We start from the raw sequence: 110,254 nt of genomic DNA on the forward strand, positions 1-110,254 counted from the left end.
GATTAAGCCTCGGGCAGGAAAAAACGCATGGGCCACGGCACCGCAAAGGCCGCCTGGCGATGTGGATTTGCCGGCAAGGATTTGGCGATGAATTGGATTGGGATCGCGGCCGTCACGGCTCTCATTGGGTGCCCCGGCGCCGCGGCTGCCAAGGATGCGGTCAGTTGTGGCGGCGCCGCCATGCTGGGCGGCGCGCAGCTCAATTGCAGCCACGTCGAAACCAAGGCGCCGCCGCAGTTCTGCACGTTTAGCTGGGATCTCCACACGATGGCCGGCGATCAGAAGGTCGTCGAAGGCAGCTTCATGCTGCCGCCCGGAGCGTCGAACGTTCAGGTCTATCAGGGCAGTGGGTTCGACAGCGCGCTGTCCAATCCGATCGTGATCTGCCGCGGCAACAAATGAGCATGGCGAGCAAGGAAGGCTCGCTCGTCAGCCGATTGGTGCTATAGGGCGGATCACGTTATTTTGACCAGGCGCGCGGATTGCGGATCCACGTGGCTGTCACTTCCTGGACGGACTTCGACATGGACGGACCCAACCCCGGCATCAAGCACCCGATCCCGATGCACACACGCGTCGGCTTCCTGAAGCCTCTGGTGACAGTGCCGAATATCGAGATCGGCGACTTCACCTATTATGACGACCCCGACGGGCCGGACAAGTTCGCCGAAAAATGCGTGCTGCATCACTATCCCTTCATCGGCGACAAGCTCATCATCGGCAAGTTCTGCGCCATAGCCGAAGGCGCGCGCTTCATCATGAATGGCGCCAACCACGCGATGTCCGGCTTTTCAACCTATCCGTTCAACATCTTCGGTCATGGCTGGGAAAACGGTTTCGACCCAGCCACGTGGTCGAAGGAAGTGCGCGGCGACACAATGGTCGGCAGCGATGTCTGGATCGGCATGGAGGCTGTGATCCTGCCCGGCGTGGAAATCGGCCATGGCGCCATCGTCGCCGCCAAATCGGTGGTGACGCACGATGTGCCGCCCTATGCGATCGTCGCCGGCAACGCCGCGAAAGTGGTCAAGATGCGTTTCGACGACAGGACGATCCGGCGGCTGCTGGCGGTGGCATGGTGGGATTGGCCGGTGGACAAGATCGGCCGCAACCTCGACGCCATCAGAGGCGCCGATATTTCTCTTCTGGAGGCAGCAGCTTGAACGTTCCCAACACCGCGATCAGCACCGACCTGTTCACGCGCGGGTGGATCTTCATCCGCGGCGTGCCGGCCATGAAGTTCCTGCCGCCGGAAGGGCCGCCCGAGATCGCCTTTGCCGGCCGCTCCAATGTCGGCAAGTCGTCGCTGATCAATGCGCTGGTCAACCAGAAGGGCCTGGCGCGCACCTCCAATACGCCGGGGCGCACGCAGGAGCTCAACTATTTCGTGCCGGATGGATTTTCGGGCGAGGGCACCGACCTGCCGCCAATGGCGCTGGTCGACATGCCGGGCTACGGCTATGCCACCGCGCCCAAGGAGAAGGTGGACGAGTGGACCAAGCTGGTCTTCGATTATCTCAAGGGTCGGGTCACGCTGAAGCGGGTCTATGTGCTGATCGATGCCCGCCACGGCATCAAGGCCAAGGACGACGAAGTGCTGTCGCTGCTCGACAAGGCGGCGGTGTCCTACCAGATCGTGCTGACCAAGACCGACAAGATCAAGGCCGCCGGCGTGCCGCGGCTGATCGAGGAGACGTTGGCCAAGATCAAGAAGCGTCCCGCGGCGTTCCCGTTCGTGCTGGCGACGTCATCGGAAAAAGGCGAAGGCTTGGAGGAATTGCAGGCCGCGATCGTGCTCGCCGCCAATGGCGGGTAAAAAGCTGGGATAGGTCGGCCATCAGAACGGGCAGCTCTATCTCCCTGTTTTCTCGCATTCGGACGGAAACCTGCACGCAATTTCCTGGATTGCTTCTAAGGTTTCGCCTCGATTGCAATCATCTCGTGGCTTTCTTCCTCTGCCAGCCTTTCGGTGCCGTAGGCCTTCAGGAACATGTTGACGCCCGACCTGACGATGTGGTCGATCTCGTCCTGGGTCGGGGCCTTGGTGCGATAGGCGAAGATGCACTGCCGGAAAAGACCGGCCAGGCACAGTTCGGTGAACTGATAGGCGGCGAGGTCGACATCGTCGATCTCCAGCAGGCCGCGCTCGATGGCGGCGTTGAGGAACGTCACCACCTTGTCATGGCCGCGCTTGGGTCCGCGTTCGTAAAAGCGAGCGCCCATATCGGGTATTCTGTCGGAGGCGCCGATCACCGTGCGTTGCGCCTGGATGACCCTGGCCGAGGTGATCTTCATCGACAGAACCTTGCCGAACTTCACCAGCGTCTGGCGCAAGTCGTCGGCGCGGTCGAGCATGTCGTACATGTTCTTGAAGATGGTGCCGCGCTCTTCCTCGATCAGCGCTTCGAACAGCTCTTCCTTGTTGGCGAAGTAGACGTAGATGGTGCCCTTCGAGACCCCGGCCTCGCGGGTGATGTCGTTCATCGAGGCGGCCTCGAAGCCCTTTTCGATGAAGACACGACGGGCGCCATCGATGATCTGGCTGCGCTTGACCGGGTCCTGTCCAGCGGCCGGGCGGCCGCGGCGCAGACCGTCCAGCAGGTCTTCGCACGGATCGGTTTCGCTGTTGCGTACAATCTCAACCATAAAAGTCGGACCTCGAAATAATTCGAACCAATCGGTTCGATTGCCTCTTGATATGGTCTTCTTTACGCGCTATGTCAACGGCCTGATCGAACCGAACGGTTCAGTATTATAACTTTAGAGAGATGTCATGTCCTCGACCGCGTCAACATCAGCCGAAGTCCGCCCTTTCCCCAACGCCAAGGTCGCGCCGGCGACGGAAGCTCCGGAAATTCCCCTCCAGCCGGTCGTCGCACCGCCGCCGGCGGAAGCGCCGGCCAAGAAAAAGCGCTCGGTGCGCTCCTTCCTGCTGCCGATCATCGGCCTTGCCCTTCTGAGCGGCGGCGCCTGGTATGGCTATGACTACTGGACCACGGGCCGCTTCATGATCTCCACCGACGACGCCTATGTCCAGGCCGACATGGCGTTCGTCTCGCCAAAAATTTCCGGCTATGTCGACCAGGTCCTCGTAAGCGAGAACCAGCAGGTCAAGGCCGGCGATCCATTGCTGACGATCGACGCCGGCGACTACAAGATCGCCGTCGCCCAGGCCGAGGCGCAGATCGCCACGCTGGCCAAGACGCTCGACCGCATCGACGCGCAGACCAAGGCCGCGCAAGCCTCGCTTCAGCAGGCACAGGCGCAGAAGGTCGCCGATCGGGCCGCCGCCGACAATGCCGGCCGGGCCCAGCAGCGCGCCGCGCAACTGGTCAAGACCCATGTCGGCACGCAGGCACAGCTGGACGACGCCCAGACCGCGCTCGACCAGGCCAATGCCGCGCTCGTCGGCGCCGACGCGCAGATCGCCGCCGCGCAGGCCAATATCGGTGTGCTCGAGGCACAGCGCGCGGAATCCGCCAGCACGCTGGCTTCCCTGCAGCTCGGCCGCGACAAGGCCGCGCGCGACCTCTCCTTCACGGTGCTCAAGGCGCCTTATGACGGCGTCGTCGGCAACCGCTCCGTCGAACAGGGCGATCTGGTCAGCCCCGGCCAGAAGCTCGCCGTGGTCGTGCCTATGGACAAGCTTTACATCGTCGCCAACTTCAAGGAGACGCAGCTTGCCAGGCTCGTGCCCGGCGAAAAGGTCAACATCTCGGTCGACGCCATCGACGGCCAGCCCATCCAGGGAACCGTCTCCTCGCTGGCGCCGGCCTCGGGCGCGGTGTTTTCGCTGCTGCCGCCGGAAAACGCCACCGGCAACTTCACCAAGGTGGTGCAACGCGTTCCGGTCCGCATCGACGTACCGGCCGATGCGCTGAAGACCGGCAAGCTGCGCGCGGGCCTGAGCGTCGTCGTCGCCGTCGACAGCCGTACCGCGCCTGCCGCCACCAGTAACTGATCGCTTTTCGGAGGGCGGCTTGGTGGCTGATTGAAGCACCAAGCCGCCCGGCCTGCCTCAACGGGGCCCCAAGGAGGGCCAGGAAATGGCAACCGCAACCATCACCGCAGGATCGCCGCCGGCAATGCCGGCTGCCCCCGACACGATTTCGACGCGCCGCGTCATCGCTTTCCTGGCGATGGTGTTCGGCATGTTCATGGCGATCCTCGACATCCAGATCGTTTCGGCCTCGCTGGCCGAGATCCAGGCCGGCCTCAGCGCCAGCTCCGACGAAATCCCGTGGGTGCAGACAGCCTACCTGATCGCCGAGGTGGTCATGATCCCGCTGTCGGGCTTCCTCAGCCGCATGCTGTCGACACGCGTGCTGTTCACCGTCGCGGCGGCGGGCTTCACCGCGGCGAGCGCCCTTGCCGCGACCGCCACCAACATCGACCAGATGATCGTCTACCGCGCCGTGCAGGGCTTCATCGGCGGCGGCATGATCCCGAGCGTTTTCGCCGCGGCCTTCACCATCTTCCCGCCCTCGCGCCGTGCCATCGTCTCGCCGATGATCGGCCTGGTGGCGACACTGGCGCCGACCATCGGCCCGACCGTCGGCGGCTATATCAGCCACGCTTTTTCCTGGCACTGGCTGTTCCTTGTCAATGTCGTGCCGGGCATCCTGGTGGCGACCGCTGCCTGGTCGCTGATCGATTTCGACAAGCCCAATCTCAAGCTGTTCTCGAAGTTCGACTGGTGGGGCCTGGCCGGCATGGCGGCCTTCCTCGGCTGTATGGAATACGTGCTTGAAGAAGGCCCGAACAATGACTGGCTGCAGGACCAGGGCGTCTTCATCTGCGCCATCGTGATGACCATCGGCGCGGTGATCTTCTTCTGGCGTGTCTTCACCGCCGAGGAGCCGATCGTCGACCTCAAGGCGTTCAGCAACATCAACTTCGCCTTCGGCTCGCTGTTTTCCTTCGTCATCGGCATCGGTCTCTATGGCCTGACCTATCTCTATCCGGTCTTCCTCGGACGCATCCGCGGCTACGATTCGATGATGATCGGCGAAGCGCTGTTCGTCAGCGGCCTGGCCATGTTCGTCACCGCGCCCATCTCCGGCTTCCTGTCGAGCAAGATGGACCTGCGGCTGATGATGATGATCGGGCTGTTCGGCTTCGCCACCGGCACCTGGTGGATGACGCACCTGACCGCCGACTGGGATTTCTACGAGCTGCTCATCCCGCAGATCCTGCGCGGCTGTTCGATGATGCTGTGCATGGTGCCGATCAACAACATCGCGCTCGGCACTTTGCCGCCGGACCGGTTGAAGAATGCGTCGGGACTGTTCAACCTGACCCGCAACCTCGGCGGCGCCGTCGGCCTCGCCCTCATCAACACCGTGCTGATCGACCGTAATGCCTTCCACTATGCCCGGCTCTCCGAGCATGTGCAGTGGGGCAGTGCCGCCGCGCAGGCCAAGCTGCAGAACATGACGCTCAATTTCGAGCAGACCACCGGCCTCGACGCCACCAGTGCCGCGATCTCCAAGCTGTCGGGCATGGTCCAGCAGCAGGCGGCGCTGCTGTCCTTCATGGATGTGTTCTATCTGCTGACCGTGCTGTTCGGGACGCTGGGCTTCTTCACCATGCTGATCAGGAAGCCGGCCGCGCCCGGTGGCGGCGGAGGCGGCGGGCACTGAAGCAAGGAAACGTGGCAGCGGTTTTCGGGAAGCTCCTCCAGTCCACGCCCGAAAGCTCCGACCCACGCAAAAAACTCCGGGCCGCAAAGCCCGGAGTTTTTTTATTGCCTTTGGGTCCTCAGGCGGCGGCGGGCTTGAAGGTCAGCGCCACCCCATTGATGCAGTGGCGCAGGCCGGTCGGCGCCGGACCGTCATCGAAGACATGGCCGAGATGGCCTCCGCAGCGGCGGCAATGCACTTCGGTGCGGGTCATGCCCAGCGACCGGTCCTCGGTCTTGCCGATGCCATTGGCGATCTCTTGCCAGAAACTCGGCCAGCCGGTGCCGGAATCGAATTTCGTCTCCGAGGGATAGACCGGCAGGTCGCAGCCGGCGCAGGCGAAGATGCCCTTGCGGTGTTCGTTGAGCAGCGGGCTGGTGCCTGGATATTCGGTGCCTTCCTTGCGCAGGACGTTAAAGGCGGCCGGCGACAGGATGGCTTTCCACTCGTCCTCGGTCTTGGCGACCTCGAATTTTTCGGCGGCCTGCGCGGCCTGCGGGCTGCCCATGCGCAGCATTGCTGCCGCGGTTCCGATGACGCCGATAGCGGCGGCACCGCTCAAAAGAAAGTCGCGACGGTTCATGACCAGTTCCTCCTGTCGTCTGTTTTGCCAAACTATGCCGCCGCCCGAAAGTCAAAAGCCGGTGACGGTTGCCCCAAACGACACTCCGCGCCGTCCACTTTCGATCGTGGGCGGCGCGGAGCACGCGCGTCGATTGCGGATCACGGGAGCGAGACGGCGCGATCGACGGAGAGCTCTTGCAGCAGGTTCGTCCGCGACAAGCGCCTCGTTACATCTTTCGCCCGATCACATCTTCGGGAGCAGAACCTTGTCGATGACGTGGATGACGCCGTTGGACTGTTCGACATCGGCGATGGTCACATTGGCGACATTGCCGTTCTCGTCGGTGACGGTGACCTTGCCACCGTCGGCCTTCAGCGACAGCTCGCAGCCGCCGACCGTCTTGACCTTGTGCGTGCCGCCATCGGCCTTGGCCATGGACACCACATCCGCCGCCATCGCCTTGGCGCCAATCACATGGCAGGTCAGGATCTTGACGAGCTTGTCCTTGTTCTCGGGCTTGAGCAGCGTCTCGACCGTGCCGGCCGGCAGGGCGGCGAAGGCTTCATTGGTCGGCGCGAAGACGGTGAACGGGCCGGCGCCCTGCAAGGTCTCGACAAGACCGGCCGCCTTGACGGCGGCGACCAGCGTCGTGTGATCCTTCGAATTGACGGCATTGTCGACGATGGTCTTGTTGGCAAACATGGCGGCGCCGCCGACCATCGGGTTTTCAGCATAAGCAGCCGTGGCAAGCGCGGAGACAGCGATCGTGCCGGCGAGCAAAAGGGTGGCGAATCTACGCATTGTATCAAAACTCCTCGGGTTTTCTCTTCCCATTTTGGGGACGCAAGGAGATACGGAACACAGATGCGTGAGTTTCAGAATATTTCTCGGATTTTTGATTTATTTTCACTGTGGATGTATTTTCGGCCTTGGCAATTCGCCGGCTACCGGTCCATTTAGACATATGGAACGGAGATAGACTGAGCCTGTTCTATCCACGCGCCGCCAGTGCGAAGGCTCGATCAGATGCCCTTCAAATCGCCCGCGGCAACCACCGGCCCGGTGGGCTGCCCGGTCGGCGAACCGCCGGCGGGTTCGAGGCTGACGGCCAGCACGGCGCCCTGCGCGAGTTTCCGCTGCGTGGTGGGCGAGACGCCAATATGCGCCGTCGCACCCGCCGGGATGACGCCCATCGAGACCGGCGCGTTCTTGCCCTCGATCATCCAGAGTTCGAAGTCCTTGCCGGCGGCGAGCACGCCGGAAACATGCGAAAGGCTGACTTCATGCCGTTCGGAATCATAGACGGCGAGATATTTGACGTCGCTGCCGTCGGCGGCCAGCGAAGCGACGAGTCGCGCCTGCGGCTGTTCAGCCGGCCGGTTGACATAGGGAACGGCGACGTAGAGCGCCAGCGCGGCAACAGCCGCCACCGCAAGGCCGCGCCAGAAGGCGAGGCTGGACCACAGGCCGGCGCGCGGCTCGGCAGGCGTGGTGGCGGCGGATGAAAACAGCCGGCGGTCGATCGCCGGCTTCACCGAAGCCGGCGGCTCGATTTCAAGATAGGCCGCGCCCAGCGGCGACAGGCGAACTTCCCAGCCGTCGACCAGCCGCGCGAAATCGGTCTCGACGTCGATGCGCCTGGAGGCTATCTGCCGCTCTTCGACCGGCAGCACGCCAAGAACGTATTCGGCGGCGAACAGGTCGTCGCCTCCACGTTCCGGTCCGTTGTCCTCTGCCAGCGTCATCTTTCCAGACATTCCCTGAGTTTCATCAGGCTGCGGCGCAGCCAGGTGCGCATCGTGTTCAACGGCACGCCGTGGCGTTCCGCCAGTTCGGCATAGCTTTCGCCCTTGAGATAAGCGCCCCGGACGGCCGCCGCCCGGTCTTTCTCCAACTCATCGAGACAATGATGGATCCGCTCGGTCTCGTCGCCCGCCACCACCATCGCTTCAGGTCCCGGCGCCGGATCGGCCACGTCGAGCGCGGCATCGATATCGGCGGCAGGCTTGCGCCGCGCTCGGATGCGATCGATCGCATGATTGCGCGCGATTGCCACCAGCCAGGAGATCGGGCTCAGATCGGAGACAGCAAAGCGATCCGCCTTCGTCCATATCTTGACGAAGACTTCCTGCAGCGCTTCTTCAGCATCTCCCCGGTCGTTCAATACACGAAGGCATACGCCGAAAAGTTTCGCACTGGTGTGCCGGTAAAGCAGATCGAACGCTGCCCGATCTTTCATCGAAGTCCGGACGATCAGCTTGGTAATGTCCTGCGGCGTCATGCGCGCCAAATTAGGCAATTGCGCTGTATTTGCAACGCCGGAAATATGCTGTGCACCTAAAGTTCGGCGCCCGCACACCTGCCCCGAGACAGTGTCCCGGTTTGAAGTCAAAAGCTGGCAATCGCGTTTGAGGCGCTTCCCCCGACATGCTACGCTTCAGCCGAAGCAAGGGAGATTTGTCATGGGATTGGTGCTCGCCAAACCTGAGGATGTCGCCACTGCCTTTGCCGATGCCTGGAATAGACACGATATGAACGACTTCGCGGCGTTGTTCGCCGACGACGCCAATTTCGTCAATGTCGTGGGCATGTGGTGGAAGAACCGCACCGAGATCGAAAGGGCGCACCGCGCAACTCATGAAACCATGTTTCGTGACAGCCGATTGAAGGGTGTTGTCTCGTCAGTTGTTGAATTGTCTTCCGGCATTGCATCGGTGCACTATTCATGGATCCTGACCGGCGCATCCGCTCCGGACGGCTCATCCGCCGGAAAACGAGAAGGCATTCTGCTTCTGGTTTTGAAGGAAGAACAGTCGGGCTGGCGGATAAAGGTTGCCCAAAACACCGACATTGTTCCGGGGGCGATTGCGCCCCCTTCCAACGCCGGGAGATAGCCGTTTAAAAGTCGCCGCCAAACTCCAAACTGAGACACTATCAGCCTGGATTGCCAAGGGAATTGCCGCTGACTAGCTTGGCAGCAATGGGGGAGCGCACATGTCGGTCGAACGAATCCTTTGGGAAGAAGACGCAACCGGCCTTGCCGGTCTGGTGCGCAGGGGCGAACTATCGGCGATCGAGTTGACCGAAGCGGCGATCGCCCGTGCCGAGGCCACCCGCCCCGAAATCAATGCCACGGCCGAGCCGCTCTACGAGGCGGCACGGACCCGGGCAAAGAGCATCGACCGTTCGCTGCCGCTGGCTGGGGTCCCCTTCGCCATCAAGGATCTCGGCATCGCCATCAAGGGCGTGCCCTCGCATGGCGGCAGCCGCATTCCGGCCTGGGTGCCCGATTTCAACTCGGTGATGACCGAACGCTATCTCGCCGCCGGGCTGATTCCGATCGTCACCTCGACGTCACCCGAGCACGGGCTGCGGCTGATGACGGAATCCAAGGCCTTTGGCGTCACCCGCAATCCCTGGAATACCGGCCACACCACCGGCGGCTCGTCGGGCGGTTCGGCAGCCCTGGTTGCCGCCGGCGTCGTGCCGGTGGCGCATGCGTCGGATGGCGGCGGCTCGATCCGCGTGCCTTCGGCCTGCAGCGGCCTTGTCGGCCTCAAGACCTCGCGCGGCCGTGTCCCGTTGTCCCCACTGGTGAGCGAAAGCTGGTACGGCATGGTCGTCGATCACGCCGTCACCCGCTCGGTGCGCGACTGCGCGCTGCTGCTCGACCTCACCCATGGTGCGGATACGCTCGCGCCTTATGCCGCGCGCCCGCCAAAAAGCTCGTTCGCCGCCGCTGCCGCGCGGGATCCCGGCAAGCTCACGCTGGCGGTGTACCGCAAGTCGCCGCTGGGCCTGCCGATTTCGGCCGAGACGCTGAAGGCGCTCGACATTGCCGTGGCACTCGCCCGCGAGGGCGGCCATTCGGTCGAGGACATCGATCTGCCTTTTATCGGCCGCGATTTCTTCGCCGATTTCTGCACAACGGTCGCCTCCGCCGTCGCCGGCTCGTTGCGGGGTGAAGCGCTGCGCGTCGGCCGCTCGGTGACGGGCGACATCGAGCGGGCCACGCGCGTGCTTGGCCGGTTGGGCGAGATGATCTCGGCCGGCGAAACCTATGCCGGCCTGCAGCGCCTGCATGCCACCTCGAGGCAACTGATCACGGAGACCGCGCGCTATGACGCGGTTCTGATGCCTGTTATCGCGCACCCGCCGCTCGCCTGCGGCGCCATGGATCCGAAAGGCGCCGATGAACTGATCGAAAACCTGCTCGACAAGCTGCACCTCACCGCGCTGCTCAGGATCAAGCCGCTGTTCGGCCAGTTGATGGACAAGAGCCTTTGGTTCACGCATTGGCCGGCGATCCACAATGTCAGCGGCCAGCCGTCGATCGCGCTCCCCGTCCATGTCACGGACGCCGGCCTGCCGCTCGGCATCCAGGCCGCCGGCCGGCCGGGCGACGAGGAAACACTTTTGTCGCTCGCCGCGCAGATGGAGAAAATCTCGGGCTGGTTGACGCGGCGGGCGCCGCTGATGGTGCCGTCACAATGACGACACCGTGAACCGACTATGACAGCAAAGCCATTTGCGGCTCGCGTCAATTCCCGCTAAGACGCCGCCGTCCTTACCTGATGCATGTCGCCCAAAAGTGCCCAGCGGTTTGGGACAACGACATGCATAAAACCAAATACCAGGGAACCACGCCGATGTCGGACGTCGCCGCCACCGCCGAAATGCAGGCCGCCCTCTTGTCGCGCGCGCTGCCCTACATGCAGCGCTACGAGCACAAGACGGTCGTGGTGAAGTATGGCGGCCATGCCATGGGCGATCTCGAACTCGGCAAGGCCTTCGCCCGCGACATCGCGCTGCTCAAGCAGTCCGGCGTCAACCCAATCGTCGTCCATGGCGGCGGACCGCAGATCGGGGCCATGCTGGCCAAGATGGGCATCGAATCCAAGTTCGAGGGCGGCCTGCGCGTCACCGACCAGAAGACGGTCGAGATCGTCGAGATGGTGCTGGCCGGGTCGATCAACAAGGAGATCGTCGCGCTGATCAACGCCGAGGGCGAATGGGCGATCGGCCTGTGCGGCAAGGACGGCAACATGGTGTTCGCCGAAAAGGCGCGCAAGACGATGATCGACCCCGATTCCAACATCGAGCGCGTGCTCGATCTCGGCTTCGTCGGCGAGCCGGTCGAGGTCGACCGCACGTTGCTCGACCTTCTGGCGCGCTCCGAAATGATCCCCGTGCTGGCGCCGGTCGCGCCCGGCCGCGATGGCCATACCTACAACATCAACGCCGACACTTTCGCCGGCGCCATCGCCGGCGCATGCAAGGCCTCGCGCCTGCTGTTCCTCACCGACGTGCCTGGCGTGCTCGACAAGGACAAGAAGCTGATCGACGAGTTGACGGTCGCCGAGGCCAAGGCGCTGATCAAGGACGGCACGGTTTCCGGCGGCATGATCCCCAAGGTCGAGACCTGCATCGAGGCGATCGAGCGTGGCGTCGAAGGCGTCGTCATCCTCAACGGCAAGACGCCGCATTCGGTGCTGCTCGAACTGTTCACCGAACACGGCGCCGGCACACTGATCGTGCCATAATGCTCTTGTCAGCCGGCTAATCTTCTGCCTGACGGGCCGCGATTTACGGCTGCGGGAAGCTCCGGCTTTGTACCTGGCCGCCGGACAACCATCGATTCCTCCTCGGTGTCCTGCGGTGCGCCCCAGAATTCGGCGAGCGTCGGGCCGCCTTTCACCCGGCGGTCGGTCACCAGAAAACTCCAGATCTCGCGGAACCAGACGCGGCGGCCCATCTGCGTGTACCAGCGCATCGAATGCCGCTGCTCGGGATCGGGGTGGAACAGGATGCGCGCCAGCGCCTTCGGCCTCGACTGCACGGCGAGCTCAATCAGCTTGACCGAGAAGAACAGCATCCACGGCTTCAGCCGGGTCATCTGCAGCACCTGGTGCTTGTAATCCCACAGGCGGGCATCCCTCTGGATGACCTTGCGATCCCGCGCGATGCGGAAAAACGGCGTCCAGCGATGCGGCGTCACATAGAGCGCCTGGATCTGGTCGGGGTCATAGGCGAGGAGCTGGCGAAAGCCGCGCCACAGATCGCGAAATCCCTCATCCTCGAAGCCGGCGACCCAGGTTGCCATGGACAGGATGCCGTGCTTCCGCAGCAGCCGTATCGCTTCACGATCGGACGAGGTACTGCCGCCCTTGCGGATCAATTGCAGCGTCTGCTCGTCGGTGTTTTCCATGCCGAGCAGCCAGCGGATGACACCGGCCTGGCGGTAGAGGTGCAGCATATCGGCATCGCGCACGATATCGTCGGCGCGGGTCGAGCCGACGATCAGCACCGCCACGTTCTCGGCAATCAAGGCTTCGAGAAAGGCGCGCCAGGCCTTTTTAGAAACCGTCGGATTTTCATCCGCCAGGTTGATCAGTTCGACGCCATGCTCGCGGTGCAGCCAGGCGATCTCCTTGGCGAACTTGACTGGGTCGCGATGCCGCCAGCGGGTCCAGAAGCCACGCTGTCCGCAATAATTGCACAGATGCGGGCAGCCGCGCGAAAACTGCATGACCACCGCACGCTTGCCTCCCCAGTAGCTGGATCCGCGGTGGTCGATCAGCTCCCAGCCGACGCGGTAGGCGTCGAGGTCGGCGATGGTCATCGCCGCTTGCGTAGCGAAGGGACGGTCAAGATCGTCGCGGCAGGCGATGCCGGCAACGCTTGCCGGCGGCTGGCGCATCTCCAGCGCCTCGACCAGCGCCACCACGGTCGCCTCGCCCTCGCCGCGCACGATGAAGTCGAAGGCGTCGGTTGACGCCAGGATGTCGCGCCAGTGATAGGTGGGGAAGACGCCGCCATAGAGGATGATCGTCGCCGGCGCGCGCGCCTTGACCATCCCGGCGATCAACAAGGCGGTCGGATGTGCCGAGGTCGAGCCGGAATGGCCGATCAGAACGAAGTCGGGACAGTCCTTCAGGGCTTCCGCGACAACCGAGGCGAGCGGCATCGGCCCGAACTCGGCATCGACGAGCCGCACCTGATGACCGGCATCGAGCAGCGGGCCGCCGATCGCCAGCAGGCCAAGCGGCGGCAAGTGATCGTCGGGCACGCGGCTGCCGATGGCGGTGTGCGGCGGATTGATCAGGACGATTTTCATGGCGGACCTCCGGGAGGAATGGTCCGTGCATGCTGGTTGGAGAGCTGGCCACCGAAAGGGCCGAGCTCAGCAGTTTGCTTGCAGCTTTTCCGCAGAAACGCGGATGCGCATCACCGCCTGAGATGGGCGAGCGGCACGTGGCCGGGTCCCTTGATGTTCTGCAGCACCAGTTGCGTGTGGACGTCGCGCACGCCGTCGAGCCGCATCAGCCTATGCATGACGAAGGCGTTGAGCTCGTCGACCGATGGCACCATGACATGCAGCAAAAAGTCGTGGTCGCCGGTCATGGTCCAGCACGACGAAACCTCGTCCATGCGCTGAACGGCGGCAATGAAGCTCTCGGGCGAGCCGTCGCTGTGGCTGACGAGGCGCACCTGGATGAATACCTCGACCATCAGGCCGACGGCGCGGCGGCTGATCACCGCGGCAAAGCCCTTGATGATGCCGGCTTCCTGCAGCGCCTCGAAGCGCCGGGCGCAGGGCGTGGTGGAGAGGCCGACCTCCTGCGCCAGCTCGGAAACGGGTTTGCGACCGTTTCGTTGCAGGACATCCAGCATCTTGATCTCGAAATCGTCGAATTGAGGCATTTTCACTCATCCGATGCGATTGTGAGTGAATGATATCTCGAATGTGGCGGAGGAGCCACCATCAAAACCGAATTGCCTCGGCAGATCGGGTTAGCCTTGCGGCACGTCAACCATTGATGCGAGGAGAAAACCCATGACGACGATGAGCGTTGCCGAATACGCCCGCGACTGCGCGGCGCAAGGGTTGCGCGGGGACTATTCGGTGTGCCGCGCGGATTTCACCGTGGCGCAGGCTTATGACTATTCGACCGAGGAGCAGGCGGTGTGGCGCACGCTGTGCGACCGCCAGACCAAGCTGACGCAAAAGCTCGCCCATCACTCCTATCTCGACGGCGTCGAGAAGCTCGGCCTGCTCGACTGCATCCCCGATTTCGAGGACGTCAGCACCAAACTGCGCAAGCTGACCGGCTGGGAAATCGTCGCCGTGCCGGGCCTCATCCCGGCCGCACCGTTCTTCGACCACCTCGCCAACCGCCGCTTCCCGGTCACCAACTGGCTGCGGACCAAGCAGGAACTCGACTACGTCGTCGAGCCGGACATGTTCCATGACTTCTTCGGCCATGTGCCGGTTCTCTCGCAGCCGGTGTTTGCCGATTTCATGCAGATGTATGGCAAGAAGGCCGGCGACATCATTGCGCTGGGCGGCGACGAGATGATCACCCGGCTCTACTGGTACACGGCCGAATATGGCCTGATGCAGGAGAACGGCCAGAAGCTGAAGGCGTTTGGCGCCGGTCTGATGTCGTCGTTCACCGAGTTGCAGTTCGCTGTCGAGAGCAAGGACGCCCACCATGTACCGTTCGACCTGGAAACGGTGATGCGCACCGGCTACGAGATCGACAAGTTCCAGCGCGCCTATTTCGTGTTGCCGTCCTTCGACGCCTTGCGCGATGCCTTCCAGACGGCGGATTTCGAAGCGATCGTCGCGCGCCGCAAGAGCAAGCCGGCGCTCGACCCGGCGACGGTCTAAAACATAAAGCGCGTCGCATGAATCTGTCTCAACGCGACGCGCTTTGGACGCTTTGATCGCGCTGGGCTATTGCATGGCAGCGGGGTTCATCCACAGGAGCTCCCAGACGTTGCCGTCAGGGTCTTCGATGTGGCGGTTGAACATGAAGCCGAGATCCTGAGCGGGGTTGGGATCGGCGCGGCCGCCGGCCGCGACGCCCTTCTCGATCGTGGCATTGACCTCGTCCTTGCTGCTCGCGGTGAGTGCGATCAGCATCTGGCTGTCACGCCTGGCGTCGCCGATCTGGCGGGTTGTGAACTGGCCGTAATGCTGGTGCGTCAGCAACATCACCCCGATCGCGTCGGAAAACATGACCGAACTGGCCTGGTCGTTCGAGAACCGCGGATTGAGCGTGCCCCCGATCGCGAGATAGAAATTGGTCGCTGCCTGCAGATCCCGCACCGGCAGATTTATGAAGATCATCTTGGTCATCGGTCTAAGCCTTGCCTTCGTTGACAGGTACTAGTCAGTCCAGTACCGTTTCATGGGGCTACCACGAGAGAACGGTACCGTCTAGTACTGGTTAAGAGGGCGCCATGAAAATCGACGGTGAGACCAGATCGGCTCGCAAGGATCGTGAGATCATCCAGGCGGCCACAGCGGCGTTCACCAGCAAGGGATATGACGGGACCAGCATGGAGGAAATCGCCACCAAGGCGGGGGCCTCCAAGCAGACCGTCTACAAGCATTTCACCGACAAGGAGACGCTGTTTGGCGAAGTCGTTCTGTCAACCGCTACCCAGGTCAATGACATCATCGAGTCCGTGACGACGCTGCTTTCCGAGGCGAAATTCATGGAAGGCGGCCTGCAGCAGCTTGCCCGACGTCTGATAGCGGTTCTCATGGATGAAGAGTTGTTGAAGCTGCGGCGCTTGATCATCGCCAACGCGGATCGAATGCCGCAGCTTGGCCGCGCTTGGTACGAAAAGGGGTTTGAGCGCATGCTTGCCTCGACGGCGTCCTGCTTTCAAAAACTCACCAGTCGAGGACTGATACAAACAAGTGATCCCTATCTGGCAGCCAGCCATCTTTTTGGAATGCTTCTTTGGATCCCCATGAATGAAGCCATGTTCACGGGAGGCAACCGGCGCTCCAAGGCCGAACTGGAACGCCACGCGGATGCCTCGGTGGAGGCATTTCTGGCCGTCTACGGAGTCCAGCCGAACTAGTCGCGTCCCCTGCCCACGTTTGCAGGGGTCGAGGACACCACCGTGTGCCTTTCGACCTGCAAACAGTGATGCGCACCGGCTACCAGATCGACAAGTTCCAGTGGAACGGCCGGCCGCCGGGACATTCCGCCATTCCTACAGAGCGTAGATGGTCCGGTTGAACTTCGTCTCCATCACCACGTGGGAAGCGGTTTTGACGACGCCGCTGATTTCATTCAAGGCATTCACCTCCCGGTTCAGCTTCTCGAGCGTCTCGGCGGCAAGGTGGATGATCAGATCCCATTCACCGGTTATGGCATAGACCGCCTGGATCGAGGGCATCGCCTTGATCCTTCTGGAGACGTCCGGATAGCTCTTGTTGTTCAGGGACGCGAGGGTGAAACAGTGGACGGCGTTCTGGGCCACCGTCTTGGCCAGCCGCACGGTATAGCCTTCGATGATGCCGCCGGCCTCCAGCTTCTGTATCCGCTCCTGCAGCGCTGTCCGCGACACGCCGAGCTGCCGTGCCAGTGACGCGACCGGCTCACGCGCGTTCTTCTGCATCAGCGCGAGCAACTGACGATCCTTCTCGGTCAATTCCACAAACAAAACCTCTCGCTCGATCCGCTCAGTAACCACCGCGCGATCCTATCGGCTGAACAGCCCCCGCGACAATCCGCAATACTGGCAGCGGCGAACGGAACAAGGCCAACGTATCCGGCACTTTGTCATCTCAAGGGACGCAATGACTGCGCGATCGCCATTATCCCGCATTTCGCCGGGTGGAACCCTTCTTTTTGCGACCTGACTGTCTGGGGTCACGAACGCCGGTCCATCAGGGGGAATCAGCTTCGGCTGTGATGGGCAAAGTCCGAAACCGATCCGGTTGAACCTGCAGCGTAAGCGCTGAGGTTCGACGTCGGCCACTCAACCTATCAGTTCAACCACAAGGGAGGGATAACTTTGAAAAAACTGCTCAATTTGGCCGTTCTTGCCGCCGCGACATTCGCCATCACGACGGCAGCCATGGCCGGTGAAACCCTGGACCGCGTCACGTCGAAAAAGGCGATGGTCATCGCCACCAACGCGGCCTGGCCGCCACAGAGCTTTCTCAACGACAGCAACGAACTCGCCGGTTTCGACATCGATGTCTCGCGCGAGATCGGCAAGCGGCTTGGCGTCGAGGTCTCGTTCGAAACGCCCGACTGGGCGACGCTGACCGGCGGGCGCTGGCAGGGACGCTACGACCTTGGCGTCGGATCGGTCACGCCGACAAAAGCCCGCTCCAAGGTGATCGACTTTGTCGGCATCTATTATTACAGCCCCTACGTCTATGTCCTGCACAAGGACAGCGGCGCGAAGTCGGTCGCCGATCTCAACGGCAAGATCATCGGCGTCGAGACTGCCACCACCTCGGAGGATTTCATCCGCCGCAAGCTCGAAATCGACGCGCCTGGCCTGGCTCCCATCGAATACAAGCTCGAGCCGGGCGAGATCCGCACCTACGCCGATTCCATGCTTCCCTTCGATGACCTGCGGCTTGGCGACGGCGTGCGCCTGAATGCCGTGATCGCGCCGGAACAGACGGCGCAGAACGCCATCAAGAACGGCTATCCCGTGAAGATCCTGGAAGGCGAGTACGCCTTCCGCGAGCCGCTCGTCGTCATCGCCGAGAAGAAGGATCCCGAGTGGACCGCGAAGGTCGGGGGCATCATCACCGAAATGAAGACGGACGGCACGCTCGCCGCGCTGACCACGAAGTGGTACGGCAAGGACTACAGCGCCAAGTAATGTCATTCCGCCGGCTGCCTCCTCGGCAGCCGGCGGGCGTCACCCCACCTCATGAATGCCCCTCACTGCAAAGTCGTCGATGGCCTATCCGGACACCTATTACGCCCGCACCCTGACCGACCGGAAGACGCGGCCCCCGCTCAAAGGCGAGACGCGATGTGACGTGGCCGTCGTCGGCGCCGGATTGGCCGGGCTGACGACAGCGCTGCAGCTGGCGCGCGCCGGATTGCACGTCGTCGTGCTGGAAGCCCAGGTCGCCGGTTTCGGCGCTTCGGGACGCAATGGCGGCTTCGTCACGCCCGGCTTCGCCACCGGCGGCGACACTATCGCCGCACGTGTCGGCGGGGAGGCAGCGCGCGATCTGCACCGGCTGTCGATCGAAGGCATGGAATTCGTGCGCGACACCATCGAAGCGCTCGGAATATCGGCCGCCCAGCCGCGTGCCGGCCTGCTCAGCGTCTTGCGCTACGACGGCGGCGATGCGCTGAAGGCCTATGCCGACCAGATGGCACGCGACCATGGTTACGAGCTTCAATATCTGCGCGGCGAAGATGTGCGCGCGGTGCTGAAGTCGGCTCGCTACCACCAGGGCCTGCGCGACCCGAACGCCTTTCACATCCATCCGCTCAACTATCTGCGTTGCCTGGCCGACGAGATCGAGCGGCTGGGCGGCAAGATCCATGAGAGTTCCGAGGTCGTGCAATGCGACCTGTCGGGACCGCAAAAGATGCTGCGCACGAGCCAGGGCACGCTTCGGGCGCCCCAGATCGTGCTCGCGACCGGCGGCTATACCGGCCCGGTGTTCGGCCAGCTCTACCGCGCCTTTCTGCCCATCGCGACCTATGTGATGGTTTCCGAGGCGGCTCCCCGCCTCATCGCGCAAGCCGTCGCCACCACCGATGCCGTCGGCGACAACAGGCGGGCCGGCGACTATTATCGTCTGGTAGAGAGCGGCAATCGCCTTTTGTGGGGCGGGCGCATCACCACGCGTGCCGCTTCCGCCGACGCGCTGGCGCGAGAATTGCGCCGTGAAATGGTCGGCACCTACCCGCAGCTCGCCGGCCTCAAGACCGAATTGGCCTGGTCGGGGCTGATGTCCTATGCCCGGCATCTGATGCCCCAGATCGGGGAGCTGCAATCGGGCGTCTGGTACTGCACCGCTTTTGGTGGCCATGGCCTCAACACCACGGCGATTGCTGGAAAAATTGTCGCCGAGGGCATTCTGGGCGCTTCGGACCGGTATCGGCAATTCGCGCCATTCGGACTGAGCTGGGCCGGCGGCGCCGGTGGCCTGGCCGCCGCGCAGCTCACCTACTGGAAATTGCAGGCGCAGGACTGGTGGCGGGAACGCCGCGCCACCACCAAGGACAAGGTGACGGCATGATCGGCAGGCTGATGCTCTCCCATCCAGCGCTTGCCCGCCACGCGGCGGCAGCGCTTTTTCCCGCGCTGCTGGCCGCGGCCCTCTACGCCATGGGCATCAAGTCGAGCTGGATCGGCTCGGTGATGCCGCTTGCATCCGACTGGTTGCAGGCCAATCCAGCCTTGTCGCGCGCCCTCTCGGCCGTGTTGATCGCGCTCCTGGTTCTGGTGAATTGCAAGCTGCTGCTGCTCCTGCCCCGACGCCAGCAGATCGCTGGCGTCTGGATCGAGCTGTTCGCGCTGCTGATGCTGTTCTTCTATTCCTTCGACCTCTCCTTTGCCTTCATTGCCAGGAAGGTCGGCTTCCTGATCACCCAGGGCGTCACCACGACGCTTTACATTTCGGCGATCTCGATTCTCATCGCGACGACCATCGCGCTTGTCGGGGCCATCGCCAAACTGACCGGCAACGGCATCGTCTACGGGCTGGCCACCTTCTACACGTCGCTGTTTCGCGGCCTGCCATTGCTGATGCAGATCTACATCATCTATCTCGGCCTGCCGCAGGTCGGCTATGTGATCGGCGCGGTGCCGGCCGGCATCGTGGCGTTGTCGCTGTGTTATGGCGCCTACATGACCGAGATCTTCCGCGCCGGCATCGAAAGCATCCCGCGCGGCCAAAGCGAAGGCGCCACGGCGCTCGGCCTGAGCCCCGGCCAGACCATGGCGCTGGTCATCCTGCCGCAGGCCATGCGCGTCATCATCCCGCCGACCGGCAACCAGTTCATCGCCATGCTGAAGGATTCCTCGCTGGTGTCGGTCGTCGGCGTCTGGGAGATCATGTATCTCGCCCGCACGATGGGCCAGACGGAGTTCCGCCATATCGAGATGCTGATCACGGCCTCGATGATCTACTGGATCCTGTCGATCGCGCTGGAATTCGGCCAGGCCTATCTCGAACGGCGCTTCGGCCGATCGGACCGCTAGGTAGGTTTGACGCCTAAAATCAGCGCGGCTGCGATGCCTCGGCCTTCAGCCGCACAAGCTGGTCGCGCTGCAGGTCGAGCGCGGCGGTGACGAAGCGCCGAATGGTGGCAAGCTCGGCGTCGCCGCCGTGCTGGTGCGCATCGCCCTCTACGGCTTTTGAGCCTCTGCCGGCGCCATCCTTGGCGTCGGCAGAACGGGTGGTGATCCGAGCAGGGACGACGACTGCGCTCAGACCGTGACCACCTTGCTCAGGTGCTCACCCAGCCGGCAGGCGAGCGCGGTGATCGTCGTCGTTGGATTGGCTTGTCCCGACGTGCAAAAGACCGAAGAGCCGCCGACATAGAGATTGTCCATGCCATGCACCTTGCAGTTGGCGTCCACCACGCTCCTGGTGACGTCGGTGCCCATGCGCGTGCCGCCCATATGATGGTGGCCCGCCGTCTCTTCGTTGGTCGGATAATCGTCGCCCTTCGAGATCCAGTCGGCAATGCGCACCCGGCCCAGGTTCTTCTGGGCAAGCGTCGTGCCGAACAGCCTTAAGCCTTCGAGAAGGGTGCGGCGTTCCAGTTCCGATTTCTTCCAGTGCAGTTCGATGCGCGGCACGCCGGCATGGTCGACCTCGGTCTTCGACAGCTCGATCTGGTTCGAAGCCAGCGGCGCCTGTTCCCAGGCGACATAAAGCTGAGCGGCGCAACGCAGGTTCTGGTCGAGCTTGCCCGACACCCATTCCGCCATGTGCGGCGCTGTACAGGCAAGATCAGCGATCAGGCTCTTGACGCCCGGATAGGGAGTCTCGATCAGCCTGATGCCGAAATTCATGATCCTGAGCCGTTCCATCGCGGCAGCCATCGGCGAGAAGAAGGCCTCCTTGACGGCATCGACCTCGAACGCGCCGTCGTCGGCCAGGATGGCGTTGCCGCCCTCGAAGGTCGGATGCTCCATCCAGTAGCGGCCAAGCGCCGTCGCGTTCGGCACGACGCCGCCGTTGGAGCGCCGGTTGGACCACAAAAGCAGCCGGGAATTCTCCAGTCCGCCGGTGCAGACGATGAAATAGTCGGCGCTGAACGAGCCGGCGTCCTGCCCGTTGGACCATAATCTGGCGCCGGTCACGCGTTTGCCATCTCCGGCAAGCTCGGTGGCGTAGGTGTTGAGCACGACGGCGATGTTTTTGCTCTGGTCGAGTTGGTCGCCGAACTTTTCTGCAAACCGGACCGCCGGGCTCTTGATCAGCTGCACCCAGCGAATGTCGTCCGAGATCGGCACATCTGGCCGGAAATCGGGAAGGTCGAGGATATCGCGCACTTCCGCAAGATAGGGTTCGATGTCGGCGCGCCGGATAGGCCAGCCGGTGTCCGGTGCCCAGGCTTTCGGCTCGAAATCCTGTTTGTCGAGCACGCGACACCAACCGGCCCAGTGATTGGAACTGCCGCCCATGAACCGCAACCGCGTGATATCGAGATCGAAGTAGGAATCGCCGACCGTCGTGCCGCGGTAGAAATCCTGCGACTCGTCGCTGAATTCCCGCGAGCCGGCTTCCAGCACCACGACCGGGATGCCGGCCGCGCCAAGTTTCCTGGCGATCGTGGTGCCGGCGGGGCCGGAACCAAGGACACAGACCTTTGGCGCGAAATTGGCGGCGCGATACGCCTCGTAGCTGTCGAAGATCATGCCAGGTCGCTCCGCTTCAGGATCCAGCCATTGACCTCGACGATCTCGTCGGGATTGGCCCGGGATGAACCGGCATGGGTGGCGTCGGCATCAGGCAGCTTGCGGAACAAGGACAGGGCAGGCAGGGCGATCAGCGCCTGCACGAGCGTGCGGCGCGACATTTTTTTGATCAAGAAACTCATGGCAGGCCTCTCGGCTGGGACTTCGATGCGCGTATGACATTCCCCGAACGGCACACGCATCGTCACGGAAGCCAGTATCGTGCCAAGCATGGCCTCAAGGCGGTAAAAAGCCTGACAAGCGGCACAACCGGATGCAAACAGGGTTAGAGATTTCTTAACCGGCCGGGTGTGCTGGCCAACCCGCTCATGCGGCTTCGGAAATGTCGGTATCGAGGATCGTCAGGTTGCGGCCCGCATGCTTGGCCTGGTAGAGGCGCCGGTCCGCAGCGCGCATCAGGTCCGATACGTTGACATCCTCGCCGCACACGGTGCCGCCGATGCTGACGGTCAACGGAATGGTTCGCTCATCGACAGGCCGGAAGCGGATCAGCTCGACCTCGCGACGGATTCGTTCGGCAACGCGCTTGGCCTCCTGTTCCGTGGCTCCGGTCAGAAACGCGCCGAACTCCTCGCCGCCGATCCGGCCGAGCACGTCGCCGCTGCGCACGCCGCGCTCGATGGCGCTCGCGATCAACAGCAGCGCGTCGTCCCCGGTCAGGTGACCGAAATTGTCATTGATCTTCTTGAAATGATCGGCGTCGATGATCAGCAGCGCGCCGCGGTCGGACTTGCGCCGGGAGCCGTCCAGCGCGGCAAAGAAGCTTTCCCGGTTGAGCATGCCGGTCATGTCGTCGCGGCTCGCCTTTTCCGCCAGGCGGCGGTGCGCCGCGGCGAGTTGGGCATGGGCACGGGCCAATTCGCGATGGGCATTTTTCAACCTGTCGCTCTGCCAGAACGTGCCGGCGCATGCCGTCCAGGCAAGGACGAGCGGACAGACCGTCGACGTCAGCCAGATCGTGCGCGTGATAGGGAATCCCATCGCTGGGACGATGATCAATGTCAGCAGGAGCGAGGCAGCGACGGAGGCGAAGGCGATGGCGGCGGATTTGAGAATAATGCTGTTCATCGCGGGCTCCCCACAGGACTTGTCTCTGTGCCAGCAAGCCCTGAAGGCCACCTTTCCGGGATGGCTAAAATTTGAATCGTGAGGCCATTTCCGCCACTCTCGACGCGCATAAGTTGTGGATAAAGTCCCTTTCAGAATCCCTGTTTCATGCCATAAGGAGCGCATGAGCACGCTTCCCGATCCCGCCCGCTTCGCCCATGTCACCGACTGGGTGTTCGACCTCGACAACACGCTCTACCCGCATCACTCGAATTTGTTCTCCCAGATCGACGTCAAGATGACCGCCTATGTCGGGGAACTGCTGGCGCTGCCGCGCGAGGAGGCGCGCAAGCTGCAGAAGGAGCTCTATCGCGAATACGGCACGACGCTGAACGGGCTGATGACGCGCCACGGCATCGATCCCGACGACTTTCTGGAGAAGGTCCATGACATCGACTATTCGTGGCTGGTGCCCGATCCTGTTCTCGGCACCGCCATCCGCCAGCTTCCCGGCCGCAAATTCATCTTCACCAATGGCGACCGCAGGCATGCCGAGCGCACCGCGCGCCAACTTGGCATCCTCGACCATTTCGACGACATTTTCGATATCGTCGCTGCCGGCCTCAATCCCAAGCCGGCGCGCCAGACCTACGAGAAGTTCGCCGAACTGCACGCCGTCACCGGCCACAATGCGGTGATGTTCGAGGACCTCGCCCGCAACCTGGCCGTGCCGAAGTCGCTGGGCATGACCACGGTTCTCGTGGTGCCGCGCAATTTCGAGCCGACCTTCTCGGAAATCTGGGAACGCGACCCGGCGCAGGAAGACGACGTCGACTACGTCACCGACGATCTCGCGGAATTTTTGACAGGAATAGTGAGTAGTGAGTAGTGAGTAGTGAGTAGTGAGTAGTGAGTAGTGAGTAGTGGAGGAGCACACCTTTCGCTCGCTCACTACTGACTAATCCCTACTCACTAATTCCCACTGCCTACTCACTCACTCACTCCCTAGCTTGTAGAAGCGGCTGATGATGCCCCAGGCTTCGTCGGCTGTGTCGACGAAATCGATGATGTCCTGGTCGCCCGGGCTGATCGTGCCCTGCTCGGCGAGGAAGTCGAGGTCGATCGCCCGCTTCCAGAAGGACTTGCCGAACAGGATCACCGGCACGCGCTCCATGCGTCCGGTCTGGATCAGCGTCAGCGTCTCGAAGAACTCGTCCATCGTGCCGAAGCCGCCGGGAAACACCGCCACGGCCTTGGCGCGCATGACGAAGTGCATCTTGCGGATGGCGAAATAGTGGAAGTTGAAACAGAGCTCCGGCGTCACATAGGGGTTCGGCGCCTGCTCGTGCGGCAGCACGATGTTGAGCCCGATCGACGGCGCGCCGACATCATCGGCGCCGCGGTTTCCCGCTTCCATGACGCCCGGACCGCCACCGGTCACCACCACATATTCGCGATAATATGACGTGGCCGACTGCTGCGAGCAGAGGCGGGCGAATTTGCGCGCCTCCTCGTAATATTTGCTGTTTTCCTCAAGGTTCTTCTTCTGCATCTCGTTCTTGGCCGCCCAGGCCTCGCCGCCGGGCTCCGGCAGGCGCGCGCCGCCGAACAGGATCACGGTCGAACGAATGCCGCGCTCGGCGAGGATCATTTCCGGCTTCAGCAGTTCCAGTTGCAGCCTGACGGCGCGCAGCTCGCGCCGGGTCATGAAGTCGGGATCGTTCCAGGCCAGGCGGTAGGTCTCGGCCCGCGTTTGCGGCGTGTCCGGCACGCTTTTCGACCGCTCCAGATCCTCATCCGAGTGCGGCAGCGGCGTCCATCCCGCCTTTTCCATGGGAGTCATCGAATCCACCCGTCCATTCCTTTACTTGCGCCGTCCCATGACGCTGGCGCGATTGACCCCCATTCCACCTTAACATAGGGTCCGCGCGACTTTTAAACAGGTTAAGGCGCAGCCCTTAACAGCTTGGTAATGGAGCAAATTCATGTCGAAGCCCGATCTGGCGAGCCTCGAAAAGACCATCGACAGGGCCTTCGAGGAACGCGACGCCATTTCGACCGCGACCCGCGGCGAGGTGCGCGACGCCATCCAGTCGGCACTCGACCTGCTCGACCGCGGCACCGCCCGCGTCGCCGAGCGGCAGGCCGACGGCAAGTGGCATGTCAACCAGTGGCTGAAGAAGGCGGTGCTGCTCTCCTTCCGGCTCAATCCGATGGAGATTATCAAGGGCGGCCCCGGCGAGGCCGTGTGGTGGGACAAGGTGGCGTCCAAGTTCGACGGCTGGGGCGCCGTCGATTTCGAGAAGGCGGGCTTCCGCGCCGTGCCGTCGTCGATCGTGCGCCGTTCGGCCTATGTCGCGCCGGGCGCGGTTTTGATGCCGTCCTTCGTCAATGTCGGCGCCTATGTCGATAGCGGCACCATGGTCGATACCTGGGCCTCGGTCGGCTCCTGCGCCCAGATCGGCAAGAACGTCCACCTTTCGGGCGGCGTCGGCATCGGCGGCGTGCTGGAGCCGATGCAGGCCGGCCCCACCATCATCGAGGACAATTGCTTCATCGGGGCGCGTTCCGAAGTGGTCGAGGGCTGCATCGTGCGCGAAGGCTCCGTTCTGGGCATGGGCGTCTTCATCGGCCAGTCGACCAAGATCGTCGACCGCGCCACCGGCGAGATCTTCTATGGCGAGGTGCCGCCGAATTCCGTGGTCGTCGCCGGCTCGCTACCGGGCAAGGCATTTCCAAACAACGAGCCAGGCCCAGGTCTCTACTGCGCCGTCATCGTCAAGCGGGTCGACGCCAAGACCCGGTCCAAGACCTCAATCAACGAATTGCTGCGCGATTGATCTTTCCGCCGGGCAGGCGCACCTTCCGCCGGCGCGACAATCGGCCGCGCTGGTTCAACTGGAGGGGTGACATGGACTGGAAATATCTGCTCACAAGCTTTGATGGCCGTATCAACCGGGGCAAGTTCTGGGCTGGCATCGGCGTATTCATCGTTATCGGCATTATTGCTTTCATTCTCGATGCGATCCTCGGCACGCGTTTCACCACGGCCAGCGGTGCCCAGATCGGCATCATCGGCATCCTCTTCGCGCTGGCATCGATCTATTTCGCGATTGCCCTCTATGCCAAACGCTGGCACGACCGCAACAAGTCGGGCTGGTGGACGCTGATCGGCTTCGTACCCGTCATCGGCGGCATCTGGCTGCTGGTCGAACTCGGCATTCTCGAAGGCACCAGGGGTGCCAATCAATATGGATCGGACCCGCTTGCCTGAAAGATCGGATCTCAACTGGCTTTTCTTCAAGACCTCGGGCCGCGTCAGCCGCGCGGCCTATTTTCTCGGCGGGTTGCTCGTCGCCATCATCCAGGCGTTTCCGCTGTACCGCTTCACGCTGGTGCCGGAGGGTTCGGCCGAGAGCAACATGTGGTCGTTCATCTTCTTCATCGCCTTCATCGCCTCGCTGTGGTCGAACATCGCGCTGGCGGTGAAGCGGCTGCACGACCTCGACAAGCCGGGCATCGCCGCGCTGATCCTGTTCGTGCCGGTCGTCTCGATCGTCGCCTTCCTTGTGTTGTGCCTGTTTCCAGGGCAGCCTGGACCCAACCGTTATGGCCGGCGCACCAACGAGCCGGCAGAATCAAAGAAATAGAGCATGACGTCGTCGGAAAACCGCTTCACACTTTTCGGCATCATGCCCTAGGGGGCCGATCGGATCGCCATGCGCTACCGCACGCTTGATCCGAAACTGATCATCGAAACCGCCGAGCGGCTGGAAGGGCGTGTGGCCGACCGTTTTCCGGAGGCCGGGTTGCGCGGCGTTGCCGCCGAACTTGTGTCGCTGTCGCGCGATCTGGCCAAGGCCGCCAAGGCCCTGGAAGCGCCTATATGGTGGCTGCGTGGCATCATCGTCGCCTCCGTCACCGCGGGCGCGCTGATCTTCCTGTTCGTCGGCACCATCCTGCCGCTCATTCACATCTCCCAGGCCGACGACGCGGTCCAGTCGGTGCAAGGCATCGAAGCCACGATCAACATGATCATCCTCGCCGTGCTCGGCTTCCTGGCCCTGATCCGCACCGAGGAGCGCATCAAGCGCAAGCAGGTGTTTCGCCAGTTGCACGGCCTCAGATCGCTGATCCATGTCATCGACATGCACCAGTTGACCAAGGATCCGGCGGCGCTGTCGGCCAGCTTCAAGCCGACGGCGCATTCGCCGGCCCGTCTCACCAATGCCGCGGATCTCGCGCGCTATCTCGACTATTGCTCCGAAATGCTGTCGATCACCGGCAAGATCGCGGCGCTGTTCGCGCAATCCGTCAATGACGCCGTCGTCATCGACGGCGTCAACGACATCGAGAACCTGGCGTCCAACCTGTCGCGCAAGATCTGGCAGAAGATCACGTTGATCGACGGCCGGACGGCGGCGCCACAACCTTCTCCGGCACCAGGCTTGGCGAGCCAAGCCGCTCGGCTTCCGCCGCGCGCACCAGCGCGCTGATAAGCTGGACCGTCGGCGCCGGCGTACCGGCTTTTTCAGCGAGCCGCAAAACAGCGCCCTGCAAGTCGTCGATCTCGGTCGACCGGCCACGCTGCAGATCGTCCCACATCGACGAGCGCGCCTCGGGATCGATCGCCAGCATGCGCCGGGCCAGGAGCTTGAACAGCCAGTCGGGCAACCTGAGCACCTTCGGCAGCAGCGTCGGGCGCAGGCCGGCGATCCGCGCCGGCTCGATGCCGGAGGTTTTCATCGCCAGCAAGGCCTCGTCGATCTGGCTGGCCAGGATCAGCCGCCAGCGCCGGTCAGCGAGTTCAGTTGCCAGCGGCAGGCCCGACAGCGCCACCAGCGCATTGTTCAGGTTCATCAGAAGCTTGCCCCACAGCACGGCCTTCATATCGCCACGCGTTTCGACAGCCAGGCCTTCGGTGTCGAGAAGGTCGGCAAGGCCGACATTGCCTTCTTCGACCATAACCTTGCCGTCGCTGGCGCGGTGGACGCGCAACGGCAGCTCTCCATCGGCTGATTGCACGACATTGAACGGCACCATGCCAGCCAGCACCGTTCGCGGGCCAAGCACCGCGCGCAGCCTGTCGGCGTTGTCGACGCCGTTCTGCGGGCTCACCACCACGGCATCGGGACGGGCATGGGCCTTGATGAGTGCCGCCATTTCCCGCGTCGCGCCGCTCTTGACGGTGACCAGGATCACATCGGCCCCCGGCAAGGACGCGGCCGGATCGGCGGTGACGGCAAGCTCTGCCGGCTTGATCAGGCGATCGCGGCCCTCGAGGTCGCTGACGCGCAATCCGCCCTGCCGGAGCGCTGCCTCGATGCGCGGCCTGGCAAGCAGGACAACCCGCCGCCCGGCGAGCGCCAGGCAGCCGCCGGCATAACACAATGCTGCCGGCGCCGGCGATGACGATCCTCTTTTCGCCGTTTGCCATCTCTTACTCCGCATCAGCCAGAACTATACGACATGAAAACCATAATGTCGGCGGTATCGTCGGCCATTGGCTTGGCCCTATGTCTGGCCGTGACAGGCCATTCGCTTTCGACTATCGCTTTTGCCATGACGCTGCCGACTGACCCCGCCGCAAACCTTGCCTCTCTCATCCGCTGTGCCTCGGTGACACCAGCCGAAGGCGGCGCGCTGAGCGCGCTGGAGGCGATGCTGAAGCCGCTCGGCTTCCTGGTCGATCGGCCGGTGTTCTCCGAAGACGGCACGCCCGACATCGAGAACCTCTATGCACGGCGCTCCGGCAATGGCCCGCATCTGATGTTCGCGGGTCATACCGACGTGGTGCCGGTCGGCGACGAAGCCGCCTGGACGCATCCGCCTTTCGCCGCCGATATCGCCAATGGCGAAATGTATGGCCGCGGCGCGGTCGACATGAAGGGCGGCATTGCCTGCTTCATCGCCGCGGTGGCGCGCCACATCGAGGCGAATGGCGGCCCGAAGGGCTCGGTCTCGCTGCTGATCACCGGCGACGAGGAAGGGCCTGCCATCAACGGCACGGTCAAGCTGCTCGAATGGGCCGCGTCCAAAGGCGAGAAATGGGACGCCTCGATCGTCGGCGAGCCGACCAATCCGGACACGCTCGGCGACATGATCAAGGTCGGCAGGCGCGGCTCGATGTCGGGTAGCATCACCGTCAATGGCCGCCAGGGCCATGCCGCTTATCCGCAGCTTGCCGACAACCCGGTGCGCGGCCTGATGGGCCTGGTGGACGCCTTGCTGCATCCCGTCTTCGACAAGGGAACCAAGGATTTCCAGCCGACCAACCTCGAGGTGACCTCCATCGATGTCGGCAACCCGGCCACCAACGTCATTCCCGCCAAGGCAACCGCCACCTTCAACATCCGCTTCAACGACAGCTGGACGGCCGAGACGGTCCAGGCGGAAATCCGCAACCGCCTCGATCAGGCGGCTGGGCGCAAGAAATACCGGCCGGGCAAGAAGACGCCAGTCGACTATGAGCTGGTCTGGCGCGACCGGCCGAGCCACGTCTTCCTGACCCGCGACGACAGGCTGGTCGAGACGCTGAGCGGCTCGGTCAAGGCGGTGGTCGGCAAAAAGCCGGCGCTATCCACCTCCGGCGGCACATCGGATGCGCGCTTCATCAAGGATTATTGCCCGGTGGTCGAATTCGGCCTGGTCGGCAAGACCATGCACATGGTCGACGAGCGCGTGGCCATCGCCGATCTGGAAACGCTGACGCGGATCTACCAGCGCTTCATCGACGACTGGTTCGGACAGGGCTGATCAGCATGCTTTCGGCGGACGAAACCCAAGCTTCGCTGACCGGCGCCTGGCGGCTGATGCTCGGCAAGGCCGACGGCCTGCGCCTGCTCGACCTCACGGCCGACGGCTTCTGGAATTCGTTCTTCGCCATCATCGTCGCGGCACCGGCGCTGATCGTCGGCTGGGTCGGCATCGCCAACGAGATCGGCGATCCCGATGCCTTCGCCGGCCGCTTCAGCATGCTGGTGCGACTGGCGACAGTCGATATCGGCTCCTGGGTACTGCCGCTGGTGGCGCTCGCCTTGGTGGCGCGGCGCGCCGGCATTGGCGGGCGCTTCGTCCACTATGTCGTGGCCAGCAACTGGGCCTCGGCGATCACCGCCTGGCTGATGCTGCCTTCGGCGCTGATCAGGCTTTTCCTGTCCTCGGCAAGCCAGGTCTCGAGCCTTGTGTCGCTGCTGTTATTTTCCCTGTCGATGGTGCTAACCTGGCGCATGACCAACGCGACGATCGGCAGGGGCGCTGCCTTCGGCACCGCAGTTTTCGTCGGCATGTTCGTCGCTTCGCTGCTGGTCCTGTTCGGACTGCAGATGCTGCTTGGCATCTCCGTGCCGGACGATGTCGGGGCCCAGAGCCTTTCCGGGCTTTATCCTGGATAGAACCAGGGTTCTACCCGGCAGAACCAGGGTTCTACCCGGGATAATCGACGCCGATGAGAAAAAGCCCGTCGGGCGGCGCTACCTGCCCGCAGGCGGCGCGGTCTCGCGCCTCGAGCGCCGCCTTGAGGTCGCCCGATGTCCAGCCGCCGTCGCCGACCCGCTTCAGCGAGCCGACCATCGAGCGCACCTGGTTGTGCAGGAAGGATCGTGCAGATGCCCTCACCTCGATCAGATCATCGCCCGCCCGGCTCACATCGAGCCGCTCCAATGTCCTGATCGGGCTGTTGGCCTGGCACTGCGTCGAGCGGAAGGTGGTGAAGTCGTGCCGGCCGAGCAGGAGCTTCGCCGCCTCGTGCATGGCGGCGGCATCGAGCCGCTTCGGCACCCACCACACCTTACCCTTTTCCAGCGCCGAGGGCGCCCGCCGGTTGAGGATGCGGTAGAGATAGTGCCGGCCAATGGCGGAGAAACGGGCATCGAAATCGTCCGGGACGATCGTGGCCTTCAGGATGACGATGCGCGCGCCGGCCGCCTGCAGGTGTGCATTGACGGCATCGCGCACCTTGTCGTCGGGCCACGCCCTGGCAAGGTCGACATGCGCCACCTGCGCGGTCGCGTGCACGCCGGCATCGGTGCGGCCGGCGGCGCGCAGCCGGACCGCCTCGCCGCAGAATTTCTCGATCGCCTGCTCGATCGCCTGCTGCACCGAAGGCTGGTCGGCCTGATGCTGCCAGCCGGCAAACAGGCTGCCGTCATATTCGATATCGAGGCGAAAACGCGGCATGCCGGTCGGCTATACGCCCCCGCCTAGGCGGCGAGAGCGGTGAAGGCGGAGGCGTAGACCAGCCTGCCGGCTTCGGGAGCGTCGCCCCAGGCCAGCGCCTGCAGCGCCTCGCCCTGGTATTCGCTCTCGAACTTTTCGGCGCGGGCGTGGCTATAGCCGAAACGGCCGTAATAGGCCGGATCGCCCAGCACGACGGCCAGTGTCTCGCCGGCGTCCTTGAGCCGGATATGAGCCTCGCGGATCAAGGCGCCGCCGATGCCGGAGCCGTGAAAGGAAGGCTCCACCGCCAGCGGGGCAAGCGCCACGGCGGCAAAACTCTTGCCGCCGCTCTGCACGAACAGCCGTGAGAACAGGATATGGCCGACGGCCTGGCCGTCCTCTTCCGCCACCAGTTCGACGACGGCGTCACCGCCGGTCACCAACGCGTCGACCAGTCCGGCCTCCGTCTGCTGGCCGAAAGCGTGTTCCTCGACGAGGCGGATGGCCTCGCGGTCCCGCGGCGTCGCCGCGCGTATCGACATCATGCTCATGAGAATTTCAGTCCTTTTTCGATCTTGGCTCCGCGCAGGAATTCCGACGCGGCGGCGGGCTTTCCGCCCGCACGTTGAACTTCGACCAGCCTGACCGCGCCTTTTCCGCAGGCGACCGTCAGCCGGTCATCGAGAATTCCTCCCGACTCGCCCAAATCTTCCGAAGGCGACACGCCTTCGGATAGCGTCGAGCGAAGCAGTTTCAGCCGTTCCATACGGCCGCCAATTTCAATCTCGGACCAGGCGCCGGGAAACGGCGACAGGCCACGAATATGGTTGTGAACCTCGGCCGCGGGCCGTGTCCACTCCACGCGCGTCTCGGATTTATCGATTTTCCTGGCGTAAGTCACCCCTTCGGCCGCCTGCGCGGTAAATGCCAGGGTGTTCTGTTCCAGCCGCGCCAACGCTTCCACCATCAGGGCAGCGCCGACACTCATCAACCGATCATGCAGATCGCCGGCTGTCATATCGGGGCCGATGGCGCATTTTTCAACCAGTCCCACCGGGCCGGTATCCAGCCCCGCCTCCATGCGCATCACCACCATGCCGGTCTCGGTATCTCCAGCCATGATGGCGCGCTGGATGGGCGCGGCGCCACGCCAGCGCGGCAAAAGCGATGCGTGGCCGTTGACGCAGCCAAGCCGGGGTGCGTCAAGAATTGCCTTGGGCAACAGCAATCCATAGGCGACGACCACGGCGATATCGGCGCCCAGGTCGGCAAAAGCGGCCTGCTCGGCCTCGCTTTTCAACGATGCCGATGCACGCACCTCGATGCCAAGCCGCCCGGCCTCGCGCTGCACCGGTGACGGCGTCAGTTCCAACCCGCGCCGGCCGGCGGCGCGCGGTGGCTGCGTGTAGACGGCTGAAATCTCGTGGCCAGCCTCGGCGATGGCGCGCAGCGTCGGCACCGAAAACTCCGGCGTGCCCATGAAGATGACGCGAAGGGGCATTGCCCTATCCCACCAGCTTGCCTGGCGCCTTGTCCCTGGCGAGCTTCTTGAACTTCTTCACCACCATGTCGCGCTTCAGCTTCGAGATGTGGTCGATGAACAGCACGCCGTTGAGGTGGTCGATTTCGTGCTGCAGGCAGGTTGCCATCAGCCCCTCGGCCTCGATCTCCTGCAGCTTGCCGTCACGGTCCAGATATTTGACCCTCACCGAAGCCGGGCGCTCGACCTCGGCATAGTAATCAGGGATCGACAGACAGCCTTCCTCGTAGACGGACCGCGCGGCGGCGCTTTCGAGAATTTCCGGATTGATGAAGACATGTGGCGCCGGGGCTTCGTCTTCCTTGGCGAGATCGATCACCAGCATGCGCAGGGGCTCGCCGACCTGGATTGCCGCCAACCCGATGCCGGGTGCGTCATACATGGTCGCCAGCATATCTTCGGCAAGTTTGCGCACCGGCGCGTCGACGCGCTCCACCGGCTTGGAGACCTGGCGCAGGATGGGATCGGGAAGAATGATGAGCGGCTTGATCGGCATGGCGTTTCACCTAAGACCTCAATAGAAAGGCGTCAACCGGTGCGCCTGCGCCTCGTTCACGTTTTGATCTGTGCCAGACCGCCGAATCGGCTATGCTGTCCACATGAATGATCTGAGCACCATCCTTTCGGAGCCCGCCGCACGGCTCGGCGCCTCGACTATCACGCTCGGCCACGTCTTGGCCGTCGCCACATTGCTGTTTCTCGGCTTGTTCGTGGCGCTCGTCATCGCGCTGTGGCGCTCGGCCAAGGCGCGCGCGGTCGCCGCAGCGGAAGCCGCCGACCATGCCCGCGACGCCGAGGCGCGGATGGCCGGCATTCTGCAATCCCAGGCCGAGATGCAGGGCCGCATGGGCGCCATCGCCGAAGTGTTCGGCGCCCGCCAAGCCGAATTGACGCAGTCGATCGGCCAGCGGCTCGACGCCATGACCGGCCGCATCGGCCAGACCATGACCGAGCAGACCAAGTCCACGCATGAGAGCCTCGCGAAACTGCAGGAGCGGCTGGCGGTCATCGACACCGCGCAAGGCAACATCCAGTCGCTGGCCGGCCAGGTCGTGCAGCTGCAGGCGATCCTCTCCAACAAGCAGACGCGCGGCGCCTTCGGCCAGTCGCGCATGGAGGCGATCGTCGCCGACGGCCTGCCGCACGGCGCCTACGAATTCCAGGCGACGCTGTCGAACGGCAGCCGGCCGGACTGCCTGGTGAAAATGCCGAACGGCGCGCCGTCGCTTGCCATCGATGCCAAATTTCCCCTGGAAGCGTGGAATGCCATCCGGGCCGCCGATAACGCCGACCTGCAGAAGGTCGCGGCCCAGGCCTTCCGCCGCGATATCGAGGTCCATATCCGCGACATTTCGGAAAAATACCTGCTCCAGGGCGAAACCCAGGACACCGCCTTCATGTTCGTGCCGTCGGAATCGGTGTTCGCCGAAATCCACGAGAATTTCGAAGCGGTTGTCCAGAAGGCGCACCGTGCCCGCGTCATCATCGTCTCGCCTTCGCTCTTGATGCTGTCGATCCAGGTCATCCAGGCGATCCTCAAGGATGCGCGCATGCGCGAGCAGGCGCATCTGATCCAGGGCGAAGTCATCAGGCTGATGGAAGACGTCCAGCGTGTCGACGAGCGGGTGCGCAAATTGCAGGGCCATTTCGGCCAGTCGGCCAAGGACATCGAAGACATACTCGTCTCGACCTCGAAGGTGACCAAGCGTGGCCAGAAGATCGAGGCGCTGGAATTCGGAGAAGGCGAGCCCGATGCCCCGCGCGGCGGCGCCCCTGCCAAGGTGGAGGCCGCACCGCGCGCTGCCGATTCAAAGACCGGGCAGCTGAGATTGAGGGTCGTCGAAGGCGACGACTGAACGCTACTGCTCTTCGACCGTCGTCATACCCTCGAATTCCGGAAGCCAGTGCAGCGCCGACCGATGCCATTTCTGGTGTCTCGGGACCAGGTTCTGGCGCTGCCGCGAGGTCCCGACCCTGATCCCATAGACCTTCGGACCGTCGCCGACCGATGTCGCATAGAGATGCGAGCCGCAGTCGGCACAAAAAGCCTGCGTTCGCTTGGCGCCGCTCGCCACGGTCTTGATGTAGATCTTCGGTTCGCCGCTGGTGATCCGGTAGTGATCCTCCGTCGCAGGAACGGTAACGCGAAATGCCGTACCGGTCAGTTGCTGGCAATCGGTACAATGGCAGATCGAGGTCTTCTCCGGGTCGACCTCCGCCTCATAGGTGATGGCGCCACAATGGCAGCCGCCGTCGATCTTCATTGTCATTCCTCCAACTTCGATCGGCTGATTTTAGCGGCACGGAGACCCGAGGCAACGGCGGGGCGCTGGTCCAGAGGCCAGAATCCCGAAAAGTGCACCGCGGTGTCGCAAAGTTCGTACTCGAATCTATCCGGACGCGGATTCGATCAGCTTGCGCCGCTTTTCCCAGGTGCCTGACGTCTGCGGCTTGACGAACAGCCGCGTGATCTCAGGCATCTCCTTCTTCAACCGCGCCTCGATGCGCTCGACACAGGCCTCGATCTCCGGCGCCGACAAATGGTCCTCGAATTCGATGCTCAGGCCGGCGACGATTTCTTCCGGACCCATATGCACCGTCAGCACGCCGTTCGCCCGCTGCACCGCCGGATCCTGCTGGACGATCGCCAGCACCTTCCTCTGCACCTCGGGTGAGGCCGGCTCGCCGATGAGCAGGCCCTTGCTTTCACGCGCCAGGAAGATTGCCGTCGTGCCGAGGATGAGCGAGATGCCGATCGAGGCGGCGCCGTCGAGTTCGGGCATCTCGAAAATCTCCGCCGCCAATATGCCGGCAAAGGCGACGGCCAGGCCGAGAAGGGCGGCACTGTCTTCGAACAGCACGGTATAGACGCTCGGATCCTTGCTCGATTGCACGGCTTGCAGCCAGCCCTGCTTGCCCTTCTGCTTGCGGAATTCCTTCAGCGCCACCAGCCAGGAGCTGCCTTCGAACAGGAAGGACAGGCCGAGAACGATGTAGTTCACCCTAGCGTTGGCGACCGGCTCCGGCGCCATGATGTGGATGATGCCCTCGTAGAACGACACGCCGGCGCCCAGCGCGAAAACCAGAAGGGCGACGATGAAGCTCCAGAAATAGAGTTCACGGCCATGGCCGAGCGGGTGCGAGCTGTCCGCGGGGCGTGCCGCCCGGTGCATGCCGTAGAGCAGCAGGCCGCCATTGCCTGTATCGACCAGCGAATGCACGCCTTCCGACAGCATGGCCGAACTGCCGGTGAAAAAGGCGGCGGCGAATTTGGTCAACGCTATGGCGAGATTGCCGGCGAGCGCCGCGTAGATGACCGTTCTGGAGCCGCCGTGTCCAGCCATGCAGGTTCTATCCCCTTCGAGGCAGTGTAGCGGCTCTGCCGCGGAGTTGCACAGCCATCACAACGCGCCAATCGTCGGGTCGTTCAATGTGTTCGAAACCTGCTGACGGGAAGGCCGGCTATTCCTGGATCTCGTCGGTCCACACTTTGAAGCCCGCAAGCAACCCTGGCCCGAAGATATGGGTTAGCGGCACATCCGCCGCGTCGCGGCCGGAGGCGATCAGGATGCGGCCGATGCGTGGCGCGTTGTTGCGCGGATCGAAAGCGTGCCAGCGGCCGCCGAGATAAACCTCCATCCAGGCGCAGAAATCCATGCTCGCCCAAGGCTTCGGCATGCCGATGTCGCTGATGTAGCCTGTGCAGTAGCGCGTCGGGATATTGAGTGCCCGGCAAAACGTGACGGCAAGATGCGCGAAATCGCGGCACACGCCGCTCCGTTCGCGCCAGGCTTCCGCGGCGGTGCGCGTCACCCGTGCGTTGCCGTAGTCGAAGACGATGTGGTTGTGGACGAAATCGCACACCGCCTGCACGCGCGGGATGCCTGATGGCATATGGCCGAACAGCCGCCATGCCTCGCTTGCCAAGAGGTCGCTTTCGCAAAACCGGCTGGGCAGCAGGAACAGCAGCGTTTCAGCCGGCAGGTCGCGCACCTCATGCTGCCACGCCATCAACTCGCCCATCTCGAACGTGCCGGAGTCGCGGATCACCGCATCCGTACCGAAAGTGAAACGCCCGGGCGGGGCGACGAGCCGGTTGCACCAGTTGCCGAAACTGTCGCGATAACTCTCAATCGGCACTGGCGGGTTGGAGGTCAGGAAATCCGGGCGCTCAAGATCGGAGGCGCGGGAATAGTGGACACTGAGCATTGCGATGAGCGGTGTTTCCTGCGGAAAGTCGAAGCTCATCTCGCAGCCGATATGGATCCGCATTGTCGTCCTGACCGGCCTGCCTGACGATCACCCGGCGGTGCACGGGTCGATGCTGCAGCGCGAAGACAAGCATGGCATGGACTGCCGGGGTTTACGAGCAATTAGAAACCGGTTGAAAGCGGCCTGCCGGCGCTGGCAGCAGGCACTCGCCTCTTGCAGTCTGGCGTTTGTCTTGTTTCACTCCGTTTCCCGCAAATGGAGGAACGAATCATGGCTAAAGGTGCGATGAAGGCAGGCAAGGAAGCCCGCAAACCAAAGAAAGACGCCAAGAAGCCTGTAGCCGCTCCGGCCCTGAAGGCGCCGCCGGTCAAGGCGACGAGGATCAAGGAAAAGTAGATATCGCCAAGCGTGCATGGATTTCACCGGCGGCGTCCGACATGCCGCCGGCGAATTGTTGATTGGGCGTTCAGACACCCTATATCGACGATGCGGGGACGACCTCGCATTTCCCGAAATCCGGTTGGGACGGCCCGCCCATTGTTTGATTGAGCATCCGAAGACCTTTCGGCCGGATGTTCTGGATGGAGCGTTCCGATGCCATGGGTTCTTCTGTTCTTCGCCGGCCTGTTCGAAATCGGCTGGGCGATCGGGCTCAAATATACCGACGGCTTCACCAGGCTTGTTCCGACCGTGCTCACGGTCGCGTCGATGATCGTCAGTTTGACCTTGCTTGGCCTGGCGCTGAAGACCCTGCCTGTCGGCACAGCCTATGCGGTGTGGACCGGTATCGGCACCGTCGGCACGGCGCTGCTCGGCGTCTGGCTGCTGGGCGAGCCCGCGACGGCGATCAGGCTCGGCTGCATCGCGTTGATCGTCAGCGGTATCATGGGGCTGAAATTCGCGGCCTGAATGGCCTGTCCACCGCTGACGCTATCGACCGAGCTGACATCCATGAATCGACATCCCTGAATGCAGGGAGGCTTCCCGTGGGCAACAGCGACAAACGCGAAAAAGGGCCGCGCCTTGCGCGTCCCTCATTCATCATCCATCGAGGCGAGTGCGCTCTTAGCGACCCGTAAAGCCGGGCGGTGTCCTGCCGGTGCGCTGCTTGCGTGCCGCATAGCGTGCGTCGCGCTTTGCCTTGCGCTCGGCTTCATCGGCAAGCAAACGAGCGATACGCTCGTTCTCTTCAGCTTCCCGAAGCTTGGCATCCGCTTGCGCTGCCTCTTCGGCGGCAATGCGCGCAGCTTCGGCTGCTGCCTCACGCTCGGCTTTCTCAATCGCCTCGCGTGCCAGCTTTTCCTGCTTCAGCTTGGCCTTCTCGGCCTCGCGGATCTCACGAGCCGCAAGGATCGCCTTGCGTTCGGCCTGTCGTGCCAGCACCGCGGGATCGTCTGCTGCCGGCTTTGACTTGAAGCGCTCCAGAAGCGCCTTCTTTGCCTCGGTCGCGGCATTGCGCCGCTCGAAAATGTCTTTTTCCCTGTAGATAGCCAAGTCCACTTCCTTGAAGTCTATTCGCGACGCTTACATACGCGCGAAAACCGGGAGTTCAAGCGCCAAAACGGCATGCCAGCCATGAAATTCCGGGATGTTGCACCCGGGAGACGCATTTTCCGCCGAAATCGACATGCACTGTTCACCAGCCAGCCTCTGGCGGCGCGACGGACGCGTCGCTACCTCTGGAGCATGATGCCGAAAAGGGGGAAGCGGTTTTCGGACGATATCATGCTCTATCTATCTCTTCGATTTAGGGTCGGATTCAGATTTCAGGTCGAACAGAGCTGAAATCATCCGACCCTAGCGCAACAATCAACACACTGGGATGACGTCCAAATGGAACTCGGTCTCTACACTTTTGCCGATGTGAGCCCTGTGCCGGGTCCCGGCGCCATCGGTCCGCATGAGCGGCTGCGCAACCTGATCGAGGAGATCGAACTTGCCGACCAGGTCGGGCTCGACGTCTTCGGCCTCGGCGAACACCACCGGCCGGACTATGCCGCCTCGGCACCGGTCGTGGCTTTGGCCGCGGCGGCGGAGCGTTCGAAGCGCATCAAGCTGACCAGTGCGGTGACCGTATTGTCCTCCGACGATCCGGTGCGCGTTTTCCAGCAGTTTTCCACGCTCGACCTTCTGTCGGGCGGCCGCGCCGAGATCATGGCTGGGCGAGGTTCGTTCATCGAATCCTTCCCGCTATTCGGCTACAACCTCGAAGACTATGACGAGCTGTTCGCCGAAAAGCTCGACCTGCTGCTGGCCATCCGCGATCAGGTGAAGGTTACCTGGTCGGGTAGGCTGCGCGCGCCGATCAACGATCGCGGCGTCTATCCCAGGCCCTTCCAGGACAGGCTGCCGGTCTGGATCGCCATTGGCGGAACGCCGCAATCGGCCGCTCGGGCGGGCGCGCTCGGCCTGCCGCTGGCGCTTGCCATCATCGGCGGCGAACCGGCGCGCTTCGCGCCGCTGTTCGACCTCTACCGTGAGGCCGCCAAGCGCGCTGGCGGCGATCCGACGGGGTTGGCGACCAGCATCAACGTGCATGGCTTCATCGCCGACACGACCGAGCAGGCGGCGGACGACTTCTACGGCCCCCAGGCCGAGGTGATGAACCGCATCGGCCGTGAGCGCGGTTGGGGTCCGACATCGCGTGCGCATTTCGACCAGTCGCGTGGTCCCGACGGCGCGCTGTTCGTCGGCAATCCGGAGCAGGTGGCGGAAAAGATCGTGACCCAGCACAGGGTGTTCGGTAATGACCGCTTCCTGCTGCAGATGGCGATCGGCACCATGCCGCACGCCAAGATCATGAAGGCGATCGAGCTCTACGGCACCAAGGTGGCGCCGATCGTACGCAAGGAAACCGCGAAATCCGCGCCGACCGTGGCGGCGCCTGTCGCGTGAACTTAAGGAGGCCCGCGAGCCTCGTTCCATGAGCCCTGGATGAGGATGCTTATCGCGTTGCCCGGTGTAGGGCCGCATCCATCATCGCGGCATGATGGATTTCGGTCGCCTCGTCGGCTGGGAACATGCATGCGATGCGCAGTTCCTGGGCGGCGACGGTTTGGGGGGTGCCGACCGGCCTGCTCCCGTACCAGGCCCGCCACCTGCCCGGACTCAATTACACGGCATGTAATCGTGGAACGCTCGCAGCCGAGCCGTCGGTCTGAGCTATATTGGCGGCGCCCGCTCGGCGGCGGCCACGCCGTCAGTGCCGGCTAACGGAACCTTGACGCAGCGCTGGCGTTTCCGTCTGCGGATTGCGTCAGTTGTGATGTGCCCGCCGAGGGGATCGCGATGAAGGCCGAACCCACCGCTTTGGGCGCAGGCGTTGCCGAAGCCGAAGAGTCGCGTTTGGCGGCGCGTGCCGATACGCGTCTCATGCGCTCGTTGCTCATCGGTATCTTCCTGTTCATGACCGTCTATGCGCTCTATTTCGCGCGCGCTTTTTTCATGCCGGTCATTCTGGCCTTCCTGCTGGCGCTGACGCTGACCCCGATCGTGCGGCTGCTGCGCAAGCGCGGCATTCCCGAAGTGGTTTCGGCGACGCTTCTGGTGCTTGTGTCGATCTTCGTCTTCGCAAGCGCCGGCTATGTGCTCAGTGGGCCTGTCATCGATCTCATCAACAACACATCGTCCATCGGCCAGCAGCTGACCGAGCGATTGGCGCAGTTGCGACGGCCGCTCGAGAGGATCATGGACATCGCGCACCAGATCGAAGGGCTGACCGAGACATCGCAGGAACCGGGTGTGCAAAAGGTCGCGGTAGCGCAGTCCGGCTTCTTCTCGTCGGCGGCGAGCAACATCCTGTCGGCTGGAACAAGCCTGACCATCATCTTCGTGCTGTCGCTGTTCCTGCTCGCCTCGGGCACGATGTTCTACGAAAAGATCATCCAGTCCTTCGCCAGCCTCACCGAAAAGAAGCGGGCACTGCGCGTCGTCTACGACGTCGAGCGGGAAATCTCGCACTATCTGCTCACCGTCACCATCATCAACACCGGCCTCGGCACGGTCATCGGCCTCGGCCTGTGGGCGCTCGGCATGCCCAATCCCTTGGTCTGGGGCGCGGCGGCCGCCCTGCTCAATTTCCTGCCCTATGTCGGGGCCATGATCACGCTTGTCCTGGTCACCGTCATCGCGCTCATCACCTTCGACACGATCGCCTATGCGCTGTTGGCGCCTGCCTTCCTGGTTTTGTGCGACATCATCGAAGGCCAGTTCGTGACGCCGATGGTGGTCGGGCGGCGGCTCGAGATCAACGCCGTGGCAATCTTCATCGCCATCGCATTCTGGTCATGGCTGTGGGGCTTCGTCGGCGCGTTGATGGCGGTGCCGCTGCTGGTCGTCGTCAAGGTGTTCTGCGATCATTTCGAGAGCCTTAGCCATGTCGGCAATTTTCTCGCCGCCCAACACACCGCGGTCGTTGAGGACGAAGCCGACGAGCAGGACGCCGCGGCAGCCGGATAACCGGCGCACGGTTTGCGACGGCGGGATCGAATGCCTATATCCGGCCGATCAGTGCCCGGTGCCCTTCCCGATGAATGACGTTCCCTTCGACCTCGACGCCTATTTCGCCCGGATCGGCCATGCCGGTTCCGGACAAGCTTCGCTCGACACGCTGAAGACGCTCCATTTCCTGCATCCGCAGGCGATCCCGTTCGAGAATATGGATCCGTTTCTGGGACGCCCGGTCGGATTGGATGTCGCCTCGCTGCAGGGCAAGATCGTCCTTGGTGGGCGTGGCGGCTATTGCTTCGAGCACAATCTCCTCTTCATGCACACGCTGAAGGCGCTCGGCTTCAAGGTCGGCGGCCTTGCCGCGCGTGTGCTTTGGGGTCAGAGCGAGGACGCCATCACGGCGCGTAGCCACATGCTTTTGCGCGTCGAACTTGACGGCCACACCTATATCGCCGACGTCGGATTCGGCGGCCTGACGCTTACGGCGCCGCTGCTGCTGAAGCCCGGCCGGGAACAAAAAACGCCGCACGAGACATTCCGCATCATCGAGGCCGGCGATCATTTCCGCCTGCAGGCCTTGATCGGCGGCGACTGGCGCTCGCTGTATCGCTTCGACCTGCAGCCGCACTATGAGGTGGACTATTCCGTCGCCAATTACTTCCTGTCGACCAACCCGGCATCGCATTTCCTCACCTCCGTCATAGCGGCCCGCGCCGCGCCCGACCGGCGCTATGCGCTGCGCGGCGATCGCCTATCGATCCATCACGTCGATGGCCGCACCGAGCAGAAGCAGATCGCCACCGCCGCCGAACTTGCCGACACGCTGGAAGGCCAGCTCGGCATCACCATTCCCGACCGCAAGGCCTTCGAGGCCCGGGTGCGCGAGAAGAAGATCGTGGAGACCAGTATATGACCGAACTGTCCGTTCTCGACCTGTCGCCGATCGTCGAAGGCAGCGATGCCTCGCAATCGCTCGCCAATTCGCTCGATCTCGCCCGCCACGCCGAGCGGCTGGGCTACAAGCGCTACTGGCTGGCCGAACATCACAATATGCCGGGCATCGCCAGCGCGGCCACATCGGTCGTCATCGCCCATGTCGCCGGCGGCACCAAAACCATTCGTGTCGGCGCCGGCGGCATCATGCTGCCCAACCATGCGCCGCTGGTGATCGCCGAGCAATTCGGCACGCTCGCCGCCCTGTTTCCTGGCCGCATCGACCTTGGCCTCGGTCGCGCTCCCGGCACCGACATGAACACGGCGCGCGCGCTGCGGCGCAATCTCGAGGCCGGCGCCGACAATTTCCCGCAGGATGTCGTAGAGCTGATGGGCTATTTCCTGCCGGCCGAGGAAGGCCAGCGTCTGCGCGCCGTGCCCGGCGAGGGCCAGACGGTGCCGATCTGGATTCTTGGGTCGAGCCTCTACGGCGCGCAGCTCGCCGCCATGCTCGGCCTGCCCTACGCCTTCGCCTCGCATTTCGCGCCGGCGGAACTCGATCATGCGCTGGACATCTACCGCTCGCGCTTCCAGCCGTCGGAGCAGCTCGAAAAGCCGCATGTCATGCTCGGCCTCAACGTCTTCGCGGCACCCACCGACGCAGAGGCGCGGCTGCTGTTTACCTCGCTGCAGCAGGCCTTCGTCAATCTGCGCACCGGCAGGCCCGGAAAATTGCCGCCCCCGGTCGAGAACTATGACCGGGATCTCGACCCGATGGCCAAGTCCATGCTCAGCCAGGCGCTGTCCTGCGCCGTCGTCGGCTCACCGGAAACAGTCCGGCAAGGCATCGATGCGTTCGTGCGACGCACCGGCGCCGACGAGTTGATGGTCACGGCGCAGATATCGGACCACGCCGCCCGCGTGCGCTCCTTCGAGATTTTGGCCGAGGCGCATAGATCGTTGTCGCAAGCGGCCTGAAACAGGCGGCCTGGAGCTTTTGCCGACGTCGATGCTCTGCTAAGTGCGGGGTATCCTTCGCAACAGCGAGCCCTGCCTTGCCCCATGATCTCGATATACGCGAGCAGTTTGCCATCGACCTGGCGCGGCGCGGCGGCGAACTCGGCCTGAGATATTTCCGCGATCTCGACAGCCTGACCGTCGAGAGCAAGGGCCATCAGGATCTGGTCTCGCAGGCCGACCGCGAGGTCGAGCTGTTCATCCGCGCTGCAATCGCCGCCGACTATCCGCAAGACGGCATCATCGGCGAGGAGCACGCCTCGGTCGCCGGCTCGACCGGCCATGCCTGGGTCATAGACCCCATCGACGGCACCGCCAATTTCGTACGCGGCATTCCGGCCTGGTGCGTGGTGATCGCCTGCGCAAGGGATGGCGAGACGATCGTCGGCGTCATCCACGAGCCGTCGACCGGCGAGACCTTCCATGGCAGGCTGGGCGGCGGTGCCTTCGTCAACGGCAGGCCGATCAAAACGAGTGCGGCCACCAGCTTGCAAGAAGGCTCGGTGGGCACCGGCTTCTCAAACCGGGCCGAAGCCGAGAACATCGCCGTGCTGATCAAGAAGATCCTGGCCGAGGGCGGCGTCTTCTTCCGCAACGCGTCAGGCGCGCTAATGCTTGCCTATGTCGCCTCGGGCCGGCTGCTTGGCTATGTGGAGGAACACATGAACCCTTGGGACTGCCTCGCCGGCATGCTGCTGATCGAGGAGGCCGGCGGCACTGTGCTGAAGGCGGATCCGAAGACAGTGCTGCAGAGAGGGACACAGATTATCACCGGCGGCAAAGGCGTCTTTTCGAAGCTGCAGGAACTGTGTTCCGGTGTCTTCACGCCCTGATCAAATCCCGGGAATTGCCCGAAAACCGCTTCACACTTTCGGCATGCTCAGGCGCTCACGCTCTGCACCACTGTCCCCAGCGGGCGGCATGAATTGCGGATCATCAAACGGCCCTTGAGGACGAGCTTGCGCGGCGGCGCGTCCCTGTTGCCGGCGAGACGGTCGAGCAGCAGATTGGCCGCCTGTTCGCCGATCGCCTGCACCGGCTGCGCCACCGTCGTCAGTTGCGGCTGGAACACGTCGGACCAGGGAAAATCGTCGAAGCATGCTACCGAAATGTCCTCCGGACAGGACAGGCCGATGTCGCGGATCGCCTTCATCGTGCCGATCACCATCGGGTTGTTGGCCGAGAAGATGGCGCTTGGCCGGTCATGCAGCGACAGCAGCTGCATGGTTGCGTTGTAGCCGTCGATCTCATGGAAATTACCGGAACGAACCAGTTCCTCGGCCACCGGCAAGCCGGCGGCCTGGAGCGCCTCGCAATATCCGGTCATCCGGTCATGCATGGGTGAAATATCCGAGGTGCCGGTAATGTAGCCGATCCGCCGATGGCCGAGATTGATCAGATAGCTGATGGCGTCGAACACCGCGCGCTCGTTGTCGAGAACCACGGCGTCGGTGTCCACGCCCTCGCACAGACGGTCCAGCAACACGACCGGCACATTGGCGTCGACGACGATCCGCTCGAGGATCGCGCCGTCACCGACGCGCGCCACGATAAGCCCGTCGACCATGCGGTCGAGCAGCAGCCTGATCTGGTCGTCCTGGGTGTTCAAATCCTCGTCGGTGCAGCACAGCATGACGGCATAGCCGGCGCGGTCGAAGGCCTGCTGGATCACCGAAACGACGGCGGTGAAGAATGGGTTGGTGATGTGCGGGACGGTCAGGCCGATGGTGCGGGTGGTGCCCATCTTCAGGCTGCGGGCGATGGCGTTGCGCTTGTAGCCGATATCGCGGATTGCCTGTTCGATACGCTGGCTGAGTTCCGGGCTGACGGTCGCCGTGCCGTTGATCAGCGCCGACACGGTGGCGACCGAGACACGCGCGGCCTCCGCCACGTGAAGCATGGTGGGCGCGGTGGATTTGCGCTGTTTTTTTCGCCCTGACGCTGTCATTTTCGAAACGTTTCGTCCCCCCTCTGCCGCCAATACCTACGGAATCCTGTCTTTTTAAGCAAGAATCGAAATGCATCAAACTTCTGGCACCTGATATCGGCTTGACACTATCGAAACGTTTAGATTAGCGTTTGCCTGGAGTTGACGACGACGGAAGGGAGGCCGCCATTGTCATGCAAGAGAGCAGTTCCCCTTCTTCGACGCGCAATGCGGCATCGGATCGGCCGGACATCGTTCTGAGCGCCGAGCGCATTTCCAAGAGCTTTGGCGGCATCGCCGCGCTCGTCGATGTCGGCTTCGAACTGCGACGCGGCGAGGTCCATGCCCTGATGGGCGAGAACGGCGCTGGCAAATCGACGCTGATGAAGATCCTCTCCGGCGTCTATACCGGCTATGAAGGCACGGTCAGCGTCGATGGCCGGCCGGTCGGCTTCGCCGGCGTGCGCGACGCCGAGGATTCCGGCATCGCCATCATCCACCAGGAACTCAACCTGGTGCCGGAGCTCAGCGTCGCCGACAACATCTTTCTCGGCCGTGAAAAGCTGATCGCCGGGCTGATCGTCGACCGCAAGGCGAGCAGCCGCGCGGCAAGCGCCCTCCTGCAGCGGCTCGGCATCGAACTCGATCCGGACGCTCGCGTCGGCGCCTTGCGTGTCGGCGAACAGCAACTGGTCGAGATCGCCAAGGCGCTGTCGATGTCGGCGCGCATCCTGATCATGGACGAGCCGACCTCGGCCCTGTCGCCGGCCGAATGCCAGCGGTTGTTCCGCATCATCGGCCAGCTTGCCGATAGCGGCGTCGCCATCGTCTACATTTCGCACCGCATCGACGAGGTGATGCATCTGGCCGGTCGCGTCACCGTCTTCCGCGACGGACGCCATGTGCTGACGCGGCCGATGGCCGAACTCGACGAAAACGCCATCATTTCGGCGATGGTCGGACGGGACCTGCTCGCATCCTCCCAAGGTGAGCGGGATCCCGGCGGCAGGACCGTGCTTTCGGTCAGCGACCTGTCGCTGTCGAAGCCCGACCGCCAGGGCTGGCGGCAGGTGGTCGGCGGCGTCAGCTTCGATCTGACCGCCGGAGAAATCCTCGGCATTGGCGGGCTGCTGGGCTCAGGCCGCACCGAGATCATGGAAGCGATCTTCGGCTCGAGCGACGGCCGTGTCGGCGGCGAGATCCGGCTCGACGGTCAGCCGGTGGATATCCGCTCGCCGCGCGATGCAAGACGCCTTGGCATCGCGCTGGTGACCGAGGACCGCAAGACGCAGGGCCTGCACCTGCAGGCCTCGATATCGGACAATGTGGCGCTGCCGCTGGTCGGCGCGCTGGCGCGCTTCGGCATCCGCTCGCTCGCCGGCGAGCAGGGGCTGGCGCGGCAGGCGGTCAAGGCGCTCGGCATACGCTGCCGCGACATCGACCAGCCCGCCGGCACGCTGTCGGGCGGCAACCAGCAGAAGGTCGTCATCGGCAAGTGGCTGGCGACCAGGCCGAGGGTGCTGTTGCTCGACGAGCCGACACGCGGCATCGATGTCGGCGCCAAGCGCGAAATCTACGACCTCATCTTCCGGCTGGCGCGCGATGGCCTGGCCATCGCCGTCATCAGCTCCGAGCTGCCGGAATTGCTGCATCTTTCCGACCGCATCCTGGTGATGGCCGACGGCCGCCAGACAGGCATCCTTTCGCGCGGCGCGGCGAGCGAGGAGGCCATCATGCGCCTCGCGGCACCGCGCCGGACCCTATCGAGACCCGCCGCATGACCGCACTGAAACTCCTGTCCCGCACCAAGCTCTACTGGGGCCTGATCGCCATCTTCCTGATCGGCGTGCTGGGTTCGCCGGTGAGTTCCAAGGGCAACAACATCTTTCTGTCCTACGGCAATCTGCTCGACGTGCTGCGCCAGGTGTCGACCACTGGGCTGATCGCCACCGGCATGACCGCGGTGATCATCACCGGCGGCATCGACCTTTCCGTCGGTTCGCTGATGGCCATCTGCTCGGTGGTGTGCGCAATGCTGCTGACGGTTCCGGGCGTGACGCCCGGCGTCGTTCTGGGCGTGCCGACCGTCGCGCTGGTCGCGCTGTGCCTCGGCTTCGTCGTCACGCGCTTCATCTTCCTCAATGTGGAGAAGTCCCGCGCCGGCGCGGATGCCGCCATTCGCGATGTCAGGCTGGACACCGTTCGCGGGCTGGTCACGCCGGCAACCGTCGGCGTCGTCCTGTGCTGTCTTTCGCTGTGGTACCTGTTGCCGCAGATCGAGCCCAAATTCGGCGTTCTCGGCGTGCTGCTGGTGGCGCCCTGCGTCGGCCTGCTGTTCGGCGCCATCAACGGTTTCATCATCGTCGGCGGGCGGCTGCAGCCGTTCATCGTCACGCTGGCGATGATGGTGACGGCGCTCGGCATCGCCCGGCTCACCGCCGGCCAGAACAATGCCGTGCTGCCGGTCTATACCGGTTCCAACGCAACCGCCGATTTCGAGCTGCTGCGCTCGCTGGTGTTCGGCGTCATCCCGATGCCCGGCCTGTTCTTCCTCGGCGCCATTATCATCTATGGCGCGGTGCTGCGCTTCACGCCCTTCGGCCGCTATGTCTATGCGATCGGCGGCAACGAGGAGGCGGCCAGGCTCTCCGGCATCGCCGCCGGCCGCGTCAAGATCGCCACCTATGCCATATCAGGCCTGCTCGCCGGAATCGCCGCGGTGCTCTACGTGGCGCAGTACCGGCAAGGCAAGCCGGATGCCGGCGCCGGGCTGGAACTCGACGCCATCGCGGCCGTGGTCATCGGAGGCACCAGCCTGATGGGCGGACGCGGCAGCCTGACAGGCACCTTCTGCGGCGTGCTGATCTTCGGGCTGCTGTCCAACATATTGCAGCTCCACAACATCAATTCGAACCTTCAGCTGGTGCTGAAGGGGATGATCATCATCGGCACCGTGCTCGTGCAGGAGCGCAATGCCGGCGATCTCATGGCCTATCTGCGCCTGCCCGGGGCGGCGCACAAGGAAACGGCCGCCGCAAAACGGCCGTCGCAAGAGACACCGTCTCTCAATCTCGGAGGAAACAAGAAATGAAACGACGTGACATGCTGAAGCTTGCCGCACTCGGCGCGGCACTGCTGACCACCACGGCACTGCTCTCCACCGGCCATGCCTTCGCCCAGGACAAGAAGTGGAAGATCGGCTTTTCGCAGGTGACCACCATCGAGCCCTGGCGCGCCCAGTTCAACAAGGACATCATTGCCGAGGCCGCCAAGCATCCGGAGGTCGAGCTGATCATCACCGACGGCGAGGACAAGACGGAGAAACAGGTCGCCGACGTCGAGAACCTGATCCGCCAGGAAGTCGACGCGCTGCTGGTCTCGCCGAAAGAATCCGCCGGCCTGACCGGCGTCGTGCAGCAGGCGATCGACGCCAAGATCCCGGTCTTCGTGCTCGACCGCAATGTCGACACCAAGGACTACACGCAGTTCGTCGGCGGCGACAACAAGCTGATCGGCCGCGCGGCCGGCGAATACGCCGTCGAACTGCTCGGCGGCAAGGGCAAGGCAGCGGGCAATGTCGTCGAGATCTGGGGCGGCATGGGCACCCAGCCGGCGCATGACCGCCATGACGGCTTCCATGAATTCACCGACAAGGAGCCGGGCATCAAATATTTGCTCGACCAGCAGTCGGGTGACTGGAAGCAGGACCAGGCCTACAATCTGATGGCCAACGCGCTGAAGACCAACGAGAAGATCGATCTCGTCTACGGCCACAACGACCCGATGGCCTACGGCGCCTATCTGGCCGCCAAGGATGTCGGCCGCGAGAAGGACATCAAGTTCATCGGCATCGACGGCCTGCCCAACGAAGGCGTGCAGATGGTGAACAAGGGCGAGCTGACGGCGACCTTCACCTATGTCACCCCAGGCGCGGAAGGCTTGCGCCAGGCGATCAAGTTCCTCAACGGCGAGAAGGTGGAAAAGACCATCACCTTGCCGACGCAGAAGATCACCAAGGAAAACGCCGCCCAGGTGCTGAAGGACAACGGCCTGTGAGTTTTCGCCGGAGATAAGCGCCGGCCCAAGGTCCAGGTTCTTCGTCCGAGGGACAGCTTGGCACCTTCCTCTCCCCCGTCGATCGGGGGAGAGGAAAGGACTTCGCCGCCGCCGCTCTACGCCAGCTTCGCCAGCAGCTTCATGAAGGTGGCGATTTCCTTGTTCGTGAGCGGCGCCAGCGTTTCCTGTGTGATTTCCCGGGCAAGCGGGATCAGCCGCTCGATCGCGTCGCGACCCTCGGCCGTCAGATTGACCAGCAGCCGCCTTTTGTCGACCTCATGCCGGGACAGCTCGACCAGGCCACGCGCCTTCAGCCGGTCGATGACGCCCTTCACCGTCGCGGCGTCCATGGCGATCAACGTGCCAAGCTGGTTCTGCGAGGTCTCGCCGACATCGCGCAGCTTGGCCAGTGCGGCGAATTGCGGCGGCGTCAGATCGGCGATACGGGCGGCGAAGATCGAGACATGGCGCTGGTGCGCCTTGCGCAGGATGAAGCCGACCTGTTCCTGCAGGAGGTAGTCGTGATCGTCGGCCTCTTCGGTCTCGACCAGCTTGAGCAGGTTGTCCTCGCCGCTCACCGCAGCCCGTCCCAGGCTTTTATGTCATCCGCAGCGAGGCCACCCATGCGGTTGTGGATGCGCGGGCCGCAGGTCATGGCGAGGCAGAACAGTATCTCGTCAGGACGCGGGCCGTCGCTGATGCCGACCTCCATGGCGTCGAAATGGCTGCGCACATAGGCGGCGTTGATGTGGCCGAGCGGTACGTCGAGCTTTGATCCGAAGGCGCCGACCTTCTTGGCCGAGGGCACGATCGCCTTGGCATCGCCCAGCCGCTCGCGCATCGCGTAACCGCCGGGTACGTGCCATAGCGCGCCGTGTTCCAGCTCGCCGGCGCTGCCGACAATGGCGCCCTTGCCGTAGCCGTCGATCTGTTTCACGTCGCCGCCGAGCGCCGCGATCAGCCGGTCGGCAAGCAGCAGGCCGAGCGGCTTCAGATCGTCCATGGCGCTCTGCAGCTCCTCGACATAGCGCCCGGCGAAAGGGTTCTTGACCACCGCCATGGCGGCGGCACGCCGGCGCGGCACCGCCGCGACCGGTCCGCCGTCGTGAAAAATCTCTTCGCTCAGCACCGCGATCTTGCGGATCGGAAACTCAGGCATGGGCAACTTCCTCCGGTTCGTGCTTGTTGGGCGGGCCGAGTGCAACGGAGCCACTGATGCGGGCCTCCCCGCCGAGAAACAGCGCCGATGCGGCAATCAGGCCGCGCCGGCGAAAATCTTCGGCGACGGCGAGGCCATTGTCCAGCGCCCGCGCCACCTCGCCAGAGGCAAGCGTGCCGACGCCTTGTGTCACCAGCCGTGCGCCAAGATCGCTGTCGGGCGACAGGTCGCTTGCGGGAGTGCGCCTGATGGCGGGATTGCCGGGCAGGTCGACGGCGTTGGCGATAAGCGTCGCCGCCGCATCTGCCTCGGCGCCGGTGCGCGCGAGCACGGTGACGGCATCGGCAATGCCAAGCGAGAAGGAGCGGCCACGCCAGCCGCTGGTTGCGACACCACGCACCCCATCTTGCGCGCGGATCGTGATCCGGTCGGCCATGCCGTTGCCGGTCCCGGCGACCGCCAAGCCAATCGACGTGGCCTTGTCGAGATGGAGGGCGCTGTCGCCGCCATTGTTGACATAGGCGCGGTCGAGCTTGCGGCCGGCAAGCAGCGCGGCAAGCATTTCGTCGGCTACCGATCCGGCGACGGCGGCCATCGGCGTGATGAAGCATTCCGCCAGGGGCATGACGGCTGCTTCCATGCGGCGCGCCGTCGGGCCGGCGAAGGTTCGCGGCGCCAAGAAAAATGCCGGGAGGCGCAGTTCGGGAAGCTCCTCGACCAACTCGATCAGGATCGTCTGGAAGCGCGCGACGGCTTGGGCATAGGCGGCGCGACACTCGTCAGCCTCGCCAAAGGCCTCGACGATCAGGTCGATCGGCCCATGGTTGAGATGCAGCCGCTTGCCATCCTGCAGCCAATGCGCTTGCGGGCCTTCCATCAGCCGGCCCCATCCGAGCCCGCGCGGCGCAACTGCGCCAGCGGCGGCCATGGATTGCTGGCCGGGGCACCCGTGCCGCGCCGGGGATTGAGGTACTCGCCGCCCTTGGCGACAATATCCGCGACGCTGCGGATTTCGGCCTCGTAGCCGCCAAGCCTGACATAGTCGTCGCGACGCAGCGTGAACTCGATCGGCGCCACGAGCGCCGGCGTCGGCACATAGCCGAAGGCGCCTGGCGGAACCCTGGTGACATCGACCATCAGCGTGATGCCGCCACCCGGCCAGACATAGACCGGCGCGCCGCCGACGGTGACGTAGGTTTTCAGGCCTTGCACGGAACGGGTGAGATTGACCGGGTTTTCGGTGACGCCGGCACGCAGTGACCCGCCGGCGCCGCCGATGAACAGCACGGTGCACAAAGCCGGCTCGCAATTGTCCTCGATCAGGTTGACCGATTTTTGCAGCCGCTCCGGAAACGGTTTTTCGACCGGTTTCAAGTCGTCGTCGAGCTCGTAATAGGCGAACTGCTCGCCGGTGGTCGAAACCATCAGCAGCGACAGGCCCGGCCGCGCGCCCTTCTTGGCGTTCCATTCGCCGAGGATCGACAGCGGATCTGAAATGCTGGTGCCTCCCCAGCCGAGGCCGGGCTCGGAGACCTTGAAATAGCGGCCCGGTGTCGAGCGGCGGCCGACGATCTTGATACCGGTATCCTGCCAGCCCAGCACCTTGCCGGCCTGGTGTTCGGAAACGACGCCGGTAATGTGGTCGTCGACCACCACCACCTCGTCGACCAGCCCGCGCCATTGCGTGGCGAACATGCCGATGGTGGCTGAACCGCAGCCGACGCGCATGCGATGTTCCTGCTTGCCGTCGATGACGGGTGGTTTGCCGGCTTCGACAATGACCGTGGCGCCGCCGTCGATGGTGAGTTCCACCGGTTTGCGGTTGCACAGGTTGAGCAGCGCGTCGCAGGTGGCGCGGCCTTCCGCCTTGGAGCCGCCGGTCAGATGATGCACGCCGCCCAGCGACAGCATCTGCGAGCCGTATTCTCCCGTCGTGACATGGCCGATGGCTTCGCCCTCAGCCCGCACAACAGCCGTTTCGGGTCCGATATGACGGTCGGTATCGATCTTCACCTTGACGCCGCAATAGGAGAAGATGCCTTCGGTCACCACGGTGACGAGATCGACGCCTTCCACTTCCTGGCTGACGATGAAGGGAGCGGGCTTGTAGTCGGGATAGGTTGTGCCGGCGCCGATTGCGGTGACGAAGCGGCGGCCGGTGTTGATGAGTTCGCCATCCCACTGCTCGCCCTCGGCGACAAAGGGCACCATGGCGGCCCCGGTCTCGGCCGCATGGTCGAGGATGGTCAGCGGGTCCATGCGCACGATGCGGCCCGCGATATTGCCATAGCGGTCGCAGGCTCCGGTGCGTCCGTCAGCGATGTAGCACATGACGGGACAGGCGTCGCAGCGGATCTTTTCCGCCACCAGCTTCTCGCCGGGATCATGGGTTTCGAAACGCTCGGCAAGCTCGCTCATGCGCGTGCCTCCTTCTCGCGGATGGCCGCCAGGATGCGGCTTGGCGTTGCCGGCACCTTGGTGACCAGCACGCCGGTGGCGTGACGAATGGCATTGAGGATCGCCGGCGCCGTGGGGATCAGCACGTGCTCGCCAAGGCCCTTGGCGCCGAACGGCCCTTCGGGATCGGGCACCTCGACAAGGATGGTCTCGATCGGCGGCACGTCGCCGATGGTCGGGATGAGATAGTCATGCAAATTCTCGGTGCGGCCGGGGATGTATTCTTCCATCAGCGCCATGCCGATGCCCTGAGCTATACCGCCCTCGATCTGGCCCTCGACCAGCAGCGGGTTGATCGCCTTGCCGACGTCATGCGCGGCGATGATCCTGATCAGCCTGACCGTGCCAAGCCTGAGGTCGACCTCAAGTTCGGCGATCTGCGCGCCATAGCCATAGACCGCATAGGGTTTGCCCTGGCCCTTGGCATCGAGCGGCAGCGTTGGCGGGTCGTAGGTCTCCTCGGCACGGAAGACGGAGCCGTCCGTATCCACGCCGAGCGCGGCAAGATCGATGCTTCGTGTCGCCTCGCCTTCGCGGATGACGATCGCCGGGCCATCCAGTTCAAGCGAAGCCTTGTCCGAGACATTGGCAAAGCGCAGGATCTTCTCGCGCAGGGCGCGTCCTGCCTTCTCGGCCGCCTTGCCGGTGACGAAGGTCTGGCGCGAGGCCGAGGTCTTCCCAGCGTCGGGACTGATCGCCGTATCGGCGCTCTTCAGCCGGAATTTTTCCAGCGGCAGGCCGAGCGCGTCGGCGCAGATCTGCGTGATGACGGTGTTGGACCCTTGGCCGATATCGACCGCGCCCTGGTGCAGGACGACCGCGCCGTCAGCCGCGATGCCGACCCGGATGGTCGACGGATTGGGTAGCGAGGTATTGCCGCAGCCATACCAGCACGAAGCGACGCCGACGCCGCGTTTCCTGTCCAGGTTGGCGCTGTTGAAAGCGTCGGCATCGGCTGTCGCCCGCGCCCAATGCGGCCGCAACGCTTCGAGGCATTCGGCGATGCCGACGCCGGACTCCAGGACCTGCCCGGTAACCGTTTCGGATCCGTTCCGAAGGCAATTCTTCATGCGAAAATCAAGCCGATCGATGCCGAGCTTGCCGGCGAGCTCGTCATAGAGCGTCTCTTGCATGATCGTGGCCTGCGGCACGCCGAAGCCACGGAAGGCACCGGCAATCGGCCCATTTGTGTGGATGGCGCGGCCCTCGGCGCGGTAATTCGGCGTGAAATAAGGACCGGAGGCATGCACCGGCACGCGATTGGCGACCGTCGGCCCCCAGCTCGCATAGGCTCCGGTGTTGAAATCGCCTTCGAAGATCATGCCTGTGACATGGCCCTCGGCATCCGCGCCGACGGTGGCCTTCATCCGCGCCGGATGGCGCTTGGTGGTCGACATCATGGATTCGTTGCGGGTGTAGGCAAGGGCCGCGGGCCGCCCGGTCTTCAGCGCGACAAGGCCGATCAGCGGCTGCAGGGAAACGTCGAGCTTGGAGCCAAAGCCACCGCCGGTCGCGGTCGGCACGATGCGCACCTTGTCGACGGCAAGGCCGAGCACTTTCGCCGTATCGTCACGATCCATGTAAGGCGCCTGCGTGCAGGCGACGACGACGAGCGTGTCGCCGTCGAGATATGCATAGCCGGCTTCCGGCTCGATATAGGCATGCTCGACATAGGAGGTGTCGATCGCATTGCTTGCGGTGAACGCCGCATCGGCAAGTGCCGACTCGGGATCGCCGCGTTCGACGAAGCCCTTGGTCAGCAAATTGGCCGGGCGGTTTTCATGGATCAGCGCCGCACCTTCGGCCTGCGCATCGCCGGGCTGGAGAACATGCGGCAGTTCGGTCCAGCGGACAGGGAAATCCGACAGATCGAGATCGAGGATCGCCTCGCGTTCGCCGGCGACCAGCGCGACAGCCTCGCCGCGAAGCCGGGCAAAGCCCTCGGCCAACGCCGGCTGGTCGGCGAACGGGCCGATAACGCCGAAGCAGTTTTTTCCCGGGATATCGGCTGCCGTGAAAACGCCCGTGATACCGGGATGGCTGCTTGCCCAGCCATCGATGTCGCCGAAGGCGAAGCCGGCATGATGATGCGGCGAGCGGATCACCAGCACCGCAAGCGCATCGGCCGGAAAGGAATCCCCGCCGAATTTCTCGGCACCGGTCACCTTTGGCACACCGTCGAGCCTGACCGGCGACGCGCCGATGGCCTGGCCGGACCGAGGCAGACGGAAGTCCAGGCTCGCGGTCTGGAGGGAAGCCTCCATCACCGCGGTGATGATCTTGCGGTAGCCGGTGCAGCGGCAGAGGATGCCGCCCAACGCATCCTGTACCTCGGTCTCGGTCGGCCTGGGTTTCGTGTCCAGCAGCGCTGAACCCGCGACCAGCAGCGCCGGCGTGCAGATGCCGCATTGCGCGGCGCCATGCGCCAGAAACGAGGCTTGCAGCGCCGACAGGCGCCCATTGGCGAGGCCCTCGACCGTCGTCACCATAGTGCCGGAAGCGGAGGCCGCCGACATCAGGCAGGCGCAGACGGGAGCGCCGTCGACCAGCACCGTGCAGGCGCCGCAGTCGCCGGCGTCGCAGCCGACCTTTGTACCGGTCAGCCGCAATTCGTCACGCAGCACCAAGGACAGCCGGCGCAGCGGTGGCACGTTGACCGAGACGGCGGCGCCATTGACCGCGAAGGCGATATCGGCGCGATCCATGCTCATGCGGCCACCTTGTCGTCCGTGGGCTTGCCCGCGGCCTCAAGCGCGGCGCGCGCAACGATCTCGCGCACCGCGTCGAGCCTGTATTCAGCGCTGCCGCGCACATCGGCGATCGGCTGCAGCTCAGCCATCGGCGCCGAGCGGACCGCGGCAACAAGCCCGGCGTCCAAGGGAAGCCCGCGCAGCGCCGCCTCGACACCGGCAAGCCGCCTCGCCACGGCCGAACACGAGCCGACGGCGACGGCCGCCTGCGCGACAGTGCCATTCTCGGCAACCAGACGCACCGCCACCATGGCAATGGAAATAACGAGATAGCGCCGCGCCCCGAGCTTGACGAAGGCCGATGTGCCGGCGGGTTTCGGCACGTGGATGGCCGTCAGCATCTCGCCAGGCCGCAAGGCCGTACGGCGGTTGCCGAGGATGAACGCCGCCAAGGGCAGACGGCGCGTCGCCGTCGCCGAGCGCAGCTCGACCTCGGCATCAAGGACCAGCAGCCCCGGCACACCGTCGGCGGCCGGCGAGGCGTTGCAGAGATTGCCGGCGACCGAGGCGACGTTCTGGATTTGTGGTGAACCCACTTCCCGCGCGGCCTGTTTCAACGCATCAAAGGCCGGCGGCAAGGGATGGCGGATGATGTCGGTCCATGTCGTGCGCGCGCCGATGATCCAGTGGCTGCCGGTCTCGGCGATGCCGCGCAGCGCTGTCAGGCCGTTGATGTCGAGGACATTGTCACGAAATGGTTTGCTGCCCTGCACCGGATAGAAATCCGTACCGCCCGCAAGGATACGCCAGACGCCCCCGCCAAGCAGCGCGAGCGCTTCGTCGACCGTGGTGGGTTTCGCGTAACGGATCACGCTTTCCTTCCCAATAAGGTGGGCCTTCCCAATAAGGTCGGCTTCCCGATAAGGTGGGGCTTCCCGATAAAATGGGCTTTGCCCGAAACTGGCCCTCCCGAGGCGCTTGCCCAAGGAAAGTCTTTACCGGCTCCGACCGGTAAATTCATTCGTATGCAAATGATATCAAGACGGCGGAAATTGTCAAAGCCAGAGTTTGCGCCGGCATACGTCCGGCTGGCATCGCCACGCATTTGTTATGCCGCTGGAGGTTGACGCGGACCGCCATCTGGTCAAGTTTCTCCTCCAGTCGCGCCAGCGGCTTTTTCTTTCGCCGGGTGCCTCGTTCGGAGCCCGACCCCAGCCTGACAGGAAGGAAGCCCATGGCCGACGAAGCGCTCGTTGTCATCGACCTGCAGAACGACTTTTGCCCGGGCGGCGCGCTGGCCGTTGCCGGCGGCGACGAGATCGTGCCGCTGGTCAATGACATGATCCGGCGAACAGACCATGTCGTGCTGACACAGGACTGGCACCCCGCCGGCCATTCCAGCTTCGCCTCCAGCCATCCGGGGTCGCAGTCCTATTCGACGATCGAGATGCCCTATGGTCCGCAGACGCTGTGGCCGGACCATTGCATCCAGGGCAGTCTCGGCTCGGATTTCCATTCCGGACTTGCCTGGACCAAGGCCGAACTCGTCATCCGCAAAGGCTTTCGCCCGGCCATCGACAGCTATTCCGCCTTCTTCGAGAATGATCACGCGACGCCCACGGGGCTCGCCGGCTATCTGCGGGAGCGCGGCATCGACACACTGACCCTGGTCGGCCTGGCGACGGATTTCTGCGTCGCCTTCTCGGCGCTGGATGCGGTCAAACAAGGGTTTAAAACCACGGTCAGGCTCGATGCCTGCCGTGGCATCGATCTCAACGGATCGCTCGAGACAATGCTGGCGAAGATGCGCGATGCCGGCGTGACGCTCGAAGATCGCACTTCGGGCTGACTCGTGGGGGGTAGAAGGGGATACTTGCCGATAGCGACCGGGGCGGGCGGCGCGATCATCGTCGCGATGCTGTTTCCGGCACAGGCCTTCGCGGCCGAAGAGCACGGCCTGCCTGGCGGCGCCATGTCGCTGTGGTGGGCCTTGCCGTTTGCCGGGCTGCTGTTGTCGATCGCGACCGGTCCGCTGCTGTTCCACCATGTCTGGGAACATCACTACGGCAAGATCGCGGCCTTGTGGGCGGCGCTGGTGATCGTGCCGCTCGCGATTGCCTTCGGTGCTCCCGCGGCGACCGAGGCGGTGCTGCACGCGCTGCTCACCGAATACATGTCGTTCATTGTCCTGCTGTTTGCGCTCTACACGATTTCAGGCGGCATCCTGCTTGCCGGCAACATCCACGGCACGCCGCTGGTCAATGCCGGGCTGCTGATCGTCGGGGCGCTGCTGGCCTCGGTGATCGGAACGACCGGCGCCTCGATGATACTGATCCGGCCGATCCTGCGCGCCAACGACAACAGGCCTTTCAATGCCCATGTCGTCATCTTCTTCATTTTCCTTGTGTCCAACATTGGCGGCTCGCTGACGCCGCTCGGCGACCCCCCGCTGTTCGTCGGCTTCCTGCGCGGTGTCGATTTCTTCTGGACGACCACCAACCTCTACCGGGAGACGCTGTTCGTTGGCGTCGTCGTGCTGGCGGCGTTCCTGGCGATCGACCTCATCCTGCACCGGCGCGAGGCCGGCGCACCGAAGATCAAGGATCCGACACCCGATACGACGGTGCGCCTGCGCGGCCTGGCCAACCTCCCGCTGCTGGCCGGCGTGATCGGGGCCATCCTGCTGTCGGCGGCGTGGAAGCCGGGCGTGAGTTTTTCCGTGTTCGGCGTCGGTCTCGAACTGCAGAACCTGGTCCGCGACGCGATCATCCTCGCGCTGGCCCTGCTATCGCTTCCGCTCTCCTACAAGAGCCACCGCGAGGCGAACGGCTTCAACTGGGGTCCGATCGCGGAAGTGGCCAAACTGTTCGCCGGCATCTTCATCTGCATCGTCCCGGTCGTCGCCATTTTGAGGGCCGGCCACAACGGTGCGCTGGCGCCGCTGGTCGCGCTCGTCACCTCGGCGCAAGGCACGCCCAACGACCTCGCCTATTTCTGGCTGACCGGTGCATTGTCGTCCTTCCTCGACAATGCACCGACCTATCTGGTGTTTTTTGAGCTGGCGGGCGGCGATCCCCGCCACCTGATGACGGAGTTCGCCTCGACGCTTGCCGCGATCTCGGCCGGCGCCGTGTTCATGGGCGCCAACACCTATATCGGCAACGCACCCAACTTCATGGTCTATGCGATTGCCAGACATCGCGGCGTCAAGATGCCGGGCTTCTTTGGGTATATGCTGTGGTCCGGGCTGGTGCTGGTCCCGACCTTCTTGGTCGCGGGTTTTCTGTTTTTCGGTTGATCAACCCACGCCGACATAGCGCCGGACCGCCGAGGGGTCGACGCGCAGGGCCTCGACATCGACCGTCTCGCGGTTGCGGCCGTTTTCGATGAAGCAGACACGATCGGCGACCGACAGCACGGCATCGACCCGCTGTTCGACCAGGATGGTGGAGACATCCATCTCGCGCAGCTTCGACACCGTCTCGCGAATCCTGGCGATCATCGACGGCATCAACCCTTCGGTCGGTTCGTCGAGCAAAAGCACCTGCGGCTCAAGGCAAAGCGCGCGCGCCATGGCCAGCATCTGCTGCTCGCCGCCGGACAAGGTGCCCGAGCGCTGCCGCAGCCGCTGACGCAGCAGCGGGAAGAGGTCGAGAACGTTCTCGCGCGTCGCCTTGCCCTTGCCGCGCGCCATCAGCCCGATCTCGATGTTTTCGGCCACCGTCATCTCGGCGAACAGCCGCCTGCCCTGCGGCACGTAGGCGACACCGGCCTTCGGCACTTCATGCGCCGGCAGGCCGGTCAATTCCTGCCCTGCGAGCCTGATCGAGCCGGCACGCGCGGGAACCAGGCCCATGATCGCCTTCAGCGTCGTCGTCTTGCCGGCGCCGTTGCGGCCGAACAGGCACAGCACCTCGCCCTTGTTCAGCACCAGGTCGAGCCCATAGAGCACCTGGACCTCGCCATAGAAGCAATCGAGCCCGGAAATCGTCAGCGCTTCGACCGTGCTCGCCTCCGTCATGGCGCCGTTCCCAGATAGGCTTCCTGAACCGCAGCGTTCTCGCGGATCGCCTCGGGCGTGCCCTCGGCCAGGATCCTGCCGGCGTTGAAGACGGTGATGCGATCGGCAAGCTGCATCACGACCGGCATGTTGTGCTCGATCAGCATCACGGTGGCGCTCTTGGCGATGTCGCGCACGAGTTCGATGAAATTGTCGATCTCGCTGTCGGCCAGACCTTGCGTCGGCTCGTCGAGGATCAGCAGGCGCGGTTTCAGCGCCAGGCCCATCGCCACTTCGAGCAATCGTTGATGGCCGTAGGACAATTGCCCGGCCGGCATATGGGTGCGGTCGGCCAGCCCTGTACGTTCAAGCGCAGAGATGACGCCGGCACGCAGCTCAGCCTTCGAGCGGCGATCGCTGAGCGTGAGCTGCACCGGCAGCGCGACATTGTCATAGACGCTGAGGTTGGCAAAGACGCTGGTGATCTGGAAGGTGTAGGCGATGCCCCGGCGGACCCTGGCATAGGTCGGCAGGCCGGTGATGTCGGCACCGTCGAAGACGATCGCTCCCGAAGACGGCTGGATGCGGCCGCTGATCAGACTGACGAAGGTTGTCTTGCCGGCGCCGTTCGGACCGATGACGGCGCGGATCTCGCCCGGCATCAGGGTGAAGTCGACATTGTCGACCGCACGCAGGCCGCCGAAGCTGCGCGACAGGCCCTTGGTGGTCAGCAGCGGCGTCATGGCAGCCATCCAAGCCAGCGCCGGCGGATGGTGCCGAGAATGCCTTTCGGGAAAAACAGCACCAGCAGAATGAGTGCCATGCCGACGATCAGCAGGTAGGCCGACGTGTAGCCGCTGGTGACGTCGATGACATAGTACATGAACAGCGTGCCGATCAGTGGTCCAAGCGTTGTGGCCGCACCGCCGAGCAGCACCCACAGCAGCGGCAGGATCGAATACTGTACCGAGGCGAAACTCGACCCGACATAGCCGAACAGCAGCGCGTAGGCGGCGCCGGACGCCGCACAGATCGTGCCGGAGACGATAACGGCGGCAAGCTTGTTGGAGAAGGTGTCGTAGCCCAGCATCTTCGTGCGTTCCTCATTCTCCCGGATCGCGATCAGCACGCGACCGTATCTGGACCGGACGACGGCAAGCGTGATCAGCAGCACGAGCGAAAACAAGCCGAGCGCCGTCATGTAGCGTACGGTCGGGTTGGTGAGATCGAGCGAGGTGGCGCCGAGATTGAGGACACGCGCCGGCTGCGGCACGACCTGACCCTGATCGCCGCCGGTCCAGGCCGCGAAATAGAGGATGGCCAGATAAAACACCTGCGCGAACATCATGGTGACGATCATGAAGGCCACGCCCGTGGTGCGCAGCGCCAGGAGGCCGATCACCAGCGCCAACGCCGCGCCGCAGGCAATGCCGGCGAGGAACGCCAGAGGCACGCTCCAGCCGAGCTGGATGACGGCAAGGCCGGCGCCGTAAAGCCCGGCGCCGAAGAACATCGCATGGCCAAGGCTGAGCAGGCCGACATAGCCGAACAGCATGTTGTAGCCCATGGCGAAGACCGCCAGCACCATGATGCGGGCGAGCAGGCCGTGGTAATAGTCCGGCAAGAGGAAGCTCAGCATGAAGAGCAGGGCAATCACGCCGAGATGCAGCGCATAGGCCTTTGCCGGCGAAGCTTCGCTCATCGCGATGCCGTCCCGAACAGGCCTTGCGGCCGGAACACCAGCACCATGGCGACCAGCAGCGTGGCGATGATCTTGGCCAGCGTCGGCGAGAAGAACATCGAAATGATGCCGTCGGAGAGGCCGATCAGCACGGCGGCGACGACCGTGCCGCGCAACGAGCCGAGGCCGCCGATGATGACGACGATGAAGGACAAGAGCAGCGGATCCTGCCCCATCAGATAGTGCGCCTGGCTGATCGGCACGATCAGCACCGCGGCGATCGCCGCCAGCATGGCGCCGAGCGCGAAGACGCCGCCATAGACGCGGCCGACCGGGATGCCGAAGGCCTGCGCCGTCTCGCTGTCATACTGCGTGGCACGCATGATGAGGCCGATCCTGGTGCGCGTCAGCACCAGCCATGTCGCGATCAGCAGAAGAGCGGATGCGGCGATGATCGACAGCTTGTAGCCGGAATAGCCGAACCACGGCAGAAGGATGCGATAGCTGAACGGCGGCTCCACGGGCCGCGCTTCGGGGCCATAGAAGGTCAGCGCCAGCTGCTGGATGATGTAGAGCATGCCGATGGTGGCGACGATGGTGGCTTCCGGATTGTAGTTGAGCCGGCTCAGCACCAGCCGTTCGGCGACCAGCGCGATGGCGCCGACGATCAGCGGCGCGATCACCAGCGCCGCCAGGAAGCCAAGAGCCGGATGGCCGCCAATTGCCGATGTGATCGCCCAGGCAAGCACGGCGCCCAGCATGAAGAACTCGCCATGGGCGACGTTGACGACACGCATGACGCCGAACACCAGCGACAAGCCCAGCGCCGTCAACGCCAGCACGGCCGAGGTGACGAGGCCTTCAAGGGTTGCGAGGAGAAGGTGAGGTCCGAAGTGCATTTGTTATGCACCAACGGATGCGCGAGGCACCCCCCTCTGCCCTGCCGGGCATCTCCCCCGCAAGGGGGGAGATTGGATGTCCTCGCTGGTTTCGCCAATCATCAACGCGGGCAGATGGGCGCTGCCATACGAACTGCCGATCTCCCCCCTTGCGGGGGAGATGTCCGGCAGGACAGAGGGGGGTGCCTTGGCGCTCACGTTGGCTGCTGGAATGAGCTCACAGCGCCTGCGTCGTGTAATCCCCTTCGGCCTCGTAAAGCCCGTCCTCGATCTTGGTCTTGTGCACGACCTTCAGCTTGCCGCCCTCGACCTTGGAGATATTCTGGATGCCAAAGCACTGGTGGATCTTGCCATTGAAGGTTTTTGGCCCCTGCGGATGCTCCGGGCCTTCGGCGAATTCCTTCAGCGCCTCGGTCGCCTCGACCAGCTTGGCGCGGTCTTCCGGCCCCTTGTAGCCGGCGTCTTCCATCGCCTTCTTGACGACGTAGAGCGTTTCCCAGCAGCCGAACATGTGCGCGGCGGTGGAGACATCCTTGGCGTCGCCGACGGCGGCGCCATTGTCGTCGATGCCGACAGCGGCCCGATAGGCCTTCTGCGCTTCGGTGTCGTCGGGCTGGGCGTAGCGCGGCGAGCCTTCCCAGAAATGGCTGCCGTCGAGGAATTCGAGGCCGGGACTGTTGATGTCCACGGCTTCCAGCGAATCGATGAAGCCGAAGAGTTGCGGCCGGTTGGAACCGTAGAACTCGCCGAGTTCCTTGACGAAGGTGAGCACCGCCGGGCCGACCATGACGTGGTAGATCACCTCGGTCTCGGGCGGGATCTGCGGGAAGTACTTGGTGAAGGACGATTCCGTCGGCGGAATGGCGATCTGCGCGATCACCTCGGCGCCTTGCGCCTTCAGCGCGGGCGGCAGGTAGTCGCGATGGTCGTAGCCGAAGGCGAAATCGGGGAATATCTGCGTCACCTTCTTGCCGGCATTGGCCGCGATCCATGGCGCCATCGACTGGATCTGGCTCTTCACGTCGGTGATGCCGGGCTGGAAGACATAGCGGTTGAGCTTGGTCGAGGCGACGTGGTGACCTTCGCTGACGACGAAGTAGGGCATCTTGTTTTCGCCGGCGGCAGGCGCCGAGCCGATGACGACATGCGAGAACAGCGTGCCGAAGACGATGTCGGTCTTGTGCTGGGTGGCGAACTTGCCGACCACTTCGGCGCCGCGGCCGGGATCGGTGCCGTCATCCTCGATGATCACCTCGACCTGGCGGCCATTGATGCCGCCGGCGGCATTGATCGCCTTGATCGCAGCGGCGGTCGTCTTCTCGTACCAGCGGCCATAGGCGGCGCCAATGCCGGTGCGGTGCGACTGGAAGCCGATCTTGATCGGCGCCGAACTCTGTGCCTGGGAGTAGCGGACGAAGCCGGGCGCCATGGCGAGGCCAGCGCCGGCGGCGAGGCCCTTCAGCGTGGTACGGCGGGTGAGTGCGGTTTTGGAGAGATCGAAAAATCCGTTCTTGTCAGTCACGTTCGTTCCCCTGTTTTTGTGTTTTGACCAACGATAAGGCGGCTCGAACATCCTCGGCAAGAGGATGCAAAATTGCATGTGTACAAACTAAATCACCAAAGGCTTGGCCTGGCAAGCAAGCTTTCCGTCGGGGCATGGCTCACAGGAGATGGCTTGTCTCATCCGACTGTCGGCGTGGCAAGCAGCCAGAGACCGAAAATGGTGTAGGCGATCATCAATACGGTGAGCGGAAACTGACTGAGCGCGGCGCGGGCAGGCTGGGGATGCAGGCGCCAGGCAAAGCCGTGCGCGACGAGGACAGCGAGCACATGGCCAACGATGATGGCGCCCGCCTGGACATTCCACAGCCACCATGCCGACGCCGCGCCGGCGACGATGCCGGCCTCGACCTGCATGTCGGTGGTGCCGAACAGGTTCCAGCCCAGCGCGAAGGGATCGGACAGGGAGGCCAGCGCATATTGGCCGTCGACCAGCAGCGCCGTCAGATAATGCGCGACATGGTAGGCGAGCGCGATCGGCACGATCGACCACACCAGCATGCCGGCTGCCTGGGCGAAAGGCTGGCCGCCGCGGGCAAGACGCTGGCCGAGGACGACGGCAAGCAGGAACACCGCCGCGAGCAGCACGAAGGTCATAACGAGCCCAAGCGTGCCGCTGCCGATCACGGCCGTGCGGCCCGGAAATTCGAGCGGATTGATGCCGAACAGGCCGAGCCAGGAGAAGGTCTTCGACAGGCCGTCGAAGGAGACCGAGGACAAAGCGAGCAGCAGGAAGGCGATGCCGCTGGCGGGCAGCGGCTGGGCCCGGAGCAGTTTGGCGCCCGGCCAGCACAGCGCAAGTCGGCCTTTGTCGCCGCGCTCGATCGGCGCGAAGCGCGCCACCACCGAAAAGAAGATGCCGAGGAATTCACCGCTTCGACCCCATCTGTCGTAGCCGAACACCAGCATCGCCACCAAGGTGAACAGCCAGTAGAGGCCGGCGGCGAAGGCCAGCCGCGCCGGATCGTCAGGAGCGGGATAGACGAGTTCGAACCAGGCGAAGGCAAAAAACAGCATGACAGCCGGCCAGCAGCCGAGCCATTGCGGAAGTTGCCTGACGCCGTCATCGCTTCCGCCGGTCAGCCGCGACAGCAGCCGCCACGGGCCGTACCAGGGGTTGAGCCACGACCAGAGATCGCCGAACACGCCTTGCAGCAGTGTCAGGCCGGCCCATAGCAGCGTCCACACCACCAGTGGCAGCGGGTTGGAGAGCGGGTCGCGGCTGCCTATGAAGCCGGCGGCGAGGAGAATTGCAAAACCGGCAAAGGAGATCAAGCTGATGGCGGCGCGGACGCTGTCGCCGAAGGCGAATAGCGGCAGGCGTCGGCGCCAGAAACGGTCGAGGGTGTCGGACGGCAGCAATGCCAAGACAAGGAAACTGGCGGCCACGGCGAAAGCGCCGCCGGCGAGATAATAGCCGGTAGGAAGGAGCAGGACGTGGCCGCGGTCGGAGGCATGGGCGAAGGCGAGAGTGGGGGAGACGAGCCACAAGGCCGAGAACCATAAGGCGAACGGCAGACGGAGGCGTTCTACGACGAAACTCGAACTGTCCAAGGGTCCGCCCACCCTCAAACCTTGACCAGTTGCTCCACGCGATCCTTTTGCCCAAAAATCCTCAAATACCGCTCGATCTCCTTGAGATCGCCGGTCGCCTTGGCCGGGTTGTCGGAGAGCTTGACCGCCGGCCGGCCATTGGCCTCGGTGACCTTGCAGACCAACGATATGGCGTCGAGGCTGTTGGTCTCGGTCGGCGCGCAGCCTTCGAAGTCGTTGGTCAGGTTGGTGCCCCAGCCGAAGGACATGCGCACCTTGCCCTTGAAGTGGCGGTAGGTCTCCTCGATGGTCTCGACCTCGAGCCCGTCGGAGAAGATCAGCAGCTTCTGCCTGGGGTCCTTGCCCTTCTCGCGCCACCAGTCGATGATTTTTTCGCCACCTTCGATCGGCGGCGCGCTGTCGGGGCGGAAGCCGGTCCAGTCGGCGACCCAGTCCGGCGCGTCGCGCAGGAACGAGGCGGTGCCGAAAGCATCGGGCAGCACGATCAAGAGATTGCCGCCATAGTAGCGCTGCCAGTCCTGCAACACCTTGTAGGGCGACTGCTTCAGCTCTTTTTCCGAATTGGCAAGGGCGGCAAACACCATCGGCAGTTCATGCGCGTTGGTGCCCAGCGCTTCGAGATCATTGTCCATGGCCAGCAGCACGTTGGAGGTGCCGGTGAAAGCCTCGCCGATGCCTTCCTTGAGCGCCTCGACGCACCAGCGCTGCCACAGGAAGGAATGGCGCCGGCGGGTACCGAAATCCGAGATGCGGATGCCGGGCAGCGCCTTCAGCCGTTCGGTCTTGGCCCACATCTTGGCCTTGGCGCGGGCATAGAGCACGTCGAGCGTAAAAGGCCCGAACGATCGCAAAGCGGCACGCGAACGCAATTCATTGATGATGGCGAGCGCGGGGATCTCCCAAAGCGTGGTGTACATCCAGGGGCCGGAGAAAGAGAGCTCGTACTGGCCGTCACGCTTGGAAAGCTCATAGTCGGGCAGCCGGAAGCCTTCCAGCCAGGCGAGGAATTCCGGCTCGAAAATCTGCTTGCGGCCGTAGAAATTGTTGCCGGCCAGCCAGATCATTTCCTTCTTGGAGAAGCGCAAGGTGCGGGCATGGTCGAGTTGTTCGCGCAGCTCGCCTTCATCGATCTCGTCGGCGAGGCGGACCGAAGTCGTCCGATTGATCAGCGAGAAGGTGGTGTCGACCTTGGGGTACATGCCCCAGATCATCTGCAGCATCAAAAGCTTGTAGAAATCCGTATCGAGCAGGCTGCGCACGATCGGGTCGAGCTTCCAGGTGTGGTTATAGACACGCCGCGCAATATCGGTCTTTGCCATGCTTGCTGCCGCCTTCGCTGCCTGCCACCCACAATCGCGACAGGCCTCATAGCATCGAATTGGCAAAAACGCTGCCCGCTTTCAGGCTGGCCCGACAAAAAGAAAGCCCTGCATGCGGCTATGTGGGTTTGCCGCCCATCACCTTGAGCGCGGGACGTTTGCGGCGGGTGACGAGGCGGCCCGCAACCGGGGCGTCGGCGCGGCCGTCATCCCCGGCCTTCTCGGCAAACAGCCAGTCGATGAACACCTGCACGATCGGCGTCATCCGCATTTCGTTGCGGCAAACGACATAGAAATCGTCGACCGCCGGCACCGACAGACTGAACGGCGCGACCAGCATGCCCCTGGCCAGCAGGGCGCTTGCCGTCACCGAGTCGCCCAGCGCCACGCCATGGCCATGGACGGCGGCTTCCGCCGTCATGCGGGCATCGCCGAGATGATGGCGCCGGCCGCGCTCCAGGTCCAGCGCGTCGGCGGCGGCCAGCCAGGTGTGCCACTCGCGGCCATCGTCGCCATGCAGCAAGACATGGTCGGCGAGGTCGCGAACATTGCGGATCGGCCGGTTGTTGATCAGCGTCGGGCTGACCACCGGGAACAGCTCCAGGCCCGACCATTTGCGCATCCAGCAATCGGCCCAGCTGCCATCGCCATAATGCACGCAGACATCGATATGCGGCGCCCGGATATCCCTGGGATCGTTGGAGGGAATGAGCTTCAGCTGGATGTCGGGATATTGCGCGGTGAAGCTGCCCAGCCTCGGCGTCATCCACAAGAGCAGCAACGCAGGCACGCAGGACACCGACAGCGCGCCGCTGCTTGCCGGCCGCGTCAGCCGTTGGGTGGCGGCGGCGATGCCGTCGAAGGCGACCGATACCGCCGGCAAAAGTTCGGCGCCATGCGGGGTCAGCTTGACCCGCTGGCCGACGCGCTCGAACAGCTTGACGCCAAGCGATTGCTCCAGCGCCTTGATCTGGTGGCTGACGGCGCCGTGCGTGACATTCAGTTCGCTCGCCGCCTTGGTCAGCGAGGCATGGCGGGCCGTGGCCTCGAAGGCGCGCAGCGGGTTGAGAGGTGGCAGGCGCTTGGCCATGGATGCTCGGCTTTATTGTGAGATTTTCTCACAGGAAACACCCTAACAATATCAATTGCTTTTTCAAAGCGGCTGCCGGACACTTTGATCCGGAACAACATCAAGACGTGAAATCTGCAGACTGCCAGCCGGACAACGGCCCGGCCGGATGACGGTCGGTTCGCCCGAGGTCACCGCCGGCACCACTGCATCAGCCGAGGAGGAGCGGATATGGGATACGATCGCGGCAAGCTCGATGCGCTGCGTCGCAAATATGGCGAGAGCCATGGCGGCGAGATGTTCGACCCGAAATTTCGCAAGGTCGCCGACAAGATCTTTTCCAAGAGCGGCACGCGGCTGGCGCCCTATTCCGGCATCCCGACCTTCCTTGCCGCGCCCTACCGCGAAATCGCAGCGGACAATCCGGACTTCGGCGACCTGCAGGTGGCGATAACAGGCGTGCCGATGGATCTCGGCGTCACCAACCGGCCGGGCTCGCGCTTCGGGCCGCGCGCCTTGCGGGCGATCGAGCGCATCGGCCCCTACAATCATGTGCTGGAATGCGCGCCGACGCATGAACTCAGGGTCGCCGACATCGGCGACGTTCCGTTCCAGAGCCGCTACCGGCTGGAGACCAGCCATGAGGATATCGAGCGGCGCATCAACCAGATCGTCGACGCCGGGGTCATCCCGTTGTCGGTCGGCGGCGACCATTCGATCACCCACCCGATCCTGAAGGCGGTCGGCAAGAAGGCGCCGGTCGGCCTGATCCACATCGACGCCCATTGCGACACCAGCGGCCTGTTCGACCTGACCAAATTCCACCATGGGGGTCCGTTCCGCAACGCGGTGCTGGACGGCGTGCTCGATCCGACGCGCACCATCCAGATCGGCATCCGCGGCTCGGCCGAATATCTGTGGGAATTCACCTACGAGTCCGGGATGACCGTGGTCCATGCCGAGGAAGTGACCGGTCTCGGCATTCCCGCCATCATCGAGAAGGCGCGCAGAATAGTCGGTGACGGCCCGACCTATGTGTCCTTCGACATCGACAGCGTCGATCCCGCCTTCGCACCGGGCACCGGCACGCCGGAAGTCGGCGGGCTGACGACGCGCGAAGTGCTCGAACTGCTGCGCGGCCTCAAGGGTCTCAACATTGTCGGTGGAGATGTCGTCGAGGTGGCGCCGCAATATGACGCCACCACCAACACGGCGCACGCCGGCGCGCAGGTGCTGTTCGAGATCCTGAGCCTGATGGTGTTCAGCCCGGCAGTATCAGGCAAGGGGGCCTGACAGAGAAAGGCGGCCGCCGCACTGGAGCCGGCGGCCGACCCAAACAATCAAAAGCTTCCAGAAGGGGAATGACAATGACAATCCACCGCAAAACATCCATCGCCGCCGTTCTGCTCGTGGGGTTAGCCGGCTTCGCCACGCAAGCCGCCAATGCCGACGCGCTGGCCGACATCACCAAGGCCGGCACCATCAATGTCGGCGTCTTCGCCGACTTCCCGCCCTTCTCCTCGGCCAGTGCCGACATGAGCCTCAAGGGCTATGACATGGATGTGGCGCAGTACATCGCCGACACGCTCAAGGTGAAGCTCAACACCGTTGCCGTCACCGGCCAGAACCGCATCCCCTATTTGAACGACCATCGGGTCGACATCCTGATGAGCGTCGGCTACTCGAAAGAGCGCGAGCAGGTCATCGACTTCGCCGCTGCCTACGCGCCCTATTACATCGCGGTGATCGGTCCGGCGGCAATGCCAGTCAAAGGCAAGGAAGATCTCGGCGGCAAGTCGATCGCCGTCAATCGCGGCACGCTGGAAGACACCTCGCTCACCGAAGCAGCACCGGCCTCGGCGGACATCAAGCGTTTCGACAACTACAATTCGGTGATCCAGGCCTTCATCTCAGGCCAGACCCAATTGATGGTCGTCGGCAACGATGTCGGCGCGCAGGTGCTGGCCAAGCAGGATGCGCTGAAGCCGGAGCAGAAGTTTCAGCTTCTGACCTCGCCTTCGCATATCGGCCTCAACAAGAATGAGGATGCCCTCAAGAAGGCGGTCAACGACGCCATTGCCAAGATGCTGGCCGACGGCAAGCTGGACGAAAGCTCGAAGGCCTGGCTGAAGACGCCGCTCAATCCCGACAACCTCAAGGATTGAGTTGCCGTGGCCTTCGGCTGGCTTCCAGGTGCCGTGGGCGACATCGCGCACGGCGCGGCGACGACGATCCTTTTGATCGCGGTCACCACGCTTGCGGGCACGCTGCTCAGCATCCTCGGTGCCGCCGGGCGGCGAAGCGGCCCCGCGCTGCTGCGCAGGGCCATCGGCTGGTATGTCGAGGTGATGCGCAACACGCCGTTCCTGGTGCAGCTCTTCTTCATCTTCTTCGGCCTGCCGAGCCTCGGCATCAGGCTCGATCCGATCCTGGCCGCCATGCTGGCGATGACGCTCAACATGGCCGCCTACACGATCGAGATCGTCGGCGCCGGCCTTGACGCGGTGCCGCACGGGCAGACGGAAGCGGCCCTGGCGCTTGGGCTGAGGCCGCGCCAGGTGTTCATCAAGATCGTGCTGCCGCAGGCGCTCAAGATCATCTATCCCGCGCTGACCAGCCAGATCGTCATCATGATGCTGGAATCAGCCGTGGTGTCGCAGATCGCGGTGCGCGAGCTGACCTATGAGGCCGACATGCTGCAGGCGCGCACTTTCCGTTCTTTCGAGACGTATTTCGTCGTCACGCTGGTCTATCTCTTGATGTCGATGGCCTTGCGGCGGCTGCTGGTTGCAGGCGGCCGCCGCGCGCTCGGAGCTGGCGTGTCATGATCGAGTTCACGTTGTGGGACATCGTGCGCAACCTTCTGCTTGCCGCGCGCTGGACGGTGCTTTTGTCACTGGCCGCCTTCGTCGGCGGCGCGGTGGTCGGAATGGCGGTGCTGTTCCTGAGGATCGCCAAGAATAAATGGAGCCGACGCGTTGCCTCCGGCTACATCGCCTTGTTCCAGGGGACGCCGCTCTTGATGCAGCTGTTCCTGATGTTCTTCGGCCTGCCGATGCTTGGCCTGCGCATCGAGCCGTGGACGGCGGCGGTGCTCGGCCTCACCTTCTTCGCCAGCGCCTATCTGGCCGAGATCTGGCGTTCTGGCGTCGATGCGCTGCCATTGGGCCAATGGGATGCCGGCGCCAGCCTCGGCCTGCACTATCTGCAGGAGCTCAGGCTGATCATCCTGCCGCAGGCGTTCGCGATCACCCGCGCGCCGACGGTCGGTTTCCTGGTGCAGCTGATCAAGTCGACCGCGCTGACCTCGATCATCGGCTTCGAGGAGCTGGTGCGAACCTCCAACGCCATCAACAACGCCACCTTCGAGCCGTTCAAGGTCTATGGGCTGGTGGCGCTGATCTTCTTCGCCCTATGCTTCCCGCTGACGCAGTATGCGCGACGGCTCGAGAAGCGGGCTGCGGTGCGCTGAGTCCGACGGCGTGTTGCGCTGGCCAACATCGACGGCGGCCGGAAACTCCCGGTGCCCAGCGTTCGAATGCCTCTTGAAGGTCATTTGATCTGCTGGATGCTCAGCTTTCGACCGAGGAGGACCCTTGCCCCTCGCCGTTTCCAAATCCTCACGGACGAACGCGGATGATCGTCTTCCCAGTGCGTCGCCCGGTAGGATTGAAGGCGGCGACGGAATCGTTGAGGGTCGAAACGTTGCCGATGTTCGTCCGCAGTCGTCCGTCCCGCACCTGCTGGACGATCTCGCTCAGTTGGGCACGATCGGACTCGACAACGAAGTCAACCGCCAGGCCGTCGGCAGGCCGCGCCTCTGTCGATCCGACGACGGACACCAGTGTTCCTCCGGCTCGAATCAGGCCGGCGGACCGCTTCCCGATTTCCCCGCCGATCACATCGAACACGAGAGCGACTTCGCCCACGTCTTCGAGGGCGTCGTTCTCGAGGTCGACGAACTCATTCGCGCCAAAGTCGAGCACCGTCTGACGGTCGGCGGCGCGTCCGGTGCCGATGACGTAGGCGCCCGCCTCTCGTGCAAGTTGCGTCACCATCGACCCGACCGCGCCGGCCGCACCGTGCGCGAGGACGCTCTGCCCCGCCTGAAGCCGGCCATGCTGGAAGAGTCCCTGCCACGCGGTGAGACCCGAGATCGGCAGGCTTGCGCCCACCGTGAAGTCGACGTCGCCCGGCAGCGGCGCGAGGTTGCGTGCTTCCATGGCTACATACTCCGCGAGCGTGCCGTCGCGATGCCAGTCGGCGAGGCCGAATACTCTCTGACCTACCGACAGTCCCGTTGTGCCGTACCCGAGTGCGATGACAACTCCGGCCAGCTCGTGCCCAAGGATCGACGGTGTTCGGTCAAGGCCGCGGCGGTCGGTCCAGGTCGAGGGCCATGCCAGCTCGGTCGGGACGAATCCCGAAGCATGAACCTGAACGACGACATCGTTTATCGCTGGCTGCGGCTCAGGCCGCTCCACCAGCTTCATCCCGGCCGTTCCCGCAGCCTGGTCCGTCACCACAATTGCCTTCATGATAATTCTCCTCGGTCATTTGTCTCTTGGTGGAAACGTTTGCCGCCTGGGAACCGTTCAATATCTCATGCCAGGGCCTTCTCTTAGCGGGCGTCCGTGGGCCGATCTGAAGGCGCCATTGATGAGCCACAAGGTTGGGACGAACGGCGGCGGGTTCGGTGGCCGTCTTGCGTTCAATGTCCGAACGCGCCTGACGGCACGATGCGGTCGCGGCGCAGCCAGCGGGCCAGAAGCAGCGCTGCCACCACGGCCAGCCCCGAAGACAGGCCGATCCAGATGCCGACGCCGTGGAAGCCGAAATGGAAGGCGAGCACCACGCCGAGCGGCAGGCCGACACCCCAATAGCCGATCGCGGCGTAGATCATCGGGACCTTGGTGTCGTGCAGGCCGCGCAGCATGCCGGCAGCCACCGCCTGCGCGCCGTCGAAGACCTGGAACAGGGCGGCGAAAACCAGGAACGAAACGGCTAGCGCGATCACCCTGGCATTGGCGGGATTGCCAAGGTCGATGAAGGCGCTGATCAGGAGATGCGGCCAAAGCACCATCACCAGCCCCATCAGCGCCATGAAGGAAACGCCGATGACGAAGGCGGTCCAGCCGGCACGCGACACACCTTCGGGATTGCCGGCGCCGTGGGCGAGCCCGACCCGCACCGTCACCGCCTGGTTGAGGCCGAGCGGCACCATGAAGGAAATCGAGGCGATCTGGATGGCGATGGCGTGCGCGGCCAGCGAATCCGCGTCGATCAGGCCCATCAGCAGGGCGGCGGCATTGAAGATCGTCACCTCGAAGGCAAGGATGCCGGCGATCGGCAGGCCGAGCCGCAGCAGGCCCTTGAAGCGCGGCCAGTCGGATCGCCAGAAGCGGCCGAACAGGTGATAGCGCCGGAATTTTTTCTCCCACATCACCACGACAGCCATGCCGGCGAACATCAGCGTTGAGGACAGCGAGGTCGCAAGGCCCGAGCCGGCGATGCCCATGGCCGGAACACCGAGATTGCCGAACATGAACACCCAGTTGGCGAACACGTTGAAGGCCACGGCGACGAAGACGATGACCAGCGCCCAGCCCGGCCGCTCCAGCGCCGAGATGAACGAGCGCAGCACGATGTAGCCGTAGAAGGGCAGCACCGCCCACTCCAGCCAGCGCAGGTAAATGCCGGCCTGGCGCGCCAGCGCCGGCTCCTGGCCCATGGCCAGCAGGATGGCCTCGCCGTGCCACAGCACGAGCCAGATCGGGACCGAGATCAGGATCGCCAACCACAGGCCCTGGCGCACGGTGCGGCGCAGGTCACGTACGGAATAGCGGCGGCGGCCAAGCTCGGTGGCGATCATCGGCGAGGTCGCCAGCATCAGGCCGAGGCCGAAGATCAGCGGCATGAAATACAGGTTGGCGCCGAGCGCGCCGCTGGCCAGCGTGTCCGCGCCGAGGCGGCCCATCATCATGACGTCAGTGGCGGTCATCGCCGTCTGGCCGAGATTGGTCAGCACCATCGGCCAGGCCAGCGCCAGCGTCGCCCTGATTTCCTGACGCCAAAGATTTTCCGGCGCGCGAGCGCCGGCTTCGATCGCGGACATTGTCCTGCTCTTTCAAGGTTGCGGCGCGTCGGCAAAGAGCCGGAAGCCGCATTGCAAACGGCAAAACCTTCGGTTTCGCGCGTTTGCGCCGTCTCTTGAACGAAATGCGACATGAAGGCAAGGGAGGGGCGCGAGAACAGATTGAGCCAGCGCCATTGCCGGGAGGCGTCGCCTCGTTCCCTTGCCGGCCCGGGCTGCTCCGGATTAAAACGTCGGCGGCGGGCGAATATGGGAGGCAGGATGGCGTTCAGACGCAGAAAGAACACGGCGGCGATCCCGCGCACGGCGCCTTCCTTCGAGCATATCGTCACCGAGGCGAGCGACAGTTTCCTGTGGCGGCTGGACGACTATCCCTGGGAGCGCAACGTCTGGAACTTCCATCCGGAATACGAGATCCACCTGCTGCGGAAATCCTCCGGCGTGGTCCTGGTCGGCGACCATATTGGCGAGTTCGGGCCGGGCTACCTCACCATCGTCGGTGGTGGCCTGCCGCATGACTGGGTCACCGCGGTGCAGCCAGGCGAATTGATCGAGGGTCGCGACATCGTGCTGCAATTCGATGCCGAGCGGCTGCGAGGATCGGCTGACATGCTGCCGGAATTGCGCGAACTGGAGCCGTTCCTGGAACGGTCGCTGCGCGGCATGGTCTTCCACGGCGGGACCGCGCTTGAAGGCGCCGCGCTGATGGAGCGGATGGGTACGGTGCATGGGCTGGCCCGGTTCTGCCTGTTCCTCGAACTGGTCGACCTGCTGGCCCGGACCGATGAGTATGAGCTGTTGTCATCACCGAACTTCCAGCCGGTTCTCGATGCCGCCTCGCTCGACATCATCCAGCGCACGCTGACCTATCTGTTCCAGCATTTCGCGGAGGATCTGAAGCTGCCTGACGTGGCCGAGCTGGCCGGCATGAGCGAAAGCACCTTCTCGCGGTTCTTCCAGAAGAACACCGGCAATTCCTTCAGCGACCATCTTGCCAAGCTCAGGCTGTGGCAGGCGTGCAAGCTGCTGGCTGACACCGATGTGCCGATCACCGACATCTGTTTCCAGGTCGGCTACATGAACATATCCAACTTCAACCGCGCCTTCCTGCGCAAGCACAAGATGACGCCGTCATCCTATCGCAAGCTGTCGCGGCAGCGTCTGGCGATGCGCGCATAAGCGCATCCTGAATCACCATTTTGGACCAGATCGATACTCGTGTGACGCGTCCCCTATGTGGGTGCCGTTTTTTGCGCTGCACAATGCATAAAAGTACAGGTCTGCTGCAACGGGGCTTCTAGCTTGACCCCTCGCAACTGCGCATTTTGGCGATGGGTGGCATGTCGTTCGGGCGACGGTGAGGATCGCGCAACCCGAGGACCTGCGTTTCCTGCGACGTATTCCTGGAGGAGAAAAAGATCATGAGACCAGTTCGGCTCGCTGCCAGCCTTGGCGCAGTTTTCGTGCTTTCCGCTACCGTTTCAACCCTAGCCCTGGCGCAGGCGCCGGTCTGTTCGGCACCGGTCAAGGTGCTGGCGCAGCCACGCGACGGCCTGACGCTTCTGGAGGACTCAAAGGCCGAGTTCGAGAAGCTCTCCGGCGCGAGCTTCAAGATCGATTATCTCAACGAGAACGATCGCCGCGCCAAGTCGCGCGCGGACGCGTCCACAGTCGGCAACTACAACGTCTACTATGTCGATGAAGCAAATGTGGCGCTTTTCGCCTCGTCGAAGTGGATCGTGCCGCTGACCGATTTTTATCCGGCTGACTACGACTATGCCGACTTCGACCCAGGCCGCCAGAAGGTCGCCACCTATGACGGCAAGGTCTGGTTCGCGCCGCTGACCGGCGGGGGCGATCTGATGGTCTACCGCAAGGACGTGCTGGAGGCCGCCGGCATCCAGCCGCCCAAGACGCTGGACGAGCTGATCGCCGACGTGCCGAAGCTGACCAATGCGGACAAGGGCATGTATGGCATCGCGCTGCGCGGCGCACGCGGGTCGGGCGCAAATGTCTGGCGCTGGATGCCGTTCTTCAAGGCCTATGGCGGCAAGTGGTTCGACGGCGACAAGCCGGCCTTCAATTCCGAGGCCGCGGTCAAGGCGACCGAGACCTATCTGAAGCTGTTCAAGGATTCGGCTCCCGGCACGCAGACCGGCAGCTGGGACGAATCGACCGGCGCCTTCCTGTCGGGCCAGGTCGCGATCCTCGTCGAATCGACGCCGCTTTCGGGCATGGCGGTCGATCCGAAAACCTCGCAAGTGGTCGGCAAGATCGGCTTCCTGCCGCCGCCCTCGCCACTTCCCGGCGGCGGTTACGGCCATGGCCTCGCCATCGCGGCGAAGGCCAATGCCGACGACGCTTCGAAGAAATGCGCCGGCCTGTTCATCGCCTGGGCAACGTCGAAGGAAAACGAGAAGCGCCGGCTCGACGCCCACCAGTTCGGTGAGCTGAACCGCACCAGCATCCTGTCCAGCAAGGAGTTCGCCGATATCTACGGCGCCGATCTCGGCCAGGCGCTTGCCGAAACAGGCAAGGTGACGGCGGTGAACTTCTGGCAGGATCCACGCTGGCCGGATCTCGGCGACCGCTGGGGCATCATCCTCGAGGAATTGATCGCCGGCACGCGCACCGACGTCAAGGGCAGCCTCAACGAGCTCGAGGCCTATGCCAATGAGCTGGTGAAGAAGTAGGTCCCTCCCTCTTGCGGCGCGCGGTTCGCGGCAGTCTCGGGACCGCCGGAACCTGTGCGTCGCAGGAGGTCTGCCCGTCATGTCCAGATATCAGAGACACAGCAAGGCCTGAGACCAATGCCTCGACGTTCATCCCTGCCGGTCACCTTTGTCGTGCCGACGCTGGTCATTCTGCTGATCCTGTCGATGGTGCCGACGCTCTACGCGATCATCATCGCCCTGCAGAACCGCGAGCTGAGCTCGACGGCCTATTCCTGGGTCTGGTTCTCGAACTTCTTTGATCTATTCTCCGACCGCCGCTTCCTCAACGCCGTCTGGGTGTCGGTGAAGTGGGAGGTGGTCACCGTCGTGGCAACGATGGTGGTGGCGATCGGGCTCGGCGTGCTGATGTTCGAGGCCGCCTCGCCGCGCCTGCGCAATCTCTACTGCCTGCTGTTCATCATCCCGGTGCTGCTGCCGCGCGTCTCGGCCGCTTTCGTCTGGAAGTTCGCCTACCATCCCCTCTACGGCATCGCCACCTATCCCTACCGGCTCATTACCGGCGGCTTGATCTTCGACCCGCTGTCCAAGCCCGCGACGGCGCTGTTCGCGGTGGCTTCGGTCGACGTCTGGCAATGGGGCCTGTTCTTCGCCGTCATCGTGCTGAAGCTGTTGGAGACCTTGCCGCCGCAGCCGATCGAGGCGGCCCGACTCGACCACGCCCGGCGCTGGCAGATCCACGCCTACGTCACCTTGCCGATGCTGAAGGCGCCGCTGATCAGCCTGATGTTCGTCAAGATGATCGAGTCGCTGCGCTCCTTCGACCTGATCTATGTGATGACCCGCGGCGGGCCGGGCGTGGCAACCGAAACGCTCGACATGTACGCCTTCTCGCAAGGCTTCATCGAGTCCGGCAAGGTCTCCTACGCCTCGGCGATGGCAGTGCTGATGATGATCGCCACCGTCATCACCTTCACCATGCTGTGGAAGCGGGTGCAGGCATGAGGCCCGGCCGCATCATCGCCAAGGCCGTCCTGGCCTTCGCCGGCTTCCTCGCGGTATTCCCGCTGCTGTGGACGGCGCTCAATTCGCTGAAGAACAGCGTCGACATCATCACCCGCGTTCCCCGCCTCGTGTTCACGCCGACGCTTGCCAACATCAGCTACATCCTTGGCCGCGACAGCGTCATCACCGGCCTCTACAATTCGGTCATCGCCTGCGGCACGGCCGTGCTGATCGGCGTCGTGCTTGGCCTGCCCGCGGCCTACGCGGTAGCGCGCTATCCCAACCGCTGGGCCGGCGACATCCAGTTCTTCGTGCTGTCGCTGCGTTTCCTGCCGCCGGTGGCGGTGGCGATCCCGCTGATGGTGATCTGGCTGCAGCTCGGCCTCTACGACACCTTGCCGGCTTTGATCGTTACTTATTCCCTGCTCACCATCTCTGTGATCATGTGGCTGGCCATTCCAGCCTTCCAGGCCGTGCCGAAGGAAATCGAGGAAGCCGCCTTTGTTGACGGGTACGGCGCCTACGCGGTGTTCTGGCGGATCGCGCTGCCCGTGGCTGCCCGTTCGCTGATCGGCGCGGTTGCCTTCAGCTTCGTGCTGGTCTGGAACGAGTTCCTGATCGCGCTGATGCTGTCGAGTTCCAACGCAAAGACCTTGCCGATCGTGGCGTCCGAACTCTCCCAGCAAGGCATGAACGTGCCGTGGGGGATCTTGAACGCCTCGGTCGTGCTCCTATCGCTGCCGCCGCTGCTTTTCCTCGGCGTGCTCAGCGGTTTCCTGAATTCCGTTTTCCGGCAAAAAAAGACTTGAAGTGAGGACGACCCGATGCGGGCTTTGGTACTTGAGAAAAAAGGCGAACTGTCGCTGCGCGAGATCGCGTTGCCGCTCGATGTCGGACCCGACGACGTCAGGATCGCCATCCACACGGTCGGCGTCTGCGGCAGCGACGTGCACTATTATACGCATGGCGCCATCGGCGGTTATGTCGTGCGCGCGCCCATGGTGCTCGGCCACGAAGCGTCCGGAACGGTCGTCGAGGTCGGCGCCAATGTCCGGACGCTGAAAGCCGGCGATCGCGTCTGCATGGAACCGGGCGTACCCAATTTGTCGTCGCGCGCGACGAAGCTCGGTATCTACAATGTCGACCCCGACGTTAGTTTCTGGGCGACGCCGCCGGTGCATGGCATCCTTGCTCCCTATGCCGTGCACCCGGCGGCTTTCACCTACAGGCTGCCCGACAATGTCTCCTTCGCCGAGGGCGCCATGGTCGAGCCCTTCGCCATCGGCATGCAGGCAGCTAGTCGTGCCCGCATCGTTCCAGGCGATGTCGCCGTCGTCGTCGGCTGCGGCCCGATCGGCATCATGATCGCGCTTGCTGCCCTTGCCGGCGGCTGTTCGAAAGTGCTGATTTCCGATTTTTCCGCGCCCAAGCTGACGATCGCCGCGCAATATGCCGGCATCGTGCCGGTCAATATCGGCGAACAGTCGCTGGTCGACGTCGTCGCGGCGGCCACCGACAATTGGGGCGCCGACATCGTCTTCGAGGCGAGCGGCAGCCCCAAGGCCTTCGCCGACCTGTTCGATGTCGTGCGGCCAGGTGGCGCGGTGGTGTTGGTCGGGCTGCCGGTGGAGCCGGTGGCCCTCAACGTACCGGCGGCGATCTCGAAGGAAGTGCGCATCGAGACGGTGTTCCGCTATGCCAACATTTTCGACCGCGCCCTGCAGCTCATCGCCTCCGGCAAGGTCGACCTCAAGCCGCTGATCACCGGCACCTATGATTTCGCCGACAGCATCAAGGCGTTCGAACGGGCCGCCGAAGGCAACCCGCAGGACGTCAAGCTGCAGATCCTGCTTACAGGCGAAAAGGGCTGACCATGTCCGCGATCGTTTGCTCCCACGTCGACAAGGCCTATGGCTCCACCACGGTCATCCGCGATCTCAACCTCAGCATTGAAGAGCACGAATTCGTCGTGTTCCTAGGCCCGTCCGGCTGCGGCAAGTCGACCTTGCTCAGGATGCTGGCGGGGTTGGAGGACATCAGCGGCGGCGAGGTCTCGATCGGCGGCAAGGTGGTCAACGACCTCGATCCGGGGGATCGCGGCATCGCCATGGTGTTCCAGAACTACGCGCTCTATCCGCACATGACGATCTTCGACAACATCGCCTTCGGGCTGCGGCGCCAGAAGGTGCCGGCGGCCGAGATCCGCAAGCGGGTCGAAGCGGTGTCGGGGACGCTGGGGCTCGACCCTTATCTCGGCCGCAAGCCGGCCGAACTTTCCGGCGGCCAGCAGCAGCGCGTGGCGATCGCCCGGGCCATGATCAAGACGCCCAAGGTGTTCCTGTTCGACGAGCCGTTGTCCAATCTCGACGCCAAATTGCGCAACCATATGCGCGTCGAGATCGCGCGGCTGCACCAGTCGCTGAAGACCACCACCGTCTACGTCACCCATGACCAGCTGGAGGCGATGACGCTCGCCGACCGCATCGTGCTGCTCAAGGACGGCGTCATCGAGCAGATCGGCTCGCCAGCGGAAATCTACCGGCGGCCGGGCAATATTTTCGTGGCCGGCTTCATCGGCACGCCGAACATGAATTTTGTCGATGTGACGGTCGCACGCGCCGGCAACGGCTGGACGCTGACCGGCGCCGGAACGGTGCTTTCGATAGACGGGGCGGGCTTTCATCTCCAGCCGGGCGATCGCGCCGTGCTGGGCATCCGCCCGCCGGACCTGAAGACGGCCGGCGCCGGCGGCATATTGCAAGGCACTGCCGATCTCATCGAATTCCATGGCAATGACGCGCTGGTGACCTTCGGCTCCGGCGGCAAGGACATCAGCGCACTGGTTCCGGCACGCGAATGCCCGGTGCTGCATGCGCCCGTCCGCTATACGTTCGAGGAGGAAGCGATCCACCTGTTCGACGCGACATCGGGCGCGTCCCTGCGCAAGCAGTAGAGCGCCAAAACCTACCGGATGGCGTCGAGCACCTGCCGCTGCCGGTGCATTTCCAGGAAAATGCGGTAGTCGCGATCGAAGCGGGCGCCGGCCGCCGGGTTGGCGGCGCGTGCCTTGCCGCCCTGCTGCATGGCAAGGCAGGCGGCGTTGAGATCGGGGAACAGCCCGGCGGCGGTCGCCGCCACCATGCCGGTGCCGAGCAGCACCGCCTCGTCGGCCAGCGGCTCGACCACCGTACAGCCGGTGGCGTCGGCATAGAGCTCCATCAAGAGCGGGTTCTTGGTGTGGCCGCCGGTGACGTGCAGCGTGTCGATCAGGTAGCCGTTCTCATTCAGCGCCTCCAGCACATGGCGCACGCCGAGCGCGATGCCGACGGCGGTGCGCCAGTAGAGCTTGCACAGGCTGTCGAACGACGAATCCAGCGTCAAACCGCTGACGACGCCGACGGCGTGCGGGTCGGCCAGCGGCGAGCGGTTGCCGTGGAAATCCGGCAGCACATGCAGCCGCGCGGCAAGGTTCTCGCCCTCGGCGGCGCGCAGTTCGGCGACGCGCCCGGCAATCCTGGCATGCATGGCCGCGTTCGGCTCGCCGCCGGCGCCGTGCCAGCGGATGATGTGGTCGAGCAGCGCCCCGGTCGCCGACTGGCCGCCTTCCGATAGCCACAGCTTCGGCAGCGCGGCGCCGTAGTAAGGGCCCCAGACGCCGGCGAAAGGCTGCGGGTCGGGCGACATCGCCATGACGCAGGAGGATGTGCCGGCGATCAGCGCCAGATGGCGGCCGATATTCTGGTCGTCGCCGGCAAAGCCGCCGAGCACGCCAAGCGCCCCGGCATAGGCATCGATGACGCCTGCGCCCACGCGGCAGTTTTCGGTCAGGCCGAGTTCCGCCGCTGCCTGCGCTGTCAACGGACCGATATCGGCGCCGACCGGGCTTGCCTTTTCGGGCAGATTGCCATGGTCAAAAAGATCGTCGAGGCGGACGAGTTCGAAGAAATCGCGCTGCCATGCGGTGTCCTGGTGCGCCAGATAGGTCCATTTCGCTGTCAGCGTGCATTGCGAGCGGGCCAGCGAGCCCGTTGCCTGCCAGGTCAGGAAATCGGCCAAGTCGAACAGGTAGCCGGCTTCATTCCATGTCTTCGGTAGATTACGCTTCAGCCACATCAGCTTCGGCGTCGCCATCTCGGGCGACATGACGCCGCCGATATAATTCAGCACCTCGTGGCCGCTCGCCGTGCATTCGTCGGCTTCGGCGATGGCGCGGTGATCGAGCCAGACAATGGTGTCCCAGCGCTTGTCGCTGGTGGTCGACACACTGAGCTGGCCGCCTTGCCTGTCCCGCACGACCAGAGAACAGGTGGCATCGAAGGAGATGCCGGCGATATCCCCGGCGGCGACGCCGGCCTTTTCCCGCGCGGCACGCACGGCGGTGCAGACGGCGGACCAGATATCGCGCGAATCGTGCTCGGCATGATCCGGCTTCGGCTGGTTCATGGCGATCGGCCGCTCGGCACGGCCGAGCAAGGTGCCACTGGCGTCGAGAATGCCCGCGCGAGCGCTCCCGGTGCCGACATCGACCGCGCAGACAAACTGTTTCGTCAAGATGCTCTAACTCTCGCTCCCAGGCCTGCAATCAGATCGGGCAATTGCAGCATGTCAGCGAATATAAAGTCCGGTTCGGTCGACGCAAGCCGCGCTTTCAATCCCGGATTGCCGGCGTGCGCGCCGCCGGTAAAGGCAAGGACGCGCATGCCTGCCGCGCGTGCGGCGGCGACACCGGCCGGGCTGTCCTCGATGACGAGACATCTGCGCGGATGGGCTCGCATGGTTGCGGCGGCGTGGAGGAAAAGGTCGGGCGCCGGCTTCCCCTTGGCAACCATGGCCGCGCTGAACAGATGCGGCTCCATCAGCGTCAGCAGACCGGTGACGTCGAGAGCGTAACGAATGCGTTCCAGCGTGCCGGAAGAGGCGACGCAGTACGGCAGGCCGAGCTTCGGCAGCATCTCCTTGACGCCGGGGATCGGCTTCAGCTCCTCGCGAAACTTTCGCATGAGCTCGACGCGCATGGCGGTGAGATGCTGATCGGTGATCTCCAGGCCGAAGTCGCGGCCAAGGATCTCACGCACGCTCTTCATGCTCTTGCCTAGGAAATACTCGTAGGCAGCGTCCTCGCCGAGACTGCCGCCGGCGAGTTCGATCATGCCGAGCAGCGCCGAGACGGAGAGCGCCTCGCTGTCGACCAGCACGCCGTCGCAGTCGAAGATGACCAGTTCAGGCGTCATGATGCCGGCTGGCTCTCAGAGCTTGCCGGCGAGGTAGCGCGTCAGCGTGGCGCGCGTGCCATCGGCCCAGAGCACGTTGAGCGCGTGGGCGAAGGGCTCGACGAAGGCGGCGGCGCGGCCGACGTCGCCATAGAAATCGTCCATCGCAAGCCAGGCGGCGGGTGTGTCCTTTGCCGCCTTTGCCGTTGCCTTCAGCCGGTCCCAGCTCGGGTCGTTGGGCTCGATGACGGCGCCGCTGTCCGTCGTGCCGAAGCAGTAGCGGCACCAAAGGGCCGATTCCAGCGCCAGTCCAGCAACGCCTTTGCCGGTCTTCAGCCGGTCGGCGATGGTCGGGATGATGAATTTCGGCTGGCGATTGGACCCGTCGAGGCAGAGCCGGCGCACCGTGTCGCCGATCTTGGGATTGGAGAAGCGCTTCTCGATGAGCTGGTAATAGTCTTCCAGCACCGTGTCCGGCACCGGCGGCACGGTCGGGATGATCTCGTCGTGCTCGAGCTTGTCGAGGAACCCGCGCACCAGCGGCTCCTGCATCGCCTCATGCACGAAGTGGATGTCCATCAGCCCGGCCGGATAGGCGATGGTGGCGTGGCCGCCATTGAGGATGCGGATCTTCATCAGCTCATAAGGGGCGACGTCCTTGACGAACTGCACGCCGACCTTTTCCAGCGCCGGGCGGCCATCGGTGAAATGGTCTTCCAGCACCCATTGCCGGAACGGCTCGCAGAATACCGGCCAATTGTCCTCGAGGCCAAAATCGTCGGCGAGGATCTTGCGCTCGCGGTCGCTGGTGGCCGGCGTGATGCGGTCGACCATGGCGTTCGGGAAGGCGACCGTCTCGCTGAGCCAGCTCGCCAGATCCTCGTCGATCAGGCGGGCAAGGCCGATAACACCATCCGACGTGACATGGCCGTTGTGGGGAATGTTGTCGCAGGACATCACGGTGAACGGCACGATGCCATCCTGGCGGCGTCGCACCAGCCCGGCCAGGATAATGCCGAACACAGTCTTTGGCGTGGCGCCCGGCTGCGCGTCGGCGACGATGTCGGGATGGGTCGGGTTGAAGACGCCGGAGGCCGGGTCGATGAAATAGCCGCCTTCGGTGATGGTCAGCGAAACGATCCTGATCGCCGGATCGGCCAGCCGATCGATGATGGCGGCGGCATCGCCCGGCATCAGGAAATCGATCATCGCACCGGTGACGCGGGCACTCATCTGGCCCTCGTCCTGCTCGACCACCGTGGTCAGCCAATCCTGCTCTTCAAGCTTGCCGCGGCCGATCTTCTCGCCGTCGAACACGCCGGCGCCGACCAGCGCCCAATCATGACCGATGCCCTGACCGAACAGGTCGTCGAGATAGACGGCCTGGTGCGAGCGGTGAAAATTGCCGACACCGAAATGCACGATGCCGGCTTTCAGCGCCGAGCGGTCATAGTTCGGACCTGCGACCTTGGGCGGAAGCCTGACGAGGCTCGAGGACGAAAGTTTCACGGTCATCTGCTTTACCCTTTGGCCGATTGGCAGCCCGACTGTTTCGCCTCCTTCGGGAGGGCGAGGATGAGGGGCCGCACATGGTGTTCCAGCATGCGGCCCCTCACCCGCCCCCGCGGCGCCTTCTCCGGAGGAAAGAAAGAGGCGCCGTCCCCCTCAAATCGTTCTTTTCAACTCATCCATTGGCCGCCATCGACATTGTAGGTCTGGGCGACGATGTATTCGGCCTCGTCACTGGCGAGGAACACGGCCATGCCGGCGAGGTCTTCCGGCTTGCCCATGCGGCCGTAAGGCACGCCTTCGCCGACCAGCCGCTTTTTTTCGCCCTTCGGCCGGTTCTCGTATCTGGCGAACAAGGCATCGACCTCGTCCCACATGTCGCTGTCGACGACGCCGGGCGCGATGCCGTTGACGTTGATGCGGTGCTTGATCAGATCGAGCCCGGCCGACTGGGTCAGCGAGATGACCGCGGCCTTGGTGGCGCAATAGACCGCGACCAGCGGCTCGCCGCGACGCCCGGCCTGGCTTGCCATGTTGATGATCCTGCCGCCCTTGCCCCGCGCGATCATCGACCGGGCGGCTGCCTGCAGCATGAACAGCGTGCCCGCGACATTGACGGAGAAAAGCTTTTCATAGCTCGCCCGAGATATCTCCACGATCGGGGCCAGGTCGAACAAAGCGGCGTTGTTGATCAGGATGTCGAGACCGCCCGCCTTGTCCTCCACCGCCTTCACCGCCGCATCGATGGATGCCTGGTCGGTGACGTCGAGTTTCACGGCATAGGCGTTGTCGCCGATCGCGGCGGCCGTCTTCTGCGCTGCTTCAAGGTTGATATCGGCGATCGCGACAGTGGCGCCCTCGCGCACATAGGCTTCGGCGAAAGCCCTGCCGATGCCTCGCGCCGATCCCGTGACCAGCGCCGATTTGCCTTGCAGCCTCACTGTCCCATCCTCACCGGCCCATCCTCACTGGCCCACCCTCACTGGGCCATCGCCTTGCCGTCAGCGCCGAAGCGATGCAGCTTGGCCTTGTCAGGGGTGAGATAGATCGTGTCGCCATGGCGGACCGCCAGTTCGCCGTCGGCGCGCACCGTCAGCGGCCCGACGCCGTCGGCTTGAACGTGCAGGAACGTGTCGGAGCCCAGATGCTCGGCCACGCCGACCGTCGCCTTCCAGTCGCCCGCCGTGGTCGATATCTGCATATGTTCGGGCCGGATGCCGATGGTCTTGGCGGTGTATTTGCCAGCCGGCGCGCCTTCGATCAGGTTCATCTTGGGCGAGCCGATGAAGCCGGCGACGAACAGGTTCTTCGGCGTCTTGTAGAGTTCCATCGGCGAGCCAACCTGCTCGATATTGCCGGCGTTGAGCACGACGATCTTGTCAGCCATGGTCATCGCCTCGACCTGATCGTGGGTGACGTAGATCATCGTGGTTTTCAGCTGATGGTGCAGTTCGCTGATCTCCAGCCGCATGGTGCCGCGCAGTGCCGCGTCGAGGTTGGACAGCGGTTCGTCGAACAGGAAGGCCGAGGGCTGGCGCACAATGGCGCGGCCGATGGCGACGCGCTGGCGCTGGCCGCCGGAGAGCTGGCCGGGGCGGCGTTCGAGGTAGTTGGTAAGGTTGAGCACGCGCGCCGCGTCCTTCACCTTCCTGTCGATGGTCGCCTGGTCCTCGCCCGCCATCTTCAGCGGGAAAGCGATGTTCTTGGCCACCGTCATATGCGGGTAGAGCGCGTAGGACTGGAACACCATGGCAAGCTTGCGCTTGGCCGGCGCCTCGCCGGTGACGTCGCGGCCATCGATGTTGATGGTGCCGCCGCTGGTGTCCTCAAGGCCAGCGATCAGCCTGAGCAGCGTGGACTTGCCGCAACCCGACGGGCCGACGAAGACGACGAACTCGCCGTTTTCGATCACCAGGTCGAGGCCGGGGATGATGGACGTCGAACCAAAGGACTTGGAGACGTTCTTGAGCGTGATGTTTCCCATGGTTTCCTCCCCGAGGGCTGTTTTTCGCCGATTGCTTCAGGCAATTTCCGTCACTTCACCGCGCCAAATGTCAGGCCGCGCACCAGCTGCTTCTGGCTGAACCAGCCCATGATCAGGATCGGCGCGATGGCCAGGGTCGAGGCGGCCGAAAGCTTGGCCCAGAACAGGCCTTGCGGGCTGGAGAAGGAGCTGATGAAGGCGGTGAGCGGGGCGGCTTCCGTGGTGGTCAGCCGGATCGTCCAGAACGCCTCGTTCCAGGCCAGGATGATGTTGAGCAGCATCGTCGAAGCAATGCCCGGCACCGCCATCGGCGTCAGCACGTACCAGATTTCACCCCACAAGGATGCGCCGTCCATACGCGAGGCTTCCAGGATTTCGCCCGGGATTTCGCGGAAGTAGGTGTAGAGCATCCACACCACGATCGGCAGGTTGATCAGCATCAGCATGATCATTAGGCCGATGCGCGAGTCGAGCAGGCCGAGATTGCGGAAGATCAGGTAGATCGGGAACAGCACGGCGACTGCCGGCATCATCTTGGTGGACAGCATCCACATCAATATGTCCTTGGTCCGCTTGGTCGGCGAAAACGCCATCGACCATGCCGCCGGAATGGCGACCAACAGCGCCAGGATGGTCGAGCCGACAGAAAGCAGCACCGAGTTCAGGAAGAACTTGAAGTAACCGCTCTGCGCCTGGACCTCGGCATAGCTCTCGAAAGTCCCGGACGGGATCAGGTTGAAGCCCTGGATTGCCTCCTGTTCCGACTTGAACGAGGTGATGATCGTATAGAGGATCGGAAAGAAGATCAGCAGGGCGACGGTCCAGGCGGCAATTGTCGCGATTGTCTTGTGCTGGGTGGTGACTGAGCGTGCCATCGTATCCTCCCTTACTTGTCCAGGTTCTTGCCGACGGCGCGCATGGCGAAGAAGGCGACGATGTTGGCGAGAATGACGGCGATCACACCGCCCGCGGATGCCTGGCCGATTTTGAATTCCAGCAACGCCTTCTGGTAGACGAGGAAGGGCAGGTTGGTGGAGGCGTAACCAGGGCCGCCATTGGTGGTGACCAGGATCTCGGCATAGACCGAGAGCAGGAAGATCGTCTGGATCAGGATGACCACGGTAATCGCCCGCGACATGTGCGGCAGCGTCAGATAGATGAAGCGGCTGATGAAGCCGGCCCCGTCCATCTCGGCGGCTTCCTTCTGCTCGCCGTCGAGCGACTGCAGCGCGGTCAGGAGGATCAATGTCGCGAATGGCAGCCATTGCCAGGCGACGATGATGATGATCGCCGTCATCGGATGCTGGCCGAACCAGTCGATCGGCTGTGCCCCGAAGAAGCGCGCTATGTCGGCGAACACGCCATATTGCGGGTGCATGATCATGTTCTTCCACACCAATGCGGCCACCGGCGGCATGACGAAGAACGGCGAAATGACGAGGATGCGCACGATCCCTTGTCCCCACATCGGCTGATCGATGAGCAGCGCCAGCAGGATGCCGCCGATCACCGTGATCAGCAGCACGCTGACCACCAGGACAAGCGTGTTGAGGATCGACTGCAGGAAGGCCGGATTGGAATAGAACAGCGCGTAATTGGATAAGCCGACGAACCCGTCGCGCATCGGGTTGAGCGGATTGTACTGCTGGAAGGAGAACCAGATCGTGATGACCAGCGGCACGATCATCCAGACGAACAGCAGCACCACGGAAGGCGCCATCATGAATCGGGCAAGCGAACGGGTCTGCTGAGTAGCCATGACGGTCACCCTTCAAGGATCAGGCTGAATTTTCACAGGCTCTGGAAAGGCGGCCGCCCGAACTGGGTTTCGGGCGGCCGGTGCCGGTCGAGGAGGTGACCGGCGTTCGGCACCGGGAGGAGCCTTACTTGATGTAGCCGCCCTCGGTCATCGCCGCGGTGGAGGCGTCCTGGGCCTGCTTCAGCGCATCGTCGACGCTCGACTGGCCGGCAAGAGCCGCCGAGAAGAGCTGGCCGACGGTGGTGCCAAGGCCCTGGAATTCAGGGATGGCGACAAACTGCACGCCGACATAAGGCACCGGCTTGACGGTCGGATGCGTCGGGTCGGCGGCATTGATGGAGTCCAGGGTCATCTTGGCGAACGGAGCCGCCTTCTGGTACTCGGGATTGGCGTAGAGCGAGGAACGCGTGCCCGGAGGCACGTTTGCCCAGCCTTCCTTCGACGCGACGAGCTCGGCATAGTGCTTGCTGGTCGCCCAGGACACGAACTTCTCGGCGGCATCGGCCTTCTGCGTGCCGGCCGGGATCGCCAGCGACCACGCCCACAGCCAGTTGCCCCGCTTGCCCAAGCCATTATCCGGCGCCAGGGCATAGCCGACCTTGTCGGCGACGGTGGAGTTCTTCGGGTCGGAGACGAAGGAGGCGGCGACGGTGGCGTCGATCCACATGCCGCACTTGCCCTGCTGGAAGAGCGCCAGGTTCTCGTTGAAGCCGTTGGACGAGGCGCCCTCGGGACCGTCGGCCTTCATCAGGTCGACATAGAACTGCAGCGTCTTCTTCCATTCCGGCTGGTCGAACTGCGGCTTCCAGTTCTCGTCGAACCAGCGGGCGCCGAAGGAGTTCGACATGGCGGTCAGGAAAGCCATGTTCTCGCCCCAGCCGGCCTTGCCGCGCAGGCAGACGCCGTTCACGCCATTGGCGCGGTCGGTCATCTTGTCGGCCGCCTGCTTGATGAAATCCCAGGTCGGGGCGTCGGGCATTTTCAGCCCAGCCTTCTCCATCAGGTCCTTGCGGTACATGACGAAGGAGCTCTCGCCGTAGAAGGGCGCGGCATAGAGCTTGCCATCGACCGAAAGGCCGCCGGCAATGGCCGGGATGATGTCCTTGGCGTCATAGTCGTCGCCGAGCTTGTCGAGCGGCAGGAGCCAGCTCTGCTTGGCCCAGATCGGAACCTCGTAGGTGCCGATGGTCATCACGTCATACTGGCCACCCTTGGTGGCGATGTCGGTGGTGACGCGCTCGCGCAGCACGTTCTCTTCGAGCGTGACCCAGTTGAGCTGGATGTCCGGGTTAGCCTTGGTGAAGTCGTCGGTCAGCTTCTGCATGCGGACCATATCGCCATTGTTGACGGTGGCGATGGTGATGGATTCGGCGTGTGCGGCGAACGCAAGCGTGCTGGCCGACAACAAGCCCAGGGTGAGCGTGCGAAGTTTCATCAAATTCCTCCCATAAACCAAGTTGAGCATTTGCCTTGGTTGTGAGCAATTACTCACTTAGTCTTAATTATGTCAAGCCGGATTCGATGCTGCAGCGCAGCACACGGCCGGCGAATGGGGCGGAGGTTCGAAGACAGGGCTCGGGTTGCCGCCGTCTGGAGTCCAGGCGGCGGGGCCAAAGCCTCTCGAGCGGGATGTCGTTTGTTGCCCCGGTCCGACGTCAGCTTATGTGCCGGTCAGCAGGCGATCTCGGCCAGCAGCCAGTCGCGGAAGGCGCGGATCTTGGGCACGTTGCGGCGCGCCTCGGGGTAGACCAGCCAGTAGGCGTGCCCGTCGTCGCCGACCAGGTCGAATGGCTGGATCAGCCGGCCGTCGGCGAGTTCGGCCTTGAACAGCGCCCGGGTCAGGATCGCCACGCCATGGCCCGATATGGCCGCGTTGGCTTCATAGGCCTGCGCGCCCATGCTGCTGCCGGGCCGCCTGGCAAGGTCGTGGCTGTGCACGCCGGCGGCCTCGAACCATTGCGTCCACCAGATATCGCTGGGATCGAGGATCGGCAGCTTGAGCAGGTCGGCCGGTTCGTTGATGCCGCCGATGCTCGCAGCGAGCTTCGGGCTCAGCATGGGCGTGAAATCGGCATCGAGCAGCTTGTGGGCTTCCAGCCCCGGCCATTTGCCGCCGCCAGAACGAATGGCGAGGTCGACATCCTCGCGGGCGAAATCCGTCAGCCGGCTCGACGTGTCGAGCCGCACGGCAAGCGAGGGATGCGCGATCTGGAATGCGCCCAGATGGTGCGCCAGCCAGTTCGAGGCAAAAGTCAGCACCGTGGTGACGCACAACAACCCGTCCGCCCCGCCGCGCGCGGCGGCATAGGCCTGGCTAAGAATGGCAAAGGCCTCGCTGACCGCCGGCGCCAGGCGCTGGCCGGCTTCGGTCAGTTCGATCTGCCGCGGCCGGCGCAGGAACAGCGGAGCGCCGACGCGCTCCTCCAGCACCTTGATTTGATAGCTGACCGCCGCTTGCGTCATGGCGAGTTCGCCGGCGGCCTTGGTGAAGGAAAGATGCCGCGCCACCGCCTCGAACACCCGGATCGCCTGTAACGGCGGCAGCTGCGAAACCTGCGGCGCGCTGAGATCAGGCATAAAGCCTCCTTATGGATCGTTATCGACGTTCGATTGGCAAAAGCGGCCGGCAAGGCCGACATTCATCCTCAACCCGTCATTCGGGTTCAAGATAACGAAGGTTGACGATCATGACCATGGCGCAGCAAAAATGCACTCCCGCCCCCGATCATCGCTGGATTTCGTGGCTTGCGGACGGATTCGGCTGGTTCGCGACCCGAAAAAGGGCGCATCTCGACGTCAGGGACCTGTCGCCGCATCTGCAGCGCGACCTCGGTTTCCTCGATGGCAACGACCCTTTCGGCCGGCACCAATAGCCTTGCTGGCTTTATCGCGAAGCCGTCAGATACTGGCTAGCAGGGCGGCCGCCGTCCGCTCGTCGGTGATGAGCCCGTTGACCAGCCGTCGGTTGACCGCCGCCAGGATGCCGGGCAGCTTGCGCTCCCCCATGGCGAGCGCGATCACCAGCGACTTCTCCCGCGACGGCAGCGCCGCCGACGACACCCGGTCATTGGTGATGCCGTCGATCATGCGGCCCTCGCGGTCGAACACCCAGCCAACGATTTCAGCGACGCCGCCGGCCTTCTGCAAGGCTTTCAGTTCGCTTTCGGAAATGAAGCCATCCTCGTAGAGCGGCGCCTTCGGGCCGAGGTCGCCGATACCGATGAAGGTGACGTCGGCCTCCGCCGCAAGCACCAGTGTCGGCTGGATCATCGGCTGGTTGAGCAGCATCTCGCGCTCCTGCGGCGAAGAGGCGATGACCGGCAGCGGCATCGGGAAGGACCGCGCCTTGACCCTGTCCGCCATGGTGAAGATGACGTTGTAGAAGGCAGCGGACCCGTCCGGCGAGATGTTGCCGGTCAAGGACACCACCTTGTGCTGCGGGCATTCCATCGGCGGCAATTGTTCGATCGCCGCCTTCAGCGTCCGTCCGGTGCCGATGCCCATGACGATCGGCGTCGGCGACCGCAGCCGCCGCTCGATCTCGGCGGCCGCCGCTTCGGCGATGCCGATAGTGGTGGAGGATGAATTGGGGTCGCTCGGCACCACCTCGACCAGGTCGAGCGCAAAGCGCGATTTCAGCCGCGCGGCGAGATCAAGGCAGTTGGCGATCGGATGATCGACGCGGACCTTGATCAGGCCTTCCGACACCGCCAGCGACACCAGACGCTGCGCCGTCTGCCTCGATATGCCGAGCGTGGCGGCGATCTGGTCCTGTGTGTTGCCGGCAACATAGTAGAGCCAGCCGGCGCGCGCCGCGTCGTCCAGCCTGTTGCTGCCGCCATCCTGCCGGGTATTCACGTCCTGCCTCCCGAAACCGCCGATCATCAGGCGGTCGTATCAGTTTCGCAGGGAATGACCGCCTGCGCAATTGTCAATCGCAAGAGCAAATGCCTGCGCCGAAGCAGCGGTGATTTCTCCGCAAACATCCTATCGGAGAAAGCGTCGCGGGTCCGTTTCCCATCTGAAGGCATGTTCAATGGCCGCCAAAGGTTTATCTCGCGGCGCAAACCCTTTAAGGGATCGAAAAAAGGAGCGCTGCATGACACCGAAGGCGGTTTTCTGGGACATGGACGGGACGCTGGTCGACAGCGAACCGCTGCATGAGGCAGCCCTCATCGCAGCGATGCGCAATGCCGGCCTCACGCCTCCGGCCGATCTGCACGAACGCGTGCTCGGCGTCGCCGCCTGGCCGGTCTACGAAATGATGCGCGACGAGTTCGGGCTGCAACTGCCCTTCGACGAATGGATCGTTCACAAATATGAGCATTACCTGCCGCTGGTCGAGGGGCTGAAGCCGCGCCCAGGCGCCATCGAGATCTTCAAGGAGTTGCGTGCGCTCGGCGTGCAGCAGGCGGTGGTCTCAAACTCGGATCGGATGATCGTCGACGCCAATCTGCATATGGTCGGGCTGACCTACCCCGGCATGAAGACGATCAGCCGCAACGATGTGCGGGAGGGCAAGCCGCACGCGGAGCCTTTCCTTCGCGCCGCCTATCTGGCAGACGTCGATCCCGCGCACGCCGTCGCGGTCGACGACAGCTGGCCGGGCGCCATGGCGGGCCTGGCGGCGGGAATGAAGACGATCTTCTGGCCTGAAAAGCCGATGGAAGGACCGCCCGGCGCCATTGTCATCAACAGCGCCGGGGAATTGCGGGCTCAGCTCGGACTGTAGCGTTCAGTTCCGGTACACCGGCTCCTGCTCGTCGAGGATCGCCTTCAACTCGGCGAGATGACGTTCGGCCTGGCCGGGATAGTTGTCCATCTCGCTCGCCGCCTTCTCGGCGATCGCGTCGGACAGGGTGCGCAGCGGCCGGCCCGTCCACAGGGCCTTGATGTAGGTCTCGGCGGCACGCTCGAAATAGAACATGCGGTTGAAGGCGTCGGCGACGGTGTCGCCGATGACCAGCACGCCATGGTTGCCCATCACCATCACCTTGACCTTGGGGTCGGCGAGAAGCTGCGAGCAGCGCTCGCCCTCTTCCTCGAAGGCCAGTCCGCCATAATGGGCGTCGACGACGTGACGGTTGAAGAACATCGCCGAATTCTGGTCGATCGGCGGCAGCGTCGAGTCGGCAAGCGAGGCCAGCACGGTGGCGTGGATCGAATGGACGTGCATGACGCAGCGCGCGTGCGGCACGTTGCGATGGACGGCGCCGTGCAGGCCCCATGCCGTGGGGTCGGGTGCATTCGGCCCGGAAAGCGTCTCGGGGTCGTTGGCGTCGATCTCGATCAGGTCGCTGGCCTTGATGCGCGAGAAATGCACCTGGTTCGGGTTCATCAGGAACTTGGTGCCGTCGTCGTTGACCGCCAGCGAGAAATGGTTGGCCACCGCCTCATGCATGTTGAGCCGCGCCGTCCAGCGGAAGGCGCAGGCGAGATCGACGCGCTCTTCGTAGAAGGGCAGGTTGGTGAGCGTTTCCTTCTGCAGGCGGGCGATGCTCATCGAAAAGATCCTCCAGTTTGGCCCAGAATGCCGCGCGCCGCTGGTGCCCGCAACCGCTTTCGCTTGGTGCAGAAGGCCAGTTATGCCGCGGTGCTTGCGGCGCCAACGGTTCGCAGTCCGCCGTGCTCGATGATGAAATCGATTACCTCCCGCAGGCCCTTGCCGCGCGAAAGATCGGTGAAGCCGAACGGCCGCTTGCCGCGCATGCGGCCGGCGTCGCTCTCCATGACGTCGAGATTGACGTTCACATAGGGCGCAAGATCGCTTTTGTTGATGACCAGGAAATCGGACCGCGTGATCGCCGGGCCGCCTTTGCGCGGAATTTCTTCGCCCTGGCACACCGAGATAACGTAGAGCGTGAGATCCGCAAGGTCCGGCGAGAAAGTGGCGGCAAGGTTGTCGCCACCGGATTCGATGAAGATGATGTCGAGGTCGGGAAATTTGCGGTTGAGCTCGGCGATCGCCTGCAGATTGATCGAGGCATCCTCACGGATGGCGGTGTGCGGGCAGCCGCCGGTCTCGACGCCGACGATGCGGTCCTCCGGCAGCGCCTGCAGCCGGGCCAGCATCATGGCGTCCTCTCTGGTGTAGATGTCGTTGGTGACGACGGCGATGGAGAACTCGTCGCGCAGCGCCTTGCAGAGTTTTTCGGTGAGCGTCGTCTTGCCGGAACCGACGGGGCCGCCAATGCCGATACGAAGGGGGCCGTTGGGTTGTGTCATGTCGGAAACTCCGTGATGGCAAGGACTGCGAAGCCGAGCCCGATCAACAGGCAGAGCGGCGAATAGAAACTGGAATCGAGCCGAGCGAAAGGCTGTTGCGGCGCCAGCCGGCGCCACCAGGGCGTGAAACCGGCAATGCCGCGCCCCAGGAACACCAGTCCGATCAGCATCGCGGTAGCCGCGAGGCCCTGCTTGGGAAACGGCGAGGCAAAGAAACCGATGAGCGCCAGCGGCCACAGCGTTGCCAGGCCGAGGCAGGCGGCAACGGCGAAACTGGCGAACGGCGTCGGCATTTCGTCGACGCCGCGAAAGCCGACGACAGCGTGGGCGCAGGACGCCGCGTCCCTGCCCGGCCAGACGCCGCCTATGCCCCAATAGACATGCAGTGCCGTGATCAGCAGCAGGACGAAGGAGAGGACGAAGGCGAGGAGGATCATGAGCGGAACAATCGCGAATACTGGGTTTCGTGCTTCATGGCCATGACGTCGGAGACGAAGGCGCAGCCGCCGAGGTCGTCCAATGTCGAGCGGGACGCGCGGGCAGCGGTCGAGAGCGCCAGCGGCTCGAAACCCGCGAGCAGCGTCGTCGCCTCGTTCTGGCCGATCATGCCGAGCCGGATCGCGGCCTGGACGAGGTTGGAGAAGAAGGCTTGCGCGAAGGCGCACAGCGCGTCCTCAAGCGCGATGCCATTGCCGCCGGCCACGGCTCCGACGGCCACGCAATAGGCGCAATCGGCCGGCAAGCGCTCCAGCACGGCAGTGGGCCAGGCGGCGGCTGCTTTGAGGAAGGCCGCGCCTTGCAGCATGGTCTCGGCGTGGCGTTCGCGCGAGCCGGCCAGTGCCTCGGCCAGTGCGACAACCTCGGCCAGATCGCCACCTTCACGGGCGCGGCGCCAGCTTTCGGCGAACAGCACGGCATCGTTCCAGCCCGAGCCCATCTCGACCAGCGCCTCCAGCCAGCCGGCAAGGCCGGCGGCATTGGTCACCAGCCCATCTTGCACCGCGCGCTCGAGGCCATGGCTGTAGGCAAAGCCGCCGACCGGAAAGGCCGGCGACAGCCACGCCATCAGCCGTAGCAGGGCGATGCCGGACGGCTGGTCAGTCATGATCATGGTGGTGATCGTGCGAATGCGCGTGGCTGTGCGCATGCGCTTCGCTATGGCTGTGCGCATGCGCATGGCCGTGATCATGCCCGCCGGAATAGGCGCCGCGCACCGGCTTGAACGGCTGGGAGACGTCGCGCACCGTGGCGCCTAGCCCCTCCAGCATCGCCTTGATGACGTGGTCGCGCAGGATGAGGATACGGTGCGCCTCGATGCCGGCGGCGAGATGGCGGTTGCCGATATGCCAGGCGAGTTCGGCGAGATGCACGGCGTCGCGGGCGCGGATGTCATAGACCTCTTCGGGCGCCGCGATGATCTCGATATGGCCGCCATCCTCCAGCACCAGCCGGTCGCCATCGTTCAGAGCGACAGGCTCGGGCAGGTCGACCAGCACCTTGCTGCCGTCGGCAAGTTCGATGGCGCGGCGGCGCAGATGCCGCTCGTCATGGGCGAGAACGGCACGGCCGGACGGCGCGGTGGTTGCGGCCGTGCCGGCGGGCAATACGGAGACGGCGCGCGGGAATTTGGTGAAGTCGGTGTTGAGGTTGAGCTTCATTTCATGGAACCTCCATCAGAACGCCGCGCGTCCCCTTGGACGCGCAAAGGATGCTCTAACATGTTTGAACCTATGCATCGTGCTTTCCGAAAATCGATTCCGATTTCCGGGCCGATGCATTGGCTTGCGCCCGGGTCCGGGCCGGCCGCGCCAGAAGGCGATCGAAATAGCTATTGACGCGCTCGGAGTCGATCGGGAAACGGCCGGCACGCGCCCAGCCGCCCATGTCGCCGAGCAGCACGTCGACGGCGGAAAACCTGTCGCCGAGCGCGAACGGCTTGTCGCCGAGCCGGCGCTCCAGCGCCTTGACCTCCGTGGCGAAGTCAAAGGCCGCGGCAGGACCGACATCGACCCGCACTTCCCTGGGCAGGAGGAAACGGTGGCGCAATTTGTTCCACAGCGGCGCCTCGAACTCGCTCTGGGCAAAATGCATCCAGGAATCCATTTCGGCGCGGCCAGCGAGACCGGGATTGGCGCCCATGCCTTTATCGGCGTGCTTGTCGGCGAGATAGACGCAGATCGCCGCCGAATCCGTCACCGTCAATTCACCGTCTATGAGGATCGGCACCTTGCCCGAGGGATTGAGCGCATAGGCTTCGGGCGAGCGCAGCTTGATCTCGACGAACTCATAGGGCTGGCCGAGTTCCTCCAGCATCCAGAGGACGCGACTGACCCGGGATCCGCGCGATCCGACGGCCTTGTACATTGTTGAACCCTGCCTTTCCCGAGCAGCCTAGTGCATCCGCGGCCGTCATACGATCGTGTCGAAGAGCCGCAGGATGAACGATATCTGGTAGATCAGCGCCGCCGCGACGAAGGCAATGTGGAACCGGCGGTCGCGCACCAGGATCGCGACGATGCACAGCACGACGAAGACCGGCGTGCGGAACAGATACTCGCTGCCGAAGCGGGCGAAATGCTCAGGCCCCTTCAGCAAAGTGTCGAGCACGTCGAGCAGGTAGGTCGCCGCCAGCAGGCCGAAGAACCAGGCGCGGCGCGAATAGAAGAAATCCTCGTAGCTGGTGTAGTCCAGCATCGAATCCGGAAACAGCAGCGCGCAGAGCAGGAACAGGGTGATCGCGTAGAAGATGATGAACAGGTACTTGCCGAAGGTCCAGGTTTCGATGGTGTAGAGGCCGAACTCCCACCACCAGAAATGCACCAGCATCAACAGCACCGAGGCGACCCAGGCCAGATGCACGGGGTAGAGACGGTATTGGCCGGGATGCTGGACAATGCGCGCCACCCCCGACAGCAGGCGCGCGACGCCAAGCCCGATCACCATGCCCATGACGATGCGAATATGCGGGAAAATGTCGTGGGCGGAGGCTATTTGCTGGTCCATAGGTAGCTGATAATGCTCTCGATGCTATGAAAAGCCCTAGCGGACCACGTGGTGCTATTCGCGAATAAGCTGATCCGATGACCACGGCGTGCCGGGAAAATAGTCATGGTCGAGAATTTCCCTGATCGAATACGGACAGTCCGCGGGGAAATTGCCCTCCCTCAGGCCGGTCTCGTCCGCCGCCTTCAATCTCGCTATTTTGAATTCTCGTCCGAGCCGCCGTCCCGGATAGGCTTTCAAGCTAGGGCTTTCATCGAGCAGGTCTTCGATCTGAAATCGCTGCTCGCGGATGGTCAGCAACCATCCAGTTTTGCGCCTTTCGGGCTGAAATTCCCATTTGAGCAAATGCAGGAGCAAGGTGCCAAGTCTACTCGCAATTTCTCTTTTGTCGCTCCGCCCCAAGCTCTCGATCTCCTCCGCCAGATTATCGCGATCGAGGTCTGAGAGGCGACCTTCGCGCAACAGCGCGCCTTGCTCGGCGCACCACTGAGCATAATCGGCCTCATAGGGCGTCAATTGCTGTTTTCGAAAAATCTTGTTCATTTAAGTGATATTGCTCTCAAAGCACGTAATTTCCAAGCCAAACGGAAAAGGTAGACCCTTATCCGAACCCTTCGGCGCAACATTCCGCTGCCGCAGTTGACGAAGCGCATGCGCTTTCATGGCAGTTCATTGCCCATTCATGAATTTCAGCGGAACGTCTCAAAACAGAAAGTACCTTTGTGCCATCGGCAGCACGGTCGCTGGTTCGCAGGTCAAGAGTTCGCCATCGGCGCGAACGTCGTAGGTTTCCGGATCGACCTCGATATGCGGCGTGGCGTCGTTGAGCACCATCGAGTGCTTGCCGATGCCGCCGCGCGTGTTTTCGACGGCGACGAACTGCTTGTCGACGCCGAGCCGGCCGTGCAAACCGGACTCGAGCGCGGCCTTCGAAACGAAGGTCACCGACGAATTGGTCCGGGCTTTGCCATAGGCGCCGAACATCGGCCGGTAGTGCATCGGCTGCGGCGTCGGGATCGAGGCGTTGGGGTCGCCCATCGGGGCGGCCGCGATCATGCCGCCGATCAGCACCATGTCCGGCTTGACGCCGAAGAAAGCCGGGTTCCACAGCACCAGGTCGGCGCGTTTGCCGATCGCGATCGAGCCGATCTCCTTCGACAGGCCATGCGCGATGGCCGGATTGATGGTGTATTTGGCGATGTAGCGGCGGACGCGGAAATTGTCGTTGTCGCCCGTCTCCTGAGGCAATGACCCGCGCTGACGCTTCATCTTGTCGGCCGTCTGCCAGGTGCGGATCGCCACCTCGCCGACCCGGCCCATGGCCTGGCTGTCCGACGAGATGATCGAGAAGGCGCCGATGTCGTGCAGGATGTCCTCGGCCGCGATGGTCTCCTTGCGGATGCGGCTTTCGGCAAAGGCGATGTCCTCGGGGATCGACGGCGACAGGTGGTGGCAGACCATCAGCATGTCGAGATGCTCGGCGAGCGTGTTGACTGTGTAGGGCCGCGTCGGGTTTGTCGAGGACGGGATGACGTTGGGCAGGCCGCAGACCTTGATGATATCAGGCGCATGGCCGCCACCGGCGCCCTCGGTGTGGAAGGCATGGATGGTGCGGCCCTTGATCGCCGCCACCGTGTTCTCGACAAAGCCGCTCTCGTTGAGCGTGTCGGTGTGGATCATCACCTGCACGTCGTAATCGTCGGCCACCGACAGGCAGCAGTCGATCGCCGCCGGCGTCGTGCCCCAGTCCTCGTGCAGCTTGAGCGAGCAGGCGCCGCCCAGCACCATCTCCTCGAGCGCGGCCGGCAGCGAGGCATTGCCCTTGCCCGACAGGCCGATATTCATCGGGAAGGCGTCGAAGGACTGGATCATGCGTGCCATGTGCCACGGCCCCGGTGTGCAGGTCGTGGCCAGCGTGCCATGCGCCGGACCGGTCCCGCCGCCGAGCATGGTGGTGATGCCCGACATCAGCGCTTCCTCGATCTGCTGCGGGCAGATGAAGTGGATATGCGCGTCGAAGCCGCCCGGGGTCAGGATCTTGCCCTCGCCGGCGATAATTTCCGTGCCGGGGCCGATGATGATGGTGACGCCGTCCTGCGTATCCGGATTGCCGGCCTTGCCGATGGCCGCGATGCGGCCATCCCTCAAGCCTATATCGGCCTTGAAGATGCCGGCGCTGGCATCGATCACAAGCGCATTGGTGATGACGGTGTCGACCGCACCTTGGGCACGGGAAACCTGGCTCTGACCCATGCCGTCGCGAATGACCTTGCCGCCGCCGAATTTCACCTCCTCGCCATGGATGGTGAAATCCTTCTCGACCTCGATGAAGAGTTCGGTGTCGGCTAGCCGCACCTTGTCGCCGACCGTCGGGCCATACATCTGGGCGTAGGCGGCACGCGTTAGTCTGGCCATCAGCGGTTGCTCCCGAAATGCGGTGTTGGTGAAGCCGGGCTGCACATTGCCGCCCTCCAATGGTCACGCAATGACCCGCTGGGCGACACCTTCCGGACCCATTTGGCGGTTGAGGTTGAAGGGTCACCCCAAAACGACCGTTTGCCAAATCGATGGAAGGAAAATCCATGCGCAAAACGACAATTCTTGCAGCCGCCGCCAGCCTGATGCTGGCGGGTGCCGCCAGCGCCCAGCAGCAGCCCGCGCAACAGCCCGCCCCGACTACGCCGGCTCCAGCCGCGCCCGGCGGTCAGCAGGCCGCGCCGGCGATCCAGAGCGTCAACGTGATCGACATCAGCGAGTTGCCGAAGGACACCCAGACGCAGGTCAACCAGGTCATTGCCCAGCGTGGCGATGCCGGCCTGCAGAAATTGCGCAGTTCGATCGATGCCACCCCCAAGGTGAAATCCGCCCTCCAGGCCAAGGGCATGACGTCGGCCCAGGTGGTCGCGGCCAGCATGGAGCCGAACGGCGCGCTGACCCTGATCACCAAGAAAGCCAGCTGACGAACCGGCGCGGCGGGCCGGTATCCGGTCCGCCCACCGAACCGGAGAGGGAACCGTGACAGGGCTGGGGACGTTTCGTTTCAAAGGCCTTGAAGCAAACTGCGAAAGCGAACGATGACCCTCACCACCCTGCCCGATCCCCGATGCCATGCGCGATGGTTGCATGTCATTGCCGCGGCTGCGTTTCTGGCGGCGAGTGTCCCGCGGGCGGCGCTCAACGCGCAGGGCCTGGAAAGTCCCGAGACCGTCGACCGCATCGTCGGATCGCAAGTCAACCAGGAAGAAGCCAAGACGACCGCTGAAATCGGAAAAGTCAGTTCGGCGATCGACCGCACACGCGAAAACATCAGCACGGTGCGCAAGACGTCCAAGCTCGACAAGGTCGATATCGTGTTCCTCACCGACGCGGCGCGCAGCGAAGGCGGCCCGCCGCCAGCCATCGAGAACAAGGTTCGGCAGCATCAGGACGATGTCACCGAGCTGCGCAAGGAGATCGAGGCCAACGCCCTGCTTTTCAATGCCCTCGATTCGCGGCGCGTCCTTGCACAGGACGTTCTCGCCGTGGAGTTCGACGATCCGGGAAAGATCGTCATCTATGCGGCCGCCAAGCCCTCGGGCTGAGCCCCACGCAGCGCTTGCGCGCGCTGGCCTTGCCGGCCATGCATAAGAAGCCCTCACAGCTTGCCCATCACCTTCTGCTGGAAGCCATGGATTTCACGCTTGCCGCCAAGCGGCACCAGCGTGACGTCCCGTTCCTGCCCCGGCTCGAAGCGCGTTGCGGTGCCGGCGGCGATGTCGAGGCGCATGCCGCGCGCCCGTTCACGATCGAATTTCAGCGCCTCATTGGTTTCGTAGAAATGATAGTGGCTGCCGACCTGGACCGGTCGGTCCCCACTGTTGGCCACTTTCAGGATGACGGTCGGCAGACCCTTGTTGAGCTCGATGTCGCCTTGAACGGGGATGATTTCGCCTGGGATCATGGGTCCTCACACGACGCCGAAGGCGAGGCCGATGCCGATCGCCGCGCAGGCGGCGCCCATGACGCGGGCCACGCCGCGGGACCTCATGCCGAGGCCAAGCCCGACGGCGATGCCGACGGCATGGAGTAGCACGGTGGCGACGGCAAAACCGGCCATATATTCGAGGCCGCCGGCATTTTCCGGCACTTCCGTGCCATGGGCATGGCCGTGCAACAGCGCGAACAGGCCGATGATGGCGACACCGGACGAAACAGGCAGATCGACCGCCAGCGCCACCAGCAGGCCGAGCGCCACGACGGAGGCCAGTATACCCGGCTCGACGAAGGGCAGCGGCACATGGGCCATGCCCAGGGCCGCGCCACCCAGCATGACGCCGACGAACGCCGCCGGCCAGACCCAGATCGCCTTACCGCCCTTGAGGGCCGCCCACAGACCGACGGCGAGCATCACCGTCATATGGTCGAGGCCCGACAGCGGATGCGTGAAGCCGGCCATGGCGGAGGAGGTCGTGCCGATGCCGACATGGGCGTAGGCAGGCATCGCCGCCGCCACGAGCAGGATCGCCGAGAGGCACAGACGGTTGACAAGGATCATTTAAGTTGCCTTTCGTTTTGCGGTGTCAGGCGGCCTTGCGGGGGCCGCAGCCCTCGGCCTTGAGCACGCGTTTGGTCGAAGCCGGATATTTCTTCAGCATCGCGGCGGGGCGGATCGGCCGGGCCGTAAAATTGCCGCCGCAGTTCGGGCAGACGCCGCCAAGCACGTTTTCGACGCAGCCGGTGCAGAAGGTGCACTCGAAGGTGCAGATCCGCGCATCCGTCGCTTCCGGCGGCAGATCCTTGTCACAGCATTCACAGTTCGGGCGCAGTTCAAGCATGTCTGTCTCCTCACCGGATCGGTTCGTGCACGGTCACCAGCTTGGTGCCGTCGGGAAAGGTCGCTTCCACCTGTACGTCATGGATCATCTCGGCGATGCCTTCCATCACCTGAGCGCGGCTGACGACATGGGCGCCGGCCTCCATCAACTCGGCCACCGGGCGACCATCGCGGGCGCCCTCGACGACGAAATCGGTGATCAGCGCGATCGCTTCCGGATGATTGAGCTTGACGCCGCGCTCCAGCCGCTTGCGCGCCACGATCGCCGCCATGGCGATCAGCAGCTTGTCCTTTTCCCTTGGCGTCAGGTTCATGCGTCTTCCTGAAGTGATGCGGACACAGTCACAGTGACCATAATTTGGGCAGCCCCGCTTTTCCGTTGAGCAATCCGACGAGCGGGACCAGCCGCTGGCGCAGCTGGTAGCCGTCCCCGGCGTAAAGCCTCGCAAGAAGCTTGCCAGATGTCTTCACGGTCCAGACGCTGGCGCCACCCCGGTCGCCAATGATCTCCCTGGCCTGATCGAGCAGGGCTTCCGCGCGCGGCGACACCAGCAGCAGCGTAGCCACGGCGATCGCGCCATTTGCTATCGCCGGACGGGCCATCATGTCGGCGATATCAGGTCCGATGCGGAAATCCTCGGCGTGGATGAGGGTTCCTTCCCTGCGGATACGCCAGCGGTCGCGAAAAGTGCCCTGTGCGGCACGTTCGCCCATGGCCAGGCGGCCGAAGACGGCCGCTTCCAGCACCAGCGCCTCGGCCCCCGCGGCAAGCTCGACGTCCAACGTACGGACAAACGCGGCGCGATCGAAGACGATGGTTTCCTGCGGCAGCCAGGCGATGCTGCCGTTCTCTCCGACGGTCAGCCTGACCCGGACTTCGGCATGGTCCGATGCGGCGCGATAGACTTTTTCGCAGGCCTGGGTCGTTATCCCCGCGCTGGCATGCGGGCCGACATCGACATCCCAGCCGAGGCGGTCGCCGCCGGTCAGCCCGCCGGCGGTGTTGATCAGGACGGCCTCCAGCGGGCCGGCCGAAACATACGGCAGCCTTATCTTGGCGGAGCCGTCCTGATAGAGGCGCCGCAGCCGCGTGCGGCCGTCAATGCTGGCGCAACCTAGCCGCGCCTTGCCCGCCGCGCGCTGGGCCAGCTGACCTGAAAACCTGGTATTTTCGATCGTATCCACGCCGTCAGGTTAAGCACTGTGGCGCTTTTGTCGACATATAGCTTGTTGCTTGATGGCGTTTCCGTTTCTATAGAGGGAACCACCTTGGTACGGTCAGGCGACGCTTGGCGGAGGGATAAGGCGAAGATCGCGGCCTGATATCGAGGACAAGAAGGCGCCGTTCAGTTGGCGTCGGGAAACGACACAGTGGGGAAGAAACCGAATGGCTGACCAGCTGGCAGCGGACATCATCGAGAAGATCAAGGCCCATGCCGAGCCGGGCGGCGAGGACATCACCACCACAACCGAATTGACGGCGCTCGGCATCCATTCGCTGGAGCTGACCGAGATCATCTTCGACCTCGAGGAGCAATATGGCATCGAGATCGAGATGAACACGGTCGACGCCTGGAGCAACCTGAAGAACGTCGGCGACATGGTCGAGGCCGTTCGCGCGCTGATCGCGAAAAAAGCCTGACCGAATGCTGAAGCGCGTCGTCATTACCGGCATCGGTGGACTGTGCGGATTGGGCACCGATGCGCAGGCAATCTGGGCCGAGATGCGGGCCGGCCGGTCGGCGATTGGCCCGATCGACAACCCCTTCCTGCACGACCTGAAGGTCAAGACCGGCTGCGAGATCAAAGCCCTGCCGGATCACGGCATCGAGCGCAAGCAACTGGTGTCGATGGATCGCTTCAGCCTGCTGGCGGTGCTCGCGGCGAAAGAAGCCATGCGGCAGTCCGGATTGGTCCCGCATGCGGACAACACCTATCGGATGGGAACCATTGTCGGTGTTGGCGTCTGCGGCTTCGAGACCGTCGAGGAGAATTATCGCGCCATCCTGCTCGAGGGCAAGAATCGCGCCGGTATCTTCACCGTTCCAAGAGTGATGCCGGGCGCCGCCGCCGGTCAGGTCAGCATGCATCTGGGTTTGCGCGGACCGGTGTTCGGCGTCACTTCGGCCTGTTCGTCGGCCAATCATGCCATCGCATCGGCGGTCGACCAGATCAGGCTCGGGCGCGCCGACGTGATGGTGGCCGGGGGCACCGATGCGCCGCTCGTGTGGGGCGTGCTGAAGGGCTGGGAGGCGCTGCGTGTGCTTTCGCCCGACACATGCAGGCCGTTCTCGGCCGACCGCCAGGGGCTGGTGCTGGGCGAAGGCGCCGGCATGGCGGTTCTGGAAAGCTACGACCATGCGATGGCACGCGGCGCCACCATTTTGGCTGAAATCGCCGGCGCCGGCCTTTCAGCCGATGCCTCCGATATCGTCGCGCCGACCGTCGAGGGGCCGGAAGCGGCGATGCGCTTCTGCCTGGCGGATGCCGGGCTCAATCCAGAGGATATCGACTACCTAAACGCACACGGCACCGGCACCAAGGCCAACGACCAGATCGAAACCCTCGCCATCAAGCGCGTCTTCGGCGACCATGCGCGCGCGCTATCCGTTTCCTCGACCAAGTCGATGCACGCGCATTGCCTCGGCGCCTCGGGCGGGCTGGAGATGATCGCCTGCGTCATGGCGATCCGCGAAGGCGTTGTGCCGCCAACGGCGAATTACCGCGAGGCCGATCCCGACTGCGATCTCGACGTGACGCCGAATGTCGCGCGCGAGCGCAAGGTGCGCGCCGCCATCAGCAATGGCTTTGCCTTTGGCGGCACCAATGCCGTGCTGGCCTTCAAGGCAATCTGACCCCGGGCGGTTACCACCGGCCGGGCGGTCACCACCTGGCCGCGCGGTCACCACCGTTCGCGCGGTCCGAATTGGGTGACTGTCCGTGCGTGGTGAAAGCGGCGCCGCCATATTGATCCGGCCTCGCCGCAGCCCTAATTCTTGGCCGACCCGCCAATATCGCACCGCTTGGTGCGCATCCCCCCGCTCAGGAGTTCCCGATGGCCGACCTGTCCGCCTTTCCGATCGCAAGCCGCTGGCCGGCCAAGCATCCGGACCAGATCCAGCTCTATTCGGCAACGACGCCGAACGGCGTGAAGATCTCGATCGCGCTGGAGGAAATCGGCCTGCCCTATGAGCCGCACCTGATCAACATCGGCAAGAACGAGAGCTGGACCCCGGAATTCCTGTCGCTCAATCCCAACGGCAAGATCCCGGCGATCATCGATCCCGACGGACCGGACGGTGCGCCGATCGGCCTGTTCGAATCCGGTGCGATCCTGCTCTACCTGGCGGAAAAGACCGGCCTGCTCATGCCTGTCGACGCGGCGCGGCGCTACGAGACGATCCAGTGGGTCTTCTTCCAGATGGCGGCGATTGGGCCGATGTTCGGCCAGGTCGGGTTCTTCCACAAATTCGCCGGCCGCGAGATCGCCGACAAGCGGCCGCTGGAGCGCTACCGCGACGAATCGCGCCGCCTGCTCGGCGTTCTCGACGTCAGGCTGAAGGGCCGCAAGTGGATCATGGACAATGACTACACCATCGCCGACATCTCGCTGCTCGGCTGGGTGCGCAACCTGATCGGCTTCTACGAAGCCCGCGATCTGGTCGGCTTCGACGATTTCGCCAATCTGGCAGCCTGGCTGGAGCGAGGCCTGGCGCGGCCGGCGGTGCAGAAAGGCCTGACCATTCCGGCGCGAGGCTGAACCCGTCAGCCCACGGGAAGAGCGGCCTACTTTGCTTTCGCCTTGGGCCCGCCCCTGCCGACCACGGAGGCGGCAAGGGATGCCACGCCACGCGCCGTGGCCACGACCGCGCCAGCGGCGACATTGGCCGCGGTGCGAACCTTCGAGCCGCCGCCTGCTTTCGAGCCGCCGGCTGGGGCCGGCTTCTTCGCCTGGGCGGGCTTGGCGGCCGCTTTCGGCACGGTCGCTTTCGACCCTGGCACGACTTTTTTCGGCGCCGCCTTGCCGAAGGCCTTCGCATCCTTGGAGCGCTGGGCGATCGCCGGGCCAGCCCCGGCCGTCGACCGCGGCGCTCTCGGTTGTGCTGACTTGCCCCTGGCGGGCTTTTTTGTGTTTGCTGCCATCGGACGGAATCCCTCTTCTGGCATGATTGCCTGATCGGGATAACGCGTTGTAAGTCTTAAGGTTCCCGCCGAAAAATACTGAAAATTAACCGGGTTGACCAAAGACCAGGTCGGCCGCCCGGCGCCGCGCAAGCACGCGTTCGATGTTGGGCATGTCGTTGGAGGCGATCCAGGCGCGCGCATCCGCCTCGGAACGTCCATGCTCGTGCCAGCGTTCCATCAGGCGGCGTTCGAGCTCGTTGCGCGGCACGTCGACGAAGATCGAGAAATCGAACAGCGGCGCCAGGCGCAACCACGGCTCCTCGTCGAGCAGCAGGTAATTGCCTTCCACCAGGATGAACTTGGTCTCGGCGCCGACAATTGCCGCGGCGGCGCGCGACAATTCCATGCCGCGGTCGAACACCGGAATGGCAATCTCGGCCTCGCCGGCGCGGATGCGCTTCAAAAGCGTCTCGAAGCCGCCAAAGTCGAACGTGTCGGGCGCGCCCTTTCGCGCCCGCAGACCGCGCCGCTCGAGCACGATGTCGTCATAGTGGAAGCCGTCCATGGGCACGACCTCCACCGCGCCTTCCGGCAAAAGGTCATGCAGGCTTGCCGACAGTGTCGACTTGCCGGCGCCCGGCGGCCCGGCAATGGCGACGATGAAGCGATTTGCCTTGCCGGCACGCTTGAAGATGGTGGCGGCGAGGTGGGCGATTTCGGACATTTTTCGGCTCCTTCCGCAGATTTTGGACGCATCTTGTCGGCGGTCGCTTGAAATTTCAAACCGCGATTTGCACGATTTAGAGCGACCGGTTGTGGAGTCAGCAGTGGCGACTGCGATTAGTCCGTTACGGCTTTGTCTTCAGCGCGCCGCTGGCTGGCCGATACGCAGAAATTCGCTATCGAACGGGACCTCCGATGCCGCGGCGCCAGCCAACCGCAGGTGGCCACCCGCCGTGGTGATCGCGCGCGGAGGCCCGCCACCCGACAGGGGCAACGCACCGATGACATGGCGGAACGAGACGCGATCCTGGCCGAGCTCGAACGCGGTCGCCACGCCCTCGCGCTTCAGCCAGTTGTCGCCCAGCGAGGCGGCGTGGCCGACCGCGGTGCGCCCATCCTCGATGCCGAGCACGCCGAGATGGCGGCCGCTCCACGGCGCGTAGTCGCGCCCGCCATTGCTGAACCACAGCATGGTAACAGGCAGTTCGGCCGGGTTCTTCAGCACCAGCACCAGATCGTCCTCGGCCTGGCGCGCCAGCGCGGTCCAGCCCGGCCCGCCATGGTCGGCCTCGACCAGGGTGAGGAAATCCTCGCGCCGGTCATCCATGCGGTAATCCGTCAGATCGAGCGTGCCGCCGCCGGCAGCAGGGAAATGCCCGAGGTCCGACGACCGACCGGGGTAGGCCAGCATGAAGCGGCCGCGCGCGGGGTCCGGCTCCAGCGGATCGGCTGGCGTGGCGGCAAGCCGCTTCGGCGAGAAAGCCAGACTGCCGCCGCCTTTCATTGCCGTCATCGGGTGATGGGCGACCGAGATCGCGCCGGACCCGCCGGAAAACACATGTTCCTGGTAGAGAAAAGGATGGTTGTCGCGCAGCGTGAAAATCTTGTCGACGCTGGCGCCCATCACCTTATGGCGCAGCCGGAAGACCGCGCGCCAGCCACCATCCGTGGCGCCGCTGTCGACCACATCCCAGGCGCTGTTGGCCGGCCAGCCATGCAGCGGCGCCTCCTCGACATCGCTGCGCGAAAACGGCGCGCACAGAAAGTCGCCGGAGAGCCTGACGGTGCCTCGCGGCAGGTCTGGAGGCAGCGTCTCGCCCGCGTCGACCCAGGGTGCACGGTGCAGCGGCTTCAACCGGCGCGCGCCGCTCTCGATGACCATGTCGGCGATGTGGCCAACCGTGAGGTCGAGCGAAACCGAAATGCCCTTGGCGTTGATCGTGACTGTATCCATGGATCTCTCACCCGAATCCGACGGGTGCCAAGAAGAACCCGTTCGGCGCACCGCGCAAGCGCGCGGGCGCGTATTTTGCATCGGTTTTGCGCTCGCCGTCGTCGGAAATGCGAGCTCATTGCCGCTTGTAGTCCCGCACCGGCGATTTCGTCCCGTCGGTATAGGTCACCTGCACCGACATCGAAGTCACGCTTTCGACGACCTTGAAATAGGGCTGGAAATCATCGGGGATGGCGTAGGGGTCCCTGGCATTGCAGGGCGGCATGGGAAGGGTCTTGTCGAGCGCGGCACCATTCAGGCTGTAATGCACTTCCTTGATGGCGCAGCGGTAGGACAGCATCTGCGTGAAATAGACCAGCCCATGATTGCCGCTGGCGTCGAAGGCGATCCATGACGTCCAGAACTGGTCGAGGATCTGCTTGTTGCCCTGTTGCAGGGCGGCATCCGGGTCGAAGCTTATGTCGAACGGGCCGGTCTCGCGCCCCCTGATGTCGAGATATTTGATCGCGATCATGGTCTGCGCCGTGCTGTCGGGCAATTCGAAGCTCGGATTGGGCATCGGCTTGCCGGTTCGCTGGTCGTTGAGCGCCAGCAGGCCGGTGTCGGTGAAGGGACCGCTGCCGCCTAGACGCCAGGATATCGCGGTCGCCGGCTCGGGCAGCGAAATGGTCATCGACCAGCCCTGGTTGGAACGCATCGGCGTCAGCGACGGCGCAAAGCGGGCGGGGTCGAGCACGTCGCCAAGGGCCGCCAGCCGGCTGCGGCCGCGGTCCAGCCAGTCGGCAAGCTGGGTCTGGTCGACGAAATATCCGAGCAGCCCGCCATCCTTCTCGTAAGAGACGAACTTGGTCAGCGCCTGGGCTTCGCTGCGCTTATCGGCCAGCGTCTGGCTGCCGAGCCGATCCTCCGAGAACTCCTGCGCCAACAGGAAATAGGCCGGCGCATAGTCCGGATTGGCGGCGATGAAGGCGTTGAGCTTGTCGAGCCGCTGGGTATCGTCGAACTGCAGCAGGTGGACGAGCTTGATCGATGGCGCCTTGGCTTTCTCCGCGAGCTGGCCGAACACCTCGCGGGCGCCGGCCTTGCCATCCTGGACCCGCAGAAGTGTGGCAAAGCGCGTATAGGGGTCGATGGCGTCGACATCGAAGCCGGCAAAGGCGAGGTAGGAGCGCCGCGCGTTGAGCATGTCGCCCGAGAGCTCGTAGACGCGGGCATTGTGGTAGAACTCGTCCGGCCGCTTCGGCTCGGCGATGGCGCCGCCTTGCGCGGCCAAGGTGGCAAACCCCTTGGCTATCGTGTCGATCGAGGCGGCGATCTGCTCAGTCGTCGCCTGAAGCTTTTCGGCCTGGGCCACTTGCTGCTGCTGGCCGCCCACGAGTGTCTCGGTGGTTTGCTTGACCGCTTCGACGGTCCTTTGCGTCGCGGCGCCTTGGGCCGCTTGCTGCTGCTGGGCGGAGGCGATCTGATCGGTTTTCTGGGCAACCGTGTCGGTCGATTTCTTGACCTCTTCGACGGTCTTCTGGGTTTGCGTGACCGTCTGCTCGATCCTGGCCACCTTTTCGGCGACGATGCCCATCGACTGCTGCAGTTGCGCGATCGCCGGCACCAGGCTGGCGATGATGCCGCTCTGCGAATTGGTCTCTTTCTGCACGGCGTAGACGCCGCCGGCAACCGCCGCCGCACTGGTGGCGAACACCAGCGCCGGCAGCGCCTTGGCCGCCAGCACGAGCCTGAGCACGATGGCAATGGCGATGATGACGGCCGCGATCGAGGCAGCCAGCGCGATATAGGCGGCGAACGGCGCCAGCGGGTTGAGGATGTCGGAAACGGCGCCGCCGATGAAGGCGATGCTGCCGGCCCATTTGCCGGTGCGGCTGAGCGACGCCCTGATCAATGACGGCGCGGCGCCAGCCCCAATGTCAGCCATTTTGCGAGCCCCCCTGCCGCCAGATGCCACGCTCCTTCCCACGGGAAACGCTGCTTTGGCAAGGAAAGACAGGAAACGGGCGATTTCGGGGCGGTGGCAAGGCCTGGTTCCTCTTCCCCGCTTTGGCGGGTGGGGAAACAGGTCGCGCCGGCACTCGACATTCCCGGGGCTAACCGGCATTAACCAAATGGACGCACCCGCCGCGTTACGTTAGCTTCGCCTTATCTCAGCAACAGCATCGCCAGAACAGTCCAGCCCTTGTCCTTGCCG

General features: G+C 63.9%; 117 protein-coding genes and 1 pseudogene (1 of these 118 running past the window's edge). 51 read left to right on the forward strand and 67 right to left on the reverse strand.

Features of this window, described 5'->3' with window-relative positions; genetic code table 11:
* Positions 1-27 precede the first annotated feature (27 nt).
* The 3 genes from LB555_RS13110 to yihA all read left to right on the forward strand — a co-directional run bounded on the left by LB555_RS13110 (position 28) and on the right by yihA (position 1,816).
* On the forward strand, positions 28-402 hold the full coding sequence (locus tag LB555_RS13110) for a hypothetical protein (protein WP_224525337.1): 375 nt from the start codon (positions 28-30) through the stop codon (positions 400-402).
* Positions 403-524: 122 nt separating this feature from the next.
* Positions 525-1,163: a CatB-related O-acetyltransferase gene (locus tag LB555_RS13115; protein WP_181172867.1), complete on the forward strand. Its 639-nt coding sequence runs from the start codon at positions 525-527 to the stop codon at positions 1,161-1,163.
* Positions 1,160-1,816, forward strand: a complete 657-nt coding sequence (gene yihA, locus LB555_RS13120; protein WP_140711676.1) for a ribosome biogenesis GTP-binding protein YihA/YsxC — start codon at positions 1,160-1,162, stop codon at positions 1,814-1,816. Before LB555_RS13115 ends, yihA begins: the two co-directional genes overlap by 4 nt.
* A gap of 95 nt (positions 1,817-1,911) precedes the next feature.
* Here the strand turns inward: yihA and LB555_RS13125 are convergent, their stop codons facing one another.
* The gene (locus LB555_RS13125; protein WP_140615188.1) at positions 1,912-2,646 is read right to left on the reverse strand and encodes a TetR/AcrR family transcriptional regulator; all 735 of its coding nucleotides are present in this window, start codon (positions 2,644-2,646) and stop codon (positions 1,912-1,914) included.
* A 127-nt stretch (positions 2,647-2,773) separates the two neighbouring features.
* On the opposite strand from LB555_RS13125, the gene LB555_RS13130 reads away from it, so the two are divergent.
* Complete coding sequence (locus LB555_RS13130) at positions 2,774-3,961, forward strand: HlyD family secretion protein (RefSeq protein ID WP_015314402.1); 1,188 nt, start codon at positions 2,774-2,776, stop codon at positions 3,959-3,961.
* Between the two features lie 85 nt (positions 3,962-4,046).
* Entirely contained in the window at positions 4,047-5,642 is a 1,596-nt protein-coding gene (locus LB555_RS13135; protein WP_140711678.1) for a DHA2 family efflux MFS transporter permease subunit, read from the forward strand.
* Positions 5,643-5,760: 118 nt separating this feature from the next.
* Here LB555_RS13135 and msrB read toward each other — a convergent pair whose 3' ends face one another.
* The 4 genes from msrB to LB555_RS13155 form a co-directional block, all read right to left on the reverse strand.
* Positions 5,761-6,264, reverse strand: coding sequence for a peptide-methionine (R)-S-oxide reductase MsrB (gene msrB / locus LB555_RS13140; RefSeq protein WP_015314404.1), 504 nt, complete (start codon positions 6,262-6,264; stop codon positions 5,761-5,763).
* Positions 6,265-6,489: 225 nt separating this feature from the next.
* Complete coding sequence (locus tag LB555_RS13145) at positions 6,490-7,047, reverse strand: fasciclin domain-containing protein (RefSeq protein ID WP_015314405.1); 558 nt, start codon at positions 7,045-7,047, stop codon at positions 6,490-6,492.
* A 221-nt stretch (positions 7,048-7,268) separates the two neighbouring features.
* Entirely contained in the window at positions 7,269-7,991 is a 723-nt protein-coding gene (locus LB555_RS13150; protein ID WP_224683099.1) for an anti-sigma factor domain-containing protein, read from the reverse strand.
* Positions 7,988-8,527: a sigma-70 family RNA polymerase sigma factor gene (locus tag LB555_RS13155; RefSeq protein ID WP_140615195.1), complete on the reverse strand. Its 540-nt coding sequence runs from the start codon at positions 8,525-8,527 to the stop codon at positions 7,988-7,990. The genes LB555_RS13150 and LB555_RS13155 overlap by 4 nt, the downstream gene beginning before the upstream one ends.
* Positions 8,528-8,708: 181 nt before the next feature.
* On the opposite strand from LB555_RS13155, the gene LB555_RS13160 reads away from it, so the two are divergent.
* The 3 genes from LB555_RS13160 to argB all read left to right on the forward strand — a co-directional run bounded on the left by LB555_RS13160 (position 8,709) and on the right by argB (position 11,789).
* Positions 8,709-9,140, forward strand: coding sequence for an SgcJ/EcaC family oxidoreductase (locus LB555_RS13160; RefSeq protein WP_015314408.1), 432 nt, complete (start codon positions 8,709-8,711; stop codon positions 9,138-9,140).
* A gap of 100 nt (positions 9,141-9,240) precedes the next feature.
* Positions 9,241-10,740: an amidase gene (locus LB555_RS13165; protein WP_224584109.1), complete on the forward strand. Its 1,500-nt coding sequence runs from the start codon at positions 9,241-9,243 to the stop codon at positions 10,738-10,740.
* Positions 10,741-10,895: 155 nt separating this feature from the next.
* Complete coding sequence (gene argB, locus LB555_RS13170) at positions 10,896-11,789, forward strand: acetylglutamate kinase (protein ID WP_140712454.1); 894 nt, start codon at positions 10,896-10,898, stop codon at positions 11,787-11,789.
* Positions 11,790-11,797: 8 nt separating this feature from the next.
* Here argB and bchE read toward each other — a convergent pair whose 3' ends face one another.
* On the reverse strand, positions 11,798-13,363 hold the full coding sequence (gene bchE, locus LB555_RS13175; protein ID WP_224683029.1) for a magnesium-protoporphyrin IX monomethyl ester anaerobic oxidative cyclase: 1,566 nt from the start codon (positions 13,361-13,363) through the stop codon (positions 11,798-11,800).
* Between the two features lie 110 nt (positions 13,364-13,473).
* Positions 13,474-13,950, reverse strand: a complete 477-nt coding sequence (locus LB555_RS13180) for an Lrp/AsnC family transcriptional regulator (protein WP_015314412.1) — start codon at positions 13,948-13,950, stop codon at positions 13,474-13,476.
* A 133-nt stretch (positions 13,951-14,083) separates the two neighbouring features.
* Here LB555_RS13180 and phhA point away from each other — a divergent pair, with 133 nt between their 5' ends.
* Positions 14,084-14,920: a phenylalanine 4-monooxygenase gene (gene phhA / locus LB555_RS13185; protein ID WP_224683030.1), complete on the forward strand. Its 837-nt coding sequence runs from the start codon at positions 14,084-14,086 to the stop codon at positions 14,918-14,920.
* A gap of 66 nt (positions 14,921-14,986) precedes the next feature.
* On the opposite strand, the gene LB555_RS13190 is transcribed toward phhA, so the two are convergent.
* The gene (locus tag LB555_RS13190; protein ID WP_140660138.1) at positions 14,987-15,391 is read right to left on the reverse strand and encodes a VOC family protein; all 405 of its coding nucleotides are present in this window, start codon (positions 15,389-15,391) and stop codon (positions 14,987-14,989) included.
* A gap of 104 nt (positions 15,392-15,495) precedes the next feature.
* On the opposite strand from LB555_RS13190, the gene LB555_RS13195 reads away from it, so the two are divergent.
* Positions 15,496-16,128: a TetR/AcrR family transcriptional regulator gene (locus tag LB555_RS13195; protein ID WP_015314415.1), complete on the forward strand. Its 633-nt coding sequence runs from the start codon at positions 15,496-15,498 to the stop codon at positions 16,126-16,128.
* 135 nt (positions 16,129-16,263) lie between these two features.
* Here the strand turns inward: LB555_RS13195 and LB555_RS13200 are convergent, their stop codons facing one another.
* A complete protein-coding gene (locus tag LB555_RS13200) occupies positions 16,264-16,710 on the reverse strand; it encodes an Lrp/AsnC family transcriptional regulator (RefSeq protein WP_224525312.1) in 447 nt (148 codons plus the stop codon).
* Positions 16,711-17,133: 423 nt separating this feature from the next.
* Between LB555_RS13200 and LB555_RS13205 the strand changes: the two genes are divergently transcribed.
* From LB555_RS13205 to LB555_RS13215, 3 genes are all read left to right on the forward strand, one after another.
* Positions 17,134-17,898: a transporter substrate-binding domain-containing protein gene (locus LB555_RS13205; RefSeq protein ID WP_083883137.1), complete on the forward strand. Its 765-nt coding sequence runs from the start codon at positions 17,134-17,136 to the stop codon at positions 17,896-17,898.
* A gap of 79 nt (positions 17,899-17,977) precedes the next feature.
* On the forward strand, positions 17,978-19,282 hold the full coding sequence (locus tag LB555_RS13210; RefSeq protein WP_224683031.1) for an NAD(P)/FAD-dependent oxidoreductase: 1,305 nt from the start codon (positions 17,978-17,980) through the stop codon (positions 19,280-19,282).
* Positions 19,279-20,247: an amino acid ABC transporter permease gene (locus tag LB555_RS13215; protein ID WP_140660141.1), complete on the forward strand. Its 969-nt coding sequence runs from the start codon at positions 19,279-19,281 to the stop codon at positions 20,245-20,247. Before LB555_RS13210 ends, LB555_RS13215 begins: the two co-directional genes overlap by 4 nt.
* Positions 20,248-20,475: 228 nt before the next feature.
* Here LB555_RS13215 and LB555_RS13220 read toward each other — a convergent pair whose 3' ends face one another.
* From LB555_RS13220 to LB555_RS13230, 3 genes are all read right to left on the reverse strand, one after another.
* Positions 20,476-21,915: a GMC oxidoreductase gene (locus LB555_RS13220; RefSeq protein WP_140711697.1), complete on the reverse strand. Its 1,440-nt coding sequence runs from the start codon at positions 21,913-21,915 to the stop codon at positions 20,476-20,478.
* Positions 21,912-22,097, reverse strand: a complete 186-nt coding sequence (locus LB555_RS13225; protein WP_140615216.1) for a hypothetical protein — start codon at positions 22,095-22,097, stop codon at positions 21,912-21,914. Before LB555_RS13225 ends, LB555_RS13220 begins: the two co-directional genes overlap by 4 nt.
* 184 nt (positions 22,098-22,281) lie before the next feature.
* Positions 22,282-23,043, reverse strand: coding sequence for a GGDEF domain-containing protein (locus LB555_RS13230; protein ID WP_224641912.1), 762 nt, complete (start codon positions 23,041-23,043; stop codon positions 22,282-22,284).
* Between the two features lie 163 nt (positions 23,044-23,206).
* On the opposite strand from LB555_RS13230, the gene LB555_RS13235 reads away from it, so the two are divergent.
* Entirely contained in the window at positions 23,207-23,911 is a 705-nt protein-coding gene (locus LB555_RS13235; protein WP_224683032.1) for a pyrimidine 5'-nucleotidase, read from the forward strand.
* Between the two features lie 105 nt (positions 23,912-24,016).
* On the opposite strand, the gene LB555_RS13240 is transcribed toward LB555_RS13235, so the two are convergent.
* A complete protein-coding gene (locus LB555_RS13240) occupies positions 24,017-24,865 on the reverse strand; it encodes an LOG family protein (protein WP_015314426.1) in 849 nt (282 codons plus the stop codon).
* A gap of 142 nt (positions 24,866-25,007) precedes the next feature.
* Here LB555_RS13240 and dapD point away from each other — a divergent pair, with 142 nt between their 5' ends.
* The 4 genes from dapD to LB555_RS13260 all read left to right on the forward strand — a co-directional run bounded on the left by dapD (position 25,008) and on the right by LB555_RS13260 (position 27,518).
* A complete protein-coding gene (gene dapD, locus LB555_RS13245; protein WP_015314427.1) occupies positions 25,008-25,862 on the forward strand; it encodes a 2,3,4,5-tetrahydropyridine-2,6-dicarboxylate N-succinyltransferase in 855 nt (284 codons plus the stop codon).
* Between the two features lie 71 nt (positions 25,863-25,933).
* Positions 25,934-26,296, forward strand: coding sequence for a DUF805 domain-containing protein (locus LB555_RS13250; protein ID WP_140711703.1), 363 nt, complete (start codon positions 25,934-25,936; stop codon positions 26,294-26,296).
* Entirely contained in the window at positions 26,289-26,672 is a 384-nt protein-coding gene (locus LB555_RS13255; protein ID WP_027143826.1) for a DUF805 domain-containing protein, read from the forward strand. Before LB555_RS13250 ends, LB555_RS13255 begins: the two co-directional genes overlap by 8 nt.
* A gap of 69 nt (positions 26,673-26,741) precedes the next feature.
* Positions 26,742-27,518 (forward strand): hypothetical protein, encoded by a 777-nt coding sequence (locus LB555_RS13260; RefSeq protein ID WP_224683033.1) that lies wholly within the window; start codon positions 26,742-26,744, stop codon positions 27,516-27,518.
* Here LB555_RS13260 and LB555_RS13265 read toward each other — a convergent pair.
* Positions 27,418-28,459 (reverse strand): annotated as a pseudogene (locus LB555_RS13265) (2-dehydropantoate 2-reductase). The gene LB555_RS13260 and the pseudogene LB555_RS13265 overlap by 101 nt on opposite strands.
* Before the next feature lie 125 nt (positions 28,460-28,584).
* Here LB555_RS13265 and dapE point away from each other — a divergent pair.
* Positions 28,585-29,778: a succinyl-diaminopimelate desuccinylase gene (gene dapE, locus LB555_RS13270; protein ID WP_224683034.1), complete on the forward strand. Its 1,194-nt coding sequence runs from the start codon at positions 28,585-28,587 to the stop codon at positions 29,776-29,778.
* 5 nt (positions 29,779-29,783) lie between these two features.
* A complete protein-coding gene (locus LB555_RS13275) occupies positions 29,784-30,416 on the forward strand; it encodes a hypothetical protein (protein WP_015314433.1) in 633 nt (210 codons plus the stop codon).
* A gap of 31 nt (positions 30,417-30,447) precedes the next feature.
* Here LB555_RS13275 and truA read toward each other — a convergent pair whose 3' ends face one another.
* From truA to def, 4 genes are read right to left on the reverse strand one after another with little or no spacing between them, the layout of a single operon-like run.
* A complete protein-coding gene (gene truA / locus LB555_RS13280) occupies positions 30,448-31,200 on the reverse strand; it encodes a tRNA pseudouridine(38-40) synthase TruA (RefSeq protein ID WP_140789939.1) in 753 nt (250 codons plus the stop codon).
* A gap of 23 nt (positions 31,201-31,223) precedes the next feature.
* Positions 31,224-31,730, reverse strand: coding sequence for a GNAT family N-acetyltransferase (locus LB555_RS13285; protein WP_224683035.1), 507 nt, complete (start codon positions 31,728-31,730; stop codon positions 31,224-31,226).
* Positions 31,727-32,680 (reverse strand): methionyl-tRNA formyltransferase, encoded by a 954-nt coding sequence (fmt, locus tag LB555_RS13290; protein ID WP_224683036.1) that lies wholly within the window; start codon positions 32,678-32,680, stop codon positions 31,727-31,729. Before fmt ends, LB555_RS13285 begins: the two co-directional genes overlap by 4 nt.
* A gap of 4 nt (positions 32,681-32,684) precedes the next feature.
* Complete coding sequence (def, locus tag LB555_RS13295) at positions 32,685-33,215, reverse strand: peptide deformylase (protein WP_224683037.1); 531 nt, start codon at positions 33,213-33,215, stop codon at positions 32,685-32,687.
* 103 nt (positions 33,216-33,318) lie between these two features.
* Between def and LB555_RS13300 the strand changes: the two genes are divergently transcribed.
* Positions 33,319-34,575 carry a DNA recombination protein RmuC gene (locus tag LB555_RS13300; RefSeq protein WP_015314438.1) on the forward strand — a complete coding sequence of 419 codons (1,257 nt, stop codon included), beginning with the start codon at positions 33,319-33,321 and terminating at the stop codon, positions 34,573-34,575.
* 3 nt (positions 34,576-34,578) lie between these two features.
* Here the strand turns inward: LB555_RS13300 and LB555_RS13305 are convergent, their stop codons facing one another.
* The 3 genes from LB555_RS13305 to LB555_RS13315 all read right to left on the reverse strand — a co-directional run bounded on the left by LB555_RS13305 (position 34,579) and on the right by LB555_RS13315 (position 36,991).
* Positions 34,579-34,983: a GFA family protein gene (locus tag LB555_RS13305; protein WP_015314439.1), complete on the reverse strand. Its 405-nt coding sequence runs from the start codon at positions 34,981-34,983 to the stop codon at positions 34,579-34,581.
* 126 nt (positions 34,984-35,109) lie between these two features.
* Positions 35,110-36,063, reverse strand: coding sequence for a cation diffusion facilitator family transporter (locus LB555_RS13310; RefSeq protein ID WP_140711717.1), 954 nt, complete (start codon positions 36,061-36,063; stop codon positions 35,110-35,112).
* Positions 36,064-36,181: 118 nt separating this feature from the next.
* Positions 36,182-36,991, reverse strand: a complete 810-nt coding sequence (locus tag LB555_RS13315) for a transglutaminase-like domain-containing protein (RefSeq protein WP_224683038.1) — start codon at positions 36,989-36,991, stop codon at positions 36,182-36,184.
* 210 nt (positions 36,992-37,201) lie between these two features.
* Here LB555_RS13315 and LB555_RS29295 point away from each other — a divergent pair, with 210 nt between their 5' ends.
* Together LB555_RS29295 and sugE are read left to right on the forward strand one after the other, a co-directional pair.
* Entirely contained in the window at positions 37,202-37,327 is a 126-nt protein-coding gene (locus LB555_RS29295; RefSeq protein ID WP_015314442.1) for a hypothetical protein, read from the forward strand.
* Between the two features lie 198 nt (positions 37,328-37,525).
* A complete protein-coding gene (gene sugE, locus LB555_RS13320) occupies positions 37,526-37,840 on the forward strand; it encodes a quaternary ammonium compound efflux SMR transporter SugE (RefSeq protein WP_224683039.1) in 315 nt (104 codons plus the stop codon).
* Positions 37,841-37,996: 156 nt separating this feature from the next.
* Here sugE and LB555_RS13325 read toward each other — a convergent pair whose 3' ends face one another.
* A complete protein-coding gene (locus LB555_RS13325; RefSeq protein WP_015314444.1) occupies positions 37,997-38,425 on the reverse strand; it encodes a DUF6481 family protein in 429 nt (142 codons plus the stop codon).
* A 339-nt stretch (positions 38,426-38,764) separates the two neighbouring features.
* On the opposite strand from LB555_RS13325, the gene LB555_RS13330 reads away from it, so the two are divergent.
* From LB555_RS13330 to LB555_RS13350, 5 genes are all read left to right on the forward strand, one after another.
* The gene (locus tag LB555_RS13330; RefSeq protein WP_015314445.1) at positions 38,765-39,826 is read left to right on the forward strand and encodes an LLM class flavin-dependent oxidoreductase; all 1,062 of its coding nucleotides are present in this window, start codon (positions 38,765-38,767) and stop codon (positions 39,824-39,826) included.
* Between the two features lie 393 nt (positions 39,827-40,219).
* Positions 40,220-41,389 carry an AI-2E family transporter gene (locus tag LB555_RS13335; protein ID WP_224683040.1) on the forward strand — a complete coding sequence of 390 codons (1,170 nt, stop codon included), beginning with the start codon at positions 40,220-40,222 and terminating at the stop codon, positions 41,387-41,389.
* A 70-nt stretch (positions 41,390-41,459) separates the two neighbouring features.
* Complete coding sequence (locus tag LB555_RS13340; RefSeq protein WP_224683041.1) at positions 41,460-42,293, forward strand: arylamine N-acetyltransferase family protein; 834 nt, start codon at positions 41,460-41,462, stop codon at positions 42,291-42,293.
* The gene (locus LB555_RS13345; RefSeq protein WP_140719225.1) at positions 42,290-43,291 is read left to right on the forward strand and encodes an LLM class flavin-dependent oxidoreductase; all 1,002 of its coding nucleotides are present in this window, start codon (positions 42,290-42,292) and stop codon (positions 43,289-43,291) included. Before LB555_RS13340 ends, LB555_RS13345 begins: the two co-directional genes overlap by 4 nt.
* Before the next feature lie 77 nt (positions 43,292-43,368).
* Positions 43,369-44,163: an inositol monophosphatase family protein gene (locus LB555_RS13350; RefSeq protein WP_224683042.1), complete on the forward strand. Its 795-nt coding sequence runs from the start codon at positions 43,369-43,371 to the stop codon at positions 44,161-44,163.
* 47 nt (positions 44,164-44,210) lie between these two features.
* Here LB555_RS13350 and LB555_RS13355 read toward each other — a convergent pair whose 3' ends face one another.
* Positions 44,211-45,230, reverse strand: a complete 1,020-nt coding sequence (locus tag LB555_RS13355) for a LacI family DNA-binding transcriptional regulator (protein WP_224683043.1) — start codon at positions 45,228-45,230, stop codon at positions 44,211-44,213.
* A gap of 221 nt (positions 45,231-45,451) precedes the next feature.
* Between LB555_RS13355 and LB555_RS13360 the strand changes: the two genes are divergently transcribed.
* Genes LB555_RS13360 through LB555_RS13370 form a run of 3 tightly spaced genes read left to right on the forward strand, consistent with a single transcriptional unit; the run spans position 45,452 to position 49,313 of the window.
* Positions 45,452-47,038, forward strand: coding sequence for a sugar ABC transporter ATP-binding protein (locus LB555_RS13360; RefSeq protein WP_224683044.1), 1,587 nt, complete (start codon positions 45,452-45,454; stop codon positions 47,036-47,038).
* Positions 47,035-48,348, forward strand: coding sequence for an ABC transporter permease (locus LB555_RS13365; RefSeq protein ID WP_224683045.1), 1,314 nt, complete (start codon positions 47,035-47,037; stop codon positions 48,346-48,348). Before LB555_RS13360 ends, LB555_RS13365 begins: the two co-directional genes overlap by 4 nt.
* On the forward strand, positions 48,345-49,313 hold the full coding sequence (locus tag LB555_RS13370; RefSeq protein WP_015314453.1) for a substrate-binding domain-containing protein: 969 nt from the start codon (positions 48,345-48,347) through the stop codon (positions 49,311-49,313). The genes LB555_RS13365 and LB555_RS13370 overlap by 4 nt, the downstream gene beginning before the upstream one ends.
* Positions 49,314-49,429: 116 nt before the next feature.
* Here the strand turns inward: LB555_RS13370 and LB555_RS13375 are convergent, their stop codons facing one another.
* The 6 genes from LB555_RS13375 to LB555_RS13400 are packed head-to-tail and all read right to left on the reverse strand — an operon-like array spanning position 49,430 to position 56,491.
* The gene (locus LB555_RS13375) at positions 49,430-49,891 is read right to left on the reverse strand and encodes a MarR family winged helix-turn-helix transcriptional regulator (protein WP_140660160.1); all 462 of its coding nucleotides are present in this window, start codon (positions 49,889-49,891) and stop codon (positions 49,430-49,432) included.
* A complete protein-coding gene (locus LB555_RS13380; RefSeq protein WP_140660161.1) occupies positions 49,888-50,472 on the reverse strand; it encodes an amino acid synthesis family protein in 585 nt (194 codons plus the stop codon). Before LB555_RS13380 ends, LB555_RS13375 begins: the two co-directional genes overlap by 4 nt.
* Positions 50,465-51,349, reverse strand: coding sequence for a UPF0280 family protein (locus LB555_RS13385; protein WP_224641930.1), 885 nt, complete (start codon positions 51,347-51,349; stop codon positions 50,465-50,467). Before LB555_RS13385 ends, LB555_RS13380 begins: the two co-directional genes overlap by 8 nt.
* On the reverse strand, positions 51,349-52,890 hold the full coding sequence (locus LB555_RS13390; RefSeq protein WP_224683046.1) for a 6-hydroxynicotinate reductase: 1,542 nt from the start codon (positions 52,888-52,890) through the stop codon (positions 51,349-51,351). Before LB555_RS13390 ends, LB555_RS13385 begins: the two co-directional genes overlap by 1 nt.
* The gene (locus LB555_RS13395) at positions 52,887-55,640 is read right to left on the reverse strand and encodes a molybdopterin-dependent oxidoreductase (protein ID WP_224683047.1); all 2,754 of its coding nucleotides are present in this window, start codon (positions 55,638-55,640) and stop codon (positions 52,887-52,889) included. Before LB555_RS13395 ends, LB555_RS13390 begins: the two co-directional genes overlap by 4 nt.
* Entirely contained in the window at positions 55,637-56,491 is an 855-nt protein-coding gene (locus LB555_RS13400) for an FAD binding domain-containing protein (RefSeq protein ID WP_224683100.1), read from the reverse strand. The genes LB555_RS13395 and LB555_RS13400 overlap by 4 nt, the downstream gene beginning before the upstream one ends.
* Before the next feature lie 362 nt (positions 56,492-56,853).
* Here LB555_RS13400 and pncA point away from each other — a divergent pair, with 362 nt between their 5' ends.
* Positions 56,854-57,468, forward strand: a complete 615-nt coding sequence (pncA, locus tag LB555_RS13405; RefSeq protein ID WP_224683048.1) for a bifunctional nicotinamidase/pyrazinamidase — start codon at positions 56,854-56,856, stop codon at positions 57,466-57,468.
* Between the two features lie 66 nt (positions 57,469-57,534).
* Positions 57,535-58,917 (forward strand): sodium:proton antiporter, encoded by a 1,383-nt coding sequence (locus LB555_RS13410; RefSeq protein ID WP_224683101.1) that lies wholly within the window; start codon positions 57,535-57,537, stop codon positions 58,915-58,917.
* Here LB555_RS13410 and LB555_RS13415 read toward each other — a convergent pair whose 3' ends face one another.
* The 8 genes from LB555_RS13415 to gcvA (LB555_RS13450) form a co-directional block, all read right to left on the reverse strand.
* Positions 58,918-59,640, reverse strand: a complete 723-nt coding sequence (locus LB555_RS13415) for an ABC transporter ATP-binding protein (RefSeq protein WP_140875858.1) — start codon at positions 59,638-59,640, stop codon at positions 58,918-58,920.
* Complete coding sequence (locus tag LB555_RS13420) at positions 59,637-60,362, reverse strand: ABC transporter ATP-binding protein (protein WP_140615268.1); 726 nt, start codon at positions 60,360-60,362, stop codon at positions 59,637-59,639. Before LB555_RS13420 ends, LB555_RS13415 begins: the two co-directional genes overlap by 4 nt.
* A complete protein-coding gene (locus LB555_RS13425) occupies positions 60,359-61,321 on the reverse strand; it encodes a branched-chain amino acid ABC transporter permease (RefSeq protein ID WP_224683049.1) in 963 nt (320 codons plus the stop codon). The genes LB555_RS13420 and LB555_RS13425 overlap by 4 nt, the downstream gene beginning before the upstream one ends.
* Positions 61,318-62,199, reverse strand: coding sequence for a branched-chain amino acid ABC transporter permease (locus LB555_RS13430; RefSeq protein ID WP_140615272.1), 882 nt, complete (start codon positions 62,197-62,199; stop codon positions 61,318-61,320). Before LB555_RS13430 ends, LB555_RS13425 begins: the two co-directional genes overlap by 4 nt.
* A gap of 217 nt (positions 62,200-62,416) precedes the next feature.
* Positions 62,417-63,721: an ABC transporter substrate-binding protein gene (locus LB555_RS13435; RefSeq protein ID WP_140615274.1), complete on the reverse strand. Its 1,305-nt coding sequence runs from the start codon at positions 63,719-63,721 to the stop codon at positions 62,417-62,419.
* A 158-nt stretch (positions 63,722-63,879) separates the two neighbouring features.
* Positions 63,880-65,250, reverse strand: a complete 1,371-nt coding sequence (locus tag LB555_RS13440; protein WP_224683050.1) for a hypothetical protein — start codon at positions 65,248-65,250, stop codon at positions 63,880-63,882.
* Between the two features lie 77 nt (positions 65,251-65,327).
* Positions 65,328-66,632, reverse strand: a complete 1,305-nt coding sequence (pncB, locus tag LB555_RS13445; RefSeq protein WP_140711753.1) for a nicotinate phosphoribosyltransferase — start codon at positions 66,630-66,632, stop codon at positions 65,328-65,330.
* 118 nt (positions 66,633-66,750) lie between these two features.
* Complete coding sequence (gcvA, locus tag LB555_RS13450) at positions 66,751-67,722, reverse strand: transcriptional regulator GcvA (RefSeq protein WP_224683051.1); 972 nt, start codon at positions 67,720-67,722, stop codon at positions 66,751-66,753.
* Positions 67,723-67,932: 210 nt separating this feature from the next.
* Here gcvA (LB555_RS13450) and speB point away from each other — a divergent pair, with 210 nt between their 5' ends.
* The 4 genes from speB to LB555_RS13470 all read left to right on the forward strand — a co-directional run bounded on the left by speB (position 67,933) and on the right by LB555_RS13470 (position 71,173).
* Positions 67,933-68,994: an agmatinase gene (gene speB, locus LB555_RS13455; protein WP_140711757.1), complete on the forward strand. Its 1,062-nt coding sequence runs from the start codon at positions 67,933-67,935 to the stop codon at positions 68,992-68,994.
* A gap of 74 nt (positions 68,995-69,068) precedes the next feature.
* Positions 69,069-69,866: a transporter substrate-binding domain-containing protein gene (locus LB555_RS13460; protein WP_224683052.1), complete on the forward strand. Its 798-nt coding sequence runs from the start codon at positions 69,069-69,071 to the stop codon at positions 69,864-69,866.
* Between the two features lie 6 nt (positions 69,867-69,872).
* Positions 69,873-70,529, forward strand: coding sequence for an amino acid ABC transporter permease (locus LB555_RS13465; protein ID WP_140615284.1), 657 nt, complete (start codon positions 69,873-69,875; stop codon positions 70,527-70,529).
* Positions 70,526-71,173 carry an amino acid ABC transporter permease gene (locus tag LB555_RS13470; protein ID WP_224683053.1) on the forward strand — a complete coding sequence of 216 codons (648 nt, stop codon included), beginning with the start codon at positions 70,526-70,528 and terminating at the stop codon, positions 71,171-71,173. Before LB555_RS13465 ends, LB555_RS13470 begins: the two co-directional genes overlap by 4 nt.
* Before the next feature lie 148 nt (positions 71,174-71,321).
* Here the strand turns inward: LB555_RS13470 and LB555_RS13475 are convergent, their stop codons facing one another.
* Positions 71,322-72,239: an NADP-dependent oxidoreductase gene (locus LB555_RS13475; RefSeq protein WP_224683054.1), complete on the reverse strand. Its 918-nt coding sequence runs from the start codon at positions 72,237-72,239 to the stop codon at positions 71,322-71,324.
* A gap of 173 nt (positions 72,240-72,412) precedes the next feature.
* The gene (locus tag LB555_RS13480) at positions 72,413-73,816 is read right to left on the reverse strand and encodes an MATE family efflux transporter (RefSeq protein ID WP_224683055.1); all 1,404 of its coding nucleotides are present in this window, start codon (positions 73,814-73,816) and stop codon (positions 72,413-72,415) included.
* A 240-nt stretch (positions 73,817-74,056) separates the two neighbouring features.
* On the opposite strand from LB555_RS13480, the gene LB555_RS13485 reads away from it, so the two are divergent.
* The 6 genes from LB555_RS13485 to LB555_RS13510 all read left to right on the forward strand — a co-directional run bounded on the left by LB555_RS13485 (position 74,057) and on the right by LB555_RS13510 (position 80,425).
* Positions 74,057-74,974 (forward strand): AraC family transcriptional regulator, encoded by a 918-nt coding sequence (locus tag LB555_RS13485; RefSeq protein ID WP_015314478.1) that lies wholly within the window; start codon positions 74,057-74,059, stop codon positions 74,972-74,974.
* A gap of 242 nt (positions 74,975-75,216) precedes the next feature.
* Positions 75,217-76,488, forward strand: coding sequence for an ABC transporter substrate-binding protein (locus tag LB555_RS13490; protein WP_224683056.1), 1,272 nt, complete (start codon positions 75,217-75,219; stop codon positions 76,486-76,488).
* Between the two features lie 117 nt (positions 76,489-76,605).
* On the forward strand, positions 76,606-77,472 hold the full coding sequence (locus LB555_RS13495) for a carbohydrate ABC transporter permease (protein WP_224584155.1): 867 nt from the start codon (positions 76,606-76,608) through the stop codon (positions 77,470-77,472).
* Positions 77,469-78,281, forward strand: a complete 813-nt coding sequence (locus LB555_RS13500; RefSeq protein ID WP_224683057.1) for a carbohydrate ABC transporter permease — start codon at positions 77,469-77,471, stop codon at positions 78,279-78,281. Before LB555_RS13495 ends, LB555_RS13500 begins: the two co-directional genes overlap by 4 nt.
* A 15-nt stretch (positions 78,282-78,296) precedes the next feature.
* On the forward strand, positions 78,297-79,343 hold the full coding sequence (locus LB555_RS13505; protein ID WP_224683058.1) for an NAD(P)-dependent alcohol dehydrogenase: 1,047 nt from the start codon (positions 78,297-78,299) through the stop codon (positions 79,341-79,343).
* 2 nt (positions 79,344-79,345) lie between these two features.
* Positions 79,346-80,425: an ABC transporter ATP-binding protein gene (locus LB555_RS13510; protein ID WP_224683059.1), complete on the forward strand. Its 1,080-nt coding sequence runs from the start codon at positions 79,346-79,348 to the stop codon at positions 80,423-80,425.
* 11 nt (positions 80,426-80,436) lie between these two features.
* Here LB555_RS13510 and LB555_RS13515 read toward each other — a convergent pair whose 3' ends face one another.
* The 9 genes from LB555_RS13515 to gcvA (LB555_RS13555) all read right to left on the reverse strand — a co-directional run bounded on the left by LB555_RS13515 (position 80,437) and on the right by gcvA (LB555_RS13555) (position 90,511).
* The gene (locus LB555_RS13515; RefSeq protein ID WP_224525213.1) at positions 80,437-82,023 is read right to left on the reverse strand and encodes an FGGY-family carbohydrate kinase; all 1,587 of its coding nucleotides are present in this window, start codon (positions 82,021-82,023) and stop codon (positions 80,437-80,439) included.
* The gene (locus LB555_RS13520; protein ID WP_224683060.1) at positions 82,020-82,703 is read right to left on the reverse strand and encodes an HAD-IA family hydrolase; all 684 of its coding nucleotides are present in this window, start codon (positions 82,701-82,703) and stop codon (positions 82,020-82,022) included. The genes LB555_RS13515 and LB555_RS13520 overlap by 4 nt, the downstream gene beginning before the upstream one ends.
* Before the next feature lie 15 nt (positions 82,704-82,718).
* Positions 82,719-84,197 carry a mannitol dehydrogenase family protein gene (locus tag LB555_RS13525; protein WP_224683061.1) on the reverse strand — a complete coding sequence of 493 codons (1,479 nt, stop codon included), beginning with the start codon at positions 84,195-84,197 and terminating at the stop codon, positions 82,719-82,721.
* A gap of 164 nt (positions 84,198-84,361) precedes the next feature.
* Positions 84,362-85,132, reverse strand: coding sequence for an L-iditol 2-dehydrogenase (locus LB555_RS13530; protein WP_224683062.1), 771 nt, complete (start codon positions 85,130-85,132; stop codon positions 84,362-84,364).
* 38 nt (positions 85,133-85,170) lie between these two features.
* Positions 85,171-86,175, reverse strand: a complete 1,005-nt coding sequence (locus LB555_RS13535; protein WP_015314488.1) for an ABC transporter ATP-binding protein — start codon at positions 86,173-86,175, stop codon at positions 85,171-85,173.
* Positions 86,176-86,225: 50 nt separating this feature from the next.
* Positions 86,226-87,050, reverse strand: a complete 825-nt coding sequence (locus LB555_RS13540) for a carbohydrate ABC transporter permease (RefSeq protein WP_015314489.1) — start codon at positions 87,048-87,050, stop codon at positions 86,226-86,228.
* 11 nt (positions 87,051-87,061) lie between these two features.
* Entirely contained in the window at positions 87,062-87,934 is an 873-nt protein-coding gene (locus LB555_RS13545) for a carbohydrate ABC transporter permease (protein ID WP_015314490.1), read from the reverse strand.
* 124 nt (positions 87,935-88,058) lie between these two features.
* Positions 88,059-89,369 (reverse strand): ABC transporter substrate-binding protein, encoded by a 1,311-nt coding sequence (locus LB555_RS13550; protein ID WP_015314491.1) that lies wholly within the window; start codon positions 89,367-89,369, stop codon positions 88,059-88,061.
* A 236-nt stretch (positions 89,370-89,605) separates the two neighbouring features.
* Positions 89,606-90,511 (reverse strand): transcriptional regulator GcvA, encoded by a 906-nt coding sequence (gcvA, locus tag LB555_RS13555; protein ID WP_015314492.1) that lies wholly within the window; start codon positions 90,509-90,511, stop codon positions 89,606-89,608.
* A 110-nt stretch (positions 90,512-90,621) separates the two neighbouring features.
* Here gcvA (LB555_RS13555) and LB555_RS13560 point away from each other — a divergent pair, with 110 nt between their 5' ends.
* On the forward strand, positions 90,622-90,807 hold the full coding sequence (locus tag LB555_RS13560; RefSeq protein WP_015314493.1) for a hypothetical protein: 186 nt from the start codon (positions 90,622-90,624) through the stop codon (positions 90,805-90,807).
* Positions 90,808-90,832: 25 nt separating this feature from the next.
* On the opposite strand, the gene LB555_RS13565 is transcribed toward LB555_RS13560, so the two are convergent.
* Positions 90,833-91,792 (reverse strand): sugar-binding transcriptional regulator, encoded by a 960-nt coding sequence (locus LB555_RS13565; RefSeq protein ID WP_140615310.1) that lies wholly within the window; start codon positions 91,790-91,792, stop codon positions 90,833-90,835.
* A 241-nt stretch (positions 91,793-92,033) separates the two neighbouring features.
* On the opposite strand from LB555_RS13565, the gene LB555_RS13570 reads away from it, so the two are divergent.
* Complete coding sequence (locus tag LB555_RS13570; protein ID WP_015314495.1) at positions 92,034-92,666, forward strand: HAD family hydrolase; 633 nt, start codon at positions 92,034-92,036, stop codon at positions 92,664-92,666.
* Between the two features lie 3 nt (positions 92,667-92,669).
* Here the strand turns inward: LB555_RS13570 and LB555_RS13575 are convergent, their stop codons facing one another.
* The 9 genes from LB555_RS13575 to ureC all read right to left on the reverse strand — a co-directional run bounded on the left by LB555_RS13575 (position 92,670) and on the right by ureC (position 99,577).
* A complete protein-coding gene (locus LB555_RS13575) occupies positions 92,670-93,437 on the reverse strand; it encodes a class II aldolase and adducin N-terminal domain-containing protein (protein WP_224597871.1) in 768 nt (255 codons plus the stop codon).
* 80 nt (positions 93,438-93,517) lie between these two features.
* Positions 93,518-94,159, reverse strand: a complete 642-nt coding sequence (gene ureG / locus LB555_RS13580) for an urease accessory protein UreG (protein ID WP_015314497.1) — start codon at positions 94,157-94,159, stop codon at positions 93,518-93,520.
* Positions 94,156-94,596, reverse strand: a complete 441-nt coding sequence (locus LB555_RS13585; RefSeq protein WP_224683063.1) for a DUF3995 domain-containing protein — start codon at positions 94,594-94,596, stop codon at positions 94,156-94,158. Before LB555_RS13585 ends, ureG begins: the two co-directional genes overlap by 4 nt.
* The gene (locus LB555_RS13590; protein WP_411908833.1) at positions 94,593-95,306 is read right to left on the reverse strand and encodes an urease accessory protein UreF; all 714 of its coding nucleotides are present in this window, start codon (positions 95,304-95,306) and stop codon (positions 94,593-94,595) included. Before LB555_RS13590 ends, LB555_RS13585 begins: the two co-directional genes overlap by 4 nt.
* The gene (gene ureE, locus LB555_RS13595; RefSeq protein ID WP_140660191.1) at positions 95,257-95,817 is read right to left on the reverse strand and encodes an urease accessory protein UreE; all 561 of its coding nucleotides are present in this window, start codon (positions 95,815-95,817) and stop codon (positions 95,257-95,259) included. Before ureE ends, LB555_RS13590 begins: the two co-directional genes overlap by 50 nt.
* Before the next feature lie 70 nt (positions 95,818-95,887).
* The gene (locus tag LB555_RS13600; RefSeq protein WP_224683064.1) at positions 95,888-96,523 is read right to left on the reverse strand and encodes a glutathione S-transferase family protein; all 636 of its coding nucleotides are present in this window, start codon (positions 96,521-96,523) and stop codon (positions 95,888-95,890) included.
* Positions 96,524-96,568: 45 nt separating this feature from the next.
* Positions 96,569-97,162 carry a hypothetical protein gene (locus LB555_RS13605; RefSeq protein ID WP_224683065.1) on the reverse strand — a complete coding sequence of 198 codons (594 nt, stop codon included), beginning with the start codon at positions 97,160-97,162 and terminating at the stop codon, positions 96,569-96,571.
* 54 nt (positions 97,163-97,216) lie between these two features.
* A complete protein-coding gene (locus tag LB555_RS13610; protein ID WP_224683066.1) occupies positions 97,217-97,705 on the reverse strand; it encodes a DUF29 domain-containing protein in 489 nt (162 codons plus the stop codon).
* A 159-nt stretch (positions 97,706-97,864) separates the two neighbouring features.
* A complete protein-coding gene (ureC, locus tag LB555_RS13615) occupies positions 97,865-99,577 on the reverse strand; it encodes an urease subunit alpha (protein WP_411970773.1) in 1,713 nt (570 codons plus the stop codon).
* 167 nt (positions 99,578-99,744) lie between these two features.
* On the opposite strand from ureC, the gene LB555_RS13620 reads away from it, so the two are divergent.
* Positions 99,745-100,122: a hypothetical protein gene (locus LB555_RS13620; protein WP_015314505.1), complete on the forward strand. Its 378-nt coding sequence runs from the start codon at positions 99,745-99,747 to the stop codon at positions 100,120-100,122.
* 114 nt (positions 100,123-100,236) lie between these two features.
* Complete coding sequence (locus tag LB555_RS13625; protein ID WP_140660195.1) at positions 100,237-100,743, forward strand: hypothetical protein; 507 nt, start codon at positions 100,237-100,239, stop codon at positions 100,741-100,743.
* 53 nt (positions 100,744-100,796) lie between these two features.
* On the opposite strand, the gene LB555_RS13630 is transcribed toward LB555_RS13625, so the two are convergent.
* Genes LB555_RS13630 through LB555_RS13650 form a run of 5 tightly spaced genes read right to left on the reverse strand, consistent with a single transcriptional unit; the run spans position 100,797 to position 103,160 of the window.
* Positions 100,797-101,102: an urease subunit beta gene (locus LB555_RS13630; RefSeq protein WP_015314507.1), complete on the reverse strand. Its 306-nt coding sequence runs from the start codon at positions 101,100-101,102 to the stop codon at positions 100,797-100,799.
* Positions 101,103-101,108: 6 nt separating this feature from the next.
* A complete protein-coding gene (locus tag LB555_RS13635; protein WP_224683067.1) occupies positions 101,109-101,696 on the reverse strand; it encodes a HupE/UreJ family protein in 588 nt (195 codons plus the stop codon).
* A 25-nt stretch (positions 101,697-101,721) separates the two neighbouring features.
* Entirely contained in the window at positions 101,722-101,976 is a 255-nt protein-coding gene (locus LB555_RS13640) for a DUF1272 domain-containing protein (RefSeq protein ID WP_140615333.1), read from the reverse strand.
* A 10-nt stretch (positions 101,977-101,986) separates the two neighbouring features.
* The gene (locus LB555_RS13645) at positions 101,987-102,289 is read right to left on the reverse strand and encodes an urease subunit gamma (RefSeq protein WP_015314510.1); all 303 of its coding nucleotides are present in this window, start codon (positions 102,287-102,289) and stop codon (positions 101,987-101,989) included.
* Positions 102,290-102,317: 28 nt separating this feature from the next.
* The gene (locus LB555_RS13650) at positions 102,318-103,160 is read right to left on the reverse strand and encodes an urease accessory protein UreD (RefSeq protein ID WP_140615335.1); all 843 of its coding nucleotides are present in this window, start codon (positions 103,158-103,160) and stop codon (positions 102,318-102,320) included.
* Between the two features lie 202 nt (positions 103,161-103,362).
* On the opposite strand from LB555_RS13650, the gene LB555_RS13655 reads away from it, so the two are divergent.
* The 3 genes from LB555_RS13655 to LB555_RS13665 all read left to right on the forward strand — a co-directional run bounded on the left by LB555_RS13655 (position 103,363) and on the right by LB555_RS13665 (position 105,735).
* Entirely contained in the window at positions 103,363-103,617 is a 255-nt protein-coding gene (locus tag LB555_RS13655) for an acyl carrier protein (protein WP_140711797.1), read from the forward strand.
* Positions 103,618-103,621: 4 nt separating this feature from the next.
* The gene (locus LB555_RS13660; protein WP_015314513.1) at positions 103,622-104,830 is read left to right on the forward strand and encodes a beta-ketoacyl-[acyl-carrier-protein] synthase family protein; all 1,209 of its coding nucleotides are present in this window, start codon (positions 103,622-103,624) and stop codon (positions 104,828-104,830) included.
* Positions 104,831-105,030: 200 nt separating this feature from the next.
* Complete coding sequence (locus LB555_RS13665; RefSeq protein WP_140615337.1) at positions 105,031-105,735, forward strand: glutathione S-transferase family protein; 705 nt, start codon at positions 105,031-105,033, stop codon at positions 105,733-105,735.
* A 26-nt stretch (positions 105,736-105,761) separates the two neighbouring features.
* On the opposite strand, the gene LB555_RS13670 is transcribed toward LB555_RS13665, so the two are convergent.
* The 4 genes from LB555_RS13670 to LB555_RS13685 all read right to left on the reverse strand — a co-directional run bounded on the left by LB555_RS13670 (position 105,762) and on the right by LB555_RS13685 (position 109,984).
* The gene (locus tag LB555_RS13670; protein WP_140791851.1) at positions 105,762-106,118 is read right to left on the reverse strand and encodes a hypothetical protein; all 357 of its coding nucleotides are present in this window, start codon (positions 106,116-106,118) and stop codon (positions 105,762-105,764) included.
* 85 nt (positions 106,119-106,203) lie between these two features.
* On the reverse strand, positions 106,204-106,824 hold the full coding sequence (locus LB555_RS13675; RefSeq protein WP_015314516.1) for a nucleoside triphosphate hydrolase: 621 nt from the start codon (positions 106,822-106,824) through the stop codon (positions 106,204-106,206).
* A 138-nt stretch (positions 106,825-106,962) separates the two neighbouring features.
* Positions 106,963-108,057, reverse strand: coding sequence for a hypothetical protein (locus tag LB555_RS13680; protein ID WP_015314517.1), 1,095 nt, complete (start codon positions 108,055-108,057; stop codon positions 106,963-106,965).
* 115 nt (positions 108,058-108,172) lie between these two features.
* Positions 108,173-109,984, reverse strand: a complete 1,812-nt coding sequence (locus tag LB555_RS13685; protein ID WP_224683068.1) for a methyl-accepting chemotaxis protein — start codon at positions 109,982-109,984, stop codon at positions 108,173-108,175.
* A 258-nt stretch (positions 109,985-110,242) separates the two neighbouring features.
* On the opposite strand from LB555_RS13685, the gene LB555_RS13690 reads away from it, so the two are divergent.
* Positions 110,243-110,254, forward strand: the beginning of a protein-coding gene (locus tag LB555_RS13690) for a D-alanyl-D-alanine carboxypeptidase family protein (protein ID WP_041163258.1). The gene runs 882 nt beyond the window's last position; only the first 12 of its 894 coding nucleotides appear in the window; its start codon is at positions 110,243-110,245; its stop codon lies off the right edge, out of view.

Origin of the sequence: Mesorhizobium sp. BR-1-1-10 (assembly GCF_020165595.1) — a bacterium.
In the GTDB taxonomy this organism is placed as follows: Bacteria; Pseudomonadota; Alphaproteobacteria; order Rhizobiales; family Rhizobiaceae; genus Mesorhizobium; species Mesorhizobium australicum.

Bases quoted from the DNA above. Each gene is read 5' to 3' on its own strand.
- LB555_RS13195 (WP_015314415.1), top strand. From the start codon at position 15,496: ATGAAAATCGACGGTGAGACCAGATCGGCTCGCAAGGATCGTGAGATC.
- LB555_RS13160 (WP_015314408.1), top strand. From the start codon at position 8,709: ATGGGATTGGTGCTCGCCAAACCTGAGGATGTCGCCACTGCCTTTGCC.
- LB555_RS13540 (WP_015314489.1), bottom strand. From the start codon at position 87,050: ATGGCACGCTCAGTCACCACCCAGCACAAGACAATCGCGACAATTGCC.
- LB555_RS13155 (WP_140615195.1), bottom strand. From the start codon at position 8,527: ATGACGCCGCAGGACATTACCAAGCTGATCGTCCGGACTTCGATGAAA.
- LB555_RS13110 (WP_224525337.1), top strand. From the start codon at position 28: ATGGGCCACGGCACCGCAAAGGCCGCCTGGCGATGTGGATTTGCCGGC.
- LB555_RS13425 (WP_224683049.1), bottom strand. From the start codon at position 61,321: ATGAGCGAAGCTTCGCCGGCAAAGGCCTATGCGCTGCATCTCGGCGTG.
- LB555_RS13220 (WP_140711697.1), bottom strand. From the start codon at position 21,915: ATGATCTTCGACAGCTACGAGGCGTATCGCGCCGCCAATTTCGCGCCA.
- msrB (WP_015314404.1), bottom strand. From the start codon at position 6,264: ATGAACCGTCGCGACTTTCTTTTGAGCGGTGCCGCCGCTATCGGCGTC.
- dapD (WP_015314427.1), top strand. From the start codon at position 25,008: ATGTCGAAGCCCGATCTGGCGAGCCTCGAAAAGACCATCGACAGGGCC.
- LB555_RS13630 (WP_015314507.1), bottom strand. From the start codon at position 101,102: ATGATCCCAGGCGAAATCATCCCCGTTCAAGGCGACATCGAGCTCAAC.
- dapE (WP_224683034.1), top strand. From the start codon at position 28,585: ATGACGCTGCCGACTGACCCCGCCGCAAACCTTGCCTCTCTCATCCGC.
- LB555_RS13585 (WP_224683063.1), bottom strand. From the start codon at position 94,596: ATGATCCTCCTCGCCTTCGTCCTCTCCTTCGTCCTGCTGCTGATCACG.
- ureE (WP_140660191.1), bottom strand. From the start codon at position 95,817: ATGAAGCTCAACCTCAACACCGACTTCACCAAATTCCCGCGCGCCGTC.
- LB555_RS13370 (WP_015314453.1), top strand. From the start codon at position 48,345: ATGAAACGACGTGACATGCTGAAGCTTGCCGCACTCGGCGCGGCACTG.
- LB555_RS13235 (WP_224683032.1), top strand. From the start codon at position 23,207: ATGAGCACGCTTCCCGATCCCGCCCGCTTCGCCCATGTCACCGACTGG.
- LB555_RS13285 (WP_224683035.1), bottom strand. From the start codon at position 31,730: ATGAGCATGATGTCGATACGCGCGGCGACGCCGCGGGACCGCGAGGCC.
- LB555_RS13545 (WP_015314490.1), bottom strand. From the start codon at position 87,934: ATGGCTACTCAGCAGACCCGTTCGCTTGCCCGATTCATGATGGCGCCT.
- LB555_RS13430 (WP_140615272.1), bottom strand. From the start codon at position 62,199: ATGCACTTCGGACCTCACCTTCTCCTCGCAACCCTTGAAGGCCTCGTC.
- gcvA (WP_015314492.1), bottom strand. From the start codon at position 90,511: ATGCCTGATCTCAGCGCGCCGCAGGTTTCGCAGCTGCCGCCGTTACAG.
- LB555_RS13495 (WP_224584155.1), top strand. From the start codon at position 76,606: ATGCCTCGACGTTCATCCCTGCCGGTCACCTTTGTCGTGCCGACGCTG.
- LB555_RS13130 (WP_015314402.1), top strand. From the start codon at position 2,774: ATGTCCTCGACCGCGTCAACATCAGCCGAAGTCCGCCCTTTCCCCAAC.
- bchE (WP_224683029.1), bottom strand. From the start codon at position 13,363: ATGAAAATCGTCCTGATCAATCCGCCGCACACCGCCATCGGCAGCCGC.
- LB555_RS13360 (WP_224683044.1), top strand. From the start codon at position 45,452: ATGCAAGAGAGCAGTTCCCCTTCTTCGACGCGCAATGCGGCATCGGAT.
- LB555_RS13535 (WP_015314488.1), bottom strand. From the start codon at position 86,175: ATGGGAAACATCACGCTCAAGAACGTCTCCAAGTCCTTTGGTTCGACG.
- phhA (WP_224683030.1), top strand. From the start codon at position 14,084: ATGACGACGATGAGCGTTGCCGAATACGCCCGCGACTGCGCGGCGCAA.
- LB555_RS13645 (WP_015314510.1), bottom strand. From the start codon at position 102,289: ATGAACCTGACGCCAAGGGAAAAGGACAAGCTGCTGATCGCCATGGCG.
- LB555_RS13335 (WP_224683040.1), top strand. From the start codon at position 40,220: ATGAAGGCCGAACCCACCGCTTTGGGCGCAGGCGTTGCCGAAGCCGAA.
- LB555_RS13550 (WP_015314491.1), bottom strand. From the start codon at position 89,369: ATGAAACTTCGCACGCTCACCCTGGGCTTGTTGTCGGCCAGCACGCTT.
- LB555_RS13590 (WP_411908833.1), bottom strand. From the start codon at position 95,306: ATGCGCACAGCCACGCGCATTCGCACGATCACCACCATGATCATGACT.
- LB555_RS13395 (WP_224683047.1), bottom strand. From the start codon at position 55,640: ATGAGCATGGATCGCGCCGATATCGCCTTCGCGGTCAATGGCGCCGCC.
- speB (WP_140711757.1), top strand. From the start codon at position 67,933: ATGGGATACGATCGCGGCAAGCTCGATGCGCTGCGTCGCAAATATGGC.
- LB555_RS13330 (WP_015314445.1), top strand. From the start codon at position 38,765: ATGGAACTCGGTCTCTACACTTTTGCCGATGTGAGCCCTGTGCCGGGT.
- LB555_RS13190 (WP_140660138.1), bottom strand. From the start codon at position 15,391: ATGACCAAGATGATCTTCATAAATCTGCCGGTGCGGGATCTGCAGGCA.
- LB555_RS13145 (WP_015314405.1), bottom strand. From the start codon at position 7,047: ATGCGTAGATTCGCCACCCTTTTGCTCGCCGGCACGATCGCTGTCTCC.
- sugE (WP_224683039.1), top strand. From the start codon at position 37,526: ATGCCATGGGTTCTTCTGTTCTTCGCCGGCCTGTTCGAAATCGGCTGG.
- LB555_RS13210 (WP_224683031.1), top strand. From the start codon at position 17,978: ATGGCCTATCCGGACACCTATTACGCCCGCACCCTGACCGACCGGAAG.
- LB555_RS13600 (WP_224683064.1), bottom strand. From the start codon at position 96,523: ATGTACAAGGCCGTCGGATCGCGCGGATCCCGGGTCAGTCGCGTCCTC.
- pncB (WP_140711753.1), bottom strand. From the start codon at position 66,632: ATGGCAAAGACCGATATTGCGCGGCGTGTCTATAACCACACCTGGAAG.
- LB555_RS13625 (WP_140660195.1), top strand. From the start codon at position 100,237: ATGACCCTCACCACCCTGCCCGATCCCCGATGCCATGCGCGATGGTTG.
- LB555_RS13475 (WP_224683054.1), bottom strand. From the start codon at position 72,239: ATGAAGGCAATTGTGGTGACGGACCAGGCTGCGGGAACGGCCGGGATG.
- argB (WP_140712454.1), top strand. From the start codon at position 10,896: ATGTCGGACGTCGCCGCCACCGCCGAAATGCAGGCCGCCCTCTTGTCG.
- LB555_RS13620 (WP_015314505.1), top strand. From the start codon at position 99,745: ATGCGCAAAACGACAATTCTTGCAGCCGCCGCCAGCCTGATGCTGGCG.
- LB555_RS13570 (WP_015314495.1), top strand. From the start codon at position 92,034: ATGACACCGAAGGCGGTTTTCTGGGACATGGACGGGACGCTGGTCGAC.
- LB555_RS13385 (WP_224641930.1), bottom strand. From the start codon at position 51,349: ATGGAAGGCCCGCAAGCGCATTGGCTGCAGGATGGCAAGCGGCTGCAT.
- LB555_RS13415 (WP_140875858.1), bottom strand. From the start codon at position 59,640: ATGACGGAGGCGAGCACGGTCGAAGCGCTGACGATTTCCGGGCTCGAT.
- LB555_RS13680 (WP_015314517.1), bottom strand. From the start codon at position 108,057: ATGGATACAGTCACGATCAACGCCAAGGGCATTTCGGTTTCGCTCGAC.
- LB555_RS13275 (WP_015314433.1), top strand. From the start codon at position 29,784: ATGCTTTCGGCGGACGAAACCCAAGCTTCGCTGACCGGCGCCTGGCGG.
- LB555_RS13250 (WP_140711703.1), top strand. From the start codon at position 25,934: ATGGACTGGAAATATCTGCTCACAAGCTTTGATGGCCGTATCAACCGG.
- LB555_RS13480 (WP_224683055.1), bottom strand. From the start codon at position 73,816: ATGTCCGCGATCGAAGCCGGCGCTCGCGCGCCGGAAAATCTTTGGCGT.
- LB555_RS13520 (WP_224683060.1), bottom strand. From the start codon at position 82,703: ATGACGCCTGAACTGGTCATCTTCGACTGCGACGGCGTGCTGGTCGAC.
- LB555_RS13675 (WP_015314516.1), bottom strand. From the start codon at position 106,824: ATGTCCGAAATCGCCCACCTCGCCGCCACCATCTTCAAGCGTGCCGGC.
- LB555_RS13410 (WP_224683101.1), top strand. From the start codon at position 57,535: ATGCTGTTTCCGGCACAGGCCTTCGCGGCCGAAGAGCACGGCCTGCCT.
- LB555_RS13165 (WP_224584109.1), top strand. From the start codon at position 9,241: ATGTCGGTCGAACGAATCCTTTGGGAAGAAGACGCAACCGGCCTTGCC.
- LB555_RS13685 (WP_224683068.1), bottom strand. From the start codon at position 109,984: ATGGCTGACATTGGGGCTGGCGCCGCGCCGTCATTGATCAGGGCGTCG.
- LB555_RS13635 (WP_224683067.1), bottom strand. From the start codon at position 101,696: ATGATCCTTGTCAACCGTCTGTGCCTCTCGGCGATCCTGCTCGTGGCG.
- LB555_RS13610 (WP_224683066.1), bottom strand. From the start codon at position 97,705: ATGAACAAGATTTTTCGAAAACAGCAATTGACGCCCTATGAGGCCGAT.
- LB555_RS13345 (WP_140719225.1), top strand. From the start codon at position 42,290: ATGACCGAACTGTCCGTTCTCGACCTGTCGCCGATCGTCGAAGGCAGC.
- LB555_RS13500 (WP_224683057.1), top strand. From the start codon at position 77,469: ATGAGGCCCGGCCGCATCATCGCCAAGGCCGTCCTGGCCTTCGCCGGC.
- LB555_RS13420 (WP_140615268.1), bottom strand. From the start codon at position 60,362: ATGACGCCGCTGCTGACCACCAAGGGCCTGTCGCGCAGCTTCGGCGGC.
- LB555_RS13260 (WP_224683033.1), top strand. From the start codon at position 26,742: ATGCGCTACCGCACGCTTGATCCGAAACTGATCATCGAAACCGCCGAG.
- LB555_RS13305 (WP_015314439.1), bottom strand. From the start codon at position 34,983: ATGAAGATCGACGGCGGCTGCCATTGTGGCGCCATCACCTATGAGGCG.
- LB555_RS13605 (WP_224683065.1), bottom strand. From the start codon at position 97,162: ATGGACCAGCAAATAGCCTCCGCCCACGACATTTTCCCGCATATTCGC.
- LB555_RS13215 (WP_140660141.1), top strand. From the start codon at position 19,279: ATGATCGGCAGGCTGATGCTCTCCCATCCAGCGCTTGCCCGCCACGCG.
- LB555_RS13390 (WP_224683046.1), bottom strand. From the start codon at position 52,890: ATGAGCGAGCTTGCCGAGCGTTTCGAAACCCATGATCCCGGCGAGAAG.
- LB555_RS13485 (WP_015314478.1), top strand. From the start codon at position 74,057: ATGGCGTTCAGACGCAGAAAGAACACGGCGGCGATCCCGCGCACGGCG.
- def (WP_224683037.1), bottom strand. From the start codon at position 33,215: ATGCCGATCAAGCCGCTCATCATTCTTCCCGATCCCATCCTGCGCCAG.
- LB555_RS13525 (WP_224683061.1), bottom strand. From the start codon at position 84,197: ATGACCGTGAAACTTTCGTCCTCGAGCCTCGTCAGGCTTCCGCCCAAG.
- LB555_RS13180 (WP_015314412.1), bottom strand. From the start codon at position 13,950: ATGCCTCAATTCGACGATTTCGAGATCAAGATGCTGGATGTCCTGCAA.
- LB555_RS13460 (WP_224683052.1), top strand. From the start codon at position 69,069: ATGACAATCCACCGCAAAACATCCATCGCCGCCGTTCTGCTCGTGGGG.
- LB555_RS13125 (WP_140615188.1), bottom strand. From the start codon at position 2,646: ATGGTTGAGATTGTACGCAACAGCGAAACCGATCCGTGCGAAGACCTG.
- LB555_RS13315 (WP_224683038.1), bottom strand. From the start codon at position 36,991: ATGCGGATCCATATCGGCTGCGAGATGAGCTTCGACTTTCCGCAGGAA.
- LB555_RS13150 (WP_224683099.1), bottom strand. From the start codon at position 7,991: ATGACGCTGGCAGAGGACAACGGACCGGAACGTGGAGGCGACGACCTG.
- truA (WP_140789939.1), bottom strand. From the start codon at position 31,200: ATGCCGCGTTTTCGCCTCGATATCGAATATGACGGCAGCCTGTTTGCC.
- fmt (WP_224683036.1), bottom strand. From the start codon at position 32,680: ATGCCCCTTCGCGTCATCTTCATGGGCACGCCGGAGTTTTCGGTGCCG.
- LB555_RS13135 (WP_140711678.1), top strand. From the start codon at position 4,047: ATGGCAACCGCAACCATCACCGCAGGATCGCCGCCGGCAATGCCGGCT.
- LB555_RS13340 (WP_224683041.1), top strand. From the start codon at position 41,460: ATGAATGACGTTCCCTTCGACCTCGACGCCTATTTCGCCCGGATCGGC.
- LB555_RS13575 (WP_224597871.1), bottom strand. From the start codon at position 93,437: ATGAGCATCGCCCGCCTGCAGAAGGAAACGCTCACCAACCTGCCCTTC.
- LB555_RS13655 (WP_140711797.1), top strand. From the start codon at position 103,363: ATGGCTGACCAGCTGGCAGCGGACATCATCGAGAAGATCAAGGCCCAT.
- LB555_RS13670 (WP_140791851.1), bottom strand. From the start codon at position 106,118: ATGGCAGCAAACACAAAAAAGCCCGCCAGGGGCAAGTCAGCACAACCG.
- LB555_RS13355 (WP_224683043.1), bottom strand. From the start codon at position 45,230: ATGCTTCACGTGGCGGAGGCCGCGCGTGTCTCGGTCGCCACCGTGTCG.
- LB555_RS13225 (WP_140615216.1), bottom strand. From the start codon at position 22,097: ATGAGTTTCTTGATCAAAAAAATGTCGCGCCGCACGCTCGTGCAGGCG.
- LB555_RS13300 (WP_015314438.1), top strand. From the start codon at position 33,319: ATGAATGATCTGAGCACCATCCTTTCGGAGCCCGCCGCACGGCTCGGC.
- LB555_RS13380 (WP_140660161.1), bottom strand. From the start codon at position 50,472: ATGCCTGAGTTTCCGATCCGCAAGATCGCGGTGCTGAGCGAAGAGATT.
- gcvA (WP_224683051.1), bottom strand. From the start codon at position 67,722: ATGGCCAAGCGCCTGCCACCTCTCAACCCGCTGCGCGCCTTCGAGGCC.
- LB555_RS13510 (WP_224683059.1), top strand. From the start codon at position 79,346: ATGTCCGCGATCGTTTGCTCCCACGTCGACAAGGCCTATGGCTCCACC.
- LB555_RS13665 (WP_140615337.1), top strand. From the start codon at position 105,031: ATGGCCGACCTGTCCGCCTTTCCGATCGCAAGCCGCTGGCCGGCCAAG.
- LB555_RS13640 (WP_140615333.1), bottom strand. From the start codon at position 101,976: ATGCTTGAACTGCGCCCGAACTGTGAATGCTGTGACAAGGATCTGCCG.
- LB555_RS13240 (WP_015314426.1), bottom strand. From the start codon at position 24,865: ATGACTCCCATGGAAAAGGCGGGATGGACGCCGCTGCCGCACTCGGAT.
- LB555_RS13115 (WP_181172867.1), top strand. From the start codon at position 525: ATGGACGGACCCAACCCCGGCATCAAGCACCCGATCCCGATGCACACA.
- LB555_RS13470 (WP_224683053.1), top strand. From the start codon at position 70,526: ATGATCGAGTTCACGTTGTGGGACATCGTGCGCAACCTTCTGCTTGCC.
- LB555_RS13205 (WP_083883137.1), top strand. From the start codon at position 17,134: ATGGCCGGTGAAACCCTGGACCGCGTCACGTCGAAAAAGGCGATGGTC.
- LB555_RS13505 (WP_224683058.1), top strand. From the start codon at position 78,297: ATGCGGGCTTTGGTACTTGAGAAAAAAGGCGAACTGTCGCTGCGCGAG.
- LB555_RS13560 (WP_015314493.1), top strand. From the start codon at position 90,622: ATGACCATGGCGCAGCAAAAATGCACTCCCGCCCCCGATCATCGCTGG.
- LB555_RS13660 (WP_015314513.1), top strand. From the start codon at position 103,622: ATGCTGAAGCGCGTCGTCATTACCGGCATCGGTGGACTGTGCGGATTG.
- LB555_RS13490 (WP_224683056.1), top strand. From the start codon at position 75,217: ATGAGACCAGTTCGGCTCGCTGCCAGCCTTGGCGCAGTTTTCGTGCTT.
- ureG (WP_015314497.1), bottom strand. From the start codon at position 94,159: ATGACACAACCCAACGGCCCCCTTCGTATCGGCATTGGCGGCCCCGTC.
- LB555_RS13310 (WP_140711717.1), bottom strand. From the start codon at position 36,063: ATGGCTGGACACGGCGGCTCCAGAACGGTCATCTACGCGGCGCTCGCC.
- pncA (WP_224683048.1), top strand. From the start codon at position 56,854: ATGGCCGACGAAGCGCTCGTTGTCATCGACCTGCAGAACGACTTTTGC.
- ureC (WP_411970773.1), bottom strand. From the start codon at position 99,577: ATGGCCAGACTAACGCGTGCCGCCTACGCCCAGATGTATGGCCCGACG.
- LB555_RS13230 (WP_224641912.1), bottom strand. From the start codon at position 23,043: ATGAACAGCATTATTCTCAAATCCGCCGCCATCGCCTTCGCCTCCGTC.
- LB555_RS13365 (WP_224683045.1), top strand. From the start codon at position 47,035: ATGACCGCACTGAAACTCCTGTCCCGCACCAAGCTCTACTGGGGCCTG.
- LB555_RS29295 (WP_015314442.1), top strand. From the start codon at position 37,202: ATGGCTAAAGGTGCGATGAAGGCAGGCAAGGAAGCCCGCAAACCAAAG.